The 86,400-nt window shown below is 62.6% G+C and carries 71 protein-coding genes, 1 tRNA gene and 12 pseudogenes; 23 read left to right on the plus strand and 61 right to left on the minus strand.

Annotation, left to right across the window (positions count from 1 at the left end):
* Positions 1–51 precede the first annotated feature (51 nt).
* Both V5B40_RS22535 and aroC read right to left on the minus strand, forming a co-directional pair.
* Positions 52–303 (minus strand): YdcH family protein, encoded by a 252-nt coding sequence (locus tag V5B40_RS22535; protein ID WP_332356660.1) that lies wholly within the window; start codon positions 301–303, stop codon positions 52–54.
* A gap of 79 nt (positions 304–382) precedes the next feature.
* Entirely contained in the window at positions 383–1,501 is a 1,119-nt protein-coding gene (gene aroC / locus V5B40_RS22540) for a chorismate synthase (RefSeq protein ID WP_332356661.1), read from the minus strand.
* Positions 1,502–1,849: 348 nt separating this feature from the next.
* On the opposite strand from aroC, the gene V5B40_RS22545 reads away from it, so the two are divergent.
* Together V5B40_RS22545 and V5B40_RS22550 are read left to right on the plus strand one after the other, a co-directional pair.
* Positions 1,850–2,728, plus strand: coding sequence for a DMT family transporter (locus V5B40_RS22545; protein ID WP_332356662.1), 879 nt, complete (start codon positions 1,850–1,852; stop codon positions 2,726–2,728).
* Positions 2,725–3,600, plus strand: a complete 876-nt coding sequence (locus tag V5B40_RS22550; RefSeq protein WP_332356663.1) for a methylated-DNA--[protein]-cysteine S-methyltransferase — start codon at positions 2,725–2,727, stop codon at positions 3,598–3,600. The genes V5B40_RS22545 and V5B40_RS22550 overlap by 4 nt, the downstream gene beginning before the upstream one ends.
* A 122-nt stretch (positions 3,601–3,722) precedes the next feature.
* Here the strand turns inward: V5B40_RS22550 and V5B40_RS22555 are convergent.
* The 10 genes from V5B40_RS22555 to V5B40_RS22600 all read right to left on the minus strand — a co-directional run bounded on the left by V5B40_RS22555 (position 3,723) and on the right by V5B40_RS22600 (position 12,649).
* Positions 3,723–3,799: transfer RNA gene (locus V5B40_RS22555), tRNA-Pro, on the minus strand.
* Positions 3,800–3,829: 30 nt separating this feature from the next.
* Positions 3,830–4,204 (minus strand): MerR family transcriptional regulator, encoded by a 375-nt coding sequence (locus V5B40_RS22560; RefSeq protein ID WP_332356724.1) that lies wholly within the window; start codon positions 4,202–4,204, stop codon positions 3,830–3,832.
* Positions 4,188–4,490: an integration host factor subunit alpha gene (locus V5B40_RS22565; RefSeq protein WP_332356664.1), complete on the minus strand. Its 303-nt coding sequence runs from the start codon at positions 4,488–4,490 to the stop codon at positions 4,188–4,190. The genes V5B40_RS22560 and V5B40_RS22565 overlap by 17 nt, the downstream gene beginning before the upstream one ends.
* Before the next feature lie 12 nt (positions 4,491–4,502).
* Positions 4,503–6,878: a phenylalanine--tRNA ligase subunit beta gene (gene pheT, locus V5B40_RS22570; RefSeq protein ID WP_332356665.1), complete on the minus strand. Its 2,376-nt coding sequence runs from the start codon at positions 6,876–6,878 to the stop codon at positions 4,503–4,505.
* A 63-nt stretch (positions 6,879–6,941) separates the two neighbouring features.
* Positions 6,942–7,988 (minus strand): phenylalanine--tRNA ligase subunit alpha, encoded by a 1,047-nt coding sequence (gene pheS, locus V5B40_RS22575; protein WP_332356666.1) that lies wholly within the window; start codon positions 7,986–7,988, stop codon positions 6,942–6,944.
* Positions 7,989–8,040: 52 nt separating this feature from the next.
* Positions 8,041–8,400 carry a 50S ribosomal protein L20 gene (gene rplT / locus V5B40_RS22580; RefSeq protein ID WP_042335591.1) on the minus strand — a complete coding sequence of 120 codons (360 nt, stop codon included), beginning with the start codon at positions 8,398–8,400 and terminating at the stop codon, positions 8,041–8,043.
* Positions 8,401–8,411: 11 nt separating this feature from the next.
* On the minus strand, positions 8,412–8,609 hold the full coding sequence (gene rpmI, locus V5B40_RS22585; RefSeq protein WP_332356667.1) for a 50S ribosomal protein L35: 198 nt from the start codon (positions 8,607–8,609) through the stop codon (positions 8,412–8,414).
* Positions 8,610–8,725: 116 nt separating this feature from the next.
* Positions 8,726–9,253 carry a translation initiation factor IF-3 gene (infC, locus tag V5B40_RS22590; protein ID WP_332356725.1) on the minus strand — a complete coding sequence of 176 codons (528 nt, stop codon included), beginning with the start codon at positions 9,251–9,253 and terminating at the stop codon, positions 8,726–8,728.
* Between the two features lie 26 nt (positions 9,254–9,279).
* A complete protein-coding gene (thrS, locus tag V5B40_RS22595) occupies positions 9,280–11,196 on the minus strand; it encodes a threonine--tRNA ligase (protein ID WP_332356668.1) in 1,917 nt (638 codons plus the stop codon).
* A 211-nt stretch (positions 11,197–11,407) separates the two neighbouring features.
* The gene (locus V5B40_RS22600) at positions 11,408–12,649 is read right to left on the minus strand and encodes a Card1-like endonuclease domain-containing protein (RefSeq protein ID WP_332356669.1); all 1,242 of its coding nucleotides are present in this window, start codon (positions 12,647–12,649) and stop codon (positions 11,408–11,410) included.
* Between the two features lie 215 nt (positions 12,650–12,864).
* On the opposite strand from V5B40_RS22600, the gene V5B40_RS22605 reads away from it, so the two are divergent.
* A complete protein-coding gene (locus V5B40_RS22605) occupies positions 12,865–13,941 on the plus strand; it encodes a calcium/sodium antiporter (protein ID WP_332356670.1) in 1,077 nt (358 codons plus the stop codon).
* Positions 13,942–14,148: 207 nt separating this feature from the next.
* Here V5B40_RS22605 and ureG read toward each other — a convergent pair whose 3' ends face one another.
* The 12 genes from ureG to urtA form a co-directional block, all read right to left on the minus strand.
* Positions 14,149–14,760 (minus strand): urease accessory protein UreG, encoded by a 612-nt coding sequence (gene ureG, locus V5B40_RS22610; protein WP_332356671.1) that lies wholly within the window; start codon positions 14,758–14,760, stop codon positions 14,149–14,151.
* A 29-nt stretch (positions 14,761–14,789) separates the two neighbouring features.
* Positions 14,790–15,461 (minus strand): urease accessory protein UreF, encoded by a 672-nt coding sequence (locus V5B40_RS22615; RefSeq protein WP_332356672.1) that lies wholly within the window; start codon positions 15,459–15,461, stop codon positions 14,790–14,792.
* A gap of 52 nt (positions 15,462–15,513) precedes the next feature.
* Positions 15,514–16,056 carry an urease accessory protein UreE gene (ureE, locus tag V5B40_RS22620; protein WP_332356673.1) on the minus strand — a complete coding sequence of 181 codons (543 nt, stop codon included), beginning with the start codon at positions 16,054–16,056 and terminating at the stop codon, positions 15,514–15,516.
* Between the two features lie 7 nt (positions 16,057–16,063).
* Positions 16,064–17,791, minus strand: coding sequence for an urease subunit alpha (gene ureC / locus V5B40_RS22625; protein WP_332356674.1), 1,728 nt, complete (start codon positions 17,789–17,791; stop codon positions 16,064–16,066).
* Positions 17,788–18,096, minus strand: coding sequence for an urease subunit beta (locus tag V5B40_RS22630; protein WP_332356675.1), 309 nt, complete (start codon positions 18,094–18,096; stop codon positions 17,788–17,790). Before V5B40_RS22630 ends, ureC begins: the two co-directional genes overlap by 4 nt.
* Positions 18,097–18,105: 9 nt before the next feature.
* Complete coding sequence (locus V5B40_RS22635) at positions 18,106–18,408, minus strand: urease subunit gamma (RefSeq protein ID WP_332356676.1); 303 nt, start codon at positions 18,406–18,408, stop codon at positions 18,106–18,108.
* A 66-nt stretch (positions 18,409–18,474) separates the two neighbouring features.
* On the minus strand, positions 18,475–19,356 hold the full coding sequence (locus V5B40_RS22640) for an urease accessory protein UreD (RefSeq protein ID WP_332356726.1): 882 nt from the start codon (positions 19,354–19,356) through the stop codon (positions 18,475–18,477).
* A 5-nt stretch (positions 19,357–19,361) separates the two neighbouring features.
* Positions 19,362–20,072, minus strand: a complete 711-nt coding sequence (gene urtE / locus V5B40_RS22645; protein WP_332356677.1) for an urea ABC transporter ATP-binding subunit UrtE — start codon at positions 20,070–20,072, stop codon at positions 19,362–19,364.
* Positions 20,073–20,078: 6 nt separating this feature from the next.
* Positions 20,079–20,915: an urea ABC transporter ATP-binding protein UrtD gene (gene urtD, locus V5B40_RS22650; RefSeq protein ID WP_332356727.1), complete on the minus strand. Its 837-nt coding sequence runs from the start codon at positions 20,913–20,915 to the stop codon at positions 20,079–20,081.
* Positions 20,916–20,938: 23 nt separating this feature from the next.
* Positions 20,939–22,153, minus strand: coding sequence for an urea ABC transporter permease subunit UrtC (gene urtC / locus V5B40_RS22655; protein WP_332356678.1), 1,215 nt, complete (start codon positions 22,151–22,153; stop codon positions 20,939–20,941).
* Between the two features lie 10 nt (positions 22,154–22,163).
* Complete coding sequence (gene urtB, locus V5B40_RS22660; protein WP_332356679.1) at positions 22,164–23,762, minus strand: urea ABC transporter permease subunit UrtB; 1,599 nt, start codon at positions 23,760–23,762, stop codon at positions 22,164–22,166.
* Between the two features lie 93 nt (positions 23,763–23,855).
* Positions 23,856–25,124, minus strand: coding sequence for an urea ABC transporter substrate-binding protein (urtA, locus tag V5B40_RS22665; protein WP_332356680.1), 1,269 nt, complete (start codon positions 25,122–25,124; stop codon positions 23,856–23,858).
* A gap of 421 nt (positions 25,125–25,545) precedes the next feature.
* Between urtA and V5B40_RS22670 the strand changes: the two genes are divergently transcribed.
* Entirely contained in the window at positions 25,546–26,514 is a 969-nt protein-coding gene (locus V5B40_RS22670; protein WP_332356681.1) for a hypothetical protein, read from the plus strand.
* 101 nt (positions 26,515–26,615) lie between these two features.
* Here V5B40_RS22670 and V5B40_RS22675 read toward each other — a convergent pair whose 3' ends face one another.
* The 6 genes and pseudogenes from V5B40_RS22675 to V5B40_RS22705 all read right to left on the minus strand — a co-directional run bounded on the left by V5B40_RS22675 (position 26,616) and on the right by V5B40_RS22705 (position 33,161).
* A complete protein-coding gene (locus tag V5B40_RS22675; protein ID WP_332356682.1) occupies positions 26,616–27,938 on the minus strand; it encodes a UDP-glucose dehydrogenase family protein in 1,323 nt (440 codons plus the stop codon).
* A gap of 250 nt (positions 27,939–28,188) precedes the next feature.
* A pseudogene (locus V5B40_RS22680) lies at positions 28,189–29,156 on the minus strand (NAD-dependent epimerase).
* 81 nt (positions 29,157–29,237) lie between these two features.
* A pseudogene (locus V5B40_RS22685) lies at positions 29,238–29,877 on the minus strand (transposase); the annotation flags it as partial.
* Positions 29,878–30,032: 155 nt separating this feature from the next.
* Complete coding sequence (locus tag V5B40_RS22690; RefSeq protein ID WP_332356684.1) at positions 30,033–30,314, minus strand: cryptic plasmid protein A; 282 nt, start codon at positions 30,312–30,314, stop codon at positions 30,033–30,035.
* A 90-nt stretch (positions 30,315–30,404) separates the two neighbouring features.
* Positions 30,405–31,681, minus strand: a pseudogene (locus V5B40_RS25350) (IS110 family transposase).
* Positions 31,682–31,811: 130 nt separating this feature from the next.
* Positions 31,812–33,161 carry an IS1182 family transposase gene (locus V5B40_RS22705; RefSeq protein ID WP_332356687.1) on the minus strand — a complete coding sequence of 450 codons (1,350 nt, stop codon included), beginning with the start codon at positions 33,159–33,161 and terminating at the stop codon, positions 31,812–31,814.
* A 653-nt stretch (positions 33,162–33,814) separates the two neighbouring features.
* On the opposite strand from V5B40_RS22705, the gene V5B40_RS22710 reads away from it, so the two are divergent.
* Together V5B40_RS22710 and V5B40_RS22715 are read left to right on the plus strand one after the other, a co-directional pair.
* Positions 33,815–34,717, plus strand: a complete 903-nt coding sequence (locus tag V5B40_RS22710; RefSeq protein WP_332356204.1) for a Druantia anti-phage system protein DruA — start codon at positions 33,815–33,817, stop codon at positions 34,715–34,717.
* Positions 34,714–36,228, plus strand: coding sequence for a transposase family protein (locus tag V5B40_RS22715; protein WP_332356688.1), 1,515 nt, complete (start codon positions 34,714–34,716; stop codon positions 36,226–36,228). The genes V5B40_RS22710 and V5B40_RS22715 overlap by 4 nt, the downstream gene beginning before the upstream one ends.
* Before the next feature lie 413 nt (positions 36,229–36,641).
* Here the strand turns inward: V5B40_RS22715 and V5B40_RS22720 are convergent, their stop codons facing one another.
* Genes V5B40_RS22720 through V5B40_RS22735 form a run of 4 tightly spaced genes read right to left on the minus strand, consistent with a single transcriptional unit; the run spans position 36,642 to position 41,255 of the window.
* Positions 36,642–37,862: an ABC transporter permease gene (locus tag V5B40_RS22720; protein ID WP_332356689.1), complete on the minus strand. Its 1,221-nt coding sequence runs from the start codon at positions 37,860–37,862 to the stop codon at positions 36,642–36,644.
* A complete protein-coding gene (locus tag V5B40_RS22725) occupies positions 37,856–38,566 on the minus strand; it encodes an ABC transporter ATP-binding protein (protein WP_332356690.1) in 711 nt (236 codons plus the stop codon). The genes V5B40_RS22720 and V5B40_RS22725 overlap by 7 nt, the downstream gene beginning before the upstream one ends.
* The gene (locus V5B40_RS22730; RefSeq protein WP_332356691.1) at positions 38,566–39,813 is read right to left on the minus strand and encodes an efflux RND transporter periplasmic adaptor subunit; all 1,248 of its coding nucleotides are present in this window, start codon (positions 39,811–39,813) and stop codon (positions 38,566–38,568) included. The genes V5B40_RS22725 and V5B40_RS22730 overlap by 1 nt, the downstream gene beginning before the upstream one ends.
* The gene (locus V5B40_RS22735) at positions 39,810–41,255 is read right to left on the minus strand and encodes a TolC family protein (RefSeq protein ID WP_332356692.1); all 1,446 of its coding nucleotides are present in this window, start codon (positions 41,253–41,255) and stop codon (positions 39,810–39,812) included. The genes V5B40_RS22730 and V5B40_RS22735 overlap by 4 nt, the downstream gene beginning before the upstream one ends.
* Positions 41,256–41,497: 242 nt before the next feature.
* Here V5B40_RS22735 and V5B40_RS22740 point away from each other — a divergent pair, with 242 nt between their 5' ends.
* On the plus strand, positions 41,498–41,884 hold the full coding sequence (locus V5B40_RS22740; RefSeq protein WP_332356693.1) for a DUF3301 domain-containing protein: 387 nt from the start codon (positions 41,498–41,500) through the stop codon (positions 41,882–41,884).
* Positions 41,881–42,474 (plus strand): ACP phosphodiesterase, encoded by a 594-nt coding sequence (locus V5B40_RS22745; protein ID WP_332356694.1) that lies wholly within the window; start codon positions 41,881–41,883, stop codon positions 42,472–42,474. The genes V5B40_RS22740 and V5B40_RS22745 overlap by 4 nt, the downstream gene beginning before the upstream one ends.
* Before the next feature lie 54 nt (positions 42,475–42,528).
* Here the strand turns inward: V5B40_RS22745 and typA are convergent, their stop codons facing one another.
* Positions 42,529–44,364, minus strand: a complete 1,836-nt coding sequence (gene typA, locus V5B40_RS22750) for a translational GTPase TypA (protein ID WP_332356695.1) — start codon at positions 44,362–44,364, stop codon at positions 42,529–42,531.
* Positions 44,365–44,443: 79 nt separating this feature from the next.
* On the minus strand, positions 44,444–44,830 hold the full coding sequence (locus tag V5B40_RS22755) for a group II truncated hemoglobin (RefSeq protein ID WP_332356728.1): 387 nt from the start codon (positions 44,828–44,830) through the stop codon (positions 44,444–44,446).
* Positions 44,831–45,087: 257 nt separating this feature from the next.
* Here V5B40_RS22755 and V5B40_RS22760 point away from each other — a divergent pair, with 257 nt between their 5' ends.
* Complete coding sequence (locus V5B40_RS22760) at positions 45,088–45,603, plus strand: phasin family protein (RefSeq protein WP_332356696.1); 516 nt, start codon at positions 45,088–45,090, stop codon at positions 45,601–45,603.
* Between the two features lie 251 nt (positions 45,604–45,854).
* Entirely contained in the window at positions 45,855–46,148 is a 294-nt protein-coding gene (locus tag V5B40_RS22765) for an ArsR family transcriptional regulator (protein ID WP_332356697.1), read from the plus strand.
* A gap of 94 nt (positions 46,149–46,242) precedes the next feature.
* Here V5B40_RS22765 and V5B40_RS22770 read toward each other — a convergent pair whose 3' ends face one another.
* From V5B40_RS22770 to V5B40_RS22780, 3 genes and pseudogenes are all read right to left on the minus strand, one after another.
* Positions 46,243–47,682, minus strand: coding sequence for a DUF294 nucleotidyltransferase-like domain-containing protein (locus V5B40_RS22770; RefSeq protein ID WP_332356698.1), 1,440 nt, complete (start codon positions 47,680–47,682; stop codon positions 46,243–46,245).
* A gap of 564 nt (positions 47,683–48,246) precedes the next feature.
* Positions 48,247–48,549, minus strand: a complete 303-nt coding sequence (locus V5B40_RS22775; RefSeq protein ID WP_332356699.1) for an AAA family ATPase — start codon at positions 48,547–48,549, stop codon at positions 48,247–48,249.
* A 32-nt stretch (positions 48,550–48,581) separates the two neighbouring features.
* Positions 48,582–49,539 (minus strand): annotated as a pseudogene (locus V5B40_RS22780) (IS1595 family transposase).
* Positions 49,540–49,663: 124 nt separating this feature from the next.
* Here V5B40_RS22780 and V5B40_RS22785 point away from each other — a divergent pair.
* The 6 genes and pseudogenes from V5B40_RS22785 to tnpC form a co-directional block, all read left to right on the plus strand.
* A complete protein-coding gene (locus V5B40_RS22785; protein ID WP_332356700.1) occupies positions 49,664–51,064 on the plus strand; it encodes a site-specific integrase in 1,401 nt (466 codons plus the stop codon).
* A gap of 302 nt (positions 51,065–51,366) precedes the next feature.
* Positions 51,367–53,208, plus strand: coding sequence for an IS1634 family transposase (locus tag V5B40_RS22790; protein WP_332356701.1), 1,842 nt, complete (start codon positions 51,367–51,369; stop codon positions 53,206–53,208).
* A 208-nt stretch (positions 53,209–53,416) separates the two neighbouring features.
* Positions 53,417–54,250: a tyrosine-type recombinase/integrase gene (locus tag V5B40_RS22795; RefSeq protein ID WP_332353823.1), complete on the plus strand. Its 834-nt coding sequence runs from the start codon at positions 53,417–53,419 to the stop codon at positions 54,248–54,250.
* Positions 54,178–54,333, plus strand: a pseudogene (locus V5B40_RS22800) (tyrosine-type recombinase/integrase); the annotation flags it as partial. The gene V5B40_RS22795 and the pseudogene V5B40_RS22800, both read left to right, overlap by 73 nt.
* Complete coding sequence (locus V5B40_RS22805) at positions 54,330–55,436, plus strand: IS91 family transposase (protein ID WP_332353824.1); 1,107 nt, start codon at positions 54,330–54,332, stop codon at positions 55,434–55,436. The pseudogene V5B40_RS22800 and the gene V5B40_RS22805, both read left to right, overlap by 4 nt.
* Positions 55,437–55,673: 237 nt before the next feature.
* A pseudogene (tnpC, locus tag V5B40_RS22810) lies at positions 55,674–56,429 on the plus strand (IS66 family transposase); the annotation flags it as partial.
* A gap of 28 nt (positions 56,430–56,457) precedes the next feature.
* Here tnpC and V5B40_RS22815 read toward each other — a convergent pair.
* The 13 genes and pseudogenes from V5B40_RS22815 to V5B40_RS22875 all read right to left on the minus strand — a co-directional run.
* Positions 56,458–56,619 (minus strand): annotated as a pseudogene (locus tag V5B40_RS22815) (reverse transcriptase domain-containing protein); the annotation flags it as partial.
* Positions 56,620–56,770: 151 nt separating this feature from the next.
* Positions 56,771–56,983 (minus strand): hypothetical protein, encoded by a 213-nt coding sequence (locus V5B40_RS22820; protein WP_169068692.1) that lies wholly within the window; start codon positions 56,981–56,983, stop codon positions 56,771–56,773.
* Positions 56,980–57,162: pseudogene (locus V5B40_RS22825) on the minus strand (ATP-binding protein); the annotation flags it as partial. The gene V5B40_RS22820 and the pseudogene V5B40_RS22825, both read right to left, overlap by 4 nt.
* Positions 57,163–57,217: 55 nt before the next feature.
* On the minus strand, positions 57,218–58,243 hold the full coding sequence (locus V5B40_RS22830; protein WP_332356703.1) for a tyrosine-type recombinase/integrase: 1,026 nt from the start codon (positions 58,241–58,243) through the stop codon (positions 57,218–57,220).
* Complete coding sequence (locus V5B40_RS22835; protein ID WP_332356704.1) at positions 58,240–58,824, minus strand: tyrosine-type recombinase/integrase; 585 nt, start codon at positions 58,822–58,824, stop codon at positions 58,240–58,242. Before V5B40_RS22835 ends, V5B40_RS22830 begins: the two co-directional genes overlap by 4 nt.
* 320 nt (positions 58,825–59,144) lie before the next feature.
* The gene (locus V5B40_RS22840; protein ID WP_332356705.1) at positions 59,145–60,485 is read right to left on the minus strand and encodes a site-specific integrase; all 1,341 of its coding nucleotides are present in this window, start codon (positions 60,483–60,485) and stop codon (positions 59,145–59,147) included.
* Positions 60,486–60,541: 56 nt separating this feature from the next.
* Positions 60,542–61,144 (minus strand): annotated as a pseudogene (locus V5B40_RS22845) (ATP-binding protein); the annotation flags it as partial.
* The gene (locus V5B40_RS22850) at positions 61,134–61,925 is read right to left on the minus strand and encodes a Mu transposase domain-containing protein (protein ID WP_332356707.1); all 792 of its coding nucleotides are present in this window, start codon (positions 61,923–61,925) and stop codon (positions 61,134–61,136) included. The gene V5B40_RS22850 and the pseudogene V5B40_RS22845, both read right to left, overlap by 11 nt.
* 143 nt (positions 61,926–62,068) lie before the next feature.
* Entirely contained in the window at positions 62,069–63,064 is a 996-nt protein-coding gene (locus V5B40_RS22855; RefSeq protein ID WP_332356708.1) for a tyrosine-type recombinase/integrase, read from the minus strand.
* The gene (locus V5B40_RS22860; protein ID WP_332356709.1) at positions 63,057–63,593 is read right to left on the minus strand and encodes a tyrosine-type recombinase/integrase; all 537 of its coding nucleotides are present in this window, start codon (positions 63,591–63,593) and stop codon (positions 63,057–63,059) included. The genes V5B40_RS22855 and V5B40_RS22860 overlap by 8 nt, the downstream gene beginning before the upstream one ends.
* Positions 63,529–64,230: a site-specific integrase gene (locus tag V5B40_RS22865; protein ID WP_332356710.1), complete on the minus strand. Its 702-nt coding sequence runs from the start codon at positions 64,228–64,230 to the stop codon at positions 63,529–63,531. The genes V5B40_RS22860 and V5B40_RS22865 overlap by 65 nt, the downstream gene beginning before the upstream one ends.
* A gap of 114 nt (positions 64,231–64,344) precedes the next feature.
* Positions 64,345–65,046, minus strand: a pseudogene (gene istA, locus V5B40_RS22870) (IS21 family transposase); the annotation flags it as partial.
* Between the two features lie 874 nt (positions 65,047–65,920).
* Positions 65,921–66,214, minus strand: a pseudogene (locus tag V5B40_RS22875) (hypothetical protein); the annotation flags it as partial.
* Between the two features lie 1,276 nt (positions 66,215–67,490).
* Here V5B40_RS22875 and V5B40_RS22880 point away from each other — a divergent pair.
* Positions 67,491–68,045: pseudogene (locus V5B40_RS22880) on the plus strand (transposase); the annotation flags it as partial.
* A 285-nt stretch (positions 68,046–68,330) separates the two neighbouring features.
* Here V5B40_RS22880 and V5B40_RS22885 read toward each other — a convergent pair.
* Positions 68,331–69,134, minus strand: a complete 804-nt coding sequence (locus V5B40_RS22885) for a fibro-slime domain-containing protein (protein WP_332356711.1) — start codon at positions 69,132–69,134, stop codon at positions 68,331–68,333.
* Positions 69,135–69,755: 621 nt separating this feature from the next.
* Here V5B40_RS22885 and V5B40_RS22890 point away from each other — a divergent pair.
* The 3 genes from V5B40_RS22890 to V5B40_RS22900 all read left to right on the plus strand — a co-directional run bounded on the left by V5B40_RS22890 (position 69,756) and on the right by V5B40_RS22900 (position 74,319).
* The gene (locus V5B40_RS22890) at positions 69,756–71,993 is read left to right on the plus strand and encodes an NADP-dependent isocitrate dehydrogenase (RefSeq protein ID WP_332356712.1); all 2,238 of its coding nucleotides are present in this window, start codon (positions 69,756–69,758) and stop codon (positions 71,991–71,993) included.
* Between the two features lie 148 nt (positions 71,994–72,141).
* Positions 72,142–73,455, plus strand: a complete 1,314-nt coding sequence (locus V5B40_RS22895) for a ferredoxin reductase family protein (protein WP_332356713.1) — start codon at positions 72,142–72,144, stop codon at positions 73,453–73,455.
* A gap of 66 nt (positions 73,456–73,521) precedes the next feature.
* A complete protein-coding gene (locus V5B40_RS22900; protein WP_332356714.1) occupies positions 73,522–74,319 on the plus strand; it encodes an alpha/beta hydrolase in 798 nt (265 codons plus the stop codon).
* A gap of 59 nt (positions 74,320–74,378) precedes the next feature.
* Here the strand turns inward: V5B40_RS22900 and V5B40_RS22905 are convergent, their stop codons facing one another.
* The 4 genes from V5B40_RS22905 to cbiB all read right to left on the minus strand — a co-directional run bounded on the left by V5B40_RS22905 (position 74,379) and on the right by cbiB (position 79,073).
* A complete protein-coding gene (locus V5B40_RS22905) occupies positions 74,379–76,013 on the minus strand; it encodes an ArnT family glycosyltransferase (RefSeq protein WP_332356715.1) in 1,635 nt (544 codons plus the stop codon).
* A 202-nt stretch (positions 76,014–76,215) separates the two neighbouring features.
* A complete protein-coding gene (locus V5B40_RS22910) occupies positions 76,216–77,121 on the minus strand; it encodes a cobalamin-binding protein (protein ID WP_332356716.1) in 906 nt (301 codons plus the stop codon).
* Between the two features lies 1 nt (position 77,122).
* Positions 77,123–78,124 carry a threonine-phosphate decarboxylase CobD gene (cobD, locus tag V5B40_RS22915; protein WP_332356717.1) on the minus strand — a complete coding sequence of 334 codons (1,002 nt, stop codon included), beginning with the start codon at positions 78,122–78,124 and terminating at the stop codon, positions 77,123–77,125.
* On the minus strand, positions 78,117–79,073 hold the full coding sequence (cbiB, locus tag V5B40_RS22920; protein ID WP_434735905.1) for an adenosylcobinamide-phosphate synthase CbiB: 957 nt from the start codon (positions 79,071–79,073) through the stop codon (positions 78,117–78,119). Before cbiB ends, cobD begins: the two co-directional genes overlap by 8 nt.
* A gap of 35 nt (positions 79,074–79,108) precedes the next feature.
* Between cbiB and V5B40_RS22925 the strand changes: the two genes are divergently transcribed.
* Positions 79,109–80,620, plus strand: coding sequence for a cobyric acid synthase (locus V5B40_RS22925; protein WP_332356718.1), 1,512 nt, complete (start codon positions 79,109–79,111; stop codon positions 80,618–80,620).
* A 3-nt stretch (positions 80,621–80,623) separates the two neighbouring features.
* On the opposite strand, the gene V5B40_RS22930 is transcribed toward V5B40_RS22925, so the two are convergent.
* The gene (locus V5B40_RS22930; protein WP_332356719.1) at positions 80,624–81,088 is read right to left on the minus strand and encodes a universal stress protein; all 465 of its coding nucleotides are present in this window, start codon (positions 81,086–81,088) and stop codon (positions 80,624–80,626) included.
* A gap of 106 nt (positions 81,089–81,194) precedes the next feature.
* Positions 81,195–81,740 (minus strand): bifunctional adenosylcobinamide kinase/adenosylcobinamide-phosphate guanylyltransferase, encoded by a 546-nt coding sequence (cobU, locus tag V5B40_RS22935; RefSeq protein WP_332356720.1) that lies wholly within the window; start codon positions 81,738–81,740, stop codon positions 81,195–81,197.
* 63 nt (positions 81,741–81,803) lie between these two features.
* Here cobU and cobT point away from each other — a divergent pair, with 63 nt between their 5' ends.
* Positions 81,804–82,838: a nicotinate-nucleotide--dimethylbenzimidazole phosphoribosyltransferase gene (gene cobT, locus V5B40_RS22940; protein WP_332356721.1), complete on the plus strand. Its 1,035-nt coding sequence runs from the start codon at positions 81,804–81,806 to the stop codon at positions 82,836–82,838.
* Positions 82,839–82,890: 52 nt separating this feature from the next.
* On the opposite strand, the gene V5B40_RS22945 is transcribed toward cobT, so the two are convergent.
* Positions 82,891–83,310 carry a hypothetical protein gene (locus tag V5B40_RS22945; protein ID WP_332356722.1) on the minus strand — a complete coding sequence of 140 codons (420 nt, stop codon included), beginning with the start codon at positions 83,308–83,310 and terminating at the stop codon, positions 82,891–82,893.
* Positions 83,311–83,619: 309 nt separating this feature from the next.
* Here V5B40_RS22945 and V5B40_RS22950 point away from each other — a divergent pair, with 309 nt between their 5' ends.
* On the plus strand, positions 83,620–83,889 hold the full coding sequence (locus V5B40_RS22950; protein WP_332356723.1) for a hypothetical protein: 270 nt from the start codon (positions 83,620–83,622) through the stop codon (positions 83,887–83,889).
* An 84-nt stretch (positions 83,890–83,973) separates the two neighbouring features.
* Here V5B40_RS22950 and V5B40_RS22955 read toward each other — a convergent pair whose 3' ends face one another.
* Positions 83,974–86,061, minus strand: a complete 2,088-nt coding sequence (locus V5B40_RS22955; RefSeq protein ID WP_332353771.1) for a helix-turn-helix domain-containing protein — start codon at positions 86,059–86,061, stop codon at positions 83,974–83,976.
* Between the last annotated feature and the right edge of the window lie 339 nt (positions 86,062–86,400).

Here is an 86,400-nt window from a genome sequence, read left to right on the forward strand (position 1 = left end):
CGGCTAGCGGCTCGCAGACTCCATTGCCCGGTTGCTCAGCCGTTCAATCGCTCAATCGCTGTTCTTGAACGCAACCAGCATCCGGTACATCTGATCCTTGAGCAGTACGCGCTGCTTCTTCATCGTTTCGATCGTGAAATCGCCGACCGGCAGGTCTTCTTCTTCGAGACGCTCGACCTCGCGCGTCAGCTGATGGTATTCGTCATACATCTCGCCAAACGGCTCGCTCGAAGCTTTCAGGGCGTGAATCGAATCCAGGTACTCGGGGAACTCGTGGTGCAGGTCGTGGTGCTCAATTTGCATGATCGTAGCCTCTCGCTGATCCCGGCCGGCCCGATGCGCGACCAGACCATGCGATTATAACCAGAGCCACAGGCTGCCGTCACTTCGCCCCAACATTGATGATTGCCGAACCAGGAATTCGCGGGGTGGCGCAGCGCACGTCGCCGCACTGGGCGCGATGACGTAAGGCATGATCGATCAAGACCAGCGCCAGCATCGCCTCGGCAATCGGTGCCGCGCGGATACCGACGCAGGGATCGTGCCGGCCATGCGTTTCGACCATGGCCGTATTGCCGGCAAGGTCTACGGAACGTCGCGGCAAGCGGATGCTCGAGGTCGGTTTGATCGCCACACTGACGACCAGGTCCTGACCTGTGGAGATACCGCCGAGCACTCCGCCGGCATGATTGCTGAGAAAACCCTGCGGCGTCATTTCGTCGCCATGCTCGCTGCCGCGCTGGGCAATGCTGGCAAAACCGGCGCCGATCTCGACCCCTTTGACGGCATTGATGCTCATCATCGCGTAGGCAATCTCGGCGTCGAGGCGGTCGTAGACCGGCTCGCCCCAACCGGGCGGTACACCGCTGGCAGCGACGGTGATCTTCGCGCCCACCGAATCGCCCGCCTTGCGCAATCGATCCATGTAATCCTCCAGCTCCGGAACAATCGCCGCATTCGGCGCGAAGAAGGGATTGCCGGCGATTGCCGCGGCGTCGAGAAAGGGGATCTCGATGGGCCCAAGCTGGCTCATCCAGGCGCTGATCGTGACCCCGTAACGCTCAGCCAACCACTTGCGGGCGATCGCCCCGGCGGCGACACGCACCGCCGTTTCGCGCGCCGACGAGCGACCGCCGCCGCGATGATCGCGAAAACCGTACTTCTGCGTGTAGACGTAGTCCGCATGCCCCGGCCGGAAGGTCTCGGCAATATTGCCGTAGTCCTTGCTGCGCTGATCCTGATTGCGGATCAACAGGCCGATCGGCGTTCCCGTCGTGCGGCCCGCGAAGACCCCCGAAAGAATCTCCACCTGATCGGGCTCGCGGCGCTGCGTCACATGCCGTGAGGTCCCCGGCCGACGGCGGTCGAGTTGGCACTGGATGTCGGCTTCCGAAATGGCCAGCCCGGGCGGACAGCCATCGACCACACAGCCGATCGCCGGACCGTGTGACTCACCAAACGAAGTCACGGTGAACAGCGTGCCAATGGTGTTGCCGGACATGGTTTTCTCTTGAGCGTTAGAATAGGCGCAAAGTCTACCATAGCGTTCAGCCGCCGCTCCGCAGCCAGCCCGATGACCGACAAGCCTGCCCGTTCCGCCAAACCACTGCCGACGCCCAGCGCGAAAGCAGGCGCGCGGCAGCCCTCCCTGCCGCCCAGGAATGCCCGGCGCCAGGCAGACACTCGCTGGCAGCGAAGCGTTCGCTATGGCTGGGACAAGGGAGGCAGCAAGGGCGGGAGGTAGCCAGCCACGACCAGGCGCAGCCGTCACGATGCGCAAGAATCGGGTGGTCAGGGGCCGCTGCCGGGACGACAATCGACGCCCACCCCCTCCTTACGAAAGCCTTGCATGAACGCTGCCAGTATCACCCGACTGTTCCTTCTCGCTGCGATCTGGGGCGCTTCGTTTCTGTTCATGCGCGTCAGCGTCCCGGCCTTCGGTCCCGTTGCGCTGATCATGTTTCGCGTCGGCATCGCCGCCGTATTCCTCGGGCTGGTCGCCCGCGTCCTGAAACAGTCGCTGGGAATGGGCCGCCTGTGGAAGCACTTTCTGAGCATTGGCGTCCTCAACTCGGCGCTCCCCTTCCTGCTCTTTGCCTACGCCGCGCAATCGCTGCCGGCCTCGCTGCTGGCGATTCTCAACGCCACTTCGCCGCTCTTCGGAGCGGCGATCGGCGCGCTCTGGCTGGGCGTGCCGCTGACCGGCAGCGTCGCCCTCGGCCTCGGCTGCGGCTTGGCTGGGGTCAGCGTGCTCGTTGGCCAGAACCTCGCGCTGGCCGGCAGCGCTGAGTGGCCGGCGGTCGCCGCCGGGCTGCTCGCGCCGCTCTCGTACAGCCTGGCGAGCCTCTACACCAAGGCCCGCCCCGGCCTGGCTACGCCCTTCGGCAATGCGCACGGCAGCATGTGGATGGCTACCCTGGTGCTGCTGCCGCTGTTCCTTCTGGCCCCTGTGCGGCAGACGCCCGATGTCGGCGACTGGACAGCCGTCGCCCTGCTGGCGATCGTCTGCACCGGCGCCGCCTACCTGCTCTATTTTCGCCTGATCGACGATGTCGGCCCGACGCGCGCGCTGTCGGTGACTTTTCTGATCCCGGTCTTCGGCGTTCTCTGGGGGACCTTGTTCCTCGGCGAAGCCGTCGGCTGGCACACCCTGCTCGGCGGCACGCTGATCCTGACCGGCATCGCGCTGACCGCCGGCCTGCTCGGACGGCGCGGGCAAACGGCATGAACGAACTCGCCGCCCGCTGCCGCGCCTATGAAACGGTCGCCCGGGCAATTCGCTTCGTCAGACAGCGCAGCCCCTGCCAGCCCAGCCTGCAGGAGATCGCCGCACACGTCGGCATGAGCCATTTCCATTTGCAGCGCCTGTTCAGCGTCTGGGTCGGCATTTCGCCGAAGCGCTTTCTGCAATACCTGACCACCGAACACGCCAGATCGCTGTTGCGTGGCGAGTACGATGTGCTCTCCGCAGCGCACGCGGCAGGGCTCTCCGGACCCGGTCGGCTGCACGACCTGATGGTCGCCTGCGATGCGGCAACCCCGGGCGAAGTGCGTTCCCTGGGCGAGGGGCTGCTGATCACCTACGGCTTCGGGCCGACGCCGTTCGGGCGAGTCATTGCCGGCACCACCGCCCGCGGCCTCTGCCATCTGCAGTTCGTGAACGCGAATGACAGCACCGACGACGCCGATGGCGACGCCACATGGCAACTGCAGGCCGACTGGCAGCACGCGCGACTGCACCGCGACGATGCAGCGCTGGCAAGCAGCATCGGACGCGTTTTTTCGCTGGTCGGCGAAGAACAACCGCTGCACATTCTCCTGCGTGGCACGAATTTTCAGCTCAAAGTCTGGCAAGCGCTGATCGACATTGCTCCCGGCGAGGTGGTCTCGTACGGAGAATTGGCCGCGCGCATCGAACATCCTCACGCCCAACGCGCGGTCGCTTCCGCGCTGGCCCGCAACCGTATCGCCGTTCTGATTCCCTGCCATCGCGTCATTCGCGAGAATGGTGACATCGGCAATTATCGCTGGGGCGGCGACCGTAAACAGGCGCTTTTGGCGGTCGAAGCGGCGCACAGCCTCAGTCCAGGCTGCGCGTAAGGATCCGCGGCGGGAAAAATGGCGGTACGGTAGCAGCTGGCAAACCGTACCGCCATCCGCACTAGCAAACAAAAAACCGGCTCAAAGCCGGTTTTTTGTTTGCTCTAACTTCTTGATTCTTTTGGTCGGGGCGCCGGGATTCGAACTCGGGACCCCTTGCACCCCATGCAAGTGCGCTACCAGGCTGCGCCACGCCCCGACAAGCTGCGAATTATAACCGAAATCGTCGTTAGCACCCTTCAAGCCGCAGCATTTCTGCAATGCTCAGCAACTCGGCACGCAGCACCTCGTTGCTCATCACCGCGGCGTTGCTGGTGGCCATCGGCTCGTCATCGTCAAGCCGATGGCGAGCACCGCTGATCGTGAAACCCTGACTGTAGAGAAGCTCCCGGATACGGCGCACCAGGAGCACTTCGTGGTGTTGATAGTAGCGGCGGTTGCCACGGCGTTTGACCGGTTTGAGTTGCGAAAACTCCTGCTCCCAATAGCGCAACACGTGCGGTTTGACGCCACACAGCTCGCTCACCTCGCCAATCGTGAAGTAACGCTTGGCCGGTATGGCCGGCAACGGCTCATTGCCGATGTCTCTAGGATTGGCTTCCATCATAAGCGTGCTCCACCTCGGCCTTCAGTTTCTGGCTGGCATGAAAAGTGACCACGCGTCGCGCAGTGATCGGGATTTCTTCGCCAGTTTTTGGGTTGCGGCCTGGCCGCTGCGGTTTGTCGCGCAATTGGAAATTACCGAATCCGGAGAGCTTCACACTATCCCCCCGTTCCAGCGCATTGCGGATCTCTTCGAAAAAAGCCTCCACCATGTCCTTGGCCTCGCGCTTGTTCAGGCCGACCTTCTCGAACAGAAAATCGGCCAGCTCTGCTTTGGTAAGCGTCATACCCTCCCTTTCTCAGACCCGAAGCTGCGCCGCGAATGTCGTTTGCAGATAGACCACCAAGTGCTGCATGGCGGCCTCGACTTCGACTTCCTGCAATGTTTTTCGAGTATCTTGCATCAGTATTCGGAAGGCAAGGCTTTTCTTGCCAGCCTCGACCCCAGGTCCGACATAGACGTCGAACAGATTGATTTCACGAACGATTTCCGAACGATTGGCGATCATGCCGTCAATCAAGGGCTGCAAATCGACTTTCTGATCGACCACGATAGCCATATCACGTATGACCGGTGGTTGCCGCGAGACCTCCGTGTATTGCGCCAGGCTGGCCATGACTACAGCATCCAGATCGACTTCGAAGACGACCGGCGCCAGCGGCAGTTCGTATTTTTGCTGCCACTGCGGATGCAGCTCGCCGACGAAGCCAATGGCCTGGCCAGCGACGACGACGCGCGCACTGCGCCCGGGATGCAGGGCCGGATGCTGCGCAGCCTCGAAGTGGGCCATGCGCGGTGCGAGCAAGCGCTCGAGATCGCCCTTGATGTCGAAGAAATCGACCTTGCGTGCGGCACAGCCCCACTGCTCGGGAAAAGCACTGCCGTAAGCCAGTGCCGTGAGTTGCCACGGCTGACGAAAACCGGCCACCGGTTCGCCCTCGGCGTCGCGAAAAAAACATCGTCCGGTCTCGAAAAAACGCGCCCGCGCCTGTCGCCGCTTGAGGTTGCTGGCAACGTTGGCGACGAGACCGCCGATCAGCGTCGAGCGCATGACGCTCAGCTGACTGGCAATCGGGTTGGCCAGGCGAATCAATCTGCTGTTGTCGGCAAAATCACGCTCCCAGGCCGCGTCGACGAAAGCGAAGTTGACCACCTCCTGATAGCCGCAATCGGCGACGATCTGGCGCACACGCGCCAGGGGTCGTGCCCGCTCGGTCTGTGGCAACATCGCCAGCAAGCCCGTCGGCGAGGTCGCCGGGATGTTTTCGTAGCCGTGCAAACGAGCCAGCTCTTCGATCAGGTCTTCCTCGATGTCGATGTCGAAGCGGTAGCTCGGCGGGGTGACGATGAAGTCGTCGGCGTCCCTGCGAAACGGCAGCGCGAGACGTGAAAAAAGCGCGCTGATTTGTGCGCCGTCGAGCGCTACGCCAAGCACCTTGGCGACGCGCGCCGGGCGCAGGCGAACCTCGTGGCGCTCGGGCAGGGTCGCCCGCGCTTCACTCACCGGCCCGGCCTGACCACCGCAAATATCGAGAACCAGACGCGTCGCTCGTTCGAGTGCGCGCCGCGTGCCGCCGAAATCGACGCCGCGCTCGAAACGATGTGACGCGTCGGAAACAAAGCTGTAACGACGGGCACGACCGGCAATCGCCGTCGGCGCAAAGAAAGCCGACTCGAGGAATAACTCGCTGGTGGCCAGGCTGATGCCGCTTTCTTCGCCACCCATCACTCCGCCCATCGCCAGCGGCCGCTGCTCATCGGCGATCAGCAGCACATCGTCCTGCAACTCCAGGGTCTGCTCGTTGAGCAGGGTGATTTTTTCGCCCGCAAGCGCCATGCGCGCGTGAATGGCGCCGTGCAAACGGCTGTTGTCAAAAGCGTGCAGTGGCTGGCCGAGTTCGAGCATTACGTAGTTGGTGATATCGACCACGGCGGAAATCGGCCGGATACCGCTGCGCTCGAGGCGACGACTCATCCAGGTCGGGGTCGGCGCCGCAGCGTCGACGCCGGCGATCACCCGCCCGCAGTAGCGTGGACAAGCTTCCGGCGCATCGAGAACAATGGCCCGTGCAGTGGCGATGGACACCTCGACATCATCGACCGGCGTAAAGCGCGCCGGCGTTCCGGTCAGCGCGGCGACCTCGCGGGCGACACCTTCCAGGGACAGGCAGTCCGCCCGATTCGGCGTCAGCTTGAGGGTCAACAAGCGGTCATCGAGATCGAGATGGCGACGAATATCCTCGCCCACCGGCGCATCGCCGCTCAGCAAGAGCAAGCCGGCGGCGTCTTCGGCAATACCGAGCTCCTTGGCCGAACAGAGCATTCCCGACGAGGCGACGCCACGCACCTTGGCGACCTTGATCGTGAAGCCGCCCGGCAGTTCGGCGCCGGGAAGCGCGCACGGCACCTTGATCCCGGCAGCCGCGTTCGGCGCCCCGCAAACGATCTGCAGCGTTTCGCCCGAACCGACATCGACACGACAGACATTGAGGCGATCGGCATCAGGATGCTTTTCGACTTCGAGCACCTGCGCGACGAGCACTTTGTCGAAGGCCGGAGCGACCGACTCTTCCTCCTCCACTTCGAGACCAGCCATGGTCAACAGATGCGAAAATTCGCTACCCGAACAAACGGGGTCGACGAAACTGCGAAGCCAGGATTCTGAAAATTTCATGAACGCGAGAACTCAGGAGAAGGCATGATCGGCGAATGGGTCACAAGCGGTCACAGGCCGCGGTCAGACGAACTGGCGCAGAAAGCGCAGATCGCCGTCGTAGAACAGGCGCAGGTCATTGACACCGTAACGCAGCATCGTCAGCCGGTCCGGTCCCATGCCAAAGGCAAAGCCGATGTACTTCTCGGAGTCAATGCCGACGTGGCGCAAGACGTTCGGATGGACCATGCCACAACCGGCAATCTCCAGCCAGCGACCTTTCAGCGGACCGCTCATGAAGGCCATGTCGATTTCTGCCGACGGCTCGGTGAAGGGAAAGAACGAGGGACGGAAGCGCACCTGCAGGTCATCGCTCTCGAAAAAGCGGCGCAGGAAATCACCGATAATGCCCTTCAAGTCGGCAAAACTCACCCGCTCGCCAACCCACAGTCCTTCGACCTGATGGAACATCGGCGAATGCGTGGCATCGGAATCGACGCGATAGACACGCCCCGGGGCGATCACGCGGATTTCCGGCATGGTTTCGGCGCCGGCATGACGGGCGACGTGGGCCTGCATGTAGCGCACCTGAATCGGGCTGGTATGGGTGCGCAACAGAACGTTCTCGGCAAGGCCCCCGGACTCGTCCTGCAAATAGAAGGTATCGTGCATCGAACGGGCGGGGTGATCTGCCGGCGTATTGAGCGCCGTGAAGTTCTGAAAGTCGGCCTCGATTTCCGGGCCGTCAGCAACCTCGAAACCGATCGAGCCGAACAGCGACTCGATACGCTCCAGCGTCCGCGTGACCGGATGCAGGCCCCCGCGCGACTGGCCTCGACCCGGCAGCGTCACGTCCAGCGCCTCTTCAGCGAGGCGCGCGGCCAGCGCCATCTGGCGCAGCGCTTCGCGGCGCGCGTTGAGCGCTGCTTCGACAGCATCCTTGGCAAGATTGATGCTCGCACCAACGCTCTTGCGCTCGTCGGCGGGAAGCTTGCCCAAGCCTTTCAGCAAGGCGGTAATCTGGCCGCTCTTGCCGAGATAGGTGGCTTTGATTTGCTCCAGGGCGTCGGAGTCGTCGGTCGCCGCAAAGGCGGCCGACGCGGCTTGGACTATTTGATCGAAGTTATGCATGGTTCACCGAAAAAAAGGAGGCTAGCGCCTCCTTTCTTGACACGGGTCGAGCTCAGGCGTCGAGCTGGGCCTTGGCCTGCACGGCCAGAGCGGCAAAAGCCGGCTTGTCGAAAACAGCCAGGTCGGCGAGCACCTTGCGATCCACTTCAATCTGCGCCTTTTTGAGGCCATTCATGAAGGTACTGTACTTCATGCCCAGTTCTCTGGCCGCGGCGTTGATACGGGCAATCCAGAGACTGCGAAACTGACGCTTGCGCTGGCGACGGTCACGATAGGCATACTGACCGGCCTTCATCACCGCCTGTTTGGCGACACGATAGACGTTCTTGCGGCGACCGCGGTAACCCTTGGCCAGGGCGAGGATTTTCTTGTGGCGGGCGTGCGCGGTTACACCGCGTTTGACTCGGGGCATCTCTTATCTCCTCAAGCGTAAGGCATCATGGAACGAACCATGGCCTTGTCAGCTGCATGAACTTCGGTCATCCCGCGCAACTGGCGCTTGGTCTTGGTGTCCTTCTTGGTCAGGATGTGACGCTTGAACGCCTGCGCGCGCTTGATGCGGCCGCTGGCACTGACCGTGAAGCGTTTTTTTGCTCCACTCTTGGTCTTCATTTTGGGCATTTCATGCTCCGTTTATAAACATGCTGCCAGGTGTCTCCCGACGGGAGCACTTTCGACCCGACCGCACTTGTTTTTGTTACCAGGATTTGTATCAGGACCTGCTTCTACATCTACATCTACGACGATTTCTTTTTGCTCGGCGTCAGCACCATGACCATCTGCCGCCCTTCCATCTTCGGCATTTGCTCGACCACCGCCATTTCCTGCAAATCGCCTCTGATACGCTCGATCTGGCGCATGCCGATATCCTGATGCGCCATTTCTCGACCGCGGAAGCGCAAAGTGACCTTGACCTTGTCTTCTTCGTCCAGGAAGCGCGTCATGTTACGCAGCTTGATCTGGTAGTCGTTCTCGTCGGTACCGGGGCGAAACTTGACCTCTTTGACCTGCACCTGCTTCTGTTTCTGTCGCTGCTCGTGCTGGCGCTTCTGCTCCTGGTACTTGAACTTGCCAAAATCGACGATCCGGCAAACCGGCGGTCGCGCCATCGGAGCGATCTCGACCAGATCAAGCCCCGCTTCCTCAGCGAGCGACAGCGCCTCCCTGGAACTCATGACCCCCAATGCCTCGCCATCCTCGCCGATGAGCCGGATTTCTATTGCATTGATCTCTTGGTTAACGCGTTGCGCCTTTTGCAGTGCGATGGTTCCGCTCCTTGTGTCTACAGAAGTTAAGCCGTACCACTTCGCGCGGCCACTTCATCCAGAAGTTGCCCAGTCAGAGCCTCGATCGACATTTGTCCGAGATCCCGACCTCCGCGTGTGCGCACGGCCACCAGGTTCGCTGCCATTTCCTTGTCGCCAACGACGATCTGGTAGGGCAGCTTGTTCAAGCTATGTTCTCGTATTTTATAGGTAATTTTTTCGTTGCGCAAATCCGCCTCGACGCGCAGGCCGGCATTGCGCAGCGTCGCCGCCACCTGTTCAGCGTACGCGCCCTGCTTCTCCGAAATATTGAGCACCACCGCCTGCGTCGGCGACAGCCACAATGGCATGGCGCCGGCATAATTCTCGATGAGGATGCCGATGAAACGTTCCAGCGAACCGAGAATTGCCCGATGCAACATCACCGGAACATGCCGATCATTGTCCTCGCCAACATAGTGCGCATTGAGGCGCTCGGGCAAGGCAAAATCGAGCTGCAGGGTGCCGCACTGCCAGACGCGACCAAGGCAATCCTTCAGCGAGAACTCGATTTTCGGGCCATAGAAAGCGCCCTCGCCCGGCTGCACCGCGAAGCTCCGACCCTTGGCCTTCAGCCCTTCGCCAAGGGCGGCCTCGGCGCGGTCCCACTGCGCGTCGGAACCAATACGCTTTTCTGGACGTGTCGACAGCTTGACGATGATGTCGGTGAACCCGAAATCGGCATAGACCTTCTCCAAAAGGTCGATGAAGGCTTCGGTCTCCGGCAGCACCTGCGCTTCCGTACAAAAGATGTGCGCGTCATCCTGCACGAAAGCGCGTACGCGCATGATGCCGTGCAAAGCCCCTGAAGGCTCGTTGCGATGACAGGAACCGAACTCGGCCAGACGCAAAGGCAGGTCCCGGTAGCTGCGCAAGCCCTGATTGAAGATCTGGATATGCCCCGGGCAATTCATCGGCTTGACCGCGTAATCGCGATTCTCGGAAGCGGTGGTGAACATGTGCTCGGCGTAGTTCTCCCAATGCCCCGAGCGCTCCCATAAGGAGCGATCCATGATCATCGGCGTCTTCACTTCGCAATAGCCGTGCCGGCTGAGCAGACGACGCATGTACTGCTCAACTTCCTGCCAGATCGTCCATCCCTTGGGATGCCAGAAAACCATTCCCGGTGACTCTTCCTGGAGGTGAAACAGGTCCAGCTGCCGACCGAGCTTGCGGTGGTCGCGCTTCTCGGCCTCCTCGAGCATATGCAGATATGCTTCCTGATCCTCTTTCTTGCCCCATGCCGTACCGTAGATGCGCTGCAGCTGTTCGTTACGATGATCACCGCGCCAGTAGGCACCCGCCAGCTTCATCAGCTTGAACACTTTCAGCTTGCCGGTGGACGGCACGTGCGGCCCGCGACAGAGGTCGACGAAATCGCCCTCGCGATAGAGCGACACCTCCTGCCCCTCGGGGATGGCCTCGATCAGCTCGGCTTTGTAGCACTCGCCGATGGACTGAAAGAAAGCCACCGCCGCTGCGCGCTCCCAGACCTCTCGCTCGACCGGGATATCGCGTTTGGCGAGCTCGCCCATGCGCTTTTCGATGGCCGCCAGATCATCGTTGGTAAACGGGCGCTGGTAGGCAAAGTCGTAGTAGAAACCGTTTTCGATGACCGGCCCGATGGTCACCTGCGCTTCCGGAAAAAGCTCCTTGACCGCGTAGGCCATCAGATGTGCGGTCGAGTGGCGAATCACCTCCAGGCCCTCGGCATCCTTCTCGGTGATGATGCCCAGCTGCACGTCGGCGACAATCAAGAACGAGGTGTCAACCAGACGCCCGTCGACCTTGCCGGCAAGCGCAGCGCGCGCCAGACCGGCGCCGATACTCTGCGCAACTTCGGCAACCGTCAGCGGCTGTGCGAACTCTCTTTGCGAACCGTCAGGCAGTGTAACAACCGGCATAAGGAAACCCCAGCACAAAAATGGAAAAGCGCGACCAGCGACAGCGACAGCCGCGGAAGAGATCGAGCGGCCCGAGCAGCCGCATCCGCGAGGGCAGGATTCTAGCACAGCGCCCAGCGGCTGCGAAAAGCCAGCGCGGCGCGACCCAGCTGCCCCACCTCGCCGGTAGGCACGGGTGGCGCCGCCTGGTAGTCAAGAGCGCCGACGGGCGTCACGAGCGACCAGGGGAAGCCTCCTCGATATGCATCCAGTGCTCGATTTGGCTACGCAGGTCGGCCAGTTGCTCGGGTTCGATCAGGCGAATACGGTAGGCGCGGGCGCGTTCGCGCGCCGCCGAACCGGTGCCGGGATGCAGTCGCCGGGCGGTCAGCAGCCATGTTTCGCCCATCGCCCCGCCGACATGCCGACGCAGGCTGTCGAGACGGTTGAGGATGGCCTGACTACCGCCCTCGGTAGTGATCTGCACGCCGGTCTTGCATTCGAGTACCAGAAGCTGGTTGCGCCACACCAGTGCGGCGTCGAGTTCGTTCCCGGCGCCTTCCGGGGCGCCCTCGGCGTCGATGCGCACATTGGTGCCCCAGTGGCCGTCGGGGATCAAGCCATCGGCCTGCAAGCCAGCGAGGGTCAGCCAGACCCATTCCTCAAGCCAGCCACCACCAGCGTAGCGGGTCAAGGTCTCGCTGCCGAAAGCGAAGTGACAGTCGCCGTCCCAGTGCCAGATACCGGCCTGTTCGAAGGCCCAGGCAAGCTGGTGGTGATTGGCGAAGAGCGGCCGTTCGGCAACGATTTCGCTCTGAAACGGACGGATGACCATGCCATCCGGGCGCGTCTTTGGCAGAACTTGCCGAGTCAGTCGGTTGACGTAGCCGAAGAAGCCGCCGAGCTGCGCAGCGGAAGACGCCAGATGCTCGGTCAGAAAAGCGCGCGCGGCGGCGGCGAGGGCAAAATCGGCGCCCCAGGTGGGATCGGCGACGACGCGGTAACCCTGCATCTGCAACAGGTCGGTCAGGCGCAGCATGTCCGGCGGCAAGGCCAGCGGCTCGCCGCCTCCCAGAGGCTCGAGCAGATCGTGGTGGGTATCGCAGTACCAGGCATCGCCCAGGCCGGCAAAGGCTCGGAGAAAACCGAAGGACATCACTTTGGTACCGCCACTGGCATTGAGATCGATCGGCCAGCCAGGGAATTCGCTACCCAGCGACGCCGCCAGTTCGCGAGCGTAGCTGCTGATGCGCCCGAGGTCGTGGTCGGGCGTGTGGCGAACGATACGCACTGCATCTTCCGCCCAGCCCGCTTCACGCAGAACGCGACTGACCTGCAACGCACCCTGACATGCCGGCTCGGCATCGCTGGCAGCGATGACCACCTGAGCCGGCCGCAAGCGCAGCGCCGGCAGCGTGTTCTGCAGGGTCTGCTCGGAAGCCAGGCAGACAAGAACGCGTGGCTGGAACGACATTTAGTGCTTCCGAAGACGAGTGAAGCGGTCATTGTGCACTTTCTGCCGGCGCTTGCATCGCCGACGCGCGCCCTTGAGTCGAAATGGCGGTCGTGCGATGATCGCCGCGCCACCCGCCCTGGAGCCGGCTTGCGCGGAGTCAAGGGGCAGCGGCAGCGCTGGCGGCCTGCGCGCTGGCCGGCCACTTCGCCCATCAAGTACACGGAAAACATCACATGCTCTGGTTCATCCCGGGTCTCATCGCCCTGATCGTCGGCGCCGAACTGCTGGTCCGCGGCGCTTCGAAACTCGCTCTGTCGTTCGGCATCTCGCCGCTGGTGGTCGGGCTGACGGTGGTCGCCTTCGGGACCAGTGCGCCCGAACTCGCGGTGTCCGTGCAATCCGCGTGGTCTGGTCAGGTCGACATCGCGCTCGGCAACGTGGTCGGCAGCAACATTTTCAACGTCCTGTTCATTCTCGGCCTGTCAGCGCTGATCGCGCCCCTGCTGGTGCATCGCCAGTTGATCCGGCAGGAAGTGCCGATGATGGTCGCTCTTTCGCTGCTGCTCTGGCTGCTCGCCAGCGACGGGGGTATCAGCCGTGGCGACGGCCTGCTGCTGGTCAGCCTGTTGCTCGCCTACACTTTCCTGGTCATCCGCCAGAGCCGCCGCGAGAGCCTTGCAGGCGCGCCGCTCGCGTCCGAGCTCCCGCCGCCCGTCGACGGCGGCCCCGCCTGGGACGCCCACTGGCTGGCGCAGCTCCTGCTGGTCGCAGCGGGAATGACGCTCCTCGTGCTCGGCTCCAACTGGCTGGTCGAAGCCGCGGTCACCCTGGCCCGGCGCCTGGGGATGAGCGAAGTGGTCGTCGGACTGACCATCGTCGCCGCCGGCACCTCGCTGCCGGAAGTCGCGACCTCGGTCATGGCGGCAGTACGCGGCCAGCGCGACATCGCCGTTGGCAACGTGGTGGGCAGCAATATTTTCAACATCCTCGCCGTGCTCGGCATCTCCGCCAGCATCGCCCCGGGCGATCTGCTGGTGCCAGCGTCGCTGCTGGCCTTCGACCTGCCAGTGATGGTCGTCGTCGCCGGCGCCTGCCTGCCCATCTTCTTTACCGGCCACCTGATCGCGCGCTGGGAAGGGGCGCTGTTCCTCGCCTACTACGCGGCCTACACCACCTACCTGGTGCTGGATGCCGCCGGCCACGCCGCGCAAAGCGGCTTCTCGCTGGTGATGGGCAGCTTCGCCCTGCCGCTCACCGTAATCACCTTGATCCTGCTCGCCTGGCGTCATTGGCACAGGGTACGCAGCTAACGGTCATGACACGTGGAGACACCCCAAGTCATGACAGTCATGACCGTTTCCCTCTTCCCCTGACCCTTCTCCCGCGAGGGGAGACGGGAGTTTCGTGAGTCGCGTGCGCGACTTTCACGTTAAGGCGATTTCTGTCAAAGGACCAGCTGGGTCGTCGTTCTCCGGCAAACGCCTAGCGAGAGAATGGCACTGGACTGCCGCGCTGCGCTAGCCCAACAGCCCCCGCGCCTCGATGAAGGCAATGATCTCGGCCAACCCCTCACCGGTCTTCATGTTGCTGAACACGAAAGGCCGCTCACCGCGCATGCGCCGGCTGTCGCGGTCCATCACTTCCAGCGACGCGCCAACCATGGGTGCGAGATCGGTCTTGTTGATCACCAGCAGGTCGGACTTGGTGATCCCGGGGCCGCCTTTGCGCGGGATCTTTTCGCCGGCGGCGACGTCGATCACGTAGATCGTCAGGTCGGAGAGTTCGGGACTGAAGGTCGCCGCCAGATTGTCGCCGCCGGACTCGACGAAGACGATCTCGATATCCGGAAAAGCAGTCGTCAGGCGGGCGACGGCTTCGAGATTGATCGACGCATCCTCGCGAATGGCGGTATGCGGGCAGCCGCCGGTTTCAACACCGAGAATGCGTGCCTGCGGCAACGCGGCGTGCTGGACGAGGAATTTCGCGTCTTCGGCGGTGTAGATGTCGTTGGTCACCACGCCGAGGCTGTATTTGTCGCGCAGCGCCAGGCACAGGGCCAGAGTCAGCGCGGTCTTACCGGAGCCGACGGGGCCGCCGATACCGATGCGCAGGGCGGGACGTGGGTTCATCTTGGGGCTACTTTCTTTCACACTTTCTTTCATGATCGGAAGAGTCTCGTGTATTGCGTTTCGTGGCCGCTGCAAGCCAGCGCCAGGCCAGGAGCGAAGTTACTCCAGCGCTCTTCGGGAAGAGCAAGCGCGCGCTCCACTACAGCCGGCAGGCGACTACCCAGAGCCAACAGAATGCGCTGCCCGGCAGTCTGCCCGAGCGGCACCGCCTTGAGCGCCGCCATGGCCTGGTTTTCGCACCACGACCACAGATACGCGGTCAGCGAATCGGCGACCGGGATTTTCCAGACCACTGCCGCCAGCGCCCAGCCGACCGGAAAGGAAAGCTCTGCCAGCGCGTCGAAAGCCGGTGGCACGGCGAAATCGTCCAGCTCGTGCAACAGTCGGCGCAGCGAATAGCCCATCTGCACGGTCTCGGCGCGCAGTTCGGAGGACTCGCGGCTGGCCAGGAAGTCGGCGTTGAGGCGCGCGATTTCGCCGTGCTGCGAATTTTCCCAGGCGCGCTGCAACTGGGCGGTGAGCGGCCCCTCGAAGCAACCGACTCCTTCTTCGAGCAGCGCGGCGATCCAGGCCAGCGCGCTGTCCTGGTCGTTCACCCGGCCGCTTTCGACCGCCCACTCGAGACCTTGCGAATAAGTGTAGGCGCCGACCGGTAGCGCCGGACTGGCGAGCTGCAGCAGACGAGGCAGTGACGGAGTCAAGGAATCAAGGAATCAAGGACTCAGGGATTCAAGGATCCACGTTTGCACGTTCTCACTTGAACTCATGAATTTTGGCTGGCGCGCGGTGCGGGCCGTGGCCGGGATGGTGGGCTTCGGTGACATCCGCGCCAGGCAGCGGACGATAGCCGTGCGTACGCGCATGGGCATGCGTGTGTGCGCCGTAGGCGCCGCCCTCGGGGTCAAATGGAGCTTCGATCTCGCTGACCGGGCAACCCAGACCGACCAGCATTTCGGCCAGTACGTGGTCCGGCTGGAAGCGTAGAAAGCGCTTGCCGAGCTGTACGGGTACGTGCCGATTGCCGAGGTGGTAAGCGGCACGGCCGAGCAGCAGGCTATCGCCGGTGCGCACTTCGAGCAGCACTTCCGGCGCCGCCTCGACTTCGACGACCAGGCCGTTGCCGGTGAGCAGGCGATCACCCTGCTTGAGTACGGTACCGGACGGCAGCACATAGCCCAGTTCCTCACCGCTGAGCAGCGTCACCCGCTGCCGACTCTTGCGGCGGACCTCGTAAGGCAGCACCAGGCGATCGCTGGCGGGAGTCTGGTCATCGGCAAAGGATTCGGCAAAAAGCATGCTGAGCTCAGAAAAGAAAATAGCGTTGCGCCATCGGCAGCACGCTGGCCGGCTCGCAGACCAGCAGCTCACCATCGGCGCGTACGGCATAGGTTTCAGGATCGACGTCGATCTTCGGCGTCGCGCCGTTATGCACCATGTCCGCTTTACGCACCTGGCGGGTGTCGCGAACGGCAAATAGCGGCTTGCTCAATTGCAGTGCAGCGAGCTCCGGATTAGCCAGCGCCGCCTGCGAAACAAAAGTCACGGAAGTGCGCAGCGCTTTCCCGAAAGCGCCGAACATCGGCCGGTAGTGCACCGGCTGCGGTGTCGGGATCGAGGCGTTGGCGTCACCCATGGCGGCGGCGGCAATCATCCCGCCCTTGACGATCAGCGACGGCTTGACGCCAAAGAACGCCGGCTTCCAGAGGATCAGATCGGCGAGCTTGCCGACCGCGATCGAGCCGACCAGGTGACCGATGCCGTGCGTGATTGCCGGGTTGATGGTGTATTTGGCGAGATAGCGCTTGACGCGGAAGTTGTCGTTGGCGCTCGCTTTCTCCCCGTTGGCCGCGACCGCCGGTGCCGGCAAATGCCCGCGCTGCACTTTCATCTTGTGCGCCGTCTGCCAGGTGCGGATGATCACTTCGCCGACCCGGCCCATCGCCTGCGAGTCCGAGGACATCATCGACAGTGCGCCGAGGTCGTGCAGAATGTCCTCGGCGGCGATGGTTTCGCGGCGAATGCGACTTTCGGCGAAAGCCACGTCTTCGGCGATCGCCGGGTCGAGATGATGACAGACCATCAACATGTCGAGATGCTCGTCGACGGTATTCACCGTGTACGGCCGCGTCGGGTTGGTCGACGACGGCAGGACGTTGGCTTCGGAAATCGCGCGCAGGATGTCGGGCGCGTGCCCGCCGCCGGCACCTTCGGTGTGGAAGGTATGGATTGTCCGCCCCTTGAAGGCGGCCAGGGTCGTTTCCACGAATCCGGATTCGTTGAGGGTGTCGGTATGGATCGCCACCTGCACGTCCATTTCGTCCGCCACCGCCAGGCAGTTATCGATCGCCGCCGGTGTCGTTCCCCAGTCCTCGTGCAGCTTGAGACCGATGGCGCCGGCGCGCACCTGCTCGCGCAGCGGTTCGGGCAGCGAAACATTGCCCTTGGCGTAGAAACCGAGATTCATCGGAAAAGCGTCGGCGGCTTCGAGCATGCGCTGGATGTGCCACGGCCCCGGCGTGCAGGTCGTCGCGTAGGTACCGGTGGCCGGGCCGGTGCCGCCACCGAGCATGGTCGTGACTCCCGACATCAGCGCTTCGTCGATCTGCTGCGGGCAGATGAAATGGATATGCGCGTCGATGCCGCCAGCGGTGACGATCATGCCTTCGCCGGCGATGATCTCGGTGCTGCCGCCGATGGCAATCGTCACCGCCGGCTGGATATCCGGATTGCCGGCCTTGCCGATGGCGCAGATGCGGCCCTCCTTGATGCCGATGTCGGCCTTGACGATTCCCCAGTGGTCGACGATCAGGGCGTTGGTGATCACGGTATCGGCAACTTCAGCCGCCACTTGCTGGCCCTGCCCCATACCGTCGCGAATGACCTTGCCACCACCGAACTTCACTTCATCGCCGTAGACCGTGAAGTCGTCCTCGACTTCGATCCACAACTCGGTATCGGCCAGGCGCACGCGGTCGCCGACGGTCGGCCCGAACATCTCGGCGTAGGCCTGCCGGGAAATCCTGACGCTCATTCCAGCCCTCCCATCACCAGACCGTTGAAACCATAGATGCGTCGCTGGCCGGCCAGCGCCACCAGCTGCACACTGCGCGTCTGCCCGGGTTCGAAGCGCACCGCCGTTCCGGCGGCGATATCGAGCCGGAAACCGCGTGCCGCCGCACGGTCGAAAGCCAGCGCGGTATTGGTTTCGGCGAAGTGGTAGTGCGAACCGACCTGAATCGGGCGGTCACCGGTGTTGGCGACAGTGAGTTGCACTGTCTGCCGACCGGCGTTGAGTTCGATCTCGCCGGGCTGGACCTGCATTTCTCCGGGAATCATGGCCCCTCCTCAGATGATCGGGTGGTGAACGGTGACCAGTTTGGTGCCGTCCGGGAAAGTCGCTTCGACCTGGATGTCGTGGATCATTTCGGGCACGCCGTCCATCACCTCGTCGCGGTTCAGAATCGTCGTGCCGAAACTCATCAGTTCGGCGACCGTGCGCCCATCACGCGCGCCTTCAACGATCGCCGCGCTGATCAGCGCCACCGCCTCCGGGTAATTGAGCTTGACGCCGCGCGCCTTGCGGCGCTCGGCGAGTAGCGCGGCAGTAAACAGGAGCAGCTTGTCTTTTTCTCGCGGCGTCAGTTCCATAGGGCTTCCTCAGACTTTCTCAACACTACCGATATTCAGGCAGTCCGCCATACAGGCGTTCAAGGTTCAAGTATTCCATATACGCGGCAAGACGGCCGCTTTGCCGAGCGCCAGCGGGCGCAATTGCTGCCATACCTCGCTCAACCATCGCCGCGCCGCCTCGGCACCGGGCGCCAGACAGCGCGCAACGAGCAGCTCGGGCAAGGCGGTCACCCCGGTCAGCAGGCCATCGGCCACTGGCAAGGCACGGCAGGCAGCCAGCCATTCGGGCGCGACCGCCCGGCCGGCGAGCAGCAAGCTCGCACTGACCGGAAAGCCGGCGAGACCGGGAGCAGCCTGCAGCCAGGAGGAACCGCCGAGCAGCCGACCGCGCTCCAGCCACAGCGGCTGCCCCTGCTTCTCGATGCGCGTCGCCAGTTCCAGACGGCCATGACTGAAGCGCTCGCCAGACGCCGTTCGTCCCAGGCAGAGGATTTCCCAGCCGCAGAACAGCGCGCCGGCAGCCAGTTCGATGTGCGTCTGCATCTGTGCTTCGGCGCCGTCGAAAACGATCGTCTCCTGCGGCAGATACTCGACCACGCCGCCCTCGCCAACCCGCACGCGCAAGGACTGCCGCGCCTGCCGACCGCCCGCACGATACCACTTGCCGGCGCCCGGCGTGGTCAGCAGCGCGCGTGCGCCAGCGCCGACATTGACCGAGATCTCCAGGCTGTCACCGCCGGCGATGCCACCCGGCGGGTGCAGCAGAATCGCATGGCAAACGTCCGGACCTTCCGGGTAGAGCGCCTTCTGCACGCGCAAGGGTCCGCAATGTTCCCGCTGCACCAGCGCGCTGCTCGCGCCGCGGCGCTCGAAACCCAGCGCCAGCCGCGCCTGCCAGCCGGGGCGCGCCGCTTCCTCGCTGGCCTGCCCATCCCTGCCATCCCTACCGTCCCTTGCCGCCGGCACCGCAATCAAACGGCCAGGGCTGCCAGAACCCCATCTTTATCCATGTCTTCGCCTCGTCCGCGCATGATGATCTCGCCCCGTTCCATGACCAGGTACTGATCGGCAAGGGATCGCGCGAAATCATAGTACTGTTCGACGAGCAGAATGGCCATTTCGCCGCTTTCTGCCAGCGCCCGGATGGCGCGCTCGATGTCCTTGATGATCGACGGCTGGATGCCTTCGGTCGGCTCGTCGAGGATCAGCAGCTTGGGGCCCATGGCCAGCGCACGGCCGATCGCCAGCTGCTGCTGCTGGCCACCGGAAAGATCGCCGCCGCGACGGCGCAGCATCTGCCGGAGCACCGGGAACATCGCGAAGATGCGCTCGGGGATCGGCGTGCTGCCCGGACAACTGGCGAGCCCCATCAGCAGGTTCTCGTGCACCGTCAGGCGCGGGAAAATCTCGCGCCCCTGCGGCACATAGCCGATGCCGGCCTTGACCCGCTGGTGCGAGGCGCTGCGACTCAGGTCGCGGCCGGCAAACTCGATGCTGCCACCTTTCGTCGCCACCATCCCCATCAGCGACTTGAGCAGGGTGGACTTGCCAACCCCGTTGCGCCCGAGAATGGTGGTCACCTTGCCGGCCTCGGCGGTGAAACTGAGGTCACGCAGGATGTGGCTACCGCCGTAGTACTGGTTGAGGTTCTTGACGTTCAGCGTGGTGTTCGTTGCACTCATGGATTCTCAGCGCCCCAGATAAACTTCAATGACCCGCGCATCCGCCTGCACTTCCTCGAGCGCGCCTTCGGCGAGAACGCTGCCTTCGTGCAGCACGGTAACCTTGCCGCCGAGCTGCTTGACGAAAGCCATGTCGTGCTCGACGACGACCAGCGAATGCTTGCCGGCCAGGCTCAGAAAAAGTTCGCCGGTGCGTTCGGTTTCCTCGTCGGTCATGCCGGCCACCGGTTCGTCGAGGAGCAGCAGCTTCGGCTCCTGCATCAACAGCATGCCGATCTCCAGCCACTGCTTCTGGCCGTGCGAAAGCAGACCGGCCAGGCGGTCGGCGTGAGCACCGAGGCGGATCGTCTGCAGCGTTTCAGCGATGCGGTCGCCGGCCGCCGAATCGAGCTGCGCCAGCAGGCTGCGCCAGACGCGCTTGTCCGTCTTCATCGCCAGCTCGAGATTCTCGAAAACCGTGTGGTTCTCGAAAATGGTCGGTTTCTGGAACTTGCGACCAATGCCGAGATGGGCGATCTCCGGTTCCGAGAGGCGCGTCAGATCAAGCGTCTGGCCGAAAAAAGCCTTGCCTTCGTCAGGCCGCGTCTTGCCGGTGATGACGTCCATCATCGTCGTCTTGCCGGCGCCGTTCGGTCCGATGATGCAGCGCAGCTCACCGGCGTCGATGGCTAGCGACAGCTTGTTGAGGGCGCGAAAACCGTCGAAGCTGACCGTGATTTCGTCGAGATAGAGAACGACCTTGTGCGACAGGTCGAGCTCACCCGGCTTGAGCAGGTGCCCGAGCTCGGCAGTACCGCTGTCCCAGTCGGGATTGTCGCTGACTGGCAGCTCACTCGCGTTCATCGCGTTCATCGCATTCGTCGCGTTCATGCGCCCGCTCCTTTGGTGACGGGAGCGATAGGAGCGACGGAAGTAGCCGATGCCACTGGCGCCGCATCCGACTCACTGTCCTGCCCACCGTTGCTGCCCTGCCCGGCGCGCAGCCGCCGGTAGAGCCCGACGACACCCTGCGGCAACCACAGCGTCGAGACGATGAACAGCGTACCCAGAAAGAACAGCCAGTACTCCGGGAAGCTGACCGTGAACCAGCTCTTGGCGAGGTTGACGATGAAAGCGCCGATGACCGCGCCGATCAGCGTGCCGCGCCCGCCGACGGCGACCCAGATGGCGATCTCGATGGAGTTGGCAACCGCCATTTCGGAGGGATTGATGATCCCCACCTGCGGCACGTAGAGCGCCCCGGCGATGGCGCACAACATGGCCGACAGGGTCCACACGAAAAGCTTGTACCACAGCGGGTTGTAGCCGATGAACATGACGCGCGATTCGGAGTCGCGGATCGCCGTCAGGATGCGGCCGAACTTCGAGGTCACCAGGAAGCGCGCCAGCAACAGGGTGCCGATCAGGGCCAGCGCCGAGAGGCCGAAAAGTACCACCCGCGTTTCCGGCGCGGTGATCGAATAGCCGAGAATGCGTTTGAAATCGGTGAAGCCGTTGTTGCCGCCGAATCCGGTCTCGTTGCGGAAAAAGAGGAGCATCGCCGCGTAGGTCAGAGCCTGGGTGATGATCGAGAAATAGACCCCCTTGATGCGCGAGCGAAAAGCGAAGTAGCCGAAGATGAAGGCGATCAGCGCCGGCACGATCAACACCAGCAGCACGGTCCACAGGAAGTGCTCGCTGCCGGTCCAGAACCAGGGCAGCTCTTGCCAGTCGAGGAAGACCATGAAATCGGGCAGATCGCTCTGGTAGCTGCCGTCGCGACCGATCTCGCGCATCAGGTACATGCCGAAGGTGTAACCGCCGAGCGCGAAGAATAGCCCGTGGCCGAGCGAGAGGATACCGCCGTAACCCCAGATCAGGTCCATGGCCACGGCGACAATCGCATAACAGAGGATCTTGCCGGTCAGGGTGATGAAGTAGGTCGACAGGTGCAGCGGATTCTCGGGCGGCAGCAGCAGATGCATGACCGGCACGGCAAGCAGCGCAAAAGCGGCGAACAGCCCGACCAGCAGCCAGCTGCGCGCATCGAAGCTGCGCCCGAGGCGAACGATGAAAGGCGTGCGTGCAGGTGCAGAACTCATGGATGCTCCCTCACGACTCGACGAAGCGGCCCTTGAGGGCGAACAGCCCCTGCGGACGCTTCTGAATGAAGATGATGATGATCACCAGGACCGCGATCTTGGCGACCACGGCGCCAGTCCAGCCTTCGAGAAACTTGGTCAGCACGCCGAGACCGAGCGCCGCCCAGACCGCGCCGGCGAGCTGGCCGACACCGCCGAGCACGACGACCATGAAGGAATCGACGATGTAGCCCTGGCCCATGTCCGGACCGACGTTGGCGATCTGCGACAAAGCCACGCCGCCGAGCCCGGCAATGCCGGCACCAAGGCCGAAAGCCATGGTGTCGATGCGCCCGGTCGGCACGCCGACGCAGCCGGCCATCGGCCGGTTCTGGGTCACCGCGCGCACGAACATGCCCATCCGCGAGAGATTGAGGATGGACCACATGGCAGCCAGTACGGCAATCGAAAAGCCGATGATGATGATCCGGTTCCACGGCAGCAGCAGGTTCGGCAGCACTTCGATCGCGCCGGCCATCCACACCGGGTTGGCGACTTCGACGTTCTGGGCGCCGAAGACGGTACGTGCGACCTGGATCAGGAACAGCGAGATGCCCCAGGTGGCGAGCAGCGTTTCCAGCGGCCGCCCATAGAGGTGGCGAATGACGAGGCGCTCCATGAGCACACCGACCAGTGCCGCGGCGAGAAAGCCGGCCGGGATTGCGGCCAGCAGATACCAGTCGAGAAAATTCGGGAAATAGGCCTGGAAGACGCTCTGCATCGCCCACGCCGAGTAGGCGCCGACCATCAGCAGTTCGCCGTGCGCCATGTTGATCACCCCCATGACGCCATAGGTGATGGCCAGGCCCAGTGCCGCCAGCAGCAGGATCGAAGCCAGCGAAACGCCGGTGAAGGCGCGCCCGACGTTCTCGGCGAAAGCCAGGCGTTTTTCGATGGCCCGCATCGAGGTGCCGGCGGCGGCGCGCACCGCGCTGTCCGGCTCGATCCAGTTGCCATCGCGCTTTTCGGTCAGCGGCCCAAGCAACTGCAGAAGATTGGGATCCCCGCTGTCGCCAAGCAGGCGCACGGCGTTGAGGCGAACGACGGCGTCGCTCGAACCGAGGCTGCCCTGCGCATGCGCCATCTGCAGAGTGGCCTTGATCCCGGCATCGGCTTCGGCGGCCAGCGCCTTTTCGAGCAGCGGCAGCAGCTCGGCGTCGGCACCCGACGCCAGTTCCTGCGCCGCTTCCCAACGCACTTCGCGTTCGCTGGAAAACAGGCGCAGCGCAGCCAGGGTGGACGTCAGTTCGCGGCGCAGACGATTGTTGATGCCGATCGATTCGGTCACTTCCGGCGCCGGGATGATCGCGGTACTGGTCGCCGCATCGATCACCTGTTCGCCATCGACGATCACCACGCGCTCGCCGGCCAGCGCCAGCGATCCCTTGAGCATGGCCTTGAGTACCGGCAGCGCCTCGCGCTGCGCGCCCTCGGTCAGGGCCGTGATTGCGGCGATCTTGGCGTCGTTGCCGTCGGACGCCAGCGGCCTGAGCAGCGCCGGGTCAATCGCCGCCAGCGCCGAAGACATGCTCAACAGCCAGGCGAAAACCAATAATCCAATCGTACGCATGCTTTCTCCAGGATCAAGCACGGGCCGCCGCAATGCGCGCCGCCCGTGCCCTCAACCACTCAACCACTCATTTACTCATTCAGCAAACGACGCTCACTTGCCTTCCGGCTCGCCTTTCTTCTTGTCGTTACCCGCAATGTACGGGCTCCACGGCGCCGCCTTGACCGGGCCGGGGGTCTTCCAGACGACGTCGAACTGTCCGTCGGCGCGGATCTCGCCGATGAACACCGGCTTGTGTAGGTGGTGGTTCTTCTCGTCCATTTTGATATCGAAGCCGGACGGAGCTTTGAAAGTCTGCCCGGCCATCGCCGCGATGACCTTGTCGACGTCGGTCGACTTGGCTTTCTCGACCGCCTGCTTCCACATATAAACGCCGATGTAGGTAGCTTCCATCGGGTCGTTGGTCACCGCCTTGTCGGCGTTCGGCAAACCCTGCTTCACCGCCCAGGCGCGGTAAGCCTTGGTGAAGCCGTCGTTCGCCGGGTTCTTCAGGGTCATGAAGTAGTTCCAGGCCGCCAGATGGCCGACCAGCGGCTTGGTATCGACGCCGCGCAGCTCTTCTTCACCGACCGAGAAAGCCACCACCGGCACTTCGGTGGCCTTTATGCCGGCATTGCCGAGTTCCTTGTAGAAGGGCACGTTCGAGTCGCCGTTGATGGTCGACACCACCGCCGTGCGCTTGCCTTCGCTGGAGAACTTCTTGATCTTGGCGATGATCGTCTGGTAATCGCTATGACCAAAAGGCGTGTATTCCTCCATGATGTCGGCGTCGGCAACACCCTTGGACTTCAGGAAGGCACGCAGGATCTTGTTGGTCGTGCGCGGATAGACATAGTCGGTACCGAGCAGCACGAAACGCTTGGCCGAACCGCCATCCTTGCTCATCAGATACTCGACCGCCGGAATCGCCTGCTGGTTTGGCGCCGCACCGGTGTAGAAGACGTTGTACTCGAGCTCCTCGCCTTCATACTGCACCGGGTAGAAAAGCAGGCCGTTGAGCTCCTTGTACACCGGCAGCACCGATTTGCGCGACACCGAAGTCCAGCAACCGAAAGTCACCGCCACCTTGTCCTGGCTCAGCAGCTGCCGCGCCTTCTCGGCGAAGAGCGGCCAGTTCGACGCCGGATCGACGACCACCGGCTCCAACTGCTTGCCGAGCACGCCGCCTTTGGCGTTGATCTCGGCGATGGCCATGAGCACGGTTTCCTTGAGCGCCGTCTCGGAAATCGCCATCGTCCCGGAAAGCGAATGCAGGACACCGACCTTGATCGTCTCGGCGGCCAGCGCGTTGAAGGAGCTCAGCCCCAAAGCCGCGCTAACGGCAACGGCGGAAACGGTCTTCACGAAATTGCGACGTAGCATCTGATTGCTCCTCGAAAGTTGGAAACTGGGTAATCGGGAAAAATTTCTTCCAGCGAGGGGTACTAAGCAATCACCGTGCCAGCGCACGAAAGCACGCGAAACGACGGCCGCAAAGCTCGTTTATCGTCAGCGCGCACATTCGCGGGGCGCGGCTCGCGCTCTCGGCGCACCAGAATGGCGCGTCGCGCGTACTCCGCCCCAGGCTGGCGAGACAAGCGCCAAGCCGGCCGCCGCAAGACCGAGCCGGCATCGCCTCGATTGACGCCGACCGTCAAGGGCGCATACACTCCGCCGCAAGTCGCGGCGCCGCAGCCGGCGGCTGCGCCCACCGGGCCGCAGCGCTTGCTCAGAGGCGATGGGCTGGCCCACCAAACACCTCGCGCCAATGCCCCCTCCGAACCCGCCTGGCAGCCAGCCAGGAATGCTCCCGATCGATATGGATTGCGCACCCCGCTCACGAACGACGCGTTCGCTGACCTGGGCCGTCGCCCTGTCGCTGGTCGTGCACAGCGTGGTGCTGTTCTTTCCCCGGCAAGAACCGACACGCCTGCGCGCCATGTCATCGCGCTTCGAAGCCACTCTGTCGCCCACCCCGCAGGCAGCGCGACCAGGCCCACCGCGTCCAGCGAAACCGCGCCGGCCGCTTGCCCCGCCGAAGCCAGCCAAGCCAGCCCCTCCGCCGACGCCACCGAAACGCGTGGAGGCCAAGCCAGCGCCCAAGCCAACACCGAAACCAACGCCCAAGCCGCCAGCCACCGCCGCCGTGAAAAAGCCAACGCTCAAACCGACCCAGCCACAGCCGCCGGTCATCACCGTGCCCGCAGCGCCGGCAGCAGCGGTCGCCCAGGCACCGCGGTGGTTCACGGGCGAGAAGTACGAGATGAAGCGTTTTCTCGACGACCTGGAGGCGGAAGCCAAACCCGCAGCCAAACCCAAGCTGGCGCAGAGCGCGCTAGCCATGGCGCGCAGCCAGGGCCAGCAACAGGCGCGCAACGACGAAGAGGGCACAGCCATTATCGAGCGCCTCCCCAACACCCCGCCACCAGCGCAGTTCAGCCTCGACTTCTATGTGGACGGCGTCGTCAAACGCCTCAACCGCAGCGCCGCCTTTGTGCGCAACGACCCCAGAAGCAAGGGCATGCGCATGGCCGCCGTCCACTTCCGCATCAATCCCGACGGCAGCCTGAAAACCTTCAAGGTACTCAACGCAGGCGACCAGCAGGAAGAGATTGCCTTCATCAAGTCGGTCGTCGAACGCGCCATCCCCTTCGCCGCCTTCCCGGCAGACATCGCCCGCTCCGCCCGCTCACTGGGCATCACCATCTGCATCCAGCCGAGTCACGGTGGCGGTTTCGGATTTGCGCGCGTACCCGACGGCAGCAAGTGCTGATCCAGCACCTGCTGACCGCGAGATCGACAGCCATCCCGGAACCCCAACCGCGCCGCCACCCGCGTCACCAACGGTGCCGCCGCGCCGCCCCTCGCGCCCCGCTACAGGCGCCCAATCGCAAAATACTCCAGCCCCGCCCGGCGCGGCACGGCCGGGTCGTAGAGATTGCGCCCATCGAAAATCGCCGGCGTTTTGAGCAGCGACTTGATGGCCGGGAAATCCGGCGCGCGGAACTCTTTCCACTCGGTGACGATCGCCAGCACGTCGGCGCCCTGCACGGCCAGCATCGGCTTGTCGACAAACTCGATCCGCGTTTCGCCGGCAAAAATGCGCTGTGCCTCACGGCTGGCCACCGGGTCGTAGGCGCGCACGCGCGCGCCACGCGCCAGCAGCTCGGCGATCAACACCCGGCTGGGCGCCTCGCGCATGTCGTCGGTGTTCGGCTTGAACGCCAGGCCCCAGAGGGCGATGGTCTTGCCCGAGAGGTCGTCGCCGAGGCGCTTGACGATCTTTTGCGTGAGCACGCTCTTCTGCGCGTCGTTGGCCTCTTCAACCGCCTGCAGAACCTTGAGCTCATGACCCGCGCCGTTGGCGGTGCGAATCAGCGCCTGTACGTCTTTCGGAAAACACGAGCCGCCGTAACCGGCACCGGGGTAGAGGAAATCAAAGCCAATCCGCGGGTCGGAACCAATGCCCTTGCGCACCAGTTCGATATCCGCCCCCAGCCGTTCGCTGAGATTGGCCAATTCGTTCATGAAGCTGATGCGCGTCGCCAGCATCGCGTTGGCGGCGTACTTGGTCAACTCGGCGCTGCGCACATCCATCACCAGCAAACGCTCGTGATTGCGCTGGAAGGGTGAATAGAGCTCGCGCATTACTTCGATCGCGCGCGGATCCTGGGTGCCGACGACGATCCGGTCGGGCTTCATGAAGTCTTCCAGCGCTGCCCCTTCCTTGAGGAACTCGGGGTTGGAGACAACGCTGTAGTCGATGCTCGCCCCGCGCGCAGCGAGTTCTTCGGCAATGGCGGCCTGTACCTTGTCGGCAGTGCCCACGGGCACCGTCGATTTGTCGACCACCACTTTGTACTCGCTCATGAAACGGCCCACCTTGCGCGCCGCCGCCACCACGTACTGCAGGTCGGCCGAACCATCCTCGTCCGGCGGCGTGCCGACGGCGATGAACTGCAAGAGGCCGTGGGCGACAGCCTCTTCGACATCGGTCGTGAAGCGCAGGCGTCCCGCGTCCACGTTTGCCTTGACCATCGCCGCCAGCCCAGGCTCAAAAATCGGGATCCCACCCTCCTTGAGAATACGGATCTTGTCCGCATCAAGGTCGAGACAGAGCACATCGTTGCCGACGTCGGCCAGACAGGTTCCAGAGACCAGACCGACGTAGCCGGTACCGATGACCGTAATTTTCATTAACGACAACCTCGCAAAGCCAGCAGAAACACCAATCGACCAACGCCGCCGCACTCGCCGCCATTCCCGCCACTCCTCACCCCGTCATTGCGAGGAGGCGCAGCCGACGCGGCAATCCAGTTCCACCCTCACTAGCTCTCACTACTCTTCCGCCGCATCCGGACCAGGCACCCGAACACCCGAACACCCAAAACTCTCTCACCACAATCGCCAGGCACATGTGCGGTTGTCCCTGCAACTTCAGCCCACCTCAAACCTTGTAGTAGTCCCGATACCAGGCCACGAAACGCTTCACCCCTTCCGCCACCGGCGTCGCCGGCGCGAAGCCGACCCAGTCCTCCAGCAATGCCGTATCGGCCCAGGTCGCCGGCACGTCGCCGTCCTGCATCGGCAGCAAGCGCTTTTCCGCCTTCCTGCCAATCGCGTCTTCGATGGCACCAATGAAATCGAGCAGCGGCACCGGCTGGTGATTGCCGATGTTGAATACCCGGTAAGGCACGTTGCTCGTCGCCGGATCAGCCTCGTCCGGAGGTAGCCGGCATTGGCCGTGGCGCAGCGATCCATGACCCGGATGACGCCTTCGACGATGTCGTCCACGTAGGTAAAATCGCGCTGCATCCTGCCGTGGTTGAAAACGTCGATCGGCCGACCTTCGAGGATCGCCCGGGTAAACAGAAAAAGCGCCATGTCCGGCCGGCCCCACGGCCCATACACCGTAAAAAAGCGCAAACCCGTGGTCGGCAAGCCGTATAGATGGCTATAGGTATGCGCCATCAACTCGTTGGCCTTCTTGGTCGCCGCGTAGAGGCTCACCGGGTGGTCGACACTGTCATGCTCGGAGAACGGCATGCGGGTGTTGCCGCCGTAAACGCTCGAACTCGAGGCATAGACCAGGTGCTGCACCTGGTTGTGGCGACAGCCTTCGAGAATATTCACGAAGCCGACCAGGTTGCTATCGACGTAGGCGTGCGGGTTCTGCAGCGAATAGCGCACGCCGGCCTGCGCGGCGAGGTGAATCACGCGCTCGAAGCGCTCCGCCGCGAACAGCCGCTCGATACCCGGCCGATCGGCGACATCGAGCTTCGCAAAGCGAAAGCCCGGCAGCGAGGTGAGCTGCCGCAAGCGATCTTCCTTGAGCGAGACCTCGTAGTAGTCGTTGAGATTGTCGAGCCCGACGACTTCGTCGCCGCGCGCCAGCAGGCGCAGTGCGGTGCTCATGCCGATGAAGCCGGCGGCACCGGTAAGGACAACTCAGGATTTTCATGGGTTTCGGGTTGTTAGCTGAGGAGCAACCCCAAGAGCCTGGATCAGCGCTTGTATCATGACTTGGCGGACGTTTTCGAGCATGCGGATGACGACTTGACCGCCGCGCTGGATCATGCCGAAAACCGGAGGCTTCTCCTTGGCAAGCGTGCCGCGACCGCGAGCCCCCTTCAGGCGGTTTCTGCGGCCCTTACGGTGTTTTTTTTACTGCCAAAGGATGTCCCTTGTGCCCCGCCACCACATAGACCTCGTCACACTCAACGGTTCCCTGGAGCGCTGGGGCGGGCTTGCGACTGACTACCCCTTCTCGAAGTTGGGTCGCCATCTTCTGAACGTCGTCCTTGTTGAGGCCCAGTTCCTTGCCGATTTGCGTGTTCGACAGGTTCAACCCCATGAAATACAAACACAAGATCCAAGTGCGCAAGGGTAGGTGATGCCCTTCGAAGATCGTGTCGGTTAAGTCGTCAAAGTACCTTTCACAGGACTTACAGCGGTACCTCTGGCGATGTTCCTGGGTCTCATCGCGACCAAACTTGATAACGTGCTCGTCCGCACAATGCGGACAGCGAACACCCGCTGGCCAGCGCAGGTCCCGAACGACTTCGAAGCACTTGGCATCGTTGATAAGGTCCTGGATTTTAACCAGCCCAGTGCTGGCAGTGTGCGTCGTGTACATGCCCCTTTCTCCTAGGTGTTCCTTCCCAGGAGAGCATACGGAATTCCTTGGGCGTTGTCTAGTGCGCCTCTAACGTCGCTTTCGTTGCGCACCAACCTGGAATCCATAATGAGCCTATTACAAATGACTGTCCAGTTTACGCCCTGAGGTACTCGTCAAGGGTTTTTTGACGGCTGCGTGAGGCTGACCCGCCTTTCCAACGTGGGGTGCTTGAGCAGCGCTCGCATGTCGTTTAGATAAGCCTGGACCTGGTCCGGTGAGGGTCCGGCGAGGCTGTCCGGTGGCACCAGGCCAAGGCACTTGGCGAGGTTGGACGGATAGCACTTGCGCCTGCCCGCCAAGCGGCTGCAGACCCTTTCAAGGGCAGGCTCGCCGACTTGTTGAATCAACCACGCGAGGGTCCGACGATCGCGTTCGGTTTCGAGAATGACGTTCATGATCTTCAGCTCCGGTGACGTGGTGCCGGTTCAGCCGACCGCCGGCACCGTGGTGCGTTCATGTCCTGGGCAACATCGCTTCTCTGCCGGTCAATGCGTGGCAGGCGATGGCAACGCCAAACTCGCCAGCAAGGGTGAACCTCGGCGCTGCAAGGCATTCAGGTAGGCCGACTCGTCATACGGCGTGCGCAACTGCCAGCAACGGAAGAGAATGCGTATCCACTTGAAGGCCAAGGCCCGAACAGCGGTCTGATGCGCGCAGCCTTTGGCGCGTTGTTGCCGATAGTAGGCGCCGGCCCAGAAGGAACGGGTGATGGTCTGGGCGGCCCACTCGACGAAGGTCTGGCGCAGGAACGTCGGGCATTGCAGCCGCCAATGCACCCAATGCTGCTTGCCACTGCTTTCCGTCACCGGCGCGACGCCGACAAACATCTGGACATCGGCGGCGGTGGCGAAGCGCTCCCGTCGTTCGCCGAAAGCGACCAGCAAGCGCGGCGCCAGGTTGGGACCGGCGCCCGGCAGTGCCTGGAACAGCGCGTAATCCGGCAGGGTCGGGGCGACGGCCTCGATCTCGGCATCAAAGCGGGCGATGGCCTTCAGCGTGACGCGCAATTGGTCTACCAGACCCTCGACCATGAGCGCTTTCGGCTTGATGACTGCCGCATCGTCGGTGAGCGGTGCGGCACGCTGGAGGGCCGCCAGGCGTTCTTCGATCAAGCGCGGTTGGTAGCAATGATGTTCCCGGAAGAAGGTGAGCAGTGTCGTCCGGCGGGCGCGTTGCAGCTGCTTGAGGCTGGGCCAATGGCTCAGGAAGTCGCAGAACAGGGCACTCGCTTTCTCGTCGAACCACGCGTTGGCAGGGGAAAGTACTCCTTCAGCGCGCTGGTCAGGCGGTTGGTGATCCGCGTCTGCTCATCGACGAATTCCCGTCGCTCTTCCAGCAGGCGTTCGAGCGTGCGAATGCCGACGCTCTGTGGCTGCAAGGCTTTCAGCTTGTCGCGGTGGCACAGAAGGATCTCCAGGGCGATTTGCGCATCGGCCGGATCGGCCTTGGCGTGGCTGGGCTGGAAGGCCTGACGATACTTCGCCAGGGTGGCGGGATTCACCGGAAACAGGACAAAGAAGTCATGTTTCTGCAGCGCGTAGACCAGCGGTCCGCGGACGATCTCGAGACAGACGGCCACCGCCTGGCCGTGAAAGCGCTGCCTGAGCGCGGCGGCCCACTCATCGATGGCGTCGGGGCGATGGGACAGCACGGCGAATTCACGCTGGCGGCTTCCGGCCGCTTGCAGGCAGATGTCGTGTTTCGCATCGGCCCAGTCGATGCCGATGAAGGCGGCGAATTCTGGGTTGGGTTCAGGAGTCATAGTTCATACCTCCAAGTGCTAGCAGCCTGTCGGACTACCCGTCGGCAAAGCCGGCGCGTTTCACCATGTGGGAAAAAAGCCGGATTTCCCTTGTTTTCGGGCGTTTCCGAGGGATTTCCCCTCATTTTCCCTACTGTGGGCGCAATACGGCCAAGCGCTTCAAATTCCAGGCGAGGCAAACCAGCGTCCACTCGCCGGTGACCTTCTTCAAGCCGCGCAGGGAGAAGCGGCGAAAGCCCATCACCGATTTGATGATCCCGAAGACCGGCTCGATCGTCTGCTTGCGTAAGGCGTAGCGCGCTCGTCCATCCTTGGTCTTCAGCCGATGGGACACCGCCTGTACTGGCGTGGCATTGTCGGGCAAGGGGGCCGGCTCGCTGTGGCGCTCCCGCCAATCCGGATGATGCTCGTCGCGTCCGACGGCGATCAGGGGCTCGATACCGGCCGCCTCACACGCCTTGATGTTCTTCTCGCTGCAGTAACCGCTGTCGGCGATCAGGCATTCCACGGCGCCGAGCACCTCGGCCTGGGCCTTGAGGGTGGCCAGCATCGGCTCGACCTGCTCTTTATCCTTGGGAGCCTGCGTGACCCCGGTGGCGACGATCAGCATCGTTGCCGCATCGGCCGCCGCCTGGGCGTTGTAAGCCTGTTCGAAGCCGCCACCGGCGACCGGCATGATGCGGGACTCTTCGTCGGTCAGATTGATCCACGGTCTCGTGGTCCGGGCTCGGGAGCCTTGGGGGGCTTGCCGCCGGGCTTCTTGCCGGTCGCCTCGGGCCGCACGGCGGGCCATTTTCTCGTCGTACTCGGCTTTCTCGCGCTGAAAGCGCTCCTCGGCCCGAGCGACAAGCTTGGCCTTGGCGGCGGCCATGGCGGTCAGCCGATCTTCGCGACGCTTGAGTTCCTCGGGCAGGCTGACTCCCGTCGGGATATCGGCTTGATCCGCCTGTTCTGCCAGCGCCAGTAATTCCTGAACCTCGGCCTTGAGTTGGACTTCCAGCTTTTCGATGTGCCCGTGCGATAGCGCACTGTGCCGCGAGGCGTTGGCTTCAAACTTCGAGCCATCAAGACTGATGTTACCCACCTTGAGCACTTTCATTTCCGTGGCCATTTTCAGGACCTGCAGAAACAGGTCGCTCAGTTCGTCAAGGAACCGTCGGCGGAAAGTGGCCAAGCTGTCGTGATCGGGATGAAGGTTGGCGGCGATGAAGCGGAAGGCTATCGAGTCGTAGCTTGCCTGCTCCAGCCTGCGGCTGGAGAAGATACCCGTGATGTAGCCATAGACCAGAATCCCCAGTAGGGTGGCCGGATGGTAGGCTTTCGATCCGCGCCCCGCGTACTCGCGTGTCAGCTTGGAGAGATCGAGCTGGTCGATCACCTCGACAATGAATCGCGCCAGCTGATCCTGGTTCAGCCAGTCGTCTACCGACGGCGGTAGCAGATAGTCGGTCTGGCGGTCAGCGACGATAAACTTGGACATGCGACGACCCGGTTGTTCGAAGAGGTATGATTATATCATATCTGGATCTGGCGCAGGAAAAGTCCGACAGGCTGCTAGAGTGGAGGAACGGGACGTGCCTGCCTGGGCGCTGCGAAAGCAATATAGAGAGTCGATGAAGCGACAATCCCTGAGTATTCGTTATCGCGCTCAAGCGCACCCGCGGATTCGAAACCAAACTGGTGAACATCGAATGTTTGCGTGGAATTATTCGTAATCCGCGGCTGCATGTCCCGCTTTCACCGACAGCTACCTGCCGGCGGTAGTTAGACTACCGAAAGCGGAACCACCGCATGTGCGCTCGGCAAGGGGCGACCACGCCATGCGTGCCCTTCAAAAAGCCAATGCTGGCGTCTTGTCGGCGTGCTCGCCGACAAGACGGTCGGCTCGCCTGCTGGCTCGCTCGACCATGCTTTTAGAATAAATTGAAGAGCATGTCTGGCAGTTGCCTCTGGCCCTGCTCACACTTGGTTGAGTAACTATATTGGTGTGGAATACGCAGCAGCCCGGTATTTTCAAGGCCTGGCGGTGGGTAGCAAGAAAAAACCTTCGCACAAGAGGGCTAGACAGCCGGGCGGACTTCTGGCAGGATAGGTGGAGCGTAATCAATCTGCGCTTCAGTCGGAGGTTTTGCGATGCTTGCAACGAGTGCGGGGGAATGGGTGCACTGTGGTCGCGTGTTCAGCGCGACGGAGATTGCCGAGCTCTGCGCGACGGTCGCGTGGCTGCCGGGATTGGCACGCAAGGAGTTGGCGGCGACGGTCTGCGAGCACCTGGGGTGGACGACCCCGACGGGGACGGCGAAGATCAGCGCCTGCCTGGAGCTCCTGGAACGTTTGCAGGCGGCCGGATTGCTGGTCCTACCTGCGTTGAGGCCCTCGCCGCCGCGCCGTTGCGCGCCGCCCTCGGCATCCGCCACCCCCGTTGCCGAGCCGGCGGTGCACTGCGCCCTGTCGGCGCTCGCGCCGGTGTCCCTGGCAGTGGTTCGCGACGCGACCCGGGTGGCGCAGTGGGATGCGCTGGTGGCGCGTTGGCACCCGCTGGGTTTCCAGGGGGCCTTCGGTTACCGGCTGCGCTACTTCATCAAGGCGGGCGACCGGCGGCTGGGCTGCGTCCTTCTGGCCGGTGCTGCCCGCGCGGTAGCCGTGCGCGACCGCTGGATCGGCTGGACGCCCCAGGCCCGCCGCGAGAACCTGGCGCGGGTGGTGAACAACAGCCGCTTCCTGATCTTTCCGCACGTCCGCGTACCCCATCTGGCCAGCCATGTGCTCGGGCAACTCGCGCGCCGCGCACGCGCGGACTGGCTCGAGCACTGGGGCTTCGAGCCCCTGCTGCTGGAGACCTTCGTCGATCCGCGTCACTATGCCGGCACCTGCTACCGTGCCGCCGGTTGGCAGTTGCTTGGGGCAAGCAGCGGGCGCGGGCTGGCCCGCCCTGGCCAGTCCTATCACAGCACGCCCCGCCAGGTGTGGGTCAAAGCGCTGACCTCGGATGCTTGCGCCTCGCTGTGCGCCGCGCCGGGGAGCCCGCGGTCATGAGCAAACCTTGCCGTCGCCCGACACGCGTGGCCATCAAGAAACTGCGCTCGGAAAAGAAACGGCAGGAGAAGGTACTGAACGCGAAGCTGCGCGCAACGGGACAAGTCCCCCACTCAGCCGCTCCATTGCCCAACAGAAGCTCGGCCTTCGCGACCGTCGACGAGGAACACCGCGAGGACGCCGTGAGCAAACAGATGCGCCTCCTGCGCAAAGAGCTGCCCGCCTTGCTCGCTCAACTGGAACAAATTCCCGACCCGAGAGATCCCAAAAAGCGCCGGCACAAGCTGACCGTGCTTCTGCTCTACGGCTTGCTGATGTTCGTCTTTCAGTTCTCCTCCCGGCGCGAGACCAACCGCGAAATATCCCGTCCCCAGTTCATGGCCAACCTCCACCTGCTGTTCCCGGAGATCGATACCCTGCCACACGCCGACACCCTGTTTCGGCTGTTGCGCGACATTGACCTTGAACAGCTCGAACAGGCCCACGTCGATCTGGTGAAGCGGCTGATTCGCGGCAAGAACTTTCGTCGCTATCTGATCGACCACTGCTATCCGATCGCCATCGACGGCTCACAGAAGCTCGCTGGCGACACCCTCTGGGCGGAGGAACTCCTGCAGCGCACCGTCGGCAAGGAGGAAACCCGCCACACCCAGTACTTCGTCTACGTCCTCGAGGCCAGCTTTGCCTTCCACAACGGCCTGGTCATCCCGCTGCTCAGCGAGTTCCTCGAACACGCGCTGGGCGAACCCGAAGCGCAAAAGCAGGACTGCGAGCTGCGCGGCTTTGTGCGCTTGAGCGACCGGCTCAAGACGCTGTTCCCCCGCCTGCCGATCCTGCTCCTGCTCGACGGCCTCTACGCCAACGGGCCGGTGATGCGGCGCTGCTTGCGCGCCCACTGGCAGTTCATGATCGTGCTCAAGGACAAGGATTTGTCCACGGTCTGGCAGGAGTTCCGCGCGCTCCATGCCCTGAAGCCGCAAGCCGTGCAGCGCTGCTGGGGACGACGCCGACAACGCTTCATCTGGGTCAACGCCATCGACTATGCCTTTGGTTCGAACGGGCGTCAGCGTCTCAAACTGCACGTGGTGGTCTGTGAGGAAAGCTGGGAGTGGATCGATCAACAGGCCGCGACCGTGACCAAAACGGGGCGCCACGCCTGGCTCTCCAGCGAGCCGCTCAGCCAAAACAATGTCCATGAGCGCTGCAACCTCGGCGCCCGCCAGCGCTGGGGCATCGAAGCGGGCTTCCTGGTCGAGAAGCACCAGGGCTACCACTACGAGCATGCCTTTGCCCTCGACTGGAATGCCATGCAGGGCTATCACCTCCTGATGCGCCTGGCGCATGTGTTCAATACCCTGGCACGCTTCACCCGACAGCTACGCGACCTCTATCAGGAACTCGGCGTGCGCGGTGCCATCGCCTTCATCCGAAGCTCCTGCGCCGCCCCCTGGCTCGACCCAGCACGCATCCGCGTGCTCCTCGCCGAGCCATTCCTGCTTCAACTTGAGTGAGCTCACCCAGGCGTCACCGAAACATCCTCTCAAGCGCGGCGTACGCCGCGTCCGGAAAGGCTCGCCTGGCGATCGTAGCGAAGTCCAAAAAACCTTTCGACATCCTCCTGACTGACTCCATCCCCCCCGTCCTTTGCCGCCAGCCAACCGCAATCTGACCGCCTCGACCGCAAAAGCGGGCGTTACCGGCAAACGGACACGATTCGGCTGGGTCATGCGTCAGTGCTGTGAATCACGTTCCAGCGTTGCATGATCAGTTCGCGTTGGGTAGTATCCATTTTGCGGGCGTTATGATGTTGGTCTTGAGAAACCCATCATTCCAGAAATGGCCGCCTGCGTCCTCCGCTTTCGCCCCCAGCGGCGAAAAAATCAGCCCTGCAGTGTCAGTTTTGCAAGAGGCTCAGTTGCCAGGCCTATTGATGGCGCAGCGCTTCGATCGGGTCGAGCGCGGCGGCCCGACGCGCCGGGTAGAAGCCGAAGAAAATGCCGATCCCCGCGGCAACGCCGAAAGCGACCAGCACCGAGCCACCGGAGATGACGATCACCATATCGGAGATGGCGTTGATCAGCAGCGCGCCGCCGATTCCGAGCAGCAGGCCGATCAGGCAGCCAGCGATGGAGATCATCAGAGCTTCGAGCAGGAACTGGCTGCGGATGTCCTTCTGGCGGGCGCCGATGGCCATGCGGATGCCGATCTCGCGAGTGCGCTCGGTGACCGAGACGAGCATGATGTTCATGATCCCGATGCCGCCGACGAGCAGCGATACCGAGGCAATGGCGCCGAGCAGCACTGACATCACGCGCGTCGTTTCGGCAGCGGAGTCAGCGGCAGCGGTCAGGTTGCGAACGTAGAAGTCGTTGTCCTGTCCTTCACGCAGCCGGTGGCGCTGGCGAAGCAGGGCAATCATGCGGGTTTCCACGCCCGGCATGGCTTCGGCGGAAACGGCCTGGACCAGCATCACCCGCACCGATCCGGGAAAGGGCGTACCGAAAACCTTGCGCTGGGCGGTGCTCAGCGGCACGATGACCGTGTCGTCCTGATCGCGTCCGTCGAGGTTCTGGCCCTTCTTGGTGAGAACGCCGATGACCAGGAATGGGCTCTGCTGAATACGGATGGTCTTGCCGACGGGATCGTCGCTGCCAAAAAGGTTGGCGGCGGTGGTTTGGCCGATCAGCGCGACGCGGGTCGCCGAGCGCAGGTCGGAGTCACCGAAAAGATAACCGTTGGTCACCGCCCACGCCCGTGCGTCAAAATACGCGGGTGTCGTGCCGACTACCGTCGCACTCCAGTTGTTCGCGCCATGCACCAGTTGTTGTCGCCCCTGATGGACCGGTGCCACGTGGCTGACGCCGTCGAGTTGGGCTATCGCCTCGGCGTCGGCAACGTTCAGCGATGGGCCGCCGCCACCGCCGCTGCGTAGACCGCCGGAGCTGGTCGATCCGGAGATCACGATGTACAGATTGCTGCCCATGGTGCTGATGGTCTGTGCCACGGCGTACTGCGCACCCTGGCCGATGGCCATCATCAGGACCACCGAGCCGACGCCGATGACCATGCCGAGCATGGTCAAGGCGGTGCGCATGCGGTTGGCACCCATCGCCTGCCAGGCTTCACCGAGCATGGCTTTCAGCATTCGCCGGGCGCCCTTGCCGCGGTGGCGACGTCGCTGACGATGAGCCCGTCGAGGAAACGCACCTGCCGCCGTGCGTAGGCGGCGATTTCGGCCTCGTGGGTGACCAGGACGATAGTGATCCCGGCGCGGTTGAGCTCCGAAAACAGGTCCATGATTTCCTCGCTGGTATGGCTGTCGAGGTTGCCGGTTGGTTCGTCGGCGAGAATCAGTGCTGGCGAATTGACCACCGCGCGGGCGATCGCCACGCGCTGCTGCTGGCCGCCGGAGATGCGACTGGGCAGCGAGTCGAAGTAGCCGGCGAGCCCGACGCGGTCGAGCGCCTGCTGCGCTTGCAGGCGTCGCTGCGTGCGCTCGACGCCCGCGTAGACCAGCGGCAGGGCGACATTGTCGGTCAGCGTCATCCGCTGCAGCAAATTGAAACCCTGGAAGACGAAGCCGATGCTGCGGTTGCGCAGCGCTGCCAGTTCGTCGTGGCCGAGATGAGCGACATTGCGGCCGAGCAGGAAATAGTCGCCGCTGGTCGGTGTGTCGAGGCAGCCGAGCACATTCATGAGGGTCGACTTGCCGGATCCGGACTGACCCATGATCGCCACGAACTCGCCGGCTTCGACGCTCAGATCAATGCCCCCGAGCGCCGCGAAGGGTCCGGCAGCCGTGGCGTAGGATTTGCCGAGTGCGGCGACGCGAATCAGTGGCGGCGGCATCAGAACAAGCGCAGCCCGACGCTGCTCGGCTTGCCGCCCGCATTGAGCGGGTTCTCGCCGATGACCACCCGCTCACCGACCTTCAGCTCGCCAGCGAGGACTTCACTGTTGCGGTTGTCGGTGATGCCGAGTTGCAGACGTACGGCTTTCAGCTGGCCTCGATCGACAACGTGTACGGTGCCGCTGCTGCCGCCGCTGCCGCCGCGGTTGGCGTCGCGCGTGCGGCCCTTGCCGGTGGCCTTGCCGGTTTCTGGGGGGCGCTCCGCGGACTTCGTAGACTCCGCCGACTCCGCCGACTCCGCGGGGAGCGACTGGTTGGCGTCCTCTGGAGGCTTGAAGCGCAGCGCCGCGTTGGGGACCAACAGAGCATCGTCGCGCCGGGCGACGGCAATGCTGACGTAGGCGGTCATTCCGGGCAGAAGAATGTGTTCGGGATTGGAGAGCGAAACGCGGACGTTGTAGGTGACGACGTTCTGCTGCGTGGTCGGGTTGAGGCGAATTTGCTGCACGCTGCCCTCGAAACTCCGCTCCGGGAAGGCGTCGACGGTAAAACGCACGGCTTGTCCTTCCCTGATCTTGCCGATGTCGGCTTCGGCAAAGCTCGAATCGATGCGCATTTCCGACAGATCCTGGGCAATCTTGATCAGCGTCGGTGTCTGCAGACTGGCGGCGACCGTCTGGCCCAGGTCGATGACGCGGTCGACGACGACGCCTGAGACCGGCGAGCGAATCGTGGTGTAGCGGAGATTGACCTGATCCTTGTCGGCCGCTGCCCTGGCTTGCGCCAATTGCGCCTCGGACGAGCGGCGGGTCTGGATCGACTGCTCGAATTCCTGGCGGGAAACGTACTCCTGCGCGAACAGGGCGCGCATGCGTGCTTCGTTGGCGCGTGCCAGATCGAGTGCTGCCGAGACGTTGTTCACGTTGGCCGCCGATTGCCTAGCCTGGGCGGCGAGCAAGGAGTCGTCGAGTTCGAGCAAGGCCTGCCCCTTCTCGACCTTGTCGTTGAAATCGACGTACAGCCGGGTCACTGTTCCCGAGACCTGCGTGCCGACGTTCACCAGCACCACCGGGTTGAGAGTGCCGTTGGCCGATACTGTCTGGGTGATCTCGCCACGCTCGATGGCCTGCAGCTTGTAGCGCTGCTCTGGCGACAGGGTGGCGTTCTGATGCTGCCAGTACATGCCGCCAGTGGCGAGGGCGACGGCGAGTAGGCCAAGAAGCCATTTTGTGAGGGAGATTTTCATGGTTTGCGGGCGTTTTGTTCAGTGCTGACCGCGAGCAGCAGGCTGCTGTCGAGGGCGCCGATCGATCTGGCCAGTGCGGCGCGCGAGACCTGCCAGTCGAGCACCGCCTGGATGCGCTGCAGGCGTGCCGCGGCGAGTGCGCTCTGCGCGTTGAGGACGTCGAGGATATTGCCGACGCCGGCTTTGTAGCGCCCGAGGGCAACGCGTTCGGACTGCTCGGCACTGCTCAGCAGGTCGGCGCTGCTGCGGACGGTCTGGGTGGCGGTGCTCAGGCTTTGATAGTTTTGCCAAACCTCCAGCGCCACCTCCTGGCGAGTGTTTTCGAGGCGCGCGGCCTGAAGCTCGCTGCGCGCCTCGGCGGCGCGTATCTGGTAGGTGGTATTGAAGCCGGAAAAAATCGGTAGCTGGACGCTCAGGCCGATCGAATTGCCCTGGCCCGAAAGACCGTCGAGCTGTTCCCATTGCGGGCCGCCACTCAGTGAGATCGTCGGCCGACCGGCGGCGCGCGCGTAGTCGATGCCCGCTTCAGCGGCTTTCAGTTCCGCTGCGGCGGCTTGCATCTCGGGTCGTCGCCGGCGCGCTTCGCTAATCAGCGCGGCCACGTCGCGGTCGAAACCGCTGTCGGGTAGGGTGGTCGGGATGTCGTCGAGACGCAGCGGATGGTTGGCGTCCAGTCCCATCACATTGGCCAGCCTGCCGAGCGCGTTGCGCAGCACGCCTTCGCTTCTGATTCGGTTGAGCGTCGCTTGCGACCAGGCGGTCTGTGCCTGCAGGCGGTCGGCTGGCGTGCCGCTGCCAACGCGGTAGCGCACTTCGGCGGCGGTCAGGCTTTCGCGACTGGCTTTTTCCGACTCCAGCGCAGCCGTGACCGCAGCCCGCGCCGCCTGGGTGTTGAAATAGGACTGCAGGGCGCTGAGAAAAACACTCTGCACGGTGGCATCGAGCGTTGCCGACGCGGCGCTGAGCAACTGCCGGGCGACTTCGAGATTGGCCGAGCGGGCACCGAAATCGACCAGCAGCCAGGACAGGGTCAGCGACGCATTGCGCGCGGTGGCGCTGCGCGAGTTGCCGTGCAGGCGATTGGCCGCCAGTTGGCCGTCGAGCGCCGGCAGGAACTGGGCCTGCGCGACACCGACCTCAGCCGCTTGTAGGCGTGCGATGGCCCATATTTCGCGTGTCGTCGGATTCTTGCACAGTGCCAGGTCGACGACTTCGAGAACGCCATAGGGGGTGTCGTTGGGCAGCGCCTGGCATGGCAGATAGGCCTTTTCGGCTGCCGAGAGATCGAGGGCCGGGCGAGGTGGGGTGATGGCCCTGGTGTCAAAGGGATCACTCGCTTCCAGGGCCGACAGCGGCTTGGGAAGCGCAGCGAGCAGGATGACGAGGGGGGCGAGGAAGCGAGCCGCGCGCGGCGGCAGTGAAGCCGGTCGGGATGTGGTCATGGCCATTTTTCGCTAGTATAGCCAAGCGCGTCGCGATCGCAGAGGAGCGATGCGCTCGGCGTCGCTTTTCCGATGCGAAAATGTGGCAGCCGTGCAGGCGGTGACCCGGCGCTGCCGCGACTTGTGACAACGAGGCCATTGGTGATGACATTCAAGTGTTCAGGTTGCGGCGCTCGGCGCCGCCGGGCCGCCAGCTGCGGCGGTAGCATGGGTGTCGCTGGCCGCGCCCGCGGCAGCCGCTGATGCCTTGGGCGGAGGTGCTCAGCCTGCTGGCGATGCTTGCCGGCGGTGCCTTGTGGTTCGACAGCTTCCAGTCGCGCGAGGCCGGCATGCGAGCTGTTCGCGCGGCCTGTGCTGCCGAGGATCTGCTGCTTCTTGACGACACCGTTGCGCTCGCTTCCTTGCGCCCGGGACGCGATGATGAGGGTCGCTTGCGACTGCGTCGCGTCTATCGTTTCGAGTTCAGCGATACCGGTAACAATCGTCGCGATGGTCAGGTAACGCTGCTCGGCAGCGAGCTGGTGACGCTGCACTTGCCGCACTCGAACCGGTCGCGTCTGCGTTCGGTAGACACGGCAGACACGGTAGACGACAAGCAGAATCGACCGTTTCCCCGCCTGCCGTCTTGAACTACCTGGCACACGCGCTGCTGGCCGGGCCCGACGACGACTACCGCCTAGGTGGCTTGCTCGGCGATTTCGTCAAGGGGCCGCTGTCGCCAGCGCCGCCACAGTTCAGCACGGCCGTCGTGCAAGGGCTGCTGTTGCACCGGCGCATCGACAGTTTCGCGGATGCGCACCGGGCTTTTGCGCGCAGCCGGCAACGGGTCAGCGTCGAGCGTCGCCGCTACAGCGGCATCGTCGTCGATATGTTTTACGATCATTTCCTGGCTGCGCACTGGGCGCGTTTTTCCACGCAGCCGCTGGAATCCTTTTCGGCCGCCGTCTATGCGCTGCTCTCCCGGCGACCGCTCCCCGATCGTCTGGCCCGGATTCTGCCCAGAATGTGCCAGGAGGACTGGCTGGCCAGTTATCGTGAGCCGGCGGCGGTGGGCCGGGCGCTCGACCAGATCGCCGTGCACCGGCTCAAACGCAGCAACACGCTGAGCGGCGCAGGGGGCGAACTTGTGCAGTGCTACGCCCAGTTTGAAAGCGACTTTCTCGAGTTCTTTCCGGCAGCCATGGCCTTCGCCGAAGGCTTCCGCCGACAGCGCGCGTAGTCAAGCGCTCAAAGGCTCACAGGCCCAAACGCGCTCAAGCACCGCCGATCAGCCTTAGCGCGAGGCGCGTCGGCGCTCGTTGTCGGTCAGCAGGCGCTTGCGGATGCGAATATTCTTGGGGGTGATTTCGACGAGTTCATCGTCGGCGATGAACTCGACGGCCGACTCCAGGCTCAGCGCTACCGGTGGCACCAGGCGCACCGCTTCGTCGGTGCCCGAGGCGCGGACGTTGGTCAGTTGCTTGCCTTTGATCGGATTGACCACCAGGTCGTTTTCGCGGCTGTGGATACCGATTACCATGCCCTCATAGAGCTTGTCGCCAGGGCTGCTGAACATCCGCCCGCGATCCTGTAGCTTCCACAGCGAGTAGGCGACGGCTTCACCACGCTCGGCCGAGATCAGGACGCCGTTGCGGCGGCCAGGAATGTCTCCCTTGACCGGTGCGTACTCGTCGAAAACGTGGCTGATCAGCCCGGTGCCACGCGTCAGGTTGAGGAACTCGCCCTGGAAACCGATCAGGCCGCGCGCCGGGATGCGATATTCGAGACGGACGCGGCCGCGTCCGTCCGAAGACATGTCCTGCAGATCGCCGCGCCGATAGCCGAGCGCTTCCATGACCCCGCCCTGATGTGTTTCCTCGACGTCGAGAGTGAGCATTTCATAGGGCTCGCACGGCTCGCCGTCGATCTCCTTGACAATCACCCGCGGGCGCCCGACGGCCAGTTCGTAACCCTCTCGGCGCATGGTCTCGAGCAGGATGGTCAGATGCAATTCGCCGCGACCGGAAACCAGGAAGCTGTCGGTGTCGGTCGTCTCCTCGACACGCAGCGCCATATTGGTGAGCAACTCTTTGCGCAGGCGCTCGCCGATTTGCCGGCTGGTGACGAACTTGCCTTCAGTCCCTGCGTAGGGCGAGTTGTTGACCATGAAGGTCATGTTCAGTGTCGGCTCGTCGATGCGCAGCATCGGCAGCGCTTCGGGTTGCTCGATGGAGGTGATGGTGCAACCGATCGAGAGGTCATCCATGCCGGTTACCAGCACGATGTCGCCGGCAACGGCCTCGTCCATCGGTACTCGCTCCAGGCCCTGGAAACCGAACACATGATTGACTTTCGCCGTCTTTGGTGCGCCGTGCTCGAAATTTCCGTCGGCATCTGCCTGGCCGTACATGATGGCGACTTGCTGGGCCGGCTTCAGGCGGCCACGCTGCAGGCGGCCAATGCCGATGCGCCCAACGTAGCTCGAGTAGTCCAGCGCTGAAATCTGCAGTTGCAAGGGCCCATCGATCTCGTCGGCGTGCGGTGGCGGAACGTGCTTGAGAATGGTCTCGAACATCGGCCGCATGTCCGGCGAGGGTTGTGCCAGATCCAGCGTCGCATAGCCGTTGATCGCGGAAGCATAGATCACCGGAAAGTCGAGTTGCTCGTCGCTGGCGCCGAGTTTGTCGAAGAGGTCGAAAGTGTGATCGACCACCCAGTCCGGCCGCGCGCCGTCGCGGTCGATCTTGTTGACCACCACGATTGGCTTCAGACCGAGGGCGAGCGCTTTCTTGGTCACAAAGCGCGTTTGTGGCATCGGACCCTCGACGGCGTCGACCAGCAGCAGGACACCATCGACCATCGACAGAACCCGTTCGACTTCACCACCGAAGTCGGCGTGTCCCGGCGTATCGACGATGTTGATATGCACGTCGCCGTAGTCCACCGCCAGGTTCTTGGCCAGAATCGTGATCCCCCGTTCCTTCTCGAGATCGTTCGAGTCCATCATCCGCTCGGTGATGTGCTGGTGGGCGGAGAAGGAGCCCGCCTGAACCAGCAGCTTGTCGACCAGCGTGGTCTTGCCGTGGTCGACGTGGGCAATGATGGCAATGTTACGGATGGCACGGGACATAAGGGGTCAAGCCTCTCAACAGGGGCGGTTATTCTATCACAGGCGGGCCAGCCGTGCTGCGCTGCAAAATACCGCTCGCCTAGGTGGGGTGGTTGCGCATGAAGTCGGCCGTTTTGAAGAAGGAAAGCAGCAGCTTCTGGCGAAGTGCTTCCTCGATTCCCACCGCTTCCATGGCCAGCAGCATGCACGCCACCCACTGGTCACGCTCGGCCTCGCCGATCGCAAAAGGCAAGTGACGTCGGCGCAACATCGGCTGGCCAATGTTCTGCACGTAGAGGTCGGGTCCGCCCAGCCAGCCGGAAAGAAACATGAACAACTTGTCACGCGAGGACTGCAGGTCGGCAGGGTGCAGCGCGCGAATCGTTGCGAACTGGGGGACCGTTGCCATCAGTTCGTAGAAGCGTTCGCAGAGGCTGGCGACGGTGGCTTCGCCGCCGATGAGGAGGTAGGGCGTCTGTTCCTGCATGGCACTCATTCAAGGTCGATGGTGTGCGTCGCCGAAGGCGTGCTGGTCGCCGTGCTGAATATCGCGCGGGATCCGCGCGTGACTGCCTTCTGTCTGTCGCTCGCGGCTTGCTGCATTGCTTTTGTTGCAACGCAACAAAAGTGCTTGACAATCACTGTCCGAAGGCTAGAATGGCTCATCCGCTGCAGTGCAGCAAACGGCTTCAGGCGGCAGCAGCCCGGGCGGTGTTTCGGTTTCGCAATTTCAAGGAGAGTATCGTGTACAACGTAGCTGAGCAATTCACCAGCAAGAGCCAGGTCGGCCTGGAAGCGTGGAAGTCGGTGGTCAATGCGTCGCTTGACGGAATGGGCAAACTGGCTGCGCTGAATCTTCATACGGCACGTGCCGTCGCCAAACAGGGTGCCGAGAACTTCAAGGCCTTGTCCGAGGTTCGCGATATGGCCGGCCTCAAGGCGTTGCAACAACCCATGGCGGTTGCCGCCGTCTCGCAGTCGGTCGCCTATTCGCGTCGTGCTTACCATATCTCCAACGAGTCTTCGTCAGCCGTCGTCCAGGTCTTGGGTGGCCAACTGTCGCAGGCCGGCAGGGGTGTGGTCGGAGTGCTTCAGGAAGCCAGGAAGAACACCCCTCCGGGTGTGACTTTTGCGGTGTCGTCGGGCAAGGCGATGCTGTCAATGGTCAACTCGATGCTTGCCAACCTGGCCCAGATCGCCAAGCCGGCGACCGAAGCCAGTGCCGAACCGGCAGTGAAAATGATTGCCAAGACTGCCTGACCAGACCGATCGGTCGCCAGTGCTTTCTGGTGGCTGACTTCGTTCAAGCCCGGTGTTACAGCACTGGGCTTTTTTTGCGCTGAGCACAGTGGGCGTTTCCGCGCTGCTTTTATGCCGGCCCATAGCTGCCGTGATGCGCCCTGCGCAGGCGTCAGAACCGGCTTGTGCCCGGGCGCGATTTGCCAGAATGGCATCTGCGGCGCACACTGACACATTTTGCCGACTGGCAAAAGCATTCTTTGGGAGTTCAGATGACCGATTCGATCCTTGCTTTCCTCAGAGCCAACGGCGAGCAGCTCGATGTCGACATGGCAGCGTCGCTCGATATTCCGATCGCCGAACTACGCGACGAGGTCGCGCGGCTCGCTTCATCGGGAGACCTGATCTGTTGCCGGGTGACCCGTTTCATTGACGGTCGGAAGATTGAGGGTACCAGCTGCCGACTGTCGTGCGATCCGCCGACGCCGGCGCGCGGACGCAAGCCGGGTGTGAAAAAGGCCGACGACAGTAAGGTCGACGACAATAGCGAGACCAACAACTACTGACCTCGTCGGTCTGCGCAAACCTGGCGCCGGTGGCCTTGCCAGGGCGCCACTTGCAAAGCTGGCGCGGGGGCGGTCGCGCGGGCCAGAGTCAGTCCTATCTGAGCAGATTCAGGTTGAAGTGGGCCTTGGCGAACTCCTGGAATTTCTCGACTCCCTTGAGCGCCAGCTGCAGGCGGCCGAGTTCCATCATGTTGAGACGCTTGAGGGGAATGTAGTTATCCGGTTTGCGCCCTTCACGCACGGCTTCGACCTGACCGCGCAAGCGCATCAGGACCAGAAAATCGAAGGTTTCGGCAATATTGTCGGCCATCTTCGGGTTGATCACCTTGTCCTTGACCAGCGCCTCCAGGCGCTGGTGGGTGCTGCCTTCGAGCTTGCCGGCGAGAATCGCCAGCGCTTTGACGCCCTCGGAAATGGCAAAGATGCCGGCTTTCTTGATCTCCAGCATTCCGGAGTGCTCGCCACCGCTTTCGCCTTTGATCTTGCCAAACCAGCCCAGAGGTGGTGCAAAGCGCAAGGTACTCTCGACCATTCGCATCAGGAACAATTTGTCGCGCTGCACGTGCTCGTAGAGTTGTTTCTTGAGCTCCCGTTCAAAGGAACGGTCGCCGTATATCGTGCGAATGTCTACAAATGTGCCACAACTGAGTACATGCTTCGGGGTCGGTGTGCGTAGCCAGCGGTCGAGCTGCTCGCGCCACTTGCCAATGCTGCGCCGCCACTCCTTGTTCTTGGCCATGATGCCGCCGGGGCAGGGCGGGATGCCGATGGTGATCAGCGAAGCGACCAGCTCTTCCGAAAAGTCTTCGATCTGCGCGATTTCTGCGGGGCTCAGTTCGTCGCCATAGACGATGGCATTATCCTGGTCCGTGAGCAGGGTCTGCTCGCCGCGTCCCTCGCTGCCGAGGACGACAAAGGCAAAGCGTGCAGGCAAGTCGGCAAAGCGGCCGGCGCGCATCAGCGCGATCAGCCGCAAGAGAATCTGGTCGTTGAGATGGGCAATCAGTCGTACCATGTCGCGCGTGCTGGTGCCGCTGCCGCTGAGGTGCAGGACCAGGCTCTGAATCCTGCCGTACACGACCTTTACTTCGTCGATGTCCTTGGTTGCTTCGATGTCGAGGACGAGTTGATGCGGTGAGTGCGATTGCAGGCGGATGATGTCGCTGTCGGTGATTATTCCAGAGAGTCTGCCCTTGCCATCGACGACTGCCAGCCGATGGATCTTCATGCGTGACATCCGGTAGAGCGCTTCATAGAGCAGGTCGTCCTCGCCGATTACCGCCAGCGGGCTGTTCATGATCGCACGGACGGTGAGCGTCGAGGGGTCGGTACCCGAGGCGACTACCTTGTTGCGCAGGTCGCGGTCGGTGATGATGCCGCAGGGTAGTTTCTGGTCACAGACCACGACGCTGGAGATATTCTTCTCGCGCATGATGCTGACCACATCGACCAGTGCGTCATCCGGCTTGCAGGTGACGACCGTGCGCTGACAAAAATCCTTCACCGGGCGAAAAAACTCACCTTCCTCAGCCATCGTGTGCTGTTCCTTGTTGTCGGCTTGTTGTTTGCCCCGGCGGTGTGCGAGGTGCGAGAGCGAAGCCAACACCGGACGGGAAAGTACGAGGCGCGATTCTAGCACTGGTGAGGGGTGAGAGTCTGCTACCCGCCTGGCAGAGTCCCCGTGGCCCGCCCTGTGCAGCAGCGCAGCCAAGCCCTGTCATTTTGCCCAACCGCCATGGTTGCATCGGCGCACCAGTCGGCTCTTGCCGGCTGCATCGAGCAGGGATTTTGCCATGGTGTACGCTCGCGCTTTCCAGCAGGCCGGATAATGAGCGACACTGACGTTGATCAACGATGTCTCTCGCGAGCCAGCACTCAAGCTTGTGGTGCACGCGACGGAAACCCCCTCACCGACATGCGCAGAATCGTGAATATGCCAAGCGGACGCCCGCGCGGGGCACCGCGCTCTGGGGCCTGGCGTTCAAGCCGAACACCGACGAGTTGCGCGACGCCGGACCGGGCTGGAGTATTTTTCGATTGGGGCGCTTGTAGGGGGAAACGCGAGGGCAGCAAGGTTGGGCTCCAGATCGCCCGCACGTCATTGCGACGAGGCGAAGCCGACGCGGCAAAGTTGGTAGAATATTTCGACCAGCAGGTCGGCGAGACGCTCATCTTCAAAGCTGATATCGAGCAAGCCCTCGCGTGACGTGCCATGCGCATCACGATCGGCGAGAACTTGCCGCAGCAGACTGGTCTTGCCGGCCCGGCGCATACCGATAATCGCCGTGGCCTTGCCTTTGACGGTTGGCAACCAGATATCACGACGCGTGAGCCTTGGCAGCGGCAGAGCCTGCGAATCAACGATCTTCTGGTGAATTGTTGCGCGAAGTTGGCTTTCCATAAAGGACAAGGCTCATTATGGGCTTCGGGTTGTTAGCTGAGGAGCAACCCCAAGAGGGATTCGAGAAGTCGCTTTCCGCGATTTTTGGCGTTGTGAACGAACTCGAAGAAGCCGAGGTAGAGAGGAAGACTTTCCTGGGAGATGCCGCGGTGAGGCCGCAGCCAGGAGCGCAGCAAGGACCAGAAGCCCTCGATGGTGTTGACGTGAACCTCATGGAAGCCGTCGCCGTCTTCATCGCGGGCGTACTCGCGGGCGCTGTGGCAGACGGTCTTGTGATTGTAGCCCCACTCAGGCAGACGGCCGTAGATGTCATACTCGTCGGTCAGCACTAGGGTGCCCGGCGCGATGGTGGCCTGGATCAGCGCTTGTATCATGACTTGGCGGACGTTTTCGAGCATGCGGATGACGACTTGACCGCCGCGCTGGATCATGCCGAAAACCGGAGGCTTCTCCTTGGCAAGCGTGCCGCGACCGCGAGCCCCCTTCAGGCGGTTTCTGCGGCCCTTACGGTGTTTTTTTTACTGCCAAAGGATGTCCCTTGTGCCCCGCCACCACATAGACCTCGTCACACTCAACGGTTCCCTGGAGCGCTGGGGCGGGCTTGCGACTGACTACCCCTTCTCGAAGTTGGGTCGCCATCTTCTGAACGTCGTCCTTGTTGAGGCCCAGTTCCTTGCCGATTTGCGTGTTCGACAGGTTCAACCCCATGAAATACAAACACAAGATCCAAGTGCGCAAGGGTAGGTGATGCCCTTCGAAGATCGTGTCGGTTAAGTCGTCAAAGTACCTTTCACAGGACTTACAGCGGTACCTCTGGCGATGTTCCTGGGTCTCATCGCGACCAAACTTGATAACGTGCTCGTCCGCACAATGCGGACAGCGAACACCCTCTGGCCAGCGCAGGTCCCGAACGACTTCGAAGCACTTGGCATCGTTGATAAGGTCCTGGATTTTAACCAGCCCAGTGCTGGCAGTGTGCGTCGTGTACATGCCCCTTTCTCCTAGGTGTTCCTTCCCAGGAGAGCATACGGAATTCCTTGGGCGTTGTCTAGTGCGCCTCTAACGTCGCTTTCGTTGCGCACCAACCTAGAATCCATAATGAGCCATTTGTTTAATGCGAGTTGAAGATTATGCAGAGCCAAGGGCTCTGAACGGCAAGATTTCCCTGTTGAATCAAGAGAGCATGGCGGCAGCCCAGGCTGATCCACTCCACATAATATCGATGGTCATCCGGCCAAAGGTATCCATGAAAGGAGAGGTCATGTTCGAGAGATTTTTTGATTCTTGTGGACGAATTCGAGCGCTTCGCGGTGGTCCTGGCGGAGATTTGCTCGCTGGCTTTGCGGAAGCGCTGAGCGAGGCGGGGTATGCGCGCATTACGGCTCGTAGGCATATTCGTGGGGCGGAACACTTTCTGTATTGGGCAGGCAAGGCGGGCATAGCTGCTGACGGTTTTGACGATCAGGTGGTTTCACGCTTCGCTCTTCATCTGAAGCAGTGTCGGTGCCCAGGCTACGGTCATGGCAACCGGCGCGATGTGTTGCGCGGTGCACGCTTGTTCGTCGAACAGCTTCAGCGTGCGAGCGGTGTCTTCGCCTGCGCACGGGCGAAGACACCGGGCTCTACCGAACCGGCTTTGCTCTGCGCATTCGGGCAGTGGATGGGTGAGCAACGCGGAACGTGTGCGGCGACCTTGTATAACTACAGCATCCCGCTGCGGCGGTTGATCGCGCGTGTCGGCGGTGATCCGCGTCGCCTGGATGCGCAGGGTTTGCGGCAGTTTGTCCTTGAAGCAGTCCAGAAGTCCGGATGGGCGGCGGCCAAGAAGTGTACAACAGCGGTGCGCATGTTCCTGCGTTTTCTGATCGCTGAAGGTCAGTGCCCAGCGGGTCTGGATGCGGCGATTCCGGTTGTCGCACATTGGCGTCTTTCGTCGCTACCACGCTATCTGCCAAGTGATGATGTGGAGCGTGTGATCGCTTCGTGCAATCTGAGCACTCCGCTCGGGAAGCGCGATCGTGCCATTTTGCTTTTGTTGGCCCGCCTTGGCCTTCGGGCTGGTGACATTGTTGAACTGCGGTTGGCCGATATCGACTGGAAGGGCGCCTGGATTACGGTCTGCGGGAAGAGCCGACACACCACACGTTTTCCGCTGACTCAAGAGGTCGGTCAAGCCGTTGCGGATTACCTGCTGGAGGGACGACCGCAAAGCGATGCCGACGCCGTTTTTCTTCGTGCGCGTGCGCCGTTTCGAGGCTTCGCCAATCATTGTGCCGTCTCCGTGATTGTCGAACAAGCGATGCGCCGAGCTCAGGTCAAATGCGCCAGCCGGGGCGCCGCGCATGTACTTCGCCACTCGCTGGCCGCCTCAATGTTGCGGCAAGGAGCGTCATTGCAGGATATCGCCACGGTGCTGCGCCACCGTTCGATCGAGACCACGCAGATTTACGCCAAGGTGGATGTCAGCGCCTTGCGGCAGATTGCCCAACCCTGGTCGGAGATGCCATCATGTTAACCCCTGTTTAACCTACCCCAAAAAACCTCTTGCATAATCAATTGCTTGCAGGGCAAATGAATTTCTAATGGCACAACAAGCGCGTAATGTGCTGTCAGGCGATCAGTTTTCGGAGTCCTCCGGGTTGTGAGTGGATGCCCAACCTCCCTTTAACACCTCGCTGTCATATTTCGGGTTTTTCTAGCCCGCGCTGATTTTAAGTCGTTGATTTGAAAGAGGCGGTTTTCCGGAGGTGAAATGTTGTGCCATAATAGTTTTGCCGTTCTGGTTTTTTCCCTTGCATTTCTTGTACGATCGTGGGCATGTATATCCGACAGACACGAACGAACAACAAGGTCACCGGCGAGGGCTACTTCACCTACCGGCTGGTGCGTGGCGAACGCATCGCAGGCAAGGTCCGTCAGATCACCCTGCTGAATCTCGGGCGTTATTTCGCAATCAAGCAGGAAGACTGGCCGATACTGTGTCGTCGTATCGAACAGTTGCTACAGCCCCAGGAAGCGCTGCTGCCGTTGTCATGCACAGGTCATATCGAAAGTGCGGCCCAGCGCTACGCCGGGCAGCTGATCGTGCGGGCACCGATGAGCGACGCGTCGGCGACAGAGGCCAGCGACCCTGCCGAAAACCCGCGTCCGCCGGTGACATTCGTCGAAGTCGATGTTGACTCGCTGCAAACGATGCAGCCGCGTTCGGTCGGCGTCGAGCACGTCGGCCTGCATGCGCTGGCCGAACTGGGCATCATCGACCAGTTGCGGGAGTTGGGCGTTAATGGCGTTCTGTGGGCGTCGATTATCGGCAATTTGATCGGCAGAATGGCCCATCCGGGCTCCGAGCGGGCAACCTGGAACTGGCTGCAGACGCACAGCGCCTTGGGCGAACTGATCGACGTCGACTTCCTGTCGATGTCACACATGGGTCTTTACCGGGGTTCGGACATCCTGATGAAGCATCGGGAGGTGATTGAAGCACGTTTGTTTGGCCGCGTTCGCACGCTCTTTGGTTTGGAAGAGACGATCACGCTCTACGACCTGACCAACACCTACTTCGAAGGCGAAGTCCCGAGCAATCGCAAGGCCAAGCGTGGCCGTTCCAAGGAGAAGCGTAGCGATTGCCCCTTGGTGACCCTTGGCCTGGTGCTCGACGGCAGTGGTTTTGTGCGCCGCTCGCAGACCTTCGAAGGCAATGTCAGCGAAGCCGGCACGCTTGCCGGCATGCTGACCGGCTTGGCCGCCCCGGCAGGGGCGCTGGTGATCATGGACGCGGGCATCGCCAGCGAAGCCAATGTCGCCTGGCTGGTCGAACACGGTTATCGCTACCTGGTCGTTCGTCGCGGGGGAACCCGGCAGTTCGATGAAACACAGGCGATCACGATCGAGACCGCCGACGAGCAACCGTTGCACTTGCAGAAGACGCTCAGTGAAGACGGTCAAGAGCTTCAGTTGAATTGCCATTCACCGGGTCGCCAACTCAAGGAGGAGGCAATGCTCGAATCCTTCAGCCAGCGCTTCGAAGCCGGATTGCAGCAAATGCTCGATGGCCTGGCCAAACCGCGTGCCGAGAAACGCCCAGACAAATTGCTCGAACGACTCGGTCGACTGAAGCAGAAGAGTCGCGGCACCAGCCAGCATTACACGGTAAACCTGGTGACGGACGAGTCGGGCAAGCGCGTCACCGGGATCACCTGGCAGAAGGTGCCCCGCGAGGGGAGCCAGGCGACACACCCAGGCGTTTATTGCTTGCGTACCAATCAACTCGACTGGGATGAAGAGCGGCTCTGGCGCACCTATACTCTGCTGACTGACCTGGAAAGTGTGTTTCGCAGCCTGAAGAGCGAGCTGGGCTTGCGCCCGATCTACCATCACAAGGAAGATCGCGCCGACGGCCATCTGTTCATTACCGTGTTGGCTTACCAGTGCGTGCAGTTCCTTCGCGTCAAGCTGAAGGCGGCTGGCATTCACGACAGTTGGACGACTTTGCGCGAGACCCTCTCGATGCAGTGCCGGACGACGACGACTTTCCGCCAGCGCGATGGCCGCACGCTCCATGTCCGCAAGGCCACCAACGCCGAGCCAGAGCAAATGGCCATCTATCGCGCCTTGGGCATCCACTCACAACCCGGAGGACTCCGAAAACTGATCGCCTGACAGCACATTACGCGCTTGTTGTGCCATTAGAAATTCATTTGCCCTGCAAGCAATTGATTATGCAAGAGGTTTTTTGGGGTAGGTTAAACAGGGGTTGGACGAAGCCGCTACGCGGAGGAAACGGCGGCGCTGTAGTCGTGTTGAAGTCAAGATGTCACCTCGCCCCTCATCCGAGGGATGTTCATGATGAATGCGAGGTTACCGCAAGATGGAAGACATATCCGCTGTCGCAACGACGAATTTTGACACGAACTACGAGCTCCACCAGAAGCACCTGACGCTCAAGGGCTTGCAGCCGAAGACGATCGAGGCGTATTCGCGCGCCGTGCGCCGGGTGGGAGACTACTTCGCTCATCAGATCGACGATCTGAGCGAGTCCGACCTGTTGGATTACTTCGCCGACCTGCGTGAGACGCACTCCTGGAGTTCGCTCAAGCTCGATCTGTACGGGCTCAAGTTCTACTACGAGCACGTGCTGAAGAAACCCTGGGTGGCGCCCGGTCTGATCAAACCGCCGCGCTCGCAGCGCCTGCCGGACATCGTCACGGTCGAGGAGACCGAGCGGATTTTTCTGGCCACGCAGGTGCTCAGTTACCGGGTCTTCTTCTTCACCCTCTACAGTCTCGGCCTGCGCCTGGGCGAAGGCTTGCGGCTGACGGTCGCCGACATCGACGGCGCGCGCGGGCGTGTGCATATCCGCGATGCCAAGGGCAACAAGGATCGCCTGGTGCCGCTGCCGACGGCCACCTACCAACTCCTGCGCCGTTTCTGGCAGCGCCACCGTCATCCCGTCCTGCTGTTTCCCAATCGCCGCGGCGGCTCGGCGGGAGCACGCACGGCCAGGACGCCGCTCGACCGCGGCGGCGTTCAGAAAGCACTGAAAGCGGTGGTCGAATCCTGCGGGCTAAAAAAAACATTTCGCCACACAGTTTGCGCCACGCTTATGCCACGCACCTGGTCGAGGCCGGCGTCGAGCTCACCGAGGTGCAGCGCATTCTCGGCCATCACTCGATTCTCACGACCGTTCGCTACACCCATCTGACGGATCAAACCAGGCATCACGCCATCGAGCGCATCAACGCGCTGATGGACGGCTATCGCGTGGGCAAGGGGACGCCGCGATGATCCGCTTCGGCTCTGTCATCGCCCAGTTCGAAGCGGACTTCATGACGCAATTTCGCCACCGGCTGAGCTTCGAGCAGCTTCGGGCGCTCTCGGCGATGCGCGATTGCCGCAGCCCGGCCAGCCCGATGATGCAGGTCCAGTGCGAAGGCTGCGATCACCAAAAACTCGTTCCGCATTCCTGCGGCCATCGCCTTTGCCCGCACTGCCAGCACCACGAGAGCCAGCAATGGCTGGAACGTCAGATGCAGCGCCTCGTCCCGGCCGACTACTTTTTGCTGACCTTCACGCTGCCGGCTGAATTGCGTGGGCTCGCTGCAGCGCACGCCGACGTCGTCTTCGATTTGTTGATGCGCTGTGCCTGGGAAACGGTGCACCGCTTTAGCCAGAACGACCGGCAGTTACAAGGCACGCCGGGGGCGATCGCGGTCCTGCACACGCACTCGCGCCGGCTCGACTTCCACCCGCATGTCCATCTCGTCGTCCCTGCGGCGGCGCTCGATGCAGCGAAGCAGCGCTGGCGACGCAAGCGGCGCGGCAAGAACGGCGTCTATCTGTTCAACGAGAAGGCGATGGCCAAGGTGTTCCGGGCAAAAATGCTGGCGGCGATCGAGGCGGCCGGCATTTGCTTGCCGGCGTGCTATCCGCGGGAATGGGTGGCGCACTGCCAATCGGTGGGCAGCGGCGAGAAGGCGCTGATCTACCTCGGTCGCTACCTCTACCGCGGTGTCATCCGTGAACAGGACATCCTTGCCTGCGAGAATGGCCGGGTGAGCTTCCGCTATCGCAACGCGAAAACCGGCAAGTCGGAAAAGCGCTCGCTCACCGGTGCTGATTTCCTCTGGCTGATTCTCCAGCACGTGCTGCCCAAAGGCTTTCGCCGCGCGCGCAATTTCGGCTTCCTGCACGCCAATTGCAAGCGCCTGATCGGCTTGCTGCATCTCTTGCTGAAGTTCGATCCCAGCCGCTTCACGCCACCGCGCAAGGAGCGGCCAGCGATGCTTTGCTCGTGCTGTGGCGCCGTGATGGTGATCGTCAGGACGCGGATTCGATCGACGTCGTCCGGTGTCGTTGCTGTGCCACCGGTCGTTGCGGTCGCCATCTGATCATGTAATCCGCCTTCACAGCGCTATCTGGCCGCGTTCGGGACTTCAGTTTCCCCAAGCTGATTGATGCGGTCGCCCGGAGTTCGGTGGCCGGGACGCCAAAACGGCCGGATTCGCAAGATCTTCGTTGCCTGTCCAGCAGCGCGCCGGGACTTCTCGCTCCCGGCCCTCCGGCGTTTATGCCTGCGTGGTAAATCCAAAAAAGATATTTGCAGAAGGGGCGCTCAGCCCTCCGGCCCGGGCTCGTCCAACAAACGGATCAGATCGTGGCTGCGCACGATCTATCCTTATTCGTTGGGCAATGACCCACCGATCATCGTCTTCGATTACCAGCCTAGCCGGGCCGGGGTGCATGCAGTGAATTTCCTGGGTGCCTGGACAGGGGCCTTGATGGTCGATGATTTCGGTGGCTACAAGGTCTTGTTTCGGGGTCAGGTGATCGAACTCGCCTGTTTGGCGCATGCCCGTCGCAAGCTATTCGAGCTTCACCAGGCAAACGGCAGCCCCATCGCCGCGGAGGCGGTGCGTCGTATCGGTGAGTTGTATGCGATCGAGGCCCAGGCCAAGGGGAAGACGGTGGAGGAACGGGCGCTTCTGCGCAAGACGTACAGTCAGCCCCGGCTGCCTGCCCTGCAGCTGTGGCTCTTGCACACCCGAAAGTCGGTGGCCGATGGGGGTGGCTTGGCCAACGCCATGGACTACAGCTTGAACCGCTGGGCCGCCTTCGCCCGCTACGCGGAAAATGGCTTCTACCCGATCGACAACAACCCCGTCGAGAATGCCATCCGACCAATTTGCGTCGGGAAAAAGAACTGGTTGTTTGCCGGTTCCGAAGCCGCCGGAAAACGTGCGGCGGTGATTCAGTCTTTGCTGCAGACCGCCTGCCTGAATGGCATCGAGCCCATGGCCTGGCTGACCGACACGCTGGAAAAGCTCCCCTCGTGGCCGAACCGCCGCATCGACGAGTTGCTGCCGATCAAACTGCCTGCCTGAGCTGCACGCGGAGAGGTGGGTGCGCTGCGCGCTTACCCTTGTCCAGCAATGCATGGTCGATGTTGTCAAACAGGCCTTTGATATCAAACTCCAGAACCCAGGAATACTTCCAGCATCGTTCCCGCGTTACCCCCACGGCGTCCAGCGCCGATCTTCCGGGCCGGTAACCGTAGGAATCCGGTAGAAACTTGGCTTCTATCCCGGGCTTGTTAGCGGCTGTGTAGATCCGCAGAAATCTGGCGGCACTAAATGGCGGCGGAATTTGGCGGCGAAGTGTGCGATGTGACGTATACGAAACAGGGGCCCGGCGGGCCCCTGAGTCTTGAGAGTGTTGATTTTGGTTAGAACGGCGGATCGCTGACCCGGACATCGCGGCGTGTCACGCGATCCTCTCGGAACTTGGCCTGCAGAGCGAGCTCGTAGTGCGCCCAGATCCGATCGCGCAGATCATCAAGCAACTCGATGACCGCCAGCGCCTGATCAGGCGACCAGCGAGAGTCGATGAGCAAGTCGAGACCGTCATGCAGGCCGGACGGCGGATGAGAGTGCTTCACGTCGCCGCCTTCGCCGAGCGCTTTCTGGATCTGGCGGCGGCCTGTTCCTGGGCCTCCTTGCGCCGATACGACTCCCCCTTGATGGCGAGTATCTCGGCGTGATGGACCAGGCGGTCGATCATCGCCACCACGCAGCTCGCGCCGGGGAAGACCTCCGGCCATGCGGAGAACGATTTGTTTAATGCGGAGTTGAAGATTATGCAGAGCCCCGTGGTCAGAGGCTCTGATTTGATGCTATTTCTTGGGCTGTTCACTGCGCATAAGGGAGCGGGTTTTGAGCAGGGCGATCAGGTGATCGGTCGCCTTGAAGCGCCCGGAGCGTAGTTTCGGCGGGATGATGGATTCAAGTGCTTCAAGCTTTACCGACGGATCGACGCGGGTGTACATCTCGGTGGTCTGGAGATGCGTATGCCCTAACCAAAGAGACACTTTTCGGAGATCCTTGGTCGCCTGCAAGACCGTCAGCGCGCAGGTGTGTCGCAAGACATGAGGGCTTACGCGTTTGGTCGACAGCGAGGGACAGTGCTGCGATGCCGTTGCCACGTGTTTATGCAGGATGTACTCGAAACCGGAACGTGTCATCGCTTCGCCTTGAGCATTCACAAACAGTTCGGGCACCCGCACGTCTCCGCGTACTGCCAACCATGCGCGTAGAGCGGAGGTGGTTTCCTTCCACAACGGCAAGCAACGTTCTTTTCTGCCCTTACCATGAACGAGTACGCTTGCCTGCGGCTGTAAACTCAGATCGGCCAGTTGCAAGCCGACCAACTCCGACACGCGCAATCCTGCCGCATAGCAAAGATGGAGCATGGCGCGGTCGCGGATGCCTTCTCGATGGTCGGGCACGGGCGCGTGCAGAAGCGCTTGCATTTCATCACCTGTAAGGTGACGAACCAGCCGCGTTTCGGCCTTCTTGAGCGGAATCGCCAGGACGCGCTGAATCTGCTCCATCGCCGAAGGAACGCGATAAGCCACGAAACGCATGAACGAGCGGATCGCGGCAAGGCGCGTATTTCTCGACGTCGCTCCATTGCCGCGCGTGGTTTCCAGGTGATTCAGGAAGGCGCTTACCAGACCGGCGTCGAGCTGCTCAAGGTTGAGCGCACAGGGTGCCACCTTGAGGCGATCGCTGGCGTACTCAAACAGCAGCTTGAATGCGTAGGCGTACGACTCACAGGTGTTGTCGCTGGCATTCCGTTCGAGGGGCAGGCGTTGTTGGAGAAAGGCCGTGATGTGGGGTGCGATCGGAGTCGTGGTCATGGCCGCTCTCCGGTGAGGAAGCGTTCGCACCGCTCGGCGATGTTTCGCATCAGCTCCGGCGTTGCTTCAAGGTACCAATACGTGTTGGCCGCCTGGGCATGACCGAGATAGGTTGACAGCGACAACAGATGTTGCGTGATGTGATCGCGATCATCCGGACAAGTCTCCAGGGCCCGGACGGCGAAGGTATGGCGCAGCGAATGCGGCGTCGCACGAGGCTGCCCGCGATTGCGTGGCAGACCGATTTTCCGGGCGGCCGTCTGGAATGCGGATTCGACATTCCCCAAGCGCAGCGGCTTTCGATGCATGGAGACGAATAGGTGAGGATCATCGAATGGAGGCTGACGACGTCGTCGTTCGAGATAGCGCACGAGGTGCGCTTGGGCGGTGTCATGGAGCGGAACGAGGCGGCTCTTGCGGAATTTGGAGGATCGAATCACCAGCCCATCAGCGGTGACGTCCTCATAGCACAAGCCGATCGCCTCCGAGACGCGAAGGCCTGTGCAGGCAAGTAACGCGAAAAGCGTGCTGTAAGTGTCGCGCCGCAAGCCCTGGTAAACCGGCTGAAACGCTGCCGCCACCAAGCGCTCCACTTCATTTCTGGAGAGGATGTAAGGCGTTGGCCTTTGCCGCGACTCGCCACCAAAAACGGGCTCGGGTAGCTCATGGCGTGGGTCTTCCGCTCGCATGTAGCGGGCAAAGCGGATCACCTCGCCGAGCCGGCGGGCGCGTTGGTGAAGCGTTTGGGAAAGTCCGGCCCACTCGATGGCGATTCGTGAGCAAACGTGCTCTTCGCCTCTCGCGCTGGAGAAAGCCGCGAAGCTGTTCAGCAGGTGGCCCTCGGAATGCAGCGCGAATCCGCACGCGCGGCGCACAGCCAGATACGACTCTACCGCCTTCCTTAACATGATGGCATCTCCGACCAGGGTTGGGCAATCTGCCGCAAAGCGCTGACATCCACCTTGGCGTAAATCTGCGTGGTCTCGATCGAGCGGTGGCGCAGCACCGTGGCGATATCCTGTAACGAAGCTCCTTGCCGCAACATTGAGGCAGCCAGCGAGTGACGAAGTACATGGGCGGCGCCCCGGCTGGGGCATTTGACCTGAGCTCGGCGCATCGCTTGTTCGACGATCACGGAGACGGCACAATGATTCGCGAAGCCTCGAAACGGCGCACGAGCACGAAGAAAAACGGCGTCGACATCGCTTCGTGGTCGTCCCTCCAGCAGGTAATCCGCAACGGCTTGGCCGACCTCTTGGGTAAGCGCAAAGCGTGTGGTGTGTCGGCTCTTCCCGCAGACCGTAATCCAGGCGCCCTTCCAGTCGATATCGGCCAACCGCAGTTCAACAATGTCACCAGCGCGAAGGCCAAGGCGGGCCAACAGAAGCAAAATGGCGCGATCGCGCTTCCCGAGCGGAGTGCTCAGATTGCACGAAGCGATCACACGCTCCACGTCATCACTTGGCAGATAGCGTGGTAGCGACGAAAGACGCCAATGCGCGACAACCGGAATCGCCGCATCCAGACCCGCGGGGCACTGACCTTCAGCGATCAGAAAACGCAGGAACATGCGCACCGCTGTTGTACACTTCTTGGCCGCCGCCCACCCGGACTTCTGGACTGCTTCAAGGACAAGCTGCCGCAAACCCTGCGCATCCAGACGACGCGGATCACCGCCGACACGAGCGATCAACCGCCGCAGCGGGATGCTGTAGTTATACAAGGTCGCCGCACAGGTTCCGCGTTGCTCACGCATCCACTGCTCGAATGCGCAGAGCAAAACCGGTTCGGTAGAGCCCCGTGTCGTCGCGCAGGCGACACCGCTGCCCGCCCGCTGAGCCTGTTCCACAAACAAGCGCGCCCCACGCAACACATCGCGCCGGTTGCCATGACCGTAGCCTGGGCACCGACACTGCTTCAGATGAAGAGCGAAGCGTGAAACCACCTGATCGTCAAAACCGTCAGCAGCTATGCCCGCCTTGCCTGCCCAATACAGAAAGTGTTCCGCCCCACGAATATGCCTACGAGCCGTAATGCGCGCATACCCCGCCTCGCTCAGCGCTTCCGCAAAGCCAGCGAGCAAATCTCCGCCAGGACCACCGCGAAGCGCTCGAATTCGTCCACAAGAATCAAAAAATCTCTCGAACATGACCTCTCCTTTCATGGATACCTTTGGCCGGATGACCATCGATATTATGTGGAGTGGATCAGCCTGGGCTGCCGCCATGCTCTCTTGATTCAACAGGGAAATCTTGCCGTTCAGAGCCCTTGGCTCTGCATAATCTTCAACTCCGCATTAAACAAATTATGCGGTGCACCGCATAATTTGTTGGTCGTAATCAAGGTGCTCTTCTTCTCGTGACGCCGGTTGATCAGCTCGAAGAGCAAGTCCGCGTGGCGGTTGGAGTAAGAGAGATAGCCGACCTCGTCGATGACCAGTAAATCAGGTGCCGCATAGCGACGCAGTCGGTAACGCAGCGCCGAGTCACTGTCCAGGCCGGCCAGATCACCGAGCAGCTGCCCAGCGGTGGCAAACAACACCGTGTGTCCTTCCAGGATTGCCTGATGCGCAATGTTCTGAGCGATCATCGTCTTGCCCAGGCCGCTGCTGCCGACCAGGAGGACGTTGGTCGCCGCCGGCAGGAAGTCCAGCGTCATCAGTTCGGCGATCGCCCGCTGATCACACTGCTGCGGCCAGGCCCAGTCGAAATCGGCCAGCGGCTTGAAGCGCCCGATATGGGCGCAGCGCAGCCGTCGTTCGAGCGAGCGGCGGGCGCGTTCGCTTTCTTCCCAGGACAGCAAAGGATCCAGCCAGGGCTGCTCGGCACACTCGGCCCAATGCGCGAGGAGGCCATGCAACTGCAAAGCGGCCGCCCGTTGGCGGTGGGTGTCATTCGTCATCCGGCGTCCCTTCCATCAGCTGATCGTAGTCATCAAGCTTGTGCGGGCGCACCGGGACATCCCGCCGTTTCAGGTGCTCCGGCAAAGGCACCGCCAGCGGCGGCGGTTCCGCCTTCGCCTGCCGGCGCTTCTCCAGGGCCAGCCGAACCGCATTGGGATGCGGCACGCCCCGCCACAGGGCGTCGGCAATCGCCGCCGTCAGTTCGGCCACGCCGTAAGCTTCCAGCAGCTCAGTCAGCGCGCGCACCGTGCGTCCCAGCGGTTCGCCCCTGTCGACCGCTTGCGTCAGCAGCTCGCGGCTCGTCGGCACCGCCTGCACCAGATGATCGGTGCCGCGATGCGCGCTCGCTTGATGCTTATGCGCAACCAGGGTTGCGATGTGTTCGGGGACTTCGATCTGTTGCCGGCGGTCATAAGTGCGTCGATGCGTCGCGACCACGGTCTGGCCATCGAGGATGCGTACCTGATCCAGGCTGGCAGCGACCGTCAGCGTGCGCGCAACGCAGGTATGCGGGATCGAGTAGTCATTCAGGTCGAAGCGCACGTAGGGCGTCTTGCCGGCGCAGACGGCCTTGACCTCGTCGGTCGGGAAGGCGTTCCCCGGTAGCGTCAGCAGGCGCGTTCGCTCCTGCTCGAAAGCCTCATGCACCGTCAGCGCCTCGTCCTCCGGGCAGCGCCGCTCACCCGCAGGCCCGCTGACCCAAGCGTCGGCCTGGGCATTCAAATCGTCCACATCCGTGAAGCGGCGGCCGGCGAAGAAGGCATCGCGGATAAAACGCACGGCCCGCTCGACGCGTCCCTTCTCGTGATTATGGGCTCAAGCCCATAATCACGAGTATGGTGTGGTCAAAAATATGTGCTGCTCGATAGCAATCTTGGCCAAGGCAATGTCATTACGGAAATCGAACAGCACATAGTATTCGGCTACAAGGTGCGGACGAATGCCATCAGGTCGGGCTGGTCGCGCCAATGCTTTTGTTCTCCCGCATCGCTTTCTACTTCACATGCCGCCAGCGCCCGCGCCTTTGTTTCCAGATTGATCTCGGCGCAGATATTGGTTGTTGTCAGCGAAACGTGTCCAAGCCAGCCGCGTATCGTGTTGATGTCGATTCCGGCCTGAAGCAGCAGCGAGGCAGTCGTGTGGCGTATGACGTGCGGGTGAACATTCTTGCCAGCCATTGACGGCGCCATGGTGCAAGCGCGAGCAGCGCAGCGCTTGACCAGCGCATGGATGCCGGAGCGCGTCATAGTCTGGTGGAAACGGTTGAGGAACACCGGTTCGGGTGTGGTCCTTCCTTCGGTTTGCGAACGCAACTCGTCGAGCGTGGATTGCCAGAGGGGGCAGCGGCGTTGTCTGTTCCCTTTACCGGTAATGCTGACTGATCGCGTGTGCCAGTCGACGTCGCCGATCCTGAGCTGAGCTGCTTCGCTTGCGCGCGCGCCGGAGTTAAACATGAACAATAGCAACGCATGTTCTCGGCGCCCTTGCGCAGTAGGCACGTCGGATGCGGCGAGGAGAGCATCCATTTCCGGTTTGTTGAGATAGCTGATCTGCGGGTGGCTGGTTCTCTTGATGGGAATCAAGTGGATCTGCGCCCACCAAGCGACGTATTCCGGTGCATGTTCGCCGATGAAACGGGCAAGGGCATGAATGCCGCCGAGCCGCTGGTTGCGTGTGCTGACCGCGCAGTGCCGTTGTTCTTCCATGTGCGTCAGAAACAGACGCACCATTTGCGGGGAGAGATCGTCCACCGTCAGACGGTCGATCCGCTTGTCGACCTTGGTGGCCAGATAAGGCAGCAACAGGAGGAGCATGTCGCGGTAGCTTTTCTGGGTATTGATGGCAAGGTTGCGTTCGGCCACCAGATGTTCGATCAGGAATCGCCGGATCCAGGGACCCAGCATGGATGATTTATTCATGATGCTTCTCCAATGCGTAAGTTTCGAAACGCTTGCTCGCTTCGTTTAACAGATCGGGCGTCAGTGTAAGGTAGCGCTGGGTGGCCGCTAGATCGATGTGGCCAAGATAGGTGGAGAGTTGTGGCAATAACAGCTGCAAATCCGCGCCGCTGCGATACCAAGCGATCAAGGGGTGCACAGTTCCCGCATGGCGAAGGTCATGCAATCTGGGCTGGCAGGCTGGGCCACCCTCGCGCCGGACATTTGCCAGGATGCGCAGTCGCTGAAACGCGCGTTGGACAGCCGATTGGTTTAATGGACGACCATCGCGGAAGCAAAAAAATGGCGTGTTGGGTTCGTTGTCGAATGCCTGGTTGCGTTGCCGGGTGTATCGTTGCATCGCGCCGTTCAGGTCTGCTCCAAGCGGGATCAGCCTCGACTTGTAGAATTTGCTCTCCCGGATACACAGAACGGCGCCTTCGAGGTCAACGTCTTGCATGGTCAGCCGTAAGGCTTCGCCATGCCGAAGGCACGCGCCGTACAAGATCAATACCGACAGAAACGTTGGTAGCCCATCCTTGTCCTTCGGCGTACCGGAAGAAATTGCGAAGCGTGCTCGCAAGTGCGTGCAACGATGTCCTGGCCCAGCCGTGCTTGCCCTGATACGCCAGATAGGCATCGATATCGTGAATGGTGATGGTATCGAGCGTCGTGTCGGGATGCCAGACCGTCGACAGAAAGTTGACGATCTCGCCGCGGCAGTTTGTAATCGTGACAGGTGAAAGTCCCCGCTGATCATGCATGAAATCGGCATAGTGATCAATATAGCGGGTGAACGGTTTCTGCTTGGGTTGATGTTCCTTCAGCAGTCCCAGGAAGCGCAACCAGGCCGTGGCCGTATGTATGAACAACCGGCGCGAGCTCTGGGAATCGTTCGTTCGTCCGCTTCGAGTGAGACGAACCCGATGGTCGACCGCAAAAGCGATTTCCTCGTGCGTTATTGGCCCCGGCCGGCACAAATCCATGCTCTTTGAAAAAACTAGCAGAATCCAGGCGATCTTCCGGATCGACATGGGCGAATATCCCTGTTCCTGACAATGCAAGAGGAAGCGCTTCCTCGATTCCAGGCAGGGAGCCAAATTGTGGGCTGCAAGAACATGCGGCTGTGTAAAGAGAGTCTCAAACATGATATTCCCCAATTGATGAACGGTGGAATACCAGTATTGGCCTAAAATTATGTCGTGGTAAAAATCTCAAATCGAGCGGTAACGCAGGGCAATTGAGATCCACCACGACATATTTTTGACCACACCATACTCATTCCCCCGCGCCACCGCCACAGGGCGCGGATCGAAGCGGTAGTGACTGGCCAGGGCCAGCAGCGTCGGATGAAAGCGGATGACCGAGCCCTGGCGCTCAAGGACCGCGCTCTTGAGATTATCGTACAGGGCGACCCGCGGGCAGCCGCCCCAGGCGGTCAGCGCGCCGACGTGGCCACGCAGGAAATTCTCCATGTAGGCGCCGAGATAGAAGCGCAGGAAGATCTGCCGCGACCAGGAGAGGACAGCGACGAAGGCCATCAACGGCCGGCGTGCCCGACCGATTTCCAGGTGGCCGAAGTGACCCCAGTCGACCTGCATCTGTTCGCCCGGCAGAGTGCGCAGCCGCAGATAAGCTTCGGCTTTCGGGCGCGGTCGGTGACGGGCGATCAGGTGCCGGAAGTGATCCGGGCGTCCCGGGTAACCGCGACTCTTGACCATGTCGTACACGCGGGAGGCGCGTAGGCGCGGAAACTGCGTCAAGGTTTCGAGGATGAACGACAGGTAGGGATCGATCACCGACGGACGGCGAACGGGCCCAAGTGCCGGCAAGCCGGCTTGGGCGAGCACGCGGGCGACGCTGTCGCGATGCACGTGCAGTTGGGTCGCGATGGTGCCGATACGCCAGCGTTCGGCGTGGTAATAACGCAGGATCTGCGCTTCAATCTCGGGGCTGAGAGCCATGTCTTCTCCGGTCGGGTGGGTGACGGCGAATCCGACGCTGCAGAAAGTCCTGGCGCACCCCGTCCGGCAAGGGACGATGACAACGACAGCAGTGCCCTGGCAGGGGTGCGACCGGCAACGTCGGTTCAAAGGGGAGTTGATCAGGAGCGACCCTGGGTGGGGAACCCTGATGCGTCACTTTCTGTTGCCGGGCCCGGTAACGACGCTGGCGTTCGGCGTGGGCGTGACGGCCGCGCCGGCTGTCTTGATAGCGGCGACCCGAAGCACCGGTGGCCTGTCGGCGTGCCTCGTCGGCACACTGCGTGGTGCAGTAGCGCTGACCACGATCACAGTGGCTGCAAATGAGCACAGCTGTGCGGCAAGCGGCGCACAGGTAACGTCTTCCAGGGAGATCCATTGGCCGTCCCGGCCAATGGGAATCAGACGGCGAGGTGCGCTTCGTGAAATACTAGGCAGGCAACGTCGCCGCTGTGGGGGCTACGGGGCGCGGCATCGGGTCTGGCTTCGCGGTTGGGACCGGTGTCGCGCCTGCCTTTCCACCGGCCGCTCCGCTTTCTACCGCATCGGCAACGCGAACGCTACTGCCACGGGGGTTATGCCGGGCCGCAGATCAGATCCCCTTGAAACCCCATGAGTCGATAGCCGACGGCGCTCCCCGATCCCTGGTCGCCCATTCCTGCCGCGCTTCGCTTGCCAGACGACGGTTTGCTGCGCAACCCGTCCGCCGGGAGCCTGGCCGGCGGCAAACCGGAAAACCGGAAAACCGGCATATACATGCTTGGCTGAAAGTCAAAAGCGAAAGCAAACCGACTGGCTTTCTCGCCTCGTCAGGCCGTCGACGCCAGATTTCTACGGAAAAGCGACACCGTTAACAGGGCTCTATCAACCGCTTGACAACCGTCTGTGCCACACGATCTGCCACCGTTGGAACACCCAATATGCGCTCCCCGCCATTCTTCTTGGGAATGGCAACCGCTTTGACCGGCGGCGGAAAGTAGCTTCCCGACGACATCCGGTTCCAGATCTTGTAGAGGTTTCCCTTCAGATCCTTCTCGAAGTCGCCGATCGATTCCTTATCCACCCCTGCCGATCCCGCATTGGCTTTGACCGCTTGATACGCTTCGTACACCAGCCATTTGTCAATGGCAAATGGTTTTGTTGCACTCATCCGTTTCCTCCTGTTGCCAGTTGAACGCCAAATGCAACCGCTTGATCCGACCCCTTTGCTCCAGCCGCATTACCAGTCTTCATCGCTCGTACGGGTCGGTCCGTCCCAGTGCTCCGCATCGGTACTCTCGCCTCGTGGTTTCTGCCCCTTGTGCTTCTCCCTTGACATCGGAACGACTGGTTCCCGCAGTTCCACACAGAAGCCTGGATCAGCTTCACGCCTCCTATACGCCGGCCGCCGCTTGCCCAGTAATCAGGTGCCCGGCAAGCTTGTCCCAGAAGGTGGAATCGCCTCTGGTTTTGACGACAACTCCGGTTAACGACGCGTCATCGAAGGTTCACTTTCGTTCGTCTCTCTGATCCATACCTGCCCAAGGTAATCCTTGAACTCTTGCCCCAACGCTCGCTACCACGGCTCTTGACCGCAGCAGCTTGGGGTGGTTTGAGGCCCGCTCTTGAAAGCCGACCCCGAGGGACCTACCCTCATCTCCCATGTAGCTTTCTACACAGCCAGTCAGTCCATGCTGAACTTCCTTTCCGTGTGCCTGCGGCACACATTCCACGGTCCCCTGGACACCCTACCGCTCGCCACTTACCCCGTTTGCAAGAAGCCCGAAAGCGGCGTAAAACCGACCCATCCGAAACCGCTAAAACAGCCACTTCTGCTGGCCGCATTACGCCGCGATTCGCTGGCCTGATGTGCCGCAAATTGACAGTTCCCGGCCCTTCCTGAGAATCCTCAGTGATTTCACGCGCTTGAGCTCGGCAGACCTCTTGTAACGCAAGCGCTGGCTGTGGTCTCGCACCGCTTGTCCGTGGCGAACGTCGCCAGTAGCCTGGGTGTTCCGCTCGCCAAGCCTGCACCCGCGCGACATTCTCCGGGCCGCGAAAGTAGTCCTGGTTCTCCGGTTTGGCGGGCCAGGCGCGACGACTCGCCGCCTGACTGGCCTTCCGACAATCCGCTTTGGAGCAGTACTTCTGGTGGCCCGCGTTGCGCGCATCTGCTGCGAAGAATTCTCCGCAAAACAGACAGTTGTGCCGTCCCTGGTGTGCCATGGCTCGCCCTCCTTGCGCCGCATCGTGCAACGCAAAGACATACGACACGGCGCTACTGCGAGTAATCTCGGGAAGGGGAAAAACGAAGAACGAAGAAGAGCGAAGAGCGAGGAAGAAGAGCCAGGAAACCCTTCAGATGAAAGCCGTCGAAGAAGATCGACGAAGAAAATCCACGACTTTCAAATTGCCAGCATTAACGGACTTTCGGAATGCCGCTGACATCCCGCATCATGCCGGTCGCCGGTGGCGGCTTCGAACAGGCCTACAACGCCCAGGCGGCGGCCGATGCGGCAACGATGCTGATCGTCGCCACCGGGGTCACGCAGGCTCCCAACGATAAAGAGCAGGTCGAGCCAATGCTGGCCACCCTCAAGGCCCAGGCCGAGGTGCTCGGCGCCGTGGGATGTCTGATCGCCGACAGCGGTTACTGCAGCGAGAAGAACATCAAGGCGTGTGAGGCGGCCGGTATCGAGCCCCTGATCGCCGTCGGACGCGACGAGCATCATCCGGATTGGCGGGAGCGCCACAGCGAGCCGGCCCCCTTGCCCGACAATGCCACGCCAGTACAGGCGATGTCCCATCGGCTGAAGACCAAGGATGGACGAGCGCGCTACGCCTTACGCAAGCAGACGATCGAGCCGGTCTTCGGGATCATCAAATCGGTGATGGGCTTTCGCCGCTTCTCCCTGCGCGGCTTGAAGAAGGTCACCGGCGAGTGGACGCTGGTTTGCCTCGCCTGGAATTTGAAGCGCTTGGCCGTATTGCGCCCACAGTAGGGAAAATGAGGGGAAATCCCTCGGAAACACCCGAAAACCAGGGAAATCCGGCTTTTTTTTTCACATGGTGAAACGCGCCGGCTTTGCCGACGGTTAGTCCGACAGGCTGCTAGCAGGACGGGCTGGAACTCGGCGCATGCCTTGCGTGAAGAGCATCGGAAAGCGGTGTGCGGGGAAACTGCATGCACGGTCTGATGAGTAGAGGGCAGGCGAAAACCTGCCCTCTACCCTGCCCTCCCCGTTATGGGTAACGCCGCGGCTATGCGGATCGGAGCCCGCTTCAGCCTATGCCCGTCGCCGCCGGCCAGACAAGAGTGCCACCAGCGCCGAACCGGCAAGGAGCAAGCTTCCGGGCTCGGGGACATCCACAGGAGGAGCAATCTCCAGGGTAGTGGTGATGGCGAAATTTGACTCCGTAGTGTGCCGCTCTGCGAAAAATATGTCGAGATCGTAGGACGTAGCGGCGGTCAGCCCCAATGCTTTCAGATCCTCCTCGGTAAAGCTGCCGCTTACCGCACCATGGACGCCGCCAAGATCCATCACGAGTTTGCCATCGACGAAGATCCACAGGTCGTCGTCGCCGGTGAAGGTGAAGCTCTTGTCCGCACCGGCGGTGGGATCGCTGAAAGACAGCAGTCCCTCCAAGTGCATGGTGAAGTGGTAATTGTGTGAGCGGCCCTGGTTGCCGTACAGCAAGCCGTCAATGGGAAAGAAAGCGCTGCTGCTGTAACTGAAAGTTCCCGCGGGACCCTCGGTCAAGGAGAGCGAAGTGGGGGTCGAGAGATTGAAGCCGGGGGAGTCGACATACCATTTTGCAAAGTTCGCCACCGTCGATCCACCGGTTACGATAGCCCCACCCGCTGTCGGCAGCCCGCCCGTCAGGGTTGAGGCCACCATTCCCGTTGTCAAACCCGGTATGGCACCTTCGAAGTCTGACAGCCATGTACAGGTACTGCCGATACTCGGCGCGCAAAAGTCCCGAATCGTCCCGGTCAAGGTCACGCCCATGGCTCCCGTACTCCAACCCAAGCTCACCAGAGCCAGCGCCGCCAGCGCCCGATTTCCACTACGGCAGTTCTTGATATTCATTACTCATTCTCCAAGAGAAAAATTGCATGGAAGGGTACCGGCGCGAGAACTTTTTGCCGGACCGACGAGAAGGCATCGATCACCTGTTGCGATGTTGGCTGCTTCGTGTCATAGAGCAAATAGCAGGTTTCGTGCCATGGCCCACAGATCACAGACAATACTGTTTTAAATCCTTGTCCTACATGTTGTTCACGAGGTCTTTACAGCCTCAGGACAAGTCTCCCTCCCGTTTGACTGTAAAGTTTGCCGACACGGTCGTCGCTTCCGAGAGCGAGGTCACCCATTTGCCGGCCTCGGCCATGGATCGAGTAGAGCGAGAACAGGATTAGCGGTAGCCGGGCGATGCGCGTAAGCACCCTGCGCAAGGCGAAGCGATCGCCGCCGCCTACGCGTGCGGCGCTACACGCATAGGGACATAGGCGATTGTTTCGGCTTACACTACGCCCTTGTGAGCAAGCTCCCAGCATTGGCAACTCTGGCGCCAAACGGGCAAAAGAGAAGAGCTGACCCCCGGTGATCTGCCGCTTGGCGGTTGTCTGACGTCCGAGGCGCTTCGCCGGGAGTGCTGGCTTGCTCGCACATTCGTCAAGCTGCACGCCATATATCAATCAGGGGATGAACATGTCAGAAAAGAAGTCCGGGATCATTTACACACTCACCGATGAGGCGCCGTTGCTGGCGACCTGCGCATTCCTGCCAATCATCCGAACTTTTGCCGGGCCGGCCGGCGTCGAGGTCGAGACCTGCGACATTTCCGTCGCGACCCGCATCCTCGCCGAATTTCCCGACTACCTGAGCGACAAACAGAAGGTTCCGAACACCCTCGCCGACCTCGGTCGCCGCACCCTGCTGCCGGAAACCAACATCATCAAGCTGCCGAACATCAGTGCCTCCCTGCCGCAATTGATGGCGGCGATCAAGGAACTGCAGGCGCACGGCTTCAATGTGCCCAATTTCCCCGAGAACCCGAAAACCGAAGTGGAAGAGGATATCAGGGCCCGCTATTCCAGGTGCCTGGGCAGCGCGGTCAATCCGGTGCTGCGCGAAGGCAACTCCGACCGCCGCGCACCGCAGGCCGTCAAGGGCTATGTGCGCAAGCACCCGCACTCGATGGCCAAGTGGAGCATGGCTTCGCGCACGCACGTGGCGCACATGACCCATGGCGACTTCTACCATGGCGAAAAGTCGATGACGCTGGACAGGGCGCGCGACGTCAAGATGGAGCTCCTCACCAAGAGCGGCAAGACGATTGTGCTCAAGCCCAAGGTCTCGCTGCTGGACGGCGAGATCATCGACTCGATGTTCATGAGCAAGAAGGCCTTGTGCGAGTTCTATGAAGAGCAGCTCGACGACGCCCGCGAAACCGGTGTCATGTTCTCGCTGCACGTCAAGGCCACGATGATGAAAGTCTCGCACCCGATCGTCTTCGGCCACTGCGTGCGGATTTTCTACAAGGAGGCCTTCGAAAAGCACGCCGAGTTGTTCGCCGAACTGGGGGTCAATGTCAATAACGGCATGTCCAACCTCTACGACAAGATCGCCACCCTGCCCGAGTCCCGCCGCGAGGAAATCCTGCGCGATCTGCACGCCTGCCATGAGCACCGTCCCGAGCTGGCGATGGTCGACTCGGCCAAAGGCATCACCAACTTCCACTCGCCCAGCGATGTCATCGTCGATGCCTCGATGCCGGCCATGATCCGCATCGGCGGCAAGATGTGGGGCGCCGATGGCCGCCCCAAGGACACCAAGGCGGTGATGCCGGAATCGACCTTTGCCCGCATCTATCAGGAGATGATCAACTTCTGCAAGACCAACGGCAGCTTCGATCCGGTGACCATGGGTACGGTGCCCAACGTCGGCCTGATGGCTCAACAGGCCGAGGAATACGGCTCGCACGACAAGACTTTCGAGATCCCGGAAGCGGGCGTGGCCAACGTCACCGATCTGGCGACCGGCGAAGTGCTGCTGACGCAGAACGTCGAGGAAGGCGACATCTGGCGCATGTGCCAGGTCAAGGATGCGCCGATCCGCGATTGGGTCAAGCTGGCGGTCACCCGGGCACGCAACTCCGGCATGCCGGCAATTTTCTGGCTCGACCCCTATCGTCCGCATGAAGCCGAGCTGATCAAGAAGGTCGAGACCTACCTCAAGGATCACGACACCAGCGGTCTCGACATCCAGCACATGTCCCAGGTGCGCGCCATGCGCTACTCGCTGGAGCGGATCATTCGCGGCCTCGACACCATTTCGGTGACCGGCAACATCCTGCGTGACTACCTGACCGACCTCTTCCCGATCATGGAACTGGGCACCAGCGCCAAGATGCTCTCCATCGTTCCCTTGATGGCCGGTGGCGGCATGTACGAGACCGGCGCCGGCGGTTCGGCGCCCAAGCACGTCAAGCAGCTGGTCGAGGAAAACCATCTGCGCTGGGATTCGCTCGGCGAGTTCCTGGCGCTGGCCGTCTCGCTCGAAGACCTGGGCATGAAGACCAACAACGCCAAGGCCACGCTTCTTGCCAAGACGCTCGATGAAGCGACCGGCAAGCTGCTCGACAACAACAAGTCGCCGTCGCCACGTACCGGCGAGCTAGACAACCGGGGCAGCCAGTTCTATCTCGCGATGTACTGGGCACAGGCACTGGCCGCACAGAGCGAAGACCAGGAACTGGCGGCGCACTTCACCCCACTGGCCAAAACGCTGACCGAGAACGAGGCAAAGATTGTCGAAGAGTTCCGGGCAGTCCAGGGCCAGCCGGTCGATATCGGTGGCTACTACGCCGCCGATTCGGAGAAGTGCAAGGCTGTGCTGCGCCCCAGCGCCACCTTCAACCAGGCATTGGCCGCAGCACGCCTCTGACCTGCGACACGGCCTTCGGGCCGTGACGTTGGCAACTCCGGGGTCCCCACGGCCCCGGAGCCAGCTCCTGTCAGCTCCTTTCAGCTCCCTCCCGGATCCGGCTCACCCGCCGCCAGCGAGCCCGGCGCAACTTCTCTCCTTCTCGCTCATGCATCGCTACGTCTATGTCCTGCTGGCAGCACTCAGCGCCGCCTGGATCAGCAGCCAACCGCTGACCGCCCTGCTCACTCCTGCCGCCGAGCGTCCGTGGGAGTTCTATGTGGCCCTGCTCCACGGCAGCGGCTATTTGTCGGCGACCTTGATGTCGGTAGCCATGCTCCTGGCGCTGCGCGGGCCGCGCCTGGAAGCGCTCGTCGGCGGACTGGACCAGTTGTATCGCGTTCACCGGCAAGTCGCCTTGCTCGCCATCGGCCTGGGCGCTACCCACTACGCGCTCAAGCTCGCCAGCAAGGCCCTGCGCCGCAGCGGCCTCCTCGCCAAGCCGGAAGATGCCAAGAGCCTGGCGCTGCAGATCTTTGAGTCCTGGCGCCCGATCGCCAAGGACTTTGCCGAATGGGGCCTCTATGTGGCCCTCGCTCTGGTCGCCGTAGCGCTGCTGCGACGCATTCCTTACCGCTACTTTGCCCGCCTGCACCGATTGATGCCAATCCTCTTCCTGCTCTTCGTCGTGCACTCGGTGGTGTTCATGCCGTCGCCGTTCTGGACCGCAATCGCCGGCCCACTGGCGGCGCTGTTAATGCTCGGTGGCACGGTCGCCGCCATCCTCTCACTCAGCGGATGGATAGGCGCCCGTCGCCGTACGCTCGGCGAGGTCAGCGAAGTCCACCCGATCGGCCTGGGCGTGCTCGAAGTACATGCCCGGCTGCATGGCTGGAAGGGTCACCAGAGCGGCCAGTTTGCCCTGGTCACTTTCGACCCACGCGAGGGCGCGCACCCTTTCACGATTGCCTCGGCCTGGCAGGGTGACGGGCAGGTACGATTTGGCATCAAGAGTCTCGGCGACTATACGCGCACGCTGCCCAGTCGGCTGCGGGCCGGCGACCCGATCATCGTCGAGGGACCCTACGGCCGCTTCGATTTTGTCGCCGAGCAGGCGCGCCAGATCTGGATCGCCGGCGGCATCGGCCTGACCCCCTTTGTCGCCCGTCTCGAAGCACTCGCCGTCGCCGGCGGCAAGCACCCTCCGGTGGATCTCTTCTACTGCACGCGCCAGGTCGACGCCGACATCGTGGCTCGCTTGACCGCCGGCGCCGCGGCTGCCGGCGTCTGCCTGCACGTGATCGACAGCAGCCGCGGCGATAGCCTGAGCGTAGAGCGGCTGCTCGCCGAAGTGCCAGCCTGGGCCGAAGCCAGTATCTGGTTCTGTGGTCCGACTGCTTTCGGCCTCGCCATACGCGCAGGACTGACCGCCCGCGGACTCGCCCCTGGCGCCTTCCACCAGGAGGCCTTCGAGTTTCGCTGAAACTTGCGCCAGTCTGCCCCTGCTCAGTCAGGTCCAAGGCCGGCCCGTGCTAAAGTCGAAGCCGGCATGAAAACCAGACGAATCCATACCCTGCACCGACCAGCCGTCGGCCCGACGCGTTCGCCGCGGCTCCTTTTTGTCCATGGCGGCTACGCCACGGCGGGCTGCTGGGACGCCTACTTCCTACCTTACTTCAGCCGTCTCGGTTTCGATTGCCGGGCGCTTGATCTCGCCGGCCACGGCACCAGCGACGGCCGCGAGCGGCTCGACTCCTTCGGGCTCGACGACTATGTCGAAGACGTCACGCAGGTCGCGCAAGGGATCGCGGAGCCGCTGATCCTGATCGGACACTCGATGGGCTGCGTCGTCGTCGAGCGCGTCCTTGAACAGCAGCCGGCGCAAGCCGCGATCCTGATGGCGCCGGTACCGCCCGGCGGCATTCTTGGTGCGACGATGAACATCGCCTGCAGCCAACCGTCGTTCTTCGGCGAGCAGGCGCGCGCCACGCAGAGCGAGTACAGCGAGAAAACATTGCGCACGATACGCGACGTGTACTACTCACGCGACACGAAAACCGAGGATCTGCTCCGCTTCGGAAAGCTGTTCCAGTCCGAATCCCGGCGCGCCCTCCTCGATCTGACGCTACTGGCGATGCGCATCGGCGGACGCCGGCCGAAGCTGCCGGTTCTGGTTGTTGGCGGCGAGGCCGACGCAGTTTTCCAGGCGAGCCTGCTACGCTTCACCAGCAGCCGCTGGCAGGCGCAGGAGGCCGTCATTCCGGCCGCCGGCCATACCCTGATGCTCGACGCCCATTGGCAGGCTGGGGCGGCGACGATCGCCGCCTGGATCGAGCAGCTGCCGTAGCGGCTTGGCAGCAGCTTGAAAAGCGGGCTGCGCCATGCCTGTGCACAGCGCTTTCGCGGTCAGCCGCCAGGCGTCGCCGCTTGGCAGTCCTTGAGCTGCCGACGTTGCTCGGCGTCGAGCCGCCAGACGGTTCGTTTTTCATCGGCAAATACGATCGCCTGCTCGGGGAGGAATGAATCGTCGTGCGCCTGCGCGGTTTTCCCCCACACCCACAAGGAAGCGCCGGTGTAGGCACACAATCGCGCCACGAACTCGCCGGGGAGAAGCAGTACGGCACGCATTTTTGCGGGGTCAAACTGGCCAGCGTCATAGAGCTCCTTGCGCCAGTTGTCGTGTGCCGCAATCGCCGTCACATCCTGCCAGCCGCTGACCACCCAGGGGTCGTTCACCGGCCGCAGATAGAAGGGCAGGTCGTACTCGTATTCGTTGATCATCACAATCTGCTCATCGGGGCTGTACAAGGGCGCCACCTGCTTGCTCAAGCTTCGCGTGGAAGTCGAATCGAAAACCAGCACCAGAGCAATCAAGGAGACGCACAAGCTGCCGGCAAGGAGCAGGCTGCCGCCCAGATAGAGCGAGCGCTCGGCTCGCGACCCCTGCTGCTCCTGCCCCTCCGCTCCATCCGTTGCCGCCTCCCTGCGCTGCTGCAGCCAGCCGAGCAGCGCGTCGGCAATCAGGAAAGCCAGCGGCGGCAGCGCCGGCAGAACGTAGCCAAGGAGCTTCGAATTCGGCAGCGAAAAGAACACGAGAATGCCGAGCATCCACACCAGCATCAGGCTGCGGATCTCGACCCTCTCCGGGTCCACCAGGAACTTCCAGGAGCAGGCGCGAACGATCCACGGCGACCACGGCAAGGCGCCGAGAAGCAGCACCGGGACGTAGAACCAGAAGGGCTGCGCGTTGCTGAAACCGGTCTGCGAGAAGCGCTGGAAATGGTGATAGACGAAAAAGTAGTCCCAGAAACCGCTGTACAAGATCTGCATCCAGACAAACCACGGCGCGGCAACAGCAACGAAAAGGCCGATCATCGGCAACGACAGCAGCGCCGGTATCAAGCGGTAACGTTTGCGCAACAGGAGCCACGCCAGCAGGATCGCGCCGGGAAGGACAAAACCGATCAAGCCCTTGGCAAGAACTCCCAGAGCCGCAAAAACGTAGGCTGCGGCCAGCACAGGGCGATACGACTGGCCGCTATCGAGGCGCAGAATGGCGCTCGCCCCGCAGACGATGGTCGCCGAGATCATGCCGGCGACAAGCATGTCGAGATTGGCATACTGAGCGCCGGCAAAAAACATGGGCTGGGTCACCAGCACCGCCACCGCCAGAGTCGCCAGGCGCTGCTCGGCATAGCGTCTGACAAAGAAGAACAGTCCGCCGACGGCGACCAAGGCACCGAAAACAGACGCCAGGCGCCCCGCCCAGTCGTTGACGCCGAAGAGCTTCAGCGACAGTCCGGTCAGCCAGTAAAAAAGGGGCGGCTTGTGAAAATACGGCAAGCCATCGAGGGTCGGCGTCAGCCAGTCGCCACTGTTGAGCATCGCCCAGGCAACCCCGATATAGCGCCCCTCGTCAGGCAGCATCAGCGACCTTGTGCCGGCCAGCATGGCCAACCACGCGGCACAGAGCAGGAGCACCAGAAACTTGCTCCGCGCTTCGAGGAGGCTCGCCGCCACGGCGGAAAGAAAGTGCTTCATTTCTACTCGACTGGAGATGTTGCCGGGTTCAGGCTGCTGCCACCCGGTGGCGCCGGCACGGGAACAGCCGTCGCAGCGATGGACGCCGATGCCGCCCAGGCAGCGAGGCGATCACGAGGGAAAGTGCAAGGCGAGGCAATGGAAGTCATGGCGGCCACGGGGAACGTTGGAGATGGAGACGTTGGGGGCAAGAAGACAGCGCTCACTTTTGCGGCCGGCGGCTACGCGCCGTCTCGAGATGCTGGCAGAGCAATTCGGCGCCCTCGAGCAGGCGCGGCGTGTGGCGCTGGATCAGGTCGGGGGGGACGAAGAACAGATTATCGCGCGCTACCGCCTTGATCGACGTCCAGCCTTGCCAGTCATCGAGCCACTCGGGGCGCGATTCACTCATGCCACTGGCGACGATCGCTTCCGGATTGGCAGCGATGACCGCTTCGACAGTCACCGTCGGCGCCATCGTCTCGAGGCTGCCGAAAACATTCTCGCCACCGCACAGGCGGATGACGTCGGAGATGATCTGGCGACGGCCGACGGTCATCAGGGGTTGCTTCCAGATCTGATAAAAGGTGGGCACCGGCGGCCGCTGGCCGTAGCGCATCTGCAGCGCGGCCAGACGCTGGCGAAAGCTGGCGGCGACCGCGTCGGCGACCGCCGTACTGCCAGCCAGCACGCCGAGGCGCTCGATCTCGCTGGCCACGTCCTCGATACGATCGGGCTGCGAAACGTAGACCGCGAAACCGAGTGCCCGCAAGCGCGCAAGATGGGCAGCGGCGTTGCCGCTCTGCCAGCCGATGATCAGGTCCGGGCGCAAGGCGATGACGCGTTCGAGGTCGATCTGCGCGTAACTGCCGACGCGTGCAATCGCGGCTGCCGCCGGCGGGTAATTACTGTACTCGACACTGCCGACGACGCGCTCGCCGGCGCCCGCGGCAAACAGCGTTTCGGTCAGGTGCGGTGCCAGACTGATGATGCGCTGCGCAGGCTGCGCGAGGCGCAGCCTGGTCCCGACATCATCGATCACCTCGACCGCCGGCGCCGCCGCGTGCAGCAGACCGACGCTACTCAGCAGGCAAATGGCAAGAGCGAGCCGCAAGCACGAAGCGGGCATATCAGGCAACCCAGGTAGAGAGGGCAGAAGCCAGGCGCTGCCACTCACTTTCGCCACCGGGCAAGCCGCAGCGCAGCAAGCCGTGCGCCGGAAAATGCCGGGTCAGAATGGCCTGCCGCGCCAGGTGTTCGAAGAGCGAAGCCGCGTGCGGCGTGGCCAGGCTGACGAACAAGGCGGTGCCGCTGAGCTCGCCAAAGGGCTGCAGCAGCGCCGTCAGCCGCGCCGCGGCAGCGACCAGTTCCTGGCGCGTCTGTGCCTGCCAGCGGCGATCGGCCAAGGCCTGGCTGGCCACCGCACGCGCCGGACCCGACAAGGGCCAGGGACCGATCGCTTCGCGCAGGAGGGCCAGCCGGTCGGCGGCAGCAAAGACGAAGCCGACGCGCGCACCGGCCAGGCCGAAGAACTTGCCGAGCGAACGCAGGACGATCAGATTGGCGGCCTCGCTACTCCCCGCCAGAGCCGCCAGGCAGTTCTCGGGCTCGGCGTCGCCAAACGCTTCGTCAACCACCAGCCAGCCACCGCGCCGCTGCAACTGCCGAGCCACAGCGAGCAGCTCGGCGGCCGGCAAGCGCCTGCCGGTCGGGTTGTTGGGGTTGCAAAGCACGATCATCGGCGTCGCCACGGCGAGGGCGCGCGGCAGCGAAACGTTCTCCAGGCGGCGCACGCGATGGCCGGCGCGTTGCCAGGCCTGGGGATGTTCTTCGTAGATCGGCGTCATGCAAGCCACTGCCAAGGGCGCGAAAAGCCCCGGCAGGAGCTGGATCGCTGTCTGCGAGCCGGGCAAGGCGAGTAGCCGCTCGCTGCCATAGTACGCGGCAGCAACCGCGTCCAGACCATCGTCGTCCTCCGGCAGGCGTTGCCAGCAACGTGGGTCGATCGCCGGCACCGGATAGGCATGCGGACTGATGCCGGTCGACAGGTCCAGCCAGTCGGCCAGCGTCCAGTCGCCGAAGGCCGCATACTGCTCGGCAGCGGCGCGCAGTCGACCGCCATGTTCAAGCACGCGCCAGGCCCCAGCAGACGAGCAGCGCCAACCACAGCAGCATGCTGCGCCGGACGAGCGTCAAGGCCTGCGCAATGTCCTCCGCAGCGGCCGGCCGGCCTTGGCCGAGTGGCGGTCGTTCCTCAAGATGACCGTGATAGCAAGCCGGCCCGCCCAGGGCGACTCCCAGGCTGCCGGCGCCGGCAGCCATTACCGGGCCGGCGTTGGGGCTCTTCCAGTTCGCGCCCTGCTCGCGCCAGCAGCGCAAAGCGCTGCGCGTGCGACCGCAGAGGGCGTAGGAAAGCGCCGTCAAGCGTGCGGGAATGAAGTTGAGCAGGTCATCCAAACCTGCGGCCGCCCAGCCGAAGTCGGCAAAACGCGGATTGCGGTAACCCCACATGGCGTCGAGCGTATTGGCCAGGCGAAAAAGCAGCGCCCCCGGCCCACCGAGCAGGGCGAACCAGAACAGCACCCCGAAAATGGCGTCGTTGCCATTCTCCAGCGTCGATTCGAGGCAGGCGCTGGCGACCCCGGCAGCATCGAGGTCTTCGGTCTGCCGCGAAACCATCCAGCCGACGTGCTGCCGCGCCTGCAGCAAATCGCCGCTCGCCAGATCATCGGCAACGCGCCGAGCGTGCTCGCCGAGGCTGCGCGCACCGAGGGCCAGGGCAAGCAGCAGCACATGCAGCAGCCAACCCGGCCAGCCCGCCGGAATCAGCCATTCGGCCAGAGCGAACAGCGGCAGGATCAGCAAGGACCAGGCCAGCAGACCATGCAGGCGGCGCCCGCCAGCAAGGTTCAAACGGCGCTCGACCGCGTTGGCCAGGGCGCCAAAGCCGACCAGCGGATGCCAGCGCCGCGGCTCGCCGAACAGTCGATCGAGCCCGACGCCGGCCAGCGCAGCGAGCGGCAGAAAGAGCGCAGCGGGTATCTGAACGGCAAGGAACGCTGAGGAGAACACGGTCGGCATGCGAAAATGGCAGCAACGAAAACCTGGATTCTACGATGAACGAGCGTCCCACCCCCAGCCTGATGGTTCAAGGCTGTACTTCCGACTCCGGCAAAACGACCCTGGTCGCCGCCTTGTGCCGCATCCTGCACCGCCGCGGCGTGCGCGTCGCGCCTTTCAAGCCGCAGAACATGGCTCTCAATTCCGCGGTCACCATCGACGGCGGCGAGATTGGCCGCGCGCAGGCGCTGCAGGCGCTGGCGGCCGGCATCCCGACGCACTCCGACTTCAATCCGGTCCTGCTCAAGCCGGCGACCGACAAGCGGGCGCAGGTGATCATCCACGGCAAGGCCTTGACCGACCTCGACGCGCGCGATTACCACGCCTACAAGCCGCGTGCGATGCAGGCGGTGCTCGAATCGTGGCAGCGCCTGGGTGCACAGTACGAATGCCTGCTCGTCGAAGGCGCCGGCAGCCCGGCGGAGATCAATCTGCGCGACCGCGACATCGCCAACATGGGTTTCGCCGAGGCCGTCGACTGCCCGGTGATCCTGATCGCCGACATCGATCGTGGTGGCGTCTTCGCGCATTTCTGCGGCACCCTCGACCTGCTCTCGGCATCCGAACAGGCACGCGTCAAGGGCTTCGTCATCAACCGCTTTCGCGGCGACATCGGCCTGCTCGAAAGCGGCCTGCGCTGGCTCGAGGAGCGCACTGGCAAGCCTGTGCTCGCCGTCCTGCCCTATCTGCATGGCCTCTACCTCGACGCCGAAGACGCCTTGCCGCGCGAAGCACTGGCCAAGAAGGACACGGCGCTGCGCGTGGTGGCACCGGTGTACCCGCGCATTTCGAACCACAACGACCTCGACCCGCTGCGCTTCCACCCGGAAGTCGATTTTCGTTTCATTGGGCCCAACGAGGCCGCGCCGGCCTGCGACCTGATCGTGCTGCCGGGGTCAAAAGCGGTGCAGGCCGACCTCGCATGGCTGCGCGCGCAAGGCTGGGAGGAAGCGATCCGGCGGCATCTGCGCTACGGCGGCAAGCTGATCGGCATCTGCGGCGGGCTGCAGATGCTCGGCCACCAGTTACACGATCCGCTGGGACTCGAAGGTCCTCCGGGCAGCTCGCCGGGGCTCGGCTGGCTGGACTACGAAACGCGGCTGGCCGTCGAAAAAACCTTGCAGAACGTCAACGGCGAGTTGTTGCTGCCGGGCGCGGCGAGCGTCAGCGGTTACCGCATCCACATGGGCGTCACCGAGGGCGCGGCCCTGGCCACCCCGGCCCTGCGGCTCGCCGGTGAGGCGGACGGCGCGCTGTCTAGCGATGGCCAGATTCTGGCCACCTATTGCCACGGCCTCTTCGACTCGCCAGCCGCGCTGACCGCCTTGCTGACCTGGGCAGGCCACCGGCCAAGGCAGGCATTCGACGCGCAGCAGCGCCGGGAAGCCGACATCGATCGCCTCGCCGACGCCGTCGAAGCGCACCTCGACCTGCGTCAACTAGCGGCCTGGCTACCAGCGCGAGCGCTCCTGCCCGCACCACGCACGGCTCAGCTCGACAGGTCGTAAGCGTTAATCGTCCGGGTCTTCGCCGCGCACCAGCAGCAAGGACCTGCGCCCCTTGCGAACCAGGCGCTCGGCGACGCTGCCGACGAAAAAGCGCTCGACACCGCGACGGCCGTGTGTGCCGACGACCAGCAGGTCAGCCTGCCATTCAGCCGCCGCTTCAATGAGCATGTCAGAGACGTGCTTCTGCTCCGATTCGACGACCTTGATCTCGACCTCGAGTCCGGCTGCGCGCGCGGTCTCGGCAGCCGTGCCGAGAAAAACTTCCGCCCCCATGCGCAGGCGTGCTTCGGTCTTGCCGACACTGTTCGGCAGCATCATCGCCACGTCACGTTGGGCGAACACGGTTTCGTCAATGGCATGGCAGATGGCTACCTGGGCACCGGTGCTCTTGGCCAGTTCGATGGCTGTTTCCAGCACCCTGTTGGTCATGAAACTCTGGTCCAGGGCGACCATGATTCGCTTGTACATTGCTCACTGCTCCTCGCTGGGCAGACAAGTTGTCTGACAACCAGGAGAATAGCACTCATCACGCCTGTCGAAAACAGCCCCGGATCAAGGCCGGATCAACGCAAGATCAGCGCAAGATCAGCGGCAAGCCGGCGACCACCAGCGTCACCCGTTCGCATACCGTCGCCACCCGCTGGTTGAGGCGGCCCTGCTCGTCGGCAAACAGGCGCGACAGCGCCGCCATGGGTACGACGCCCCAGCCCACCTCGTTGCTGACCAGGATGATCTGTCCGGGCAATGCCGGCAAGGTCTCGACCAGGGCGGCGGTGGCGCCAGAAAAAAGCGGGCAGGAAACGCTTTCGCCTGCATCGACCTGGCGCGCGGCGTCGCCGGCAAAGAGCAGGTTCGACAACCACAGGGTCAGACAATCGACCAGCAGGCAGACGCCCGGTGCCGCGTGCCGGCGCAAGGCACCGGCCAGATCGATAGGCTCCTCGATCAGCCCCCAGTCGGCACAGCGCCGTTGCCGATGGTGCGCGATGCGCTGCGACATTTCGCCGTCGAGCGCCTGCGCCGTCGCCAGGTAGAGCACCTGCAGGCCACTCTCGCGGGCCCGGTGCTCGGCCAGGGCGCTTTTGCCCGAACGGGCCCCGCCAATGATCAGTTCTCGCATCCCGCGAAGATTAGCATGCCGGGGGGCGGGTATAATCGAGCCTTTGCCGGGGCTCGCCAGACGATGCAATTCTCCATCCCGCCGACCATTCCGCTTCCCGCGCTGCAGGCGCGCATCGACGGCAAGACCAAACCCCCCGGTTCGCTTGGCCAACTCGAACGCCTGGCACACCAGATCGGCCAGCTGCAGCAATCGCTGACGCCGACCCTCGGCAAGCCGCAGCTGCTGGTCTTCGCCGGCGATCATGGCGCCGCCCGTGCCGGCGTTTCGGCCTACCCGCAGGAAGTGACCTGGCAGATGGTCGAGAACTTCCTCGCCGGCGGCGCAGCGATCAATGTCTTCGCTCGCCACAACGGCTTGCAACTGCAGGTGATCGACGCCGGCGTGGCGCACGACTTCGGCGTCCGCGACGGCCTGGTCGACGCCAAGGTCGCCTTCGGCACGAACAACTTCATCGAGCAGGCGGCAATGAGCGAGGACGACTGCCAGGCGGCCATCGCGCGCGGCGCAGCGATCGCTCGCCAACTCGCCGACGACGGCTGCCAGGTGATCGGTTTCGGCGAAATGGGCATCGGCAACACCGCTGCCGCCGCCCTGCTTACCCATCAGCTCACCGGCACGCCTTTGCCCGACTGCGTTGGCCGCGGCAGCGGCCTCGACGACGCCGGACTGGCACGCAAACAGACACTGCTGGCACGAGCTGCGGCCCGTGCAGCGCTGGCGCCTGATGCGTCAGCGTTGAGCGTGCTCGCCGAGTTCGGCGGTTTCGAAATTGCGATGATGGCTGGCGCCATGCTCGCCGCAGCCGAGCGTGGCATGCTGCTGCTGATCGATGGCTTCATCGTCACCTCGGCACTTCTGGTGGCCGCCGAAATCGCCCCGGCGATTGGCGACTATTGCGTTTTCTGTCACCGTTCTGCCGAACCGGGCCACCAGGCCCAATTGCGCGCCCTGCACGCCGAGCCCTTGCTCGATCTCGGACTGCGCCTTGGCGAAGGAAGCGGCGCAGCGCTGGCCTGGCCACTGGTCCGCAGTGCCGTTGCTTTCCTCAACGAAATGGCCAGCTTCGAGTCCGCCGGAGTCAGCGCGCAGGCCTGACCGGCGCACAGTCGAACCAGGTCGCTGTTGTCGCAACACGGAAGACGCAGCACTAGCGCGCAGCCTGCTTGCCGGCCGCAGGAGGCCCATCGAGCCTCTGCCCCGCCTGTTCGAACTCGGGACGAATCTGACTCGCACCGCGGTAGCGCGGCTGGATGTGCGCTTCCGGCGTCGGCGCCACGTCACGTGGCAGCGGCGAAAACTCGGCGGGTGGCGAATTCGAATTCGGCGCAAAACGCCCGCCGTAGTTGCGCTCGTAGCGATCGAGGAAGCGTCGCAGTTGCCCGTAATTCGCACAGTTCCATGCCGGGCAAGGTGCAAGCGAGTCGTCGGCAAACGACGGCGGAAAAACTGCCCCGTAAGGTGAGTACCAAGGCCTGACGATTACTGCGCCGGAAACGGCGAAGTTTCCTGCAGTGGCGTCGACGAGAGTCGTGGCCAGTACTGCGGCAAGAAGAAGAGTCGGGCGCATGTGGCGCAGTGTAGCACCCCACGACCGCCCACTCTGGCGCCAAGCCGTTGCTCACGCACTGACCACACCCGGGCGCGAAAGCGCCGACGAAAATTTCGACAAGCTACGACGAAAAGTGACAATGCGCACAGACACCTGCCGAGGAATCCCTAGAATCAAGCACATCGCCCTCGCTGATTCTCGACCACTCTCTGATCTCCGTTGCGGGGACTCGAATCAACGACTGGAGGCTTGGCTTAAATCATGAAATGCCCTGACTGTAACTCCGAAGACATCCGCCGTTCAAGGCGACGCGGCCTACGGGAAGGAATGACCCTTCGCCGCAAGAACGAGGCTCCATTTCGTTGCTGCAGCTGCGGCTTGCGCTTCATTGCCAAGAACGAGGCGGACGCTCCCGGCAGCACTGACCACTACGTGCCCTTCGCTGGCTATCTCGGTCTGGCGGGATGGCCAAGGCGGGTCTTTACCGATCAAATGATCCTGGGTAGCCTGCTGGTCGCAACGCTGCTGGTGCTTGCGCTCGCCGTCGTCGCGCTCGCTTTCAGTTGGATTGACCCCGCGCTCCTACACCTGGACTAAGCCACCCCGCCCCCAAACTGCAGACCTCCCGGAATCCCCGGCGAACGTGGTCTAATTTTGGACAGTAGGTCGGCGAAGGCCGTCTCATAGCGGAGACTGGCCGACCTCGATGCGCAGCCATTTTCCGCCGGGGATCCTGGCGCCGAGACCAGTGAGCTTACGGCACAGCTGTTCTTGGGCATAACGGCGTGCGGGTTGCTGTAGCGGCTCCAGGCGAACGACCACCCAGTGTTCGTCACTGCGTACCCAGCCATGGCAGTTGAAAATCGCATAGAGCAGGTCCACCCGATCGCTATCCTTGGCATAGCTGTCGTCAAGCCAATCGAGAAGCTGGCGGCGCACGTTCCATACGGAACTCGTGACGAAGTCGAAGAGATTCTTGCCCTCGTTATCGATGGCGTTGAAGGAGCGGTAATCGGACAGCCCCGTGACATTGACGCGCTCGGGCAAGCGAGCCTTGTCAGCCTGGAGTTGTTTGAGTTGCGTTTCGCTCACGGCGATGGCCGCAGCAAGCCGCCGATGCCGACTGTTGTGGCGCTCACTTCCGTCCCGATTGAAGCTGGGTTGAGTCTTGGCCTGTTGCTTGTAAAGCTTGGCGAGATGGCCCTGGGTGCTCGCAATCTGCTGCGCAAGCCCTTTGATCTGGGGATTGGCGATGTCCTGTTTGTCGCTCTCGGCCAAGCCGAAACCCGGATGGTAATGATAGGGATGACGCCCCTTGAGGTGTTTGAAAGTGTTCTCCGAGGCGCCCCAGCGACTGAGCATCGCGGTCAGCACCTCTTGCGGCGACCACTGAAGGTCAGCGTCCCAGCAGAGCACGCTGATGCGGTGATTGGTACGCAAATTCCACAACACCACCCGACGCAGGTCGAACGTATGCGCCAGCTCGGCCATGCCGGTGTCGGGATCGGGATCGGGATCGGGATCGGGATCGGTTTTAGGTGGGTAGAGGCACGCCTTGGTCTCTTCGAGCAGGCGATAATCCGTGCCGTTCATCGACACGCTGTGCGTGAAGTCTGCGGCCGGCAAGGCCCTGAGCCGCGCAGGATTGGCGTTCTTCTCCCAAGTGATGAAGGGGGTGCGGCGGCGCACGAGTTCGCTGAAAAAGCCCAGCCCATCGCCCTCACGGTCGAAGACCTGTACCGGCGGGGTTCCCAGGGACTGTTGTCGCGCATACTCGCCAAGCTTCAGAATCTGAGCGCGCAGGTCTCCCTTGCCCTCCTGAATGTCGAAATAGACGATGCGCCCCTGTTCGTCACAAGTGACCAGATTGGTCTGTCCGGGCATCGGCATCCGCCGCTGTGTATTCCAGGCCGCATGCACCTTGTCCTGTCCGGTATAAGGCAAGAGATGACCGTCCGTAAACCACAGCCGGGTGGCGACCAGGCCGCAGCGGATCTGATCGGCAAAAAACGCCTTCAACAGCGCCTCGGCCCGCGACTTGCCGGCGACGTCATGGAACCAGGACCACAGCGTGTCGAGAGCGGGTAGCCGCCCCAAGCCCAGGAGCCGTCCCGCCTCCTCGCGCCGCTCATGTTTGAGCTGCTCAATGGAGCGGATGTTACGCACCGCCATCAGCACGAACACCTGGAAGATGCGCCAACCGTTGCCGAACAGCTGGGAGAGTCGTTGCATCCACTGCCCTTGGCTCATCAGGACCAGCAAGACAGGGAAAATGCCGGCATAGCGGCTGGCTTCCCAGTCATGGTGTTCCGCATAGGGAAGCTCGATCACTGCGGCGGGAACCTGTTCCGGTGAGGCCTGCTCCGCGACTGTCTGGCGGCTCGGCTGATCGACACGCACGACCTCTTCGAGGGGCGCTTCCTCCAGCGCACACCGCGCCGCGGCTTCGCCATCCCACGCGAGTTCCTCTTGTGTTACTTCCGCGGTCAGCCTCTTCTCGGCACGCCGCAAAGCTTCGAGTTCGCGGGCCTTGGAGCCGGGGCGGCGTTTGTCAACATGCAGCCGACCTTGCCGTTCTTCGCTCACGCTGTGGCTCGGACTATAGCCATGCAGCAGGCCGGTCACCCCAAAGAGCCGATAGCACTCGCGATAGTTGTGCAGCGTCTGGCGACTGAGATTGAGCACCTCGGCCAAGCGCGTCTGGTTCAGCTTCCTCTGTAATAACTCAACCACCAGGAGGCGCCGCTCGGCCTTGTCGGCAAGATTCACCCGTTTGCTCAGACTGCCATGATGATAAAGGTCACCCTGGCTGCGAGGGCCACGCGGAAGGTGCAGACAATAGCCTCTGCCCAAGTCGAAACGGCCTTCCTGCTTAACCGCTGGTTCCAATAACTCGCTCTGCGTCACCCCTCACCCCCAGGTCCCCGCTGCCTGACGCGATTCTAGCATGAGATTTATGCTTATTGCACTTGTTATTGCGTATTTACAATAGGATATAAGCATCGTTGTCCAATAAACGTTTTCCGTTCCCGGCGTGACGAAGGTCCAAAAAACGACGATAAGGCTTTTGAATCACGCGGTTAGCGGGGCGTCTGAGTCGCAATTCCG

It is taken from the genome of Candidatus Accumulibacter meliphilus (genome assembly GCF_036625345.1).
Classification (GTDB): Bacteria; Pseudomonadota; Gammaproteobacteria; order Burkholderiales; family Rhodocyclaceae; genus Accumulibacter; species Accumulibacter meliphilus.

Coding starts and splice junctions, on each gene's coding strand:
- V5B40_RS22865 (WP_332356710.1), bottom strand. CDS start 64,230: ATGTTTGAGACTCTCTTTACACAGCCGCATGTTCTTGCAGCCCACAAT.
- V5B40_RS22910 (WP_332356716.1), bottom strand. CDS start 77,121: ATGCCCGCTTCGTGCTTGCGGCTCGCTCTTGCCATTTGCCTGCTGAGT.
- V5B40_RS22925 (WP_332356718.1), top strand. CDS start 79,109: ATGAACGAGCGTCCCACCCCCAGCCTGATGGTTCAAGGCTGTACTTCC.
- V5B40_RS22635 (WP_332356676.1), bottom strand. CDS start 18,408: ATGGAACTGACGCCGCGAGAAAAAGACAAGCTGCTCCTGTTTACTGCC.
- V5B40_RS22770 (WP_332356698.1), bottom strand. CDS start 47,682: ATGGCTGAGGAAGGTGAGTTTTTTCGCCCGGTGAAGGATTTTTGTCAG.
- V5B40_RS22735 (WP_332356692.1), bottom strand. CDS start 41,255: ATGACCACATCCCGACCGGCTTCACTGCCGCCGCGCGCGGCTCGCTTC.
- V5B40_RS22560 (WP_332356724.1), bottom strand. CDS start 4,204: ATGGAAGCCAATCCTAGAGACATCGGCAATGAGCCGTTGCCGGCCATA.
- urtA (WP_332356680.1), bottom strand. CDS start 25,124: ATGCTACGTCGCAATTTCGTGAAGACCGTTTCCGCCGTTGCCGTTAGC.
- V5B40_RS22730 (WP_332356691.1), bottom strand. CDS start 39,813: ATGAAAATCTCCCTCACAAAATGGCTTCTTGGCCTACTCGCCGTCGCC.
- pheS (WP_332356666.1), bottom strand. CDS start 7,988: ATGCATAACTTCGATCAAATAGTCCAAGCCGCGTCGGCCGCCTTTGCG.
- V5B40_RS22605 (WP_332356670.1), top strand. CDS start 12,865: ATGCTCTGGTTCATCCCGGGTCTCATCGCCCTGATCGTCGGCGCCGAA.
- V5B40_RS22895 (WP_332356713.1), top strand. CDS start 72,142: ATGCATCGCTACGTCTATGTCCTGCTGGCAGCACTCAGCGCCGCCTGG.
- V5B40_RS22690 (WP_332356684.1), bottom strand. CDS start 30,314: ATGAACGTCATTCTCGAAACCGAACGCGATCGTCGGACCCTCGCGTGG.
- V5B40_RS22630 (WP_332356675.1), bottom strand. CDS start 18,096: ATGATTCCCGGAGAAATGCAGGTCCAGCCCGGCGAGATCGAACTCAAC.
- urtD (WP_332356727.1), bottom strand. CDS start 20,915: ATGAACGCGAGTGAGCTGCCAGTCAGCGACAATCCCGACTGGGACAGC.
- V5B40_RS22550 (WP_332356663.1), top strand. CDS start 2,725: ATGAACGAACTCGCCGCCCGCTGCCGCGCCTATGAAACGGTCGCCCGG.
- V5B40_RS22670 (WP_332356681.1), top strand. CDS start 25,546: ATGCTCCCGATCGATATGGATTGCGCACCCCGCTCACGAACGACGCGT.
- urtB (WP_332356679.1), bottom strand. CDS start 23,762: ATGCGTACGATTGGATTATTGGTTTTCGCCTGGCTGTTGAGCATGTCT.
- cobU (WP_332356720.1), bottom strand. CDS start 81,740: ATGCGAGAACTGATCATTGGCGGGGCCCGTTCGGGCAAAAGCGCCCTG.
- V5B40_RS22720 (WP_332356689.1), bottom strand. CDS start 37,862: ATGCTGAAAGCCATGCTCGGTGAAGCCTGGCAGGCGATGGGTGCCAAC.
- V5B40_RS22600 (WP_332356669.1), bottom strand. CDS start 12,649: ATGTCGTTCCAGCCACGCGTTCTTGTCTGCCTGGCTTCCGAGCAGACC.
- V5B40_RS22545 (WP_332356662.1), top strand. CDS start 1,850: ATGAACGCTGCCAGTATCACCCGACTGTTCCTTCTCGCTGCGATCTGG.
- typA (WP_332356695.1), bottom strand. CDS start 44,364: ATGTCCCGTGCCATCCGTAACATTGCCATCATTGCCCACGTCGACCAC.
- urtC (WP_332356678.1), bottom strand. CDS start 22,153: ATGAGTTCTGCACCTGCACGCACGCCTTTCATCGTTCGCCTCGGGCGC.
- V5B40_RS22725 (WP_332356690.1), bottom strand. CDS start 38,566: ATGCCGCCGCCACTGATTCGCGTCGCCGCACTCGGCAAATCCTACGCC.
- V5B40_RS22805 (WP_332353824.1), top strand. CDS start 54,330: ATGATCCGCTTCGGCTCTGTCATCGCCCAGTTCGAAGCGGACTTCATG.
- V5B40_RS22890 (WP_332356712.1), top strand. CDS start 69,756: ATGTCAGAAAAGAAGTCCGGGATCATTTACACACTCACCGATGAGGCG.
- V5B40_RS22900 (WP_332356714.1), top strand. CDS start 73,522: ATGAAAACCAGACGAATCCATACCCTGCACCGACCAGCCGTCGGCCCG.
- V5B40_RS22710 (WP_332356204.1), top strand. CDS start 33,815: ATGCTTGCAACGAGTGCGGGGGAATGGGTGCACTGTGGTCGCGTGTTC.
- V5B40_RS22885 (WP_332356711.1), bottom strand. CDS start 69,134: ATGAATATCAAGAACTGCCGTAGTGGAAATCGGGCGCTGGCGGCGCTG.
- rplT (WP_042335591.1), bottom strand. CDS start 8,400: ATGCCCCGAGTCAAACGCGGTGTAACCGCGCACGCCCGCCACAAGAAA.
- V5B40_RS22675 (WP_332356682.1), bottom strand. CDS start 27,938: ATGAAAATTACGGTCATCGGTACCGGCTACGTCGGTCTGGTCTCTGGA.
- cobT (WP_332356721.1), top strand. CDS start 81,804: ATGCAATTCTCCATCCCGCCGACCATTCCGCTTCCCGCGCTGCAGGCG.
- V5B40_RS22755 (WP_332356728.1), bottom strand. CDS start 44,830: ATGCAGGAACAGACGCCCTACCTCCTCATCGGCGGCGAAGCCACCGTC.
- cbiB (WP_434735905.1), bottom strand. CDS start 79,073: ATGCCGACCGTGTTCTCCTCAGCGTTCCTTGCCGTTCAGATACCCGCT.
- V5B40_RS22795 (WP_332353823.1), top strand. CDS start 53,417: ATGGAAGACATATCCGCTGTCGCAACGACGAATTTTGACACGAACTAC.
- V5B40_RS22715 (WP_332356688.1), top strand. CDS start 34,714: ATGAGCAAACCTTGCCGTCGCCCGACACGCGTGGCCATCAAGAAACTG.
- ureE (WP_332356673.1), bottom strand. CDS start 16,056: ATGCTTTTTGCCGAATCCTTTGCCGATGACCAGACTCCCGCCAGCGAT.
- V5B40_RS22765 (WP_332356697.1), top strand. CDS start 45,855: ATGACCGATTCGATCCTTGCTTTCCTCAGAGCCAACGGCGAGCAGCTC.
- V5B40_RS22855 (WP_332356708.1), bottom strand. CDS start 63,064: ATGAATAAATCATCCATGCTGGGTCCCTGGATCCGGCGATTCCTGATC.
- pheT (WP_332356665.1), bottom strand. CDS start 6,878: ATGAAATTTTCAGAATCCTGGCTTCGCAGTTTCGTCGACCCCGTTTGT.
- V5B40_RS22945 (WP_332356722.1), bottom strand. CDS start 83,310: ATGCGCCCGACTCTTCTTCTTGCCGCAGTACTGGCCACGACTCTCGTC.
- V5B40_RS22930 (WP_332356719.1), bottom strand. CDS start 81,088: ATGTACAAGCGAATCATGGTCGCCCTGGACCAGAGTTTCATGACCAAC.
- ureC (WP_332356674.1), bottom strand. CDS start 17,791: ATGAGCGTCAGGATTTCCCGGCAGGCCTACGCCGAGATGTTCGGGCCG.
- V5B40_RS22785 (WP_332356700.1), top strand. CDS start 49,664: ATGCGAGTTGAAGATTATGCAGAGCCAAGGGCTCTGAACGGCAAGATT.
- rpmI (WP_332356667.1), bottom strand. CDS start 8,609: ATGCCCAAAATGAAGACCAAGAGTGGAGCAAAAAAACGCTTCACGGTC.
- V5B40_RS22830 (WP_332356703.1), bottom strand. CDS start 58,243: ATGACCACGACTCCGATCGCACCCCACATCACGGCCTTTCTCCAACAA.
- ureG (WP_332356671.1), bottom strand. CDS start 14,760: ATGAACCCACGTCCCGCCCTGCGCATCGGTATCGGCGGCCCCGTCGGC.
- V5B40_RS22950 (WP_332356723.1), top strand. CDS start 83,620: ATGACCCTTCGCCGCAAGAACGAGGCTCCATTTCGTTGCTGCAGCTGC.
- V5B40_RS22740 (WP_332356693.1), top strand. CDS start 41,498: ATGCCTTGGGCGGAGGTGCTCAGCCTGCTGGCGATGCTTGCCGGCGGT.
- V5B40_RS22790 (WP_332356701.1), top strand. CDS start 51,367: ATGTATATCCGACAGACACGAACGAACAACAAGGTCACCGGCGAGGGC.
- V5B40_RS22905 (WP_332356715.1), bottom strand. CDS start 76,013: ATGAAGCACTTTCTTTCCGCCGTGGCGGCGAGCCTCCTCGAAGCGCGG.
- V5B40_RS22705 (WP_332356687.1), bottom strand. CDS start 33,161: ATGTCCAAGTTTATCGTCGCTGACCGCCAGACCGACTATCTGCTACCG.
- urtE (WP_332356677.1), bottom strand. CDS start 20,072: ATGAGTGCAACGAACACCACGCTGAACGTCAAGAACCTCAACCAGTAC.
- thrS (WP_332356668.1), bottom strand. CDS start 11,196: ATGCCGGTTGTTACACTGCCTGACGGTTCGCAAAGAGAGTTCGCACAG.
- V5B40_RS22535 (WP_332356660.1), bottom strand. CDS start 303: ATGCAAATTGAGCACCACGACCTGCACCACGAGTTCCCCGAGTACCTG.
- V5B40_RS22565 (WP_332356664.1), bottom strand. CDS start 4,490: ATGACGCTTACCAAAGCAGAGCTGGCCGATTTTCTGTTCGAGAAGGTC.
- aroC (WP_332356661.1), bottom strand. CDS start 1,501: ATGTCCGGCAACACCATTGGCACGCTGTTCACCGTGACTTCGTTTGGT.
- V5B40_RS22775 (WP_332356699.1), bottom strand. CDS start 48,549: ATGGAAAGCCAACTTCGCGCAACAATTCACCAGAAGATCGTTGATTCG.